Origin of the sequence: Citrobacter sp. Ce006 (assembly GCF_030336535.1) — a bacterium.
In the GTDB taxonomy this organism is placed as follows: domain Bacteria; phylum Pseudomonadota; class Gammaproteobacteria; order Enterobacterales; family Enterobacteriaceae; genus Citrobacter; species Citrobacter europaeus.
Genome location: NZ_JAOWDO010000058.1, coordinates 1 through 115,343 on the forward strand (window position 1 = coordinate 1; position 115,343 = coordinate 115,343).

Below are 115,343 nucleotides of genomic sequence, written 5' to 3' on the forward strand. Positions count from 1 at the left end.
ACCGTCAGGCTCCAGCTTCCATTTGCAGCGGTTGTCGCCGTGTATTGTTTACCGTTCAGCGTCACTGTGATCAGAGTGCCTTCCGCCAGGTTGGCGCTGGTACCGCTCACGCTCAGATCCTGGCCTTTCTCCACCGCATTCAGCACGTTATCGCCGCTGAGGGTGTCGAAGCCAACTGACGGCAGCCCGGTATCAACGGTTACATTGTGCGTACCGCTGCCGGTATTGCCCGCCGCGTCGGTCACTGACGCAGTGACGGTCACGCTGCCATCGCTGAGGCCGGCAATCACGCTCGCCGGAACGCCCACGCTCCAGTTGCCCGCCGCGTCCAGCACGGTGGTGTAAGTCTGGCCGCCAATGGTGACGGTGACTTTATCCCCCGCTGCCGCGCCGGTGGCGGAGCCGCTGATAATCTGTGCCTGATTGTGTTCAGCCACGTTAATGACGTCATCGCCCGCGATGGTGTTGATCGTCACCGCAGGCACGGTCACGTCCACCGTCAGGTTGTGGTCAACCGACGCCGGGTTCCCCGCCTTGTCACTGACGCTCGCGGTGACGGTCACGCTGCCGTCGGTTAATCCCGCCAGGTCCGCCGCCGGAACGTTCAGCGTCCAGTTGCCGTTAGCGCCTACGGTGGTGGTGTAGTTTTTACCGTTCAGGCTCACGGTCACCGTCTGGCCCGCCTCGGCGGTACTGGTGCCGGAGATGGCGAGGTCTGACTGCGCTTCCGTGGCGTTCAGGATATCGTCAGCCGCAAGGGTACTGATGGTCACGGACGGTGCGGTCGCATCCACGCTGTACTCGCGGCCCGCAGACGCGCTGTTGCCGTTGACGTTGGTCACGCTCACCTGCACGCTGGCATCGCCGTCTTTTATGCCCGCCAGGTCAGCCGATGGCACGGTCGCCGTCCATTTTCCATCTGCATCCACGGTCGCGGTGTAGCTCTTACCGCCGAAGGTGATGTTGACGGTCTGGTTCTCTTCGACGTTGGAGGTGGTACCCGAAAGCACCAGATCCGCGCCCTTCTCGACAGCGTTAATCACATCGTCAGTCGCGATAGCATCAATGCTGATGGCCACGGTCGCCAGATCCACCGTCACGTTGTGGTCGATAGAGACCGGGTTACCGGCGCTGCTCTGGCCTTCAACGGTCACAGTGATAGTTCCCGCAGCTAAGGCACTCACGTCCGCTGACGGGATCGCCGCGCTCCAGGTGCCATCCGCCAGCACGGTTGCCGGGTAGGTTTTGCCGTTGACGGTCACGGTCAGCACTGTACCTGTGCTCAGGCCATTGCTGGAGCCGGTGATAATCAGATTCTGCGCATGCTCAATGCTGTTGATTACGTCATCGCCTGCTACCATGTCAACGCGCAGCCCTGGCAGGTTCGCGTCGATGGTGATATCGCGCTCCCCGGTACTGCTGTTGCCAATGCCGTTGGTTACGCTGGCGGTTACAGTCAGTTCACCGTTACCCAGCGCCGTCAATACGGATTCCGGGACGTTAACAGACCAGCTCAGATCGCTCTCTACCACCGTGGTATAGGTGTTGCCGCCAATCGTTACGGTCACAGTGTTGCCCGCTTCGGCATTCACCACTTTACCGCTGATGGTCTGGCCGTTCGCCAGCTCGGCGGCGTTGATCACATCGTCGCCTGCAATGGTGTTGATGGTCACGCCAGGCAATACAGACTCCACATTCACTGTGTGTGACGTGCTGGTGCTGTTGCCCACGCTATCCGTTGCCGACGCGGTGACGGTGTACAAGGCTTCACCCAGCGCTCCCACCTGGTCCGCCGGAACGGTGGTAGTCCACTGTCCGTTGATATCGACGGTGGCGCTGTAGGCTTTACCGTTGAGCATCACGGTAACGACGGTACCAACCGCCAGACCGGATGCCGTGCCCGAAAGGGTCAGTTCCTGCGTTTTTTCGGTACTGTTGATGACGTCGTCACCAGAAATTACGTCGATGGTCAGCACCGGCGCGGTCAGATTCACTTCCACGTCGTGTGTGGTGCTGTTGCTGTTACCGGCTTTATCGGTCAGCGCCGCTCTGATGGTGTAATCTCCGGCAGTCAACGCATTGACGTCTGCCGCAGGCACCCCCACACTCCAGTTGCCTGAAGCATCCAGGGTCGCGGTGTAATTTTTGTTGTTGATGGTGACAGTCACTACATCACCCGCTGCCGCGCCGGTCACAGAACCGGTGACAATCAGCGCCTGCGCATGTTCAGCGCTGTTGATAACGTCATCGTCAGAAACGGTATTGATGGTCAGTTTCGGCACCGTGGTATCGACCAGCACGTCGCGATCCGCCGAGGCCGGGTTGCCCGCTTTATCGGACACCGCTGCGGTGATGGTATAGTCGCCGTCAACAATCGAGCCGAGATCCGCAGAAGGTACGGTCACGCTCCAGCTACCGTTGGCCTGTACGGTGGCGGTGTAATTCTGGCCGTTCAGGGTCACGGTCACGGTCTGTCCGGCTTCGGCATTAGTCACGCCGTTAACAACCAAATCGACCTGTGCTTCTGCCGCATTGATGATGTTGTTATCGCTCACAATCTCGATAGACACCGTCGGCGCGGTCGCATCCACACTGTACTCACGACCGGCGGAAGCATTGTTGCCGTTCACGTTGGTCACGCTAACGTGTACGCTGGCATCACCGTCTTTCAGGCTGCCCAAATCTGCCGTCGGCACGGTTGCCGTCCAGTTACCACTGGCATCTACACTTGCAGTATAAGATTTGCCGCCAAAGGTGATATAGACGGTCTGGTTCTCTTCCACATTGGTCGTTGAGCCAGACAGCACCAGGTCCGTCCCTTTTTCCACTGCGTTAATCACGTCGTCCGTGGCAATGGCATCAATGCTGATGGCGACTGTAGCCAGATCGACCGTGACGTTGTGAGTAATGGATACAGGGTTACCCGCCGCGCTTTCGCCTTTAACGGTGACCGACACGGTACCCGCCGCCAGTGCGCTAACGTCTGCCGCCGGGATGGCTGCACTCCAGGTGCCGTCTGCCAACACCGTGGCGGAGTAGGTTTTGCCGTTCACGGTTACCATCAGCGCGGAGCCTGCTGCAAGGCCCTCACTGGAGCCGGTGACGATCAGGTTCTGCGCGTGTTCGATGCTGTTGATCACATCGTCGCCCGCCACGGTATCAACGCGCAGGCCAGGCAGATTGGCATCAATGGTGATGTCGCGCTCGCCAGAGCCGCTATTGCCGTGGCCGTTAGTCACGCTTGCTGACACAGTCAGTAAGCCGTTACCGATAGCGGTTAAGACGTTCGCTGGAACATTTACCGACCAGCTCAGGTCATCCTGAACCTTCGCCGTGTACGTATTACCACCAATATTAATCGTGACAACATCACCACTCGCCGCGCCGCTGACTTTACCACTCAGAGTCTGCCCCGTGGCTACTTCTGCCGCGTTGATCACGTCGTCGGTAGCGATAGCGTTGATGGTTACCACTGGGATCGCGCTGTCCACCAGTACGCCATGGCTGGTACTGGCGCTGTTACCTGCGGTATCGGTCACGCTGGCCGTGACGCTGTAGTTCGCTTCGCCCAATGCGGAAACATTTGCCGCCGGAACGGTCACGCTCCAGTTGCCGCTGGCGTCAGTGGTGGCGGTGTAGTTAATGCCGTTCAGGGTCACCGTGATAGTGGTGCCGTCCGGCTGGTTGCTGGTTCCGGAGAGCTGAAGATCCTGGCCCTTCTCGGTCGCGTTGATCACGTCATCGCCCGCCAGGGTATTAATGGTAATCACCGGTGCCGTCAGGGAGACGTCAACGTCATGCGTTGCTGTGGTGCTGTTGCCCGCCTTGTCGGTGAGGGTTGCGGAGATCGTGTGGTCACCGTTCACCAGCGCGCCAACGTCAGAGGCTGGTACGCCAATGCTCCAGTTACCTGAACCACCGAGCATTGCAGTGTAATCTTTGCCGTTCAGGGTTACGGTGATGACGTCACCCGCCTGCGCGCCGCTCACGTTGCCGGAAACGATCAGCGCCTGGCCGTGCTCGGCGACATTAATGATGTCGTCGCCTGCCACGATGTTAAAGCTGATCTGCGGCACGGTGGTGTCGACCAGCACGGATGCGCCCGCGCTCGCCGGGTTGCCCGCTTTATCCGACACCGTCGCCGTTACCGCCGCATTGCCGTCGGCGATACCTGTCATGTCGGCTGCCGGAACGTTCAGCGTCCAGATACCGTTCGCCTGAACCTGCGCGGTGTACTGGTTGCCATTGAAGGTTACAGTGACCGTCTGACCGACTTCGGCGCTTGAGGTACCGCTCAGGGTCAGATCCTGCGCCGCTTCAACCGCATTCAGCATATTGTCGCTGCTGATGGTGTTGATGGTGACCGTCGGCGCGGTGGTATCGACGCTATATTCCTGCGCGGAAGAGGCCGAATTGCCGTTCACGTTGGTCACGCTGACCTGCACGCTGGCGTCGCCATCTTTCAGGCCGTTCAGGTCTGCCGCTGGAACCGTGTAGGACCAGTCGCCGCTGGCATCGACCGTGGTGGTATAGGTTTTACCGCCAAAGGTGACGGTGACGGTCTGCCCTGCCTCAACGTTGCTTGAGGTGCCGCTCAACACCAGGTCCTGGCCTTTTTCCGCCGCGTTCAGCACGTTGTCAGCGGTCACGCTGTTGATGCTGATTGCCACCGCAGAGAGATCCACATCCACGACGGTGCCGATGTTCACCGGGTTGCCGGAGGTATCCTGCGCACTGGCGCTGATGGTGAGCGAACCGTCCGCCCACTGGGAGACGTCCGCCGCCGGAACCGACGCCTGCCAGGTGCCATCTGCCAGAACCGTTGCAGCGTAGTCTTTACCATTGATGGTCACGGTAACGGTGCTGCCCGCCGCAAGGTCGGTGCTGGTGCCTGACACAATCAGATTCTGCGCGTGTTCAATCACGTTGATCACGTCGTCACCGGCGACGGTATCAATACGCAGACCCGGCAGTTGGGCGTCAATGGTGAAGTCCAGGGAAGAAGAACCGGTATTGCCGTGTGCGTTGGTTACGCTTGCCGATACGGTCAGTTCGCCGTTGCCGAGCGCGCTTAACTGGCTCTCGGTTAACGGCAGGCTCCAGGTGAGATCGCCCTGCACGGTAACGGTGTACGTCTGGCCGCCGAGGATAATCGTAACGGTATCGCCCGCCGCCGCGTTGCTCACCTTACCAGTCAGGGTTTGCCCTGCCGTAACTTCCGAGGCGTTAACAATGTTATCGCCCGCGAGGGTGTTGATGGTCACTACCGGCAGCGAGCTATCCACCAGCACGTTGTGGGTGGTCGAGGCACTGTTGCCAACGCTGTCGGTGACGCTGGCAGTCACGGTGTAGTTCGCTTCGCCAAGCGCGCTTACCGCAGACGCAGGTACGCTAACGCTCCAGTTACCGCTGGCATCGGTGGTGGCGGTGTAGTTGATGCCGTTCAGGGTCACCGTGATAGTGGTGCCATCAGGCTGATTACTGGTGCCAGAGAGCAGCAGATCTTCGCCTTTCTCAGTGGCATTGATCACATCATCCGCCGCCAGGGTATTGATGCCGATTTGCGGCGTCACGGTGTTAACGACAACGTCCAGCGAATTGCTGCCAGTATTGCCGGATTGGTCCGTTACGGAGACATCAATCGTCAGGGTACCGTCGGCCAGCCCCTGAACAACAGACGCTGGCAGACCGAGACTCCAGTTGCCCACCGCGTCTACCACAGTGGTGTAGTCGACGTTATTGATGGTGATGGTGACCAAATCACCCGCTGCTGCGCCGGTGACGGAGCCGCTGAGGATCTGCGCCTGAGAATGGGCGATTTGGTTAACGGTATTGGTATCGGTGACAAAATCGTTGATCGTCACCTGCGGCACGGTGGCATCCACCAGCCCCACGCGATCGGCGCTACTGCTGTTGCCCGCCACATCGCTCACAGTAGCCGTGACCGTCACCGTACCATCTACCAGCGCGCCTACGTCGGCGGCCGGTACATTGAGGGTCCAGGTTCCGTCCGTCTGGACGGTGGTCTGGTAAGATTTACCGTTCAGCGTCACGGTAACAGTCTGTCCCGCCTGGGCATTACTGGTGCCGCTGACCGCCAGATCCTGCTGCGCTTCCGCCGCATTGATGATGTTATCGGACGTCAGGTTGTCCAGCGTGATAGTCGGTGGCAACGTATCCACGGTGACGACGCGCGAGGCTTCTGCGCTATTGCCGTTCACATTGGTGACACTGACGCTCACCTGCGCACGTCCGTCGATCAGGGTTTCCATTGCGCTCGCCGGAACGGTCAGGCTCCAGGAACCATCCTGCTGCACCTGCGCAGTAAAGGTCTGGTCGGCAAATTTAACCACCACGGTCTGACCGGCTTCCACACCCTGCGTCTGACCTGACAGCGTCACCTCAGCCCCTTTTTCGGCCGCGTTCAGCATGTCATCGCTGCTAATGATATCAATGGTGACCGCTACGGCGTTCAGATCCAGTTCGATGGGGTGCTCAGCAGAAACGGTATTGCCCCACGCGTCCTGCGCGCTAACGTTGACCGTAATATCTCCTGCCGTCCATGCCTGAAGATCGGACGCAGGAACACCAATTTGCCAGTTACCGCTGGCGCTCACCACGGCAGCGTAGTCAACGTTGTTGATGGTAACGGTAATCTGCGTGCCTGCAGCCAGATGGGTACTGGAGCCGGTGACGGTCAGATCCTGCTGCTGTTCGATGGCGTTGATCACGTCATCGCCAGAAATCGTGTTCACGCGCAGGCCAGGCAGCTCAGCGTTGACGTTGATATCACGTTCGCCGCTGCCGGTGTTGCCGTGCGCATTGGTGACCGAAGCGCTGAAGGTCAAATCGCCGTCGCCAAATGCCTTGAGATCCGCTGACGGGATAGTCACGCTCCAGGTCAGATCGCTCCCCACCGTGGAGGTATAGCTCTTGCCGCCAACGGAGATAGAAACGGTATCGCCCGCCGCCGCGCCAGTGACGCGCCCACTCAGGGTTTGGTCCACAGCCACTTCGGCGTTGTTGACCAGGTTGTCGCCCGCAAAGGTATTGATAATCACCTGCGGCAGCACCGTATCGACCAGCAGGTTAGCGTCTGCAGAACCGCTATTACCCACGCTGTCCGTGCCGCTCACGCTGACGGTGTAGAGGGTATTTGCCAGATTCAGAACGTCGGAAACCGGCACCTGGACACTCCAGATGCCGTTTTCAACGGTGGCCTGATAGTTGACGTTGTTCAGTGTAACGGTGATGGCGCTGCCGTTCGGCAGATTGCTGGTACCGCTCAGACTCAGCGGCTGCATAGCCTCCTGAGCATTAAGAACATTGTCCTGGCTGATGGCGTCAATCGTGAATTCTGGCGGATTGCCGCTCAGCGTCACGCCGTGCGTCGCGCTGCCGGTATTGCCCGCGGCATCGGTAACGGAGACAGAAATGCTGTGGTCGCCCTCACCCAGCGCGCCGATGACGGAGGCAGGGACGCCAACGCTCCAACTGCCGTCGGCCTGTACGACACCGGTAAAGGTCTGGCCGCCCAGGGTAACCGTGACCACGTCGCCCGCTGCCGCGCCGCTCGCCTTGCCGGAGATAATTTGCGCCTGGCTCTGCTCGCTGGTATTGAGAACATCGTCGCCCGCTACGGTATCGATCGTAACTACGGGTGCGGAGGTATCAACGGTGAAATTGGCGGTGGTTGAAGAGCCGTTACCCGCCTTGTCGCTGACGTTCACGGTCAACGAATGGTTGCCGTCAGCCAGCTCTTGTACTTCACTGGCAGGAAGCGTAACGGACCAGGTGCCGTCGCTGCCTACCGTTGCTGTGTGGTTTTTGCCGTTCAGCGTCACGGTTAAAATCTGGCCCGCTTCCGCGTTCGTTTTACCGGTAAGGGTCAGGGTCTGGTTGTGCTCTGCGGCATTGACGATGTTGTCCTGGGAAATCGCATCGACCGATAATGTCGGCGGCACGGTATCCACGCCAATCGTCTGACTACCGCTTACGGTATTACCCGCTGCATCTTTGCCGCTGACGTTGACCGTCCAGGTTCCATCACCCAGCGCCTGTGCGTCTGCTGCGGGCACCTTCACGCTCCATGCGCCGTTTTCGCCCACTTCTGCGGTATAGGTTTTACCGTTTAACGTGACGGTGAGCGCCGTCCCCTGCGCGAGATTTTTGCTCGCACCGGAGAGGGTAAAGCCTGCGGACTGCTCACTGGCGTTAATCATGTTATCGCCTGCGGTGGTGGCGAGCGTAACGGCCGCGTCAGCCGTTGAGACAGTCACGGTAATGCTGCCTGCAGTCGTGGTTTTACTGCCGTCGATCTGCACCACGGACCAGGTGTGTTCTCCGTCCGTCTGCGTCGGAAGCTTTACCGTCCAGGTCCCGTCTGTACCGACCATGGCGCTGGCAATGGTGCTGCCGCTGCTATCTTTGATCTGAATGGTCGCACCAGGTTGCCCGGTACCGCTGAAGGTTGGGGTGTTATCATCCGTGACCTCTTTTGCACTCAGCACACCCTGCTTGTCACCCGCTTTGTCCGTTACCAAAAAGGTCGGCGTTGCGCTCTCAACTTCTTTGGTGTTATCAATGACTTTGGTTTTGCCATCACCACCATGTGCCAGCAATGCGCCAATCGCGCCGCCGCCTAATGCCGCGCCTGCAATCCAGCCCCAAGGCGCATCGCTCAGGGCACTGCCTTGCTCGAGAAAAGGTTCGATACTGGATATGGTTGTCGCATGAGAAGTCAGTTCAGTAGTCGCAAGCCCAGACGCTTCTCCGGTCTCAGCAAACGATATATGGGTAAGTTGATCCTCATTGTTGAAGACCAACTCTGAATGGTTTTTACCTTCAGGATCTTCCATGAAATAATTGTTGCAGCGGATCACGCTGCCATCTTTCATGTAAAGCAAGAGATCCTTACCCTGTCGCACGTAGCGTGCCACATCCTGTGCAGAACCATGGACTTCGATAACGCTGGGTGCAGAGACAGAAACAGAGAGGTTCCCTTCACCTGTCAGAACTGTTTTTTCAGCCGTCTTTCGGATAATGACATCAACAATTTTTACTGAACTCATATTTTTTCTCCTTACAGGTGCCCCCATCTTTCACAGATTGCCAACATTCAGATGTAGCAATCTCTGGGAAAGACTCCCATTGTCTTCAGTTTTTTTTCAGCAATTTTTGCAGCGTTTTCTTTTCGTTACTAACTTAGATCAGGTAATTTCGCCGCAGCATTTTTTTCAACACCTATAGCAGGCAATAAATTATCCAGGGCAGTGGCATAATTAATTGCGGCACTCCAGCTATCATATTCAGCCATTATTTTTGATAGCGTTGCTTGCCAGACGTCTTGTTCAACGCTTAGTAAGTCATTAATACTTCTTTTGCTAAGGGTATATTCATTTTTATAAACCTCGCGAGCACGCAGAGCGCTCTGCAATTGTATATTCCCGGCATTCATTCTACCGTGTGCTCCAGACCAGTCCGCCATAGCAACTGACGCTTTTTGTAGTACATCAAATCGAGCCTGATCGACTTGCGACATCGCCATTGTTCTTGCGCCTTCAGCCTGGTGAACTCGCGCTGAAACCGAACCGCCCTGGTAAATAGGGGCATCAATATTTAACTGAATCTGATCGTCCCAATAGCTTCGGTTATCCGATTCATAACGCGTACGTCCACCTTTAAGGCTTAGAGTCGGCCAGTGCTGTGATTTTGCTTTTTCAACGGCATACTGAGCAGACGTTTCCATTGTCCTTGCGGCGAGCACAGATGGAATTAATGAATAATCAATATTATCAAGAGAATCCTCTCGAACGACTAATGCCTCAGGCACGGGTTGCAACTGCTCTGCATCAATACCGCTTAAAACAGCCAGTCTTGCCCGCGCGCTACTCAGCGCTGCATTGTATTGTTCAAACGTTGCCTGCATTCCCGCGACACGCGCTTGCGTCTGAAGCTCATCAGACGTAGAACTCAAACCAGCCTCTGCGCGCAATCGCGCCATATGCTGAACATTTTTAAGCGCAGTAATATTTTCTTTCGCTGCTTGTGTCAGTTCGGTATAGCGTCTGACCTCAACGTAGCTGAGAGCCGTTTTCTCAGCGACACCAGTCAATGTAGCCATAAGCTGGTACCGGTAACTATCTCGTTGTGCTTCAGACTGACTGATCGCGCTATTCGTTTTGCCAAAATCATAGACAAGCTGCGTCAGACTTAGCCCCCATGCTGCTGAGTTTTTTAGTGAGCCGCTTGAGTCTGTCGTCTGGCTATGCCCTGTATTGCCATTAAGTGATATTTGCGGCATCCAACCACTGCGTGCTTCGTCTATTTGCGCCTGGCCGATTCCCATTTGCGCGGCCTGCTGACTTATTGATGGGTCACGGTCAAAAGCAAAAAGAATACTTTCCTTCAGTGTCACAGACGCAACTCGGGCTGTGTTCGGTGTACCGTTATAGGCTTTCGCAGTACCACATACGATCATACCTGCAAATAAAAAATAAAATATTGTGTGCCTTAGGGGTACAAAAATCCGCACATGAGCCTCCATATTAATAGGGTAGATTCTCCTCCAGGATTCGTTTTTTAACCATTTGTCAAATAAGGAATAAATTTCCTTTCTCAACAATGAGCTCATTTATCAAGAAATGGTGAAATAGGATTTTCCCTAGTGAATATTATTAATTGACTTGGAGCATAACAAATACTGTACACCCTAACCATACCCACAATGTTAATGTGATGTTAATAGAATAAAGAATATTGCGGGATCTTTATAAAAGTCTGAAAGGTTGTTTTTTATACAAACATGAAAACTCTTTGTTATAAATAGGATTATTACCTCCCAGTAAATGAACATTTTTGCGTTAATTTCACAGCGTACTTAACACAAAGATTTTCAAACAAATGTCAATTTGTACCAAGACTATAGAATTTATTGACAAATATTTTTTGAATGGTCTTTTACTCAGGAGAGAAAAATAGTTGTAGATTTGATTGATACACATGGGCCACTATCGCTGAAGTGAAGGAAAATTGTGGGCTTTGGATTGAAAATAACAGGTGTGCTGGATGCTGCTGCTCGGGCTGCGAATGCAAATATTATTCAGCAACGGACTTGCTAATGACTATCAATAATCTGTGGAAAATTTAGTAATAAAAGAATATTTCAGTAAATATAATGAGGTTGACGCAATATAATTCTGATTATTGAGTCTTCTTTGTGAGGTGAGTCGCCACGGATAATCCAGGTACTACTGAGAAGTTGATAATATATCTATGTGCAGGAGTTAAAGAAAAGCTATTAGATTACCTCGCTTTTGCGGTGCGAAACGCCTGCCTGGCAACAAGTATGTCACTAGCCCTCCTTTGGACGCCCCATCCAGAGATGGAAACGTCCGTTAGCGTTTGATTCGATAGTCAGCTCACACTAGCTCTTTGAGCTGCTCCTGCATATAGGTTGAAAAATACTCTGGATTCTTGATAAGGATGCGGTTACCGGAGGCGACTTTTTCTGCCCATCCGGCCACTTTTTTCGTGAACTCGGGATTCCATCCCTCCTGCTCACCTCGTGCCATTACAGCTTCCGGACTCGCTGGCACACCTAAGTCATGCAAATACTTTAAGATTCCCTTAGCGGTACTTTCGTCCATTGAATGGGGTACTGACGCCGAAGTGTTCATACCACCAATAAAATCCAATGCTTTCTCAATTGCTGTTGGCATGCTCTTATCCTTAAAATTAACCACGTGAGAGACACATTTATACTATGTACCCAACTTCGTCGGGATATCAAAGAGAACATCGCCTTTATTTGATTTACCCCGCAGCTAAACGCTTGCGGTGGCTGTTTTCTGCACGATTAATTCGCGATTCCGGCCAAAACCAGCCCGGTTGCCACCGCATTACGCGGCCCTTCGCTACCACGGATGTTGCCCTGTCCGGCGACAACGCCGTAGTGCGCCAGCGCATCGGTGATCATCTGCGGGATTTCGAAATCCAGCGAGGAGCCGCCCACCAGCACTACAAAAGCAATATCGCGAATGGAGCCACTGGGTGAAACCTGAAGCAATGCGCGCAGGCAGTTGGTCACAAAAACCTTCTCTTTGGCCTGTCGGCGCACCAGACGAATTTTTTCCAGCGAGGTGAGGTTATCTACCGGGATCAGCTCCCCCTCTTTCAGATACACCACTTTGGCGAAGACTGTCGGGCTGAGCGGTTCGCGGAAAAACTCTACCGCGCCGTTCTCATGGCGAATACTGAACAGGCTTTCCACTTTTGCCAGCGGGTATTTTTTAATCTCCTCCGCCAGAAACGCATCGTTTAGGCCCAGCTCAGTTTGAATTAACAGGCTAACCATATTTCCTGCACCGGCCAGATGCACCGCTCTCACTACACCGTCGCTATTGATAATGGCGGCATCGGTAGATCCTGCGCCTAAATCGAGGATCGCCAGCGGTGCGGCGCATCCGGGCGTTGTTAGCGCCCCCGCTACGGCCATGTTGGCCTCCACGCCGCCAACTTCAACCGGCGTGTTTAACCGGGCGCTCAGCTCACTGGCGATGGCCTGCATCTGTAAGCGATCGGATTTCACCATTGCCGCAATGCCCACGGCGTTCTCCATTGAACACTCTCCAGCGATGCCACCCTGCACCTTGCGCGGAATAAACGTATCGACCGCCAATAGATCCTGAATATGCACCGTGTTCATGTCATGACCGGTCAGTGAGGCCATCACCTTACGCACCCGCTCCAGCATGCCGCCTGCGTGCGTGCCTGCTTCACCACGAATATCGCACACGGGCGCACAGGCGCTTATCGCCTGCATAATGGCCTGCGCGCCTTGCGCTACGTCGGCTTCGCCGCCACGCTTTTCACCACGGATAAAGATCTTGCCCGCCGGGATCACCCTTGATCGCACATCACCCTGCGGGGTTTTCAGCACCACGGCGGAACGGTTGCCGATTAGCGCTCTGGCGATGGGGACGATAGTTTGCGTTTCCTCGGGCGTCAGGGCAAAGAAGGTCGCGATGCCGTAAGGATTCGACAATACCCGCACCACCTGCCCGGCGGCCGCCACTTCCACCGCCGCCAGCACCCCTTCCGGCACCTTCTCAAGTAAGGTGACTTCATCAACCACCGGCATTGGCCGACGCAGGCGATTGTTCACCAGCACGCCATCATCCTTTTTCAGGATCGCCGCCACCACGTTGATGCCGCGATCCAGCGCCGCATTGATAAGCCAGACCGCCTCGAGAAAATCCATTTCCTCGCCTACCAGCGGGATCCAGCCCTCGGCAAACCGATCCTCGCTTAACGCCGCCAGCTTCTCCACGGCGATAGTGGTCCCCATTCCCACGCCAACGCCGCCGGGCGTTTGCGGGTTATGGCCAATCATTGTCGATTCAGTAATGATGGTTTCAGTGATGGTTTCCATCGCCACATCGCCAATCACCGGCGCGGCCTCGTTGATGCAGATTTTCGCCACATCCTGAAGCGACCACGGGGTGCTATTCAGAGCCTGCTGCAGAGAAGCCACCACCCCGGCAATATTGTCCCGCGTGCCTTTCATACCGGTAGTGGCAACAATCCCGCTGGCGATAAAATGCCCATGCTGTGCCAACGCCACTTCGGTGGTGGCGTTGCCGATATCGATCCCTGCAATTAACGGCATGTTGCCCCCGTCACTGGCTACCTTTACGCAGCTTGTTTCTCTGCTGATATATCTCTGCCGACTCGCGGACAAACCCGGCGTTCACCGTAGCGTGCCAGGTATGCTCCAGTTCATCGGCAATAGCCTGCAGCTCAGCGAACGAAGAACGAAACGGACGTAGCGCGTTGTAGATCTCCAGAATGCGGGCATCCGGGATCGCAATCAGCTCTGCCGCGCGACGGAAATTGCGCGCCACGGCATGACGCTGCATCTGTTCGGCAATCTGCGCCTGGTACTCCAGCGTTTGCTGAGAAATCCGCACATCCTGCGGTCCTACGCGGCCCGCCAGCACATTCTCAAGGGTAATGTCGGTTAGCGGCTTACCGCCAGGAGTCTGGATTTTCTCCGGGCAGCGGGTCGCTAATGGGTAATCCTGCGCGGTCATGATGTTGTCGTTCATGGTCATTCCCTTACCAGTGCAATATGCAGCGTGACGGGCGCAGCATCCTGCACCACGTGTTTGGTTTCTTTGATATGAAACAGCGCGGCCTTGGCCATAAATTTGGGCCGCACCATCTGGTCATTGACCACCGGCACCGGCGAAGGCGACTCTTTACGCGCATAGCGCGCGGCGTTTTTACCAATCTGGCGATAGGTTTCCAGCGTCAGCAGCGGAGCCTGAGAGAACAGCTCGAGGTTGCTCAGCGGCAGCAGATCGCGCTGATGAATCACCGTGGTTCCTTTCGACTGGATACCAATCCCGATGCCTGAACCGCTGAGATTTGCCGCATCCCATGCCATAAAAGAAACATCCGAGGTGCGCAGCACTCTCACCACTCGCGCATGCAGTCCCTCTTCTTCAATTCCGGCAACCAGCTCTTTCAAAATCGCGTTGTGCGGCATATCAATCAGGGTTTTATGCTGATACTTATCAAAGGCCGGGCCGACGCCAATCACCACCTCATCCACGCGTTCGTCCGCTTTAGCCGCCTCGCCTTCGCTCACCTGCAAGGTGAAAACCGGCTTACGTTCAGTTGTGTATTCCACTGTGTTCCGCCTTATTCGATCGAGCCGGGCTGAACCACGCCCGCAATATTTTTAATTTCCGCCCAGCGTTCGGCACTGATGCGATAGCCGGTACCAGGTCCCTGATAATCGTTAATGTCATTGACGGCGCTGACGACATCGAACTGGCGATCCAAAATCGCCGACGTTTGCAGATAATCCCCGGTGACGCGCTGCCTCAGCATGTTGAGGATATTGCTGGCGATATCTTCGAAGCCGCTGCAACTCAACGCGCTGACAATATCCAGCCCGGTGATATTGCGCTTCATCATCTCTTCCACGGCCGCCAGATCCTCCACCACATTGCGCGCGGGCATATCTTTGCTGCCGTGAGCATAAGTGGCGGCCTCCACTTCCTCATCGCTAATCAGCGGCAGGCCCAGTTCGCGGAACACCGCCTGAATGGCGCGTGCGGCCTTATTGCGAATGGCGATGGTTTCTTCTTCAGTCACCGGACGCAGACCGCCGTCAACCATCAGATCGCGTTGCAGAATGTTGTAATCATCGAAATCTTCAGCGTCGAAGTTCGACCCGGCAAACATGTTGTCGTAGTTGGGTACCGCGCTGTAACCGGAGAAAATAAAGTCGGTGCCCGGCAGCATCTGCATCAAGGTGCGGGCAGTTCGGCGAATATCGGAGTGGGAAAAGGTCTGATCATTGGCGGAGGCCACTTCAAGGTCGAGCATTGAGGCAATCAGGTTTTCCGCCAGCACCGCGCGGATCCCCGACGGCACAGCGCCGGTCATGCCGATACAGCTGACCGCGCCGTTTTGCAGCCCCTGTACGCCCGCGCCTTTGGTGATAAAAATGCAGCGCGACTCCAGATAAAGCATCGATTTACTTTCGGAGTAGCCCATCAGCGCTTCCGAGCCGGTGCCGGAGGTGTAGCGCATCTTCAGGCCACGCGACGCATAAGCCGAGGCGAGAAACGCTTTGGACCACGGCGTGTCATCGCCATCGGTAAACACCGATTCTGTGCCATAGACCGACACCGTTTCGGCGTAGCTGGTTAGCCCGCGCATTCCCAGCTCAAGCTCAGTGGCCTCTTCAACAGAACATTGCGTCAGCACACCGGGGCGACCACACTGGGAACCCACCAGCAGCGCCAGGGCGTTAAACGGCGCGTAGCGGGCGATCCCGACCGTCGTTTCCTGCTCGGAAAAGCCACGGATCCCCGCTTCAGCCGCGTCGGCGGCAATCTGTACCGGGTTATCTTTCAGGTTGGTCACGTGGCACTGATTAGAGGGCGTTCGTCTGGCGCGCATTTTTTGCAGCGCCATCATCATCTCCACCACGTTCATTTGCGCCATTACCTCCACCGCTTTCGCTGGGGTGATAGCAGTGGTAATGGCAATTATCTCTTCCCGGCTGACGTGGATATCCACCAGCATTCTGGCGATCTCCAGCGCGTCGAGCTGCATGGCGCGCTCGACCTCGGCCACGTTAATGGCGTAGTCGGCAATGAAACGGTCAATCATGTCGAACTCGGCGCGACTTTTGCCGTCCAGCTCAACAATACGACCCTTTTCCACCTTCACCGACGAAGCCGGATCGTAGGGGCTTTCCATGGCGATCAGCCCCTCTTCAGGCCATTCGCCAATCAGGCCATCCTGATTTACAGGGCGCTTCGCAAGCACTTCGAATCGTTTTGATCTTCTCATAGTTTATGGACTCAAAAGATAAAAAATAGGGACGCCGGGCCGCATTGCCGGGGACACAACACCCGGCATTCGCCTTTCATCAGCAATGGCCGAACTCTAAATGAGCAGGACAATAAAAAAATAAAATTAATTTCGTTCCAATTTGGCACCGAATAAAAACGCATCGTTTCATATTGAAACGCAGCTCAGGAATATCCGCCGTGAATTGTGACGAGGTTAAATGATCATTATCAATAAACGTAAAAATGGGAAGATGAATTTAAATTTCCTGAAATGCATGCCCTATTGACTTAATAACGTGCGGCGAGAAAATAAGGTAAAGTCAATGATAAAAATAGCTGTCGCGCGATATTTTTCGTGACCTCAGCCCTACAATATTTTCAGGAGAGACTGTGAATAAAAGCCAACAAATCGCCACCATTACGCTGGCGGCTGCAAAGAAAATGGCGCAGGCCGTCGAGGCTAAAGCGTTTGATATCAACGTTCCGGTGGTCTTTTCTGTGGTGGATCGCGGCGGAAACACGCTGCTGATGCACCGTATGGACGACGCGTTTGTCACCAGTTGTGATATCTCTCTTAATAAAGCATATACCGCCTGCTGCCTGCGCCAGGGCACCCATGAAATTACTGATGCAGTACAACCTGGCGCTTCGCTATATGGTTTGCAGCTTACCAACCAACAGCGCATCGTTATTTTCGGTGGCGGTTTACCCGTCATGTTAAATGGGGAATTAATTGGAGCCATTGGCGTTAGCGGCGGCACCGTCGAACAAGACAGATTATTAGCAGAAACCGCGCTAAGTTGTTTCTCTGAATTATAATTCAAATCTAAGAAGGTATATTATGAGCTATCGTATGTTTGATTACCTGGTGCCAAATGTGAACTTCTTTGGCCCCAATGCTATTTCCGTTGTTGGCGAACGCTGCAAACTGTTAGGCGGTAAAAAAGCGCTACTGGTTACTGATAAAGGTCTGCGGGCTATTAAAGACGGTGCAGTAGATAAAACCCTCGCCCATCTGCGTGAGGCCGGTATTGACGTGGTGGTTTTTGACGGCGTTGAACCGAATCCCAAAGACACCAACGTGCGTGACGGTCTGGACGTCTTTCGCAAAGAGCATTGCGATATCATCGTTACCGTCGGCGGCGGTAGTCCACATGACTGCGGTAAAGGCATCGGTATCGCGGCGACCCACGAAGGCGATCTCTATAGCTATGCCGGGATTGAAACTCTGACCAATCCACTGCCGCCGATCGTCGCGGTGAATACCACTGCCGGTACCGCCAGCGAGGTCACCCGCCACTGTGTGCTGACCAATACCAAAACCAAAGTGAAGTTTGTGATTGTCAGCTGGCGCAACCTGCCGTCGGTCTCCATTAACGATCCGCTGCTGATGCTCGGCAAACCCGCCCCGCTGACCGCAGCGACCGGGATGGACGCCCTGACCCACGCCGTGGAAGCCTATATTTCCAAAGATGCCAACCCGGTTACCGACGCCGCCGCTATCCAGGCTATTCGTCTCATCGCGCGTAACTTGCGCCAGGCCGTAGCACTGGGCAGCAACCTGAAAGCACGCGAAAACATGGCCTACGCCTCTTTGTTGGCCGGCATGGCCTTTAACAACGCCAACCTTGGCTACGTTCACGCGATGGCGCATCAGCTTGGCGGTCTGTACGACATGCCGCACGGCGTGGCGAATGCCGTACTGCTGCCGCACGTGGCGCGCTATAACCTGATCGCTAACCCGGAAAAATTTGCCGATATCGCAGAATTTATGGGCGAAAACACTGACGGCCTTTCCACCATGGATGCCGCCGAACTGGCCATTCACGCCATTGCCCGTCTCTCCGCCGACATCGGTATCCCGCAGCATCTGCGCGACCTGGGCGTCAAAGAAGCCGATTTCCCGTACATGGCGGAAATGGCGCTGAAAGACGGCAACGCCTTCTCTAACCCGCGCAAAGGGAACGAGAAAGAAATCGCCGAGATCTTCCGTCAGGCATTCTGATAACCCAGGGGGCGCAATGTCACTTTCATCACCGGGCGTACATCTGTTTTATCACTCACGCTGGCAGGAGTCTCGCGTGCTTGATGAGCTGTGCTGGGGACTGGAAGAGCAAGGCGTCCCTTGCCGGACAATCTGTTGCGACGAACATGACTGCGCACTGACGCTCAGCAAACTGGCGGCCAAAAGTTCGACGCTACGCGTGGGTCTTGGGCTCAACGCCAGCGGCGATATTGCCTTAACCCATGCTCAGTTGCCCGAAGATCGGGCACTGGTCCGTGGGCATACTCACGCCGGGGCTGCCCAGCTCCGCACGCTCGGTGCCAATGCCGGTCAACTGGTTAAAGTTCTTCCCTTCAGCGAGTTAAAATAAATGTACCGCATCTATACCCGAACCGGCGATAAAGGCACGACCGCGCTATTTGGCGGCAGTCGTATCGACAAAGACGACATCCGCGTTGAGGCCTATGGCACGGTGGATGAACTGATTTCCCAGCTAGGCGTCTGCTATGCCAGCACGCACCAGGCCGAACTACGCCAGGAGCTGCACGCCATGCAGAAGATGCTGTTTGTACTGGGTGCGGAACTCGCCAGCGATGAGAAAGGACTGACTCGCTTAAAACAGCGTATTGGCGAAGAGGATGTTCAGGCGCTGGAGCAGCTAATTGACCGTAATATGGCGCAAAGCGGCCCGCTCAAAGAGTTTGTTATTCCGGGGAAAAATCTCGCATCGGCACAGCTACACGTTGCGCGAACCCTGACGCGTCGGCTGGAGCGGGTCCTCATCGCGATGAGCAGAACGCTGACGTTACGCGATGAACCCAGGCGTTATATCAACCGACTGTCGGATGCGCTGTTCTCGATGGCGAGAATTGAAGAAACTACTCCAGATGTTTGCGCTTAAACTGGCTGGCATCAATGTCGTATTGCTTCATCTTGCGCCACAGGGTGGTGCGACCAATGTTCAGCAGCTGCGACATCTCCTGCACGCGCCCACTGGTGACGCGAGCGGCATGGATAATCGCCTCTTTTTCGATAGCGGTAAACGTCAGGCTGGCAGGCAGCAGTGAAGACGCCGTCTCCAGACCCGGACGTTCGGCAAACAGATAATCCGGTAGATTGCTCAGCCGAATATGGCCGTTATCACTGCTGATGGCGATGTTTTCGATAATACTGTTCAATTCAAAGTCATTGCCCGGCCAGGAATAGGCCACCAGCTGTGCCAGCGCGTCGTCGTCGATCTTCAGACTGGATGAAAAGCGTTTTTTCAGGCTGTTCAGCCGCGTATAAATCAGCGAGGGAATACTGTTACGCCGCGCCCGCAGCGGTGGGATCACTATCTCAAAAGAGTGCAGCGCATAATACAGCTGGCGGCTAAAGCGGTTCTGCTCCACCAGATTGGCGAGATCAACCGTGGTGGTGGCGATCACTTTGACATCCACCGGGATCAGCCGGCGGGCATCCAGGCGGGTGAGTACCCCCTGCTTAATCACCTGTAACAACGCGGATTGCAGCTCCGGCGCCAGATATTCAATTTTTTCCAGAAACAGCGTGCCGCCGTTCGCCAGTTCAAGACGGCTCAGCCGACCGTTTTCATCATCGGTGGGCGCGCTGCCCATAAAATCCTGCCCCAGCACGCTGTTGGCATACAACTGACAGTTCACGGCAATATATGGTCCGCTGGCACGCTCGCTTTCGTTGTGAATAGCCTGACTCAGCAGCTCTTTACCAACACCCTCTTCTCCACACAGCAGGATCGGGAAACTTCCTCTCGCCGCCTGGCGCCCAAAATGGATCAAGCGGCGGGTTTCAGGATCGTCTGTCGACATCTGCTCAAAGGTATGGCTCACCTTGCCGAGCTGGCTGGTCATCAACTGGCGCATTTGCTCCACCGGATGCAGCAGCAGGATAAAGCTGTTGCCCTGCTCCTCAACAATCGGTTTCAGGGTAATGACGGCATCAACAAATTGATGCTGGCTTTCAAAAGTGACTTCAACGTGGTTCAGACCGCGGGCATGTTTGATCGCCCGGCGCAGCAGCATGGGTAGATTGAGCAGGTCGTGAATGTTTTTCCCCTGACTGGCCTGCGCGTCAAGATGCAAAAGCAGCGCCGCGCGCGCATTGAGGAACTGCAAAACGCCCTGTTCGTTCCAGGCCATTACGCCATCATCCATGCTCTCCAGCAGGCCGTACATCTGGTTCAAATGTCGATTAGATTCAGCCAGCAGGCTGTCGGTCAGCAAAGAGTTACCGACTTCTCTGGCAATCGCCAGCGTCAGGGATAAATCAGAAACGCACTCATGTTCCACCAGACAGCACAGCGAGATGGAGCCGAACAGTCGACCATGGTTATCGAAGACCGGCGTCGAGCAGAACGACCAGGGATGCAGCGCCTGTTTAAAGTGCTGATCGCCAGAAGTTTTTGTCGGCTGCCCCGGCATCGTCGCCAGAGAAAGCGCACAGCTGCCAATAATGCTTTCGGCACAGTAACTGCCGTCGCGAAACCCAAGCTCCGCCAGCTGTTCAACCGTCTGCGGATCGCCGCAACGGCTGAGAATACAGGCTGACTCATCCAGAATCAGCAGCGCGCACGGACGGCCATCCATAAACTCCCAGGCATCTTCCAGCGCGGCCTGGGCAATCGTCAGCAGCGCCGTCTTGCGACGACAAATCGACTCAAAGGTCAGCCCTTGCGCCTGATGCGGCGCCTGCCAGGTTTCCCGCTGCATAAACTTGCTGCAACGATGCCATGACTGGGCAATGACCGAAGAGACTTCCTTCCCGATGCTATGCGTGTGCGCCGTCATATCCCTTTCCGCTGTTTAACCATAGACAACCCCTCCGGCAGAGACTGTCAGAGGGGGAGAAGATGCCGGATAAAAACCTACCGACGACTGATTAACGCGCCAGCCACTGCTGTCCCAGCAGGTCTGCCGTCAAAATAGCGGCATGTACGCTTTCAGGCGTTACCGGGAACGGCATATTGTGGATGGTTTCACCTTCTGCACAGGTCGCTTTTGCTACGGCCATGATCTTGCCGTCAACGTCTTCTTTCACGCCCATTTCCGCTAACGTTACCGGCAGGCCTACTTTCTGACAGAAATTCAGCACGGTTTCGATCTCTTCCATCGGGCTGTTTTGCAACACCAGTTGCGCCAGCGTACCAAAGGCGACTTTTTCACCGTGGTACAAATGGTGGCACTCTTCCAGAATCGTAAAGCCGTTGTGGATCGCATGCGCCCCTGCCAGACCGCTGCTTTCAAAGCCGATGCCGCTGAGGTAAGTGTTAGCTTCGACAATACGCTCCAGCGCATCGGTCACCACGCCAGCCTGCGCGGCAAAGCGTGCCTTCTCGCCTTCCGCCAGCAGGGTATCATAGCACAGGCGCGCCAGGCTCAGCGCCGCCACGGTGGACTGTCCGCCCGCCATGCTGGTCGCTCTGGCGTCATAACAGGCTTTCGCTTCAAACCAGGTCGAGAGCGCATCGCCCATCCCGGCCACCAGCAGACGTACCGGCGCTTTAGCAATGATTGCGGTATCCATCACCACCATATCCGGGTTTTTCGGGTAGATCAGATACTCTTCAAACTCACCGGCTTCGGTATAGATTACGGACAGCGCACTGGTTGGCGCATCGGTAGACGCGATAGTCGGGATCACCACCACCGGCAGCTTCTGGTAGTAGCCAATCGCTTTGGCGGTATCCAGCGTTTTCCCGCCGCCAATCCCAACCACACCGCGGCAACCGTGCTGTTTCAAAATGGCAATCAGACGATTAATTTCAGCATGGCTGCATTCGCCGTTGAAGCGTTCCGCGTGGCAGCTAATGTCGTGGTTGTGCAGGCCGTTGAGTACTTTCTCTCCCGCCAGCTTCATCACGAAGTCATCCGCGATCACGAAAAAGCTGTCCGCCAGATTTTTAGCGTATTGACCAAACAAGGTGGAAGCGTCAGGACCCTGGAGATATTTGGCTGGAGATTGAATAACTTTTAGCATTCCTTTCATCCTCAAATAAGTACATGTTTTTACATGGTGAGCCCTGGCGTTAACCTGTTTGGCCTGATGCTGATGGCGAAAACGGGAGGTACCGGAGCGATGCAATAACTGTATGGCGAGGCGTGCACAAAAAGATCTTTCGTCTTTTTGTTCTGATATGAAACAGATAAAAACGGAGTACGTTTCATATTGGAACGCTTATCCATAAAAAATATAAGGTTTGCGATCCTGATCCGTTCATTTACCGCCAAATATCCAGCACACATGAATCTCACTTTCTCTTTTACCCACTCGCTTGTCTTAAAATCCGCACAAAAAGGCTGACGGTGCCGGATAACCAGCGCCGTTCGCCGGTGAAAAAAGTCGAGCGAGCTCGCATTGTGATCGTTCCTTGCTTTTTTCAGTTTCATTTCGGAACAAAAAACAACAATCACGTTCCGTAATGAAACTCATTTTAAGGTTGTTTTTTTCCGCGCTGACTTCGCCAGAATCTCTTCATCGCCTCCGCACCATGACCTAAGCATTCGGGGGTTTGTCTTTCACTCAACCTCGAGGAGCCGTTATGTCTCAATTCTTTTTTAATCAACGCCCCCATCTCGTGAGCGATGTCATCGACGGTACGATTATCGCCAGCCCGTGGAATAACCTGGCGCGTCTGGAAAGCGATCCGGCCATTCGTATCGTAGTCCGTCGTGATCTCGATAAAAATAACGTGTCGGTCATTTCCGGCGGCGGTTCGGGACACGAACCCGCGCACGTTGGATTTATCGGTAAAGGCATGCTAACCGCTGCGGTCTGCGGCGACGTTTTCGCCTCCCCGAGCGTGGATGCGGTACTGACCGCCATTCAGGCGGTAACCGGTGAAGCGGGCTGTTTGTTGATCGTGAAAAATTACACCGGTGACCGTCTTAATTTCGGTCTCGCCGCCGAGAAAGCGCGTCGCCTTGGCTATAACGTTGAAATGCTGATTGTTGGCGACGACATCTCTCTGCCGGATAACAAACACCCACGCGGCATTGCGGGAACCATCCTGGTGCATAAAATCGCGGGTTACTTTGCCGAACGCGGCTACAACCTCGCCACCGTTCTGCGTGAAGCGCAGTACGCAGCCCACAACACCTTCAGCCTGGGCGTTGCGCTTTCCAGTTGTCATCTGCCGCAAGAAACCGACGCGACCCCGCGTCATCATCCGGGTCACGCGGAGCTAGGGATGGGCATTCACGGCGAGCCAGGTGCTTCGGTTATCGACACTCAGAACAGTGCGCAGGTGGTGAACCTGATGGTGGATAAACTGCTGGCCGCCCTGCCTGAAACCGGCCGTCTGGCGGTGATGATTAACAATCTTGGCGGTGTTTCTGTTGCCGAAATGGCCATCATTACCCGCGAGCTGGCCAGCAGCCCGCTGCACTCGCGTATCGACTGGCTGATTGGCCCGGCCTCGCTGGTCACCGCGCTGGATATGAAAGGCTTTTCTCTCACGGCCATCGTGCTGGAAGAGAGCATCGAAAAAGCGCTCCTCACCGAAGTGGAAACCAGCAACTGGCCGACGCCGGTCCCACCGCGTGAAATCAGTTGTGTTCCGTCATCTCAGCGTAGCGCACGCGTGGAATTCCATCCCTCGGCAAACGCCCTGGTGGCCGGGATTGTGGAACTTGTCACCGCAACCCTTTCCGATCTGGAGTCCCATCTTAATGCGCTGGATGCCAAAGTCGGCGATGGCGATACCGGTTCAACCTTCGCCGCTGGCGCACGCGAAATTGCCAGCCTGCTGCATCGCCAGCAGTTGCCGCTGGATAACCTTGCTACGCTGTTCGCGTTGATTGGCGAACGCCTGACCGTGGTGATGGGCGGTTCCAGCGGTGTGCTGATGTCGATCTTCTTTACCTCAGCCGGACAAAAACTGGAACAGGGAGCAAATATTGTCGAAGCATTAAATACGGGCCTGGCGCAGATGAAGTTCTACGGCGGCGCAGACGAAGGCGATCGCACCATGATTGACGCGCTGCAACCGGCCCTGACTTCACTGCTCGCGCAGCCGCAAAATTTGCAGGCCGCATTCGACGCCGCGCAAGCGGGAGCCGAACGAACCTGTTTGTCGAGTAAAGCCAATGCCGGTCGCGCATCGTATCTGAGCAGCGAAAGTCTGCTCGGCAATATGGACCCCGGCGCACACGCCGTCGCAATGGTGTTTAAAGCGCTGGCGGAGAGTGAATTGGGTTAAATCATAAATGCCTGATGCGCTTCGCGCATCAGGCAGAACGTTAACGATAAACGCGGAGGCCACCCTCGACGCCACGGCTAAACAGTACCTGCCAAAGCTCGATATCTCGGGCGCGGAAAGCCCCGGCGCAGGCGCATAAATAGTAATTAAACATTCTTCTGAAGGTGGCGGAATAACGTGACGACAGCTCCGGCCAGGCCTGATTAAAGCGCTCGTGCCAGGCCATCAGCGTTTTATCGTAATCGCTGCCAAAGTTATGCCAGTCCTCCATCACAAACCGTGATTCGCTGGCCTCGGCAATATGGGAAATCGACGGTAAGCAACCGTTCGGGAAAATGTATTTGTTGATCCATGGATCGACGCTCATCCCTTTTTTATTGCTACCGATGGTATGCAGCAGGAAGAGCCCGTCCGGTTTTAAACAACGGTCGGCGATGCTGAAATAGGTATCGTAGTTTTTCGGCCCGACGTGTTCAAACATCCCCACGGAGACAATGCGATCGTAGTGTTTATCAAGGTCGCGATAATCCTGCAGCAGAATGTTAACGTCCAGACCTTCACAGCGCTGCTGCGCCATTTTCTGCTGCTCTTTGGAAATGGTAACACCTTCTACCACCGCGCCATAATGACGTGCCGCATACTCCGCCAGCCCGCCCCAGCCACAACCGATATCGAGTAAACGCATACCCGGTTTAAGCTGCAGCTTCTCGCAGATCATTTTTAATTTGGCATTTTGCGCATCTTCTAATGTGGTCGCATCTTTCCAGTAACCACAGGAATATTGCATATGCGGATCAAGCATCAGCGCAAAGAGATCGTTACCAATATCATAATGTTCTTTGCCGACTATCCATGCCCGGCTCCGCGACTGCAAATTAAACAGGCGCGCGCTGGCAATGCGTAAAATATCTTTCAGATTTCCCGGCATCTGCTGGTCGAGTTTTGCTTTGAGGATTTTGCAGAACAGAATATCGAGCCGCTCACAGTCCCACCAGCCTTCCATATAGCTTTCACCAAGTCCTAATGAGCCTTGTTGCAATACCCGTTTAAAGAAACCGGTGTGATGAAGTTGAATGTCCCACGCTCGCGAGCCATTAATTCTGATATCCGCTTGCGAAAGCAGCTCTTTTCCCATTCGGGTCCAGTTATCATTTATTTCATTGACGATCACAGCATCTGAACAAAGCGAATTCATGGTATTTACCAAAAGTGGGCTAAAAATTCTTACACAAGATTATTATGGAAAAAAGGGTGTATGTATTATGATCTGCGGACAAGATCTATCGAGTAGCAGACACATCATCGGGATCATTGACGATTCATTTATGGAAACTCTCGCGCAAAAGCAGTGGAACTTCTACCCGGATAACTCCATGACGGAACTGCCGCAGGACGTGTACTTTCGCTCTTATGTCCTGGAAGCTAACCATCATGTTCCACAGCATTCACACTCTTTTATACAGTTTCATTTCGCCCGTAAAGGCAGTATGCGTATTGATGTTGCCGGCAAGTGCTGGATAATTCCGGCACATTATGGCATCTGGATCCCGAATAATACGGAGCATACGGTTTGGGCACTGGATGATGTGTATTTAGAAAATCTGGATATTAATCCGGGCTTTCTTGAAGAGAGCATTAATGAATGTAAAGTGGTGGCAATCAGTGATTTCGCCAGAGAGTTTATTCATTACGCCACGAATTCAATTTCAGGCCATTATGATAGCCAGTCAAAAGAGGGCAAGCTGGTCAGCGTCCTGGTCGACATTATTCTGCAGCTCCCGGAAGTCGCTTTTGTATTACCCTGGCCGCAGGATAGCGAATTAAACAAAGTTTGCCGAACCATACAAGAATCTCCCGCACTGGAGCATTCGGTTGAATACTGGTCGCAGCATCTGGGTATGTCTGCCCGTACCTTTTCACGCCATTTCAAAAAAGAAACCGGATTGCCTTTCAGCGTCTGGAAGCAAAAAATGCGTATTCTGGAATCCGTATTAATGCTGAAGAAAAATAAAAGCGTAACCGCCGTGGCGCTCGACGTGGGGTATTCAAGCACCGCGGCATTTAGCTACGCATTCCGCCAGGCGTTTGGCGTTCCGCCGTCTAATTACTGATTAACGGCGCTGATGCCAGTAAGCCGCTGCGCGAACCCGTTGCTGATCGAACGCCTCGGTTTCAAAGCGAGCACTCAGGTTTTTGACCACCTTCCCTTCGCCAGTGATCCAGATGTAATAATCGTCTGCTGGCACGCTTAGCCGCGATAAGTGTTCATTCACCGCCTGCTCGTCATGACCGATAAACCACTGAATAGTAAACCCGTCGAGGTGGGCAAAATAGTCCTGGTATGCTGCATCTTGCACGCTGACCAGCGCCGTGACGTGCGGACGTACCGCTAAACGACTGAGCGACTCCAGGCGTCGGCGCAGCGCGGGCATTCCCGATTCATCACACACATAAACCTGATACGCATAATCCTCTGGCACCACCAAAGAACCGCGCGGTCCGCCAATTGTCAGCTTGTCCCCCTCACGGGCATTCATCGCCCACGTACTTGCCACACCACCGTCATGGATATAAAAATCCAGCGCCAGCTCATGGCGCGCTTCGTCATACAACGGCGTGTAATCACGGGATAACGGACGTACGCCATCAGCCCAGACAATGCCTTCATCGGTGACGACAGGCGGCACAAAATGGCTGCCCGGTTCAGGGAAAAAGACCTTGGTATGGTCGTCAAACCCGTGTGAGCTAAAACCGTCCAGAGCGTCCCCGCCCAGTACAATGCGCTGAAAGCCCGCGCTAATACGTTCTACGCGCAGGACGGTAAGTTCCCGAAAGCGCAGTTCATTACGAACGCGCTGGGGGTAGCGTGAGGTGTTTTTTGTCATTTTTTTCGCCTTGTGAAGATAATACGATATATCTAAATACATTTTTAAATGATAATGATTGCTAATCAAGAGAATTGCAAGCACTTTTTTGATATAGTCACCGTCAGAATAGACTGACAGCACCAACCAATAAAAACTGTTAATAATCATCATATTAAACAAAATATAATTTGTAGACTTGCAAGATGACAATTTTTAGATATAAATTAGATATATCTAAACAACATCAGGAGACGATGATGCAAAACCATCATGAAGGTTGCTGCAAACATACTGAGCACCAACACGAAGGCTGCTGCAAGGGTGAAGGACATCACCACGAAGGCCGCCACAACGAGCACCATGCAGGTTGCTGCAAAGGTGAAGAACATCGCCATGAAGGCTGTAACAAAGAACATCACCACGAACAGGGTTGTGGGCACCGTCGCGGGGGCGGTGGTCGTCGCCAACGCTTCTTCGGTCACGGAGAATTACGCCTGGTCATTCTGGATATCCTGACCCGCGACGCCAGCCACGGCTATGAGCTGATTAAAGCAATTGAAACCCTGACTCAGGGTAACTATACCCCGAGCCCGGGCGTTATCTATCCGACGCTGGATTTCTTGCAGGATCAGGCACTGATCACCATCAGCGACGAGGAAGGTGGGCGTAAACAGATTGCGATCACGACTCAGGGCCAGCAATGGCTGGATGAAAACCGTGAGCATCTGGAACATATCCACGAACGTATTAAAGCCCGCTGCGTGGGTTTTGAATTACGCAAGAATCCGCAGATGAAACGCGCGCTGGAAAACTTCAAAGCCGTGCTGGACCTACGGGTTAATCATGGTGATACCAGCGATGCGCAGATCAAAAAAATCATCGGTATTATCGATCGCGCTGCGCTGGATATTACTCAGCTGGATTAATTTACACTGCAGGCGGGACCCGTTTGCCCGCCGTTCCGCCTGTAGGGTTTATATTAATGTAGCACCGTGACAGCATCTTCCAGTCGACCAGCGCGATGCTTCACCATCGCAGAAATCTGGGCGCTCTCTTCAACCAGTTCGGCGTTTTTCTGCGTAATATTGCTCAGTTCATTCACTGCCCGAGTCAGGCTGGAAAGGCCATCTGACTGCTCCAGCGTTGAGTGGCTGATTTGGGCGATCAGCTGAGTGACGTTTTGCACCTGCGCCACAATATCGTCCATCGTGCGCCCTGCAGCGTGAACCTGATCGGAGCCGGACTGCACTTTATCGGCGCTGGCATCAATCAGCTTGCGGATATCATTGGCCGCACTGGCGCTGCGACTGGCAAGATGACGCACTTCTCCCGCCACCACGGCGAACCCTTTCCCTTGCTCACCTGCCCGTGCAGCTTCAACGGCGGCGTTCAAAGCCAGAATGTTGGTCTGGAAAGCAATATCGTTAATCAGCGTCGTAATGGTGCCGATCCTCTGGGTGCTGTTGGCGATATCGTCCATGGTTTTGATGACGGTATCCATCGCCTCGCCGCCGTGCGTTGCCGCGCTGCTGGCGGCGATGGAGAGTTTATCGGCTGCGGCGGCGGTCTCAGAGTTTTGTTTTACCGATGCCGCCATCTGATTCATGGTGGTCACCGTTTCCTGCACATTCTCTACGGTCTGCTGCGTATGCTTGTTTAAATCATCACTGCCTTTCGCCAGCGTTTCACTGTCGCTGCGTACACAACTCACCTGGCTGGAGACATCATGGATGAGCCAACGGCACATTAGCCCCAGTTGCCCGACCGCTCGCAGCATCAGGCCCAGCTCATCACTGCGGTTAAGATGCGACACGCTGTTCCGCTCACCGGTCGCCACTTTAAGCGCCTGACGGGCGACATTCTCAATAGGACGCACAATCTGCCATTCGAAAATAGCCGTTCCTAAAAGCATCACCAACACGCTCGTCAGCAGTAACGGCCATTCGGCGCCCATTTGCTGCAATGCGGCCGCCAGTAAAATAAACATAAACGCCATTACGCTGCGCACTCGCCAGCGAATCGGCAGCGCCGGGAATTTACCCAACCAGCCTTTGCGTACCACCAGGCCTTTATGAATTCGTCGATTGCAACGCCCTTCATTCAGCGCTTTATATAAAGGCTCTACCGCCGCAATCTCCTCGTCAGTTGCCCGGGTACGGATCGACATATACCCGGTTACACGCCCTTCCCGCACCATCGGCACCGCATTGGCCCTTACCCAGTAGTGATCGCCATTCTTACGCCGGTTTTTCACAATCCCGCTCCATGGCTCACCCTGCTTCAGGGTGTACCACATATCCGCAAACGCCGCTTTTGGCATGTCCGGATGACGAACCAGGTTGTGCGGTTTTTCGAGCAATTCATTTAGTTGATAGCCACTGACCTGGACAAAGGTATCGTTCGCATGGGTGATATAGCTTTGTAAATCGGTAGTCGACATGAGGGTGATATCATCATCCAGCGGTGTATTTTGCTGACTAACGTAGGGATGAGAAGACATGATTGCGTCCTGTGCAGGTTATCTGGTTGTTAACTCTTTCGGCTTATGTTATTTCGGCGATAATTTTTTTATCTTTAGTTGTTAAATTTGATTTAGATCGCAATTTGCGATTAAACCTCAAAATTTGTACGCATTCTAATCCATTGATTTAAAATACTTTCAATCAGAAACTATTCAATTTCACTTCTACCAATGCACCGTCACAGGGCGAATATTGCTCATTTTTAGCGCAGAAAAGGGGTTTTCCGATCTGTTTTCTCAGTCTGAACATGGGCAAAATGCCAGCAAATGTTAAGCGCTGGCATTAAATGTTGCGCAAATAAGATGTTTCCTGGTGTTTATCCCGATTTTTGCTAAGCGCGCCGGAATGGCGCAATCCCTGCAATACTTAAATCAGTATCATGTGATACGCCAGCTCCGGGAGCATATTTTGAACAGGTTACCTTCCAGCGCATCGGCCCTGGCCTGCAGCGCACACGCACTGAATCTCATCGAAAAGCGCACGCTTGATCATGAGGAAATGAAATCATTAAACCGAGAGGTGATTGAATACTTCAAGGAGCATGTCAATCCGGGGTTCTTAGAGTATCGAAAATCTGTAACAGCAGGCGGGGATTACGGAGCCGTAGAGTGGCAAGCGGGAAGCCTGAATACGCTTGTCGACACCCAGGGGCAGGAGTTCGTCGATTGCCTGGGTGGTTTTGGAATTTTCAACGTGGGGCACCGTAATCCAGTCGTGGTTTCCGCCGTACAGAATCAACTCGCGAAACAACCTCTGCATAGCCAGGAGCTACTCGACCCTCTGCGGGCCATGCTGGCAAAAACCCTCGCCGCACTGGCCCCAGGTAAGCTGAAATACAGTTTTTTCTGTAACAGCGGGACCGAGTCGGTTGAAGCCGCTCTGAAGCTGGCGAAAGCGTATCAATCACCGCGCGGTAAATTTACGTTTATTGCCACCAGCGGCGCATTCCACGGTAAATCGCTGGGCGCGCTGTCCGCCACGGCTAAATCCACCTTCCGCAAACCCTTTATGCCGCTGCTGCCGGGTTTCCGCCATGTACCGTTTGGCGATATTAACGCGATGCGCACCGTGCTCAGCGAGTGTAAAAAAACCGGTGACGACGTCGCTGCCGTGATCCTCGAACCGATCCAGGGTGAAGGGGGCGTGATCCTGCCGCCGCAAGGGTATTTAACCGCCGTTCGTAAACTTTGCGATGAGTTTGGCGCGCTAATGATCCTTGACGAAGTGCAGACCGGCATGGGTCGTACTGGCAAAATGTTCGCCTGCGAACACGAAAACGTGCAGCCCGACATTATGTGCCTGGCTAAAGCGCTGGGCGGCGGCGTGATGCCCATTGGCGCAACCATTGCCACCGAAGAGGTATTCTCCGTCCTGTTCGACAATCCTTTCCTGCATACCACCACGTTTGGCGGCAACCCGCTTGCTTGCGCGGCTGCGCTGGCCACCATTAACGTCCTGCTGGAGCAAAATTTACCGGCTCAGGCGGAGCAGAAAGGCGATATGTTGCTGGATGGTTTCCGCCAGCTTGCGCGGGAATACCCGGACCTGGTACATGATGTACGCGGTAAGGGCATGCTGATGGCGATTGAGTTTGTTGATAATGAAATCGGCTACAACTTTGCCAGTGAGATGTTCCGCCAGCGGGTGCTGGTAGCCGGCACGCTGAACAATGCAAAGACGATCCGTATCGAACCGCCGTTGACGTTAACGATCGAGCAATGCGATCTGGTATTGCGAGCAACGCGCAAAGCCCTGGCAGCATTACGGGTGAGCGTGGAGCAGGTGTAACAACCTTACCCGGCCTATAAAAGATACCCTTTTGTAGGCCGGATAAGGCGTAGCCGCCATCCGGCAATTAGCCTAACTCAAACAATCCGCACACCCACAGGCATCACCCGTTCTGGCGTTAACAGCACGCTTTCGCTGCCATCATCCGTCTCAGCGCACAGCAGCATACACTCAGATGTTTCACCGCGCATTTTGGCCTTTTGCAGGTTACACAGCACCACTACCGTTTTCCCCATTAGCTCCTCTTCGCTGTAATAAGGAACCAGGCTGGTCACGGTTTGCAGCGTACGCTCTCCAACATCTACCTGTACGATATACAGCTTATCGGCATTGTCATGGCGCTTTACCTGTGCGATTTTTCCAACACGTATTTCCATTCGGGCAAAATCAGCAAATGCGACGATATCCATTGTTTTCTCCTCTGGTAAAATTTTACTAAATACTAGCAAAATATTTTCCAGGCATTGTTCTCAAAAGCGGGAAAATGACGTACTCATCACACTCTGAAAGCCCGGTTTTACCCCGAGCATGTCAATTAAACATGCTTTTTTTACTGAAAACAGATGAATAGATAAGCACTTCATTTATAATGCGCAGGTAACTCAGGGAAAAGGCAAACATGGCAACACTTAAAGACATCGCAATCGAAGCTGGCGTGTCCCTGGCGACAGTGTCCCGGGTTTTAAACGATGACCCCACGCTGAATGTAAAAGAAGAGACTAAGCATCGCATTCTGGAGATCGCGGAAAAGCTGGAGTACAAAACCAGCAGCGCCCGTAAGAACCAGACCAATGCGCTCGGTCCCCAGCATATTCTGGCGCTCTACAGCTATCAGCAGGATTTGGAAATCAACGATCCTTACTACCTCGCGATCCGCCATGGGATTGAAACCCAGTGTGAGAAACTCGGGATCGAACTGACCAACTGCTATGAGCACAGTGGACTGCCGGAGAGCAAACACATTACCGGCATTCTTATTGTCGGCAAGCCTTCTCCCGCTCTGCGCGAGGCGGCAACAGCGCTTACCGACAACATCTGCTTTATCGATTTCCATGAACCCGGCAGCGAATATGACGCCGTCGATATCGATCTGGCCCGCATCAGCAAAGAGAGCATCGACTTTTTCATTGCCCAGGGCGTCACCCGCATTGGCTTCATCGGTGGTGAAGACCAGCCGGGCAAGGCCGATATCCGCGAAGCCGCGTTTGTCGAATACGGTCGTCTGCAGCAGGTCGTTTCTGAACAGGACATCTATCGCGGCGGTTTCTCCAGTTCATCAGGCTATGAACTGGCTAAAGAAATGCTGGCAAAACCCGACTATCCCAGCGCCCTGTTTGTGGCTTCAGATTCGATTGCTATTGGCGTTCTGCGCGCCATCCACGAGCGTGGTCTGAACATTCCACAGGATATTTCGCTGATAAGCGTTAATGATATTCCAACGGCGCGTTTCACCTTTCCTCCGCTTTCCACCGTTCGCATTCATTCTGAAATGATGGGCAGTCAGGGCGTCAACCTGCTGTTCGAGAAAGCCCGCGACGGGCGTGCGCTTCCCCTGCTGGTTTTTGTTCCCAGCAAGCTGAAACTGCGCGGCACCACCCGCTAAAATCCCCCGTTAACCCGCCCGGTTTCTTCTGATGCCGGGCGCGCATTGTCATGCATTCTTTTCTGCGTCCGAATTATTTTCGTGATCCAGTTAAAGTAAATCACTTCATCCGCTATATTTTAGTAAAACTTTTACTAAAATCACCATCAATTACACTTACTCACCATTACAATGAATGGTTCCGATTTTTCTCCACCGGGAGGCCTTATGAATCGCTGGGAAAACATTCAGCTCACCCACGAAAATCGACTGGCGCCACGCGCATATTTTTTCTCTTATGACTCCGTTGCGCAGGCTCGCTCGTTTGCCCGCGAAACCAGCAGCCTCTTTCAGCTGTTAAGCGGTCAGTGGAATTTTCAGTTCTTTGAGCATCCGCTACAGGTGCCGGAAGCCTTTACGTCGCAGTTTATGAACGACTGGGGCAGCATCACCGTCCCAGGCATGTGGCAGATGGAAGGACACGGTAAGCTGCAGTATACCGACGAAGGTTTTCCTTTCCCGATTGACGTCCCCTACGTTCCGACCAATAACCCCACCGGAGCCTACCAGCGCATTTTCTCCCTCAGCGAAGGCTGGCAGGGCAAACAGACGCTGATAAAGTTTGATGGCGTAGAAACCTACTTCGAAGTTTACGTGAATGGTCAGTACGTTGGCTTCAGCAAAGGCAGCCGCCTGACGGCCGAATTTGATATCAGCGCAATGGTGCGCACCGGTGACAACCTGCTGTGCGTTCGCGTAATGCAATGGGCTGATTCCACCTACGTTGAAGACCAGGACATGTGGTGGTCGGCGGGAATTTTCCGCGACGTCTATCTGGTAGGCAAACAGGCGACCCATATTCAGGATTTTACCGTTCGCACCGAGTTCGATGATGACTATCGCGACGCCACCCTCTCTTGCGACATTGCGCTGGAAAACCTGGCCGCCACGCCGGCGATAGCGTCGCTCGAATACACCTTGTTTGACGCTGAGCAGGCGCTGCATAGCGGCGTGATTAATACCCTGAAGGTGGATAAACAAACGCAGACCGCGTTTAATTTCAAGGTCAGCGCGCCGCAGCAGTGGTCGGCGGAATCGCCGTATCTCTACCATCTGGTGATGACGCTGAAAGATGCCAGCGGCAACATCCTTGAAGTCGTGCCACAGCGCGTCGGATTCCGCGATATTAAAGTTCGCGACGGTCTGTTTTACATCAATAATCGCTACGTGATGCTGCATGGCGTTAACCGCCACGATAACGATCATCTTAAGGGCCGCGCGGTCGGTATGGATCGCGTTGAAAAAGATCTGCTGTTAATGAAGCAGCACAATATCAACTCCGTACGCACCGCCCATTACCCGAACGATCCGCGCTTCTATGAATTGTGCGATATCTACGGTCTGTTCGTGATGGCCGAAACCGACGTTGAATCTCACGGCTTCGCTAATATCGGCGATATCAGCCGGATAACCGACGATCCGCTATGGGAAAATGTCTACGTTGAGCGCATCGTGCGCCACGTCCATGCGCAGAAAAACCACCCGTCGATCGTCATCTGGTCACTCGGCAACGAATCCGGATACGGCTGTAACATCCGCGCCATGTATCACGCTGCAAAAGCGCTGGATGACACGCGTTTGATCCATTACGAAGAAGATCGTGACGCCGAAGTGGTGGATATCATCTCCACCATGTACACCCGCGTGCCGCTGATGAATGAGTTTGGTGAATATCCGCATCCTAAGCCACGCATCATCTGCGAGTATGCGCACGCCATGGGTAACGGTCCCGGCGGGCTAACAGAATATCAGAACGTCTTCTATCAGCATGATTGCATTCAGGGGCACTATGTCTGGGAGTGGTGCGATCACGGGATTCAGGCCAAAGATGACGACGGCAACGTCTGGTACAACTATGGCGGCGACTACGGCGACTATCCGAACAACTACAACTTCTGCCTTGATGGCCTGATTTATTCCGATCAAACCCCAGGACCAGGACTGCAAGAGTACAAGCAGGTAATTGCGCCAGTGAAAGTACGCGCACAGGATCTGGCTCGCGGCGAACTGCGGGTAGAAAACAAACTGTGGTTCACCACGCTTGACGACTACACCTTGCATATTGAGGTTCGCGCCGAAGGAGATACGCTCTCTGTTCAGCAGATAAAACTACGTGACGTTCCTCCCAACAGCGATGCGCTCCTGCAATGCGCACTGCCGGAGCTGGATGCGCGCGAAGCGTTCCTTAACGTCAGTGTGACGAAAGATTCCCGCACGCTATACAGCGAAGCCGGGCATCACATCGCGACGTATCAGTTTCCACTGAAAGCCAGAACGGCGGCTACCGTACCGTTTAGTCTGCAAAATTCCACCCCTCTGACGCTGGAAGACAGCCGCCAGAGCTGCACCGTTCGCGGTTATAACTTCCATCTGACCTTCTCAAAGCTGACCGGTAAGCCGATCGCCTGGAACGTCAATGGCGAAGAGCTGATTACCCGCGAGCCGAAGATTAATTTCTTCAAACCGACCATTGATAACCACAAGCAAGAGTTCGAAGGCCTCTGGCAGCCGAATCATTTACAGATTATGCAGGAGCATCTGCGCGAGTTTACCCTTGAGCAAACCGATGATGCGCTGCTGATAACCAGCCAGACCATTATCGCCCCGCCGGTATTCGATTTCGGTATGCGCTGCACCTATCGCTGGCGCATTGCCGCGGACGGTCAGTTGAACGTAGAGCTTTCCGGCCAGCCTTACGGAGAGTACCGGGACATCATTCCGTGCATCGGCTTCACGATGGGCATCAACGGTGATTTGGGCCAGGTGGCATATTACGGACGTGGTCCCGGTGAAAACTATGCCGATAGCCAGCAGGCCAACATCATCGACATCTGGCGCAGCAGCGTGGATGAGATGTTCGAAAATTATCCGTTCCCGCAAAACAACGGCAATCGTCAGGACGTGCGCTGGGCAACGCTAACCAACCGCCACGGCAACGGTCTTCTGGTGGTTGGGCAGCGCCCTGTCAACCTGAGCGCCTGGCGCTATACGCCAGAAAATATCTTCGCCGCACAGCACTGCAACGCGCTACAGCGTAGCGATGACATCACCCTGAATCTGGACCACCAGTTGTTGGGACTAGGTTCCAATTCGTGGGGAAGTGAGGTGCTCGATTCCTGGCGCGTCTGGTTTACATCATTCAGCTACGGCTTCACGTTGTTGCCGTTTTCCGGCAGCGAGTCTGGCGCTCAAACCACCGCCAACCGCGCCTTTGGCACCGGATTCTTTTCCACGAATTTGCACAGCGAGAATACAAAATGAGGATCATCGACAACTTAGAGCAGTTCCAGCAACGCTATGCTTCGGGTCGGAAATGGCAACGCTGCGTCGAGGCTATTGAAAATATTGACAATATTCAGCCAGGCGTCGCCCACTCGATCGGTGATTCCCTGAGCTACCGCGTGGAAACAGACTCCGCGACCGATGCGCTGTTTACCGGCCACCGTCGTTATTTTGAGATCCATTACTATCTGCAAGGACAGCAAAAAATAGAGTATGCCGCCAAAGAGGATCTCCAGGTGGTTGAATACTATCGCGATGAAACCGATCGCGAATATCTGAAAGGTTGTGGAAAAACCGTAGAAGTGCACGAAGGACAAATGGTTATTTGTGACAACCATGAGGCCTATCGTTTTATTTGTAATAACGCAGTGAAAAAAGTCGTACTCAAAGTCACCATCGAAGATGGTTATTTTCATAATAAATAAAAACACAGGCGGCGCCGACGTTGCGCCGCCAGTACCCTATAATAATCAGGAATCGGAGATGTGCTATGTCTGATACCAAACGTAATACCATCGGCAAGTTCGGCTTACTTTCACTCACTTTTGCCGCGGTTTATAGTTTTAATAACGTAATCAATAATAATATTGAGCTTGGTCTGGCATCCGCACCGATGTTTTTCCTCGCGACGATTTTCTACTTTATTCCATTCTGTTTAATCATCGCCGAATTTGTTTCGCTGAATAAAAACTCCGAAGCCGGTGTCTACGCATGGGTAAAAAGTTCGCTGGGCGGACGTTGGGCATTTATTACCGCCTACACCTACTGGTTCGTTAACCTGTTCTTTTTTACCTCGCTTTTGCCCCGCGTTATCGCCTACGCCTCATATGCTTTTTTAGGCTACGAATACATTCTGACGCCGTTCGCGACTACCGTGTTAAGTATGGTGCTGTTTGCCTTCTCCACCTGGGTTTCGACCAACGGCGCAAAAATGTTAGGACCAATTACCTCAGTCACCTCCACGTTGATGCTGCTGCTGACGCTATCCTATATCTTACTGGCGGGTACTGCACTGGTTGGCGGCGTACAGCCTGCTGACCCTATCACCGTAGACGCAATGATCCCGAATTTTAACTGGGCCTTCCTGGGTATCACCACCTGGATCTTTATGGCGGCAGGCGGCGCAGAGTCGGTGGCGGTGTACGTCAACGACGTCAAGGGTGGTTCCAAATCATTCGTGAAGGTCATTATCATTGCCGGGATTTTTATCGGCGTGCTCTATTCCATCTCCTCGGTGCTGATCAACGTCTTTGTCAGCAGCAAAGAGCTGAAGTTTACCGGTGGTTCGGTGCAGGTATTCCACGGCCTGGCGGCATATTTCGGCCTGCCGGAACTGGTCGTGAACCGCTTTGTCGGCCTGGTCTCCTTTACCGCGATGTTCGGCTCTCTGCTGATGTGGACCGCCACGCCGGTGAAGATCTTCTTCTCTGAAATTCCGGCGGGTATTTTCGGTAAAAAAACCGTCGAACTGAATGAAAATGGCGTTCCGGCCCGCGCAGCGTGGATCCAGTTCCTGATCGTTATCCCGCTGATGATTATCCCAACCCTCGGCTCCAATACCGTGCAGGATTTAATGAACACCATCATCAACATGACCGCCGCCGCATCGATGCTGCCGCCGCTGTTTATTATGCTGGCTTACCTGAATCTGCGCGCAAAACTGGATCACTTACCGCGTGACTTCCGTATGGGTTCACAAAAAACCGGCATTATTGTGGTCTCGATGCTGATTGTTCTTTTCACCATCGGATTTATCGCCTCTACCTTCCCGACCGGCGGTAACATCATAACCATTATTTTCTATAACGTTGGTGGAATTGTTATTTTCCTCGGCTTCGCCTGGTGGAAATACAGTAAATACATCAAAGGGCTGACTAAAGAAGAAAAAGCTATTGAGGCGGCCCCTGCTTCAGATATCAATTAATGACTAAAACAGAATAACAATAAACAATATTCGCCAAGGCTATAACCAAAATAATTCGAGTAGCATGAAGGCGGCAAGTGAGTGAATTCCCAGGAGCATAGATAACTATGTGACTGGGGTGAACGAACGTAGCTAACGCACATGCAGCTTGAAGTATGACGGGTATATAACAATAAAAATTATCTTTTATTTGGCTTAGGATCGAAGCATGAAAAACATTAGCCTCTGTTGCAGGGCAATTCTTGCCCTGCCCTTTTTCTGCGTCTCCTCTCTGGGTGCAGAAGAAGTTCGCCCTGCAGAACACGACGACACGAAAACGCCCGAAATATCTTCCCCGTCATTTCGTTTTTATGGCGAATTGGGCATGGGTGGATATATGGATTTAGAAGGAAAAGACAAACATAAATACAGCGATGGTACCTATATAGAAGGTGGCCTGGAGATAAAACACGGCTCGTGGTTTGGTCTGATCTACGGCGAGGGCTGGACCGTACAAGCGGACCATCAGGGCAATGCCTGGGTTCCTGACCATAGCTGGGGCGGATTCGAGGGCGGGATCAACCGCTTTTACGGTGGTTACCGCACCGATGATGGCACGGAGCTGATGCTCAGCCTGCGCCAGGACTCTTCGCTGGATGACCTGCAATGGTGGGGGGATTTCACTCCAGACCTGGGCTACGTCATTCCTAATACCCGCGACATCATGACCGCCATTAAGGTGCAAAACCTGACCGGTCCTTTGCGCTATAGCGTGACCGCGACGCCCGCCGGACACCACGACGAGAGCAAAGCCTGGCTGCACTTTGGTAAATACGATCGCTACGACGATAAATATACCTATCCGGCCATGATGAACGGCTACATCCAGTACGATCTGATCGAAGGCGTAACCTGGATGAACGGCCTGGAGATAACGGATGGTACCGGACAGTTGTTCCTGACAGGTATCCTCTCGCCCAACTTCGCCGCCCGCGCCTGGCACCACACGGGCCGCGCCGACGGGCTGGATGTGCCCGGCACCGAGACCGGCTATATGGTCAGCGCGATGTATGAAGCACTAAAAGGCGTTTACCTCTCCACCGCTTATAGTTACGCCAAACACCGACCGGATAGCTATGAGGACGAAACCACTTCCTTTATGCAGTTCGGTATCTGGTATGAATACGGCGGCGGGCGTTTCGCTACCGCCTTCGACAGCCGGTTCTATAATGCAGAATGCATCTGGCGACCCGAGCGACCAAATCTTCCTGATGCAATATTTCTATTGGTAACAAGGACCGGAACACCATGAACATGAAACCTCTTCTTACGCCGCTGGCCTGCATCCTGCTGATGAACGTCTCCGCGCATGCCGCCAGTGCTGACGACTTTAAAAACATCATTAATCGCACCGGTGCGCCGGGCTACATGCATGACTACGATCACGACGACCACCAGCGCTTTAATCCCTTTTTCGATCTTGGCGCCTGGCACGGTCATTTGCTGCCGGACGGTCCCGCCACGATGGGCGGCTTTCCGGGCGTGGCATTGCTGACCGAAGAATACATCAATTTTATGGCCAATAATTTTGACCGTCTGACGGTGTACCAGCACGGTAAAAAGGTCGATTTCGCACTTGAGGCCTACAGCATTCCGGGCGCGCTGGTGCAAAAGCTGTCATCTAAGCATGTGCAAATAGAGATGACGCTGCGTTTTGCCAGTCCCCGCACCTCGCTGCTGGAAACCAAAATCACCAGCGACACGCCGCTGGATCTGGTGTGGGACGGCGAGCTGCTATCGAAGCTGGAAGCCAAAGAGGGAAAAGCGCTGTCAGATAAAACCATTGATGGCGAATTCCCTGGCTATCAGCGCAAAATCACCGCCACACACGATGGCCTGAAAGTCACCTTCGGCAAAGTGCGCTCAACCTGGGATCTGCTCACCTCCGGTGAGTCGGAGTATCAGGTGCATAAATCTGTCGCCATGAAAACGACGGTTAACGGTCATCGCTTCATGGGGAAGGCCCATATCAAAGGTTCAACCACTTTCTACACCACCTATTCTCATCTGCTTACCGCCGAGGATGTGGCGAAAGAGCAGCCGCAGATCCGCGATATTCTGGCGCGCCCGGCCTGGTATCTTGCGGCATCGCAAAAGTGCTGGGCAGATTATCTGCAAAAAGGCTTAACCAACCCGGATGCCACAACGGAACAAACCCGGGTCGCGGTTAAAGCTATTGAAACGCTGAACGGCAACTGGCGCTCGCCAGGCGGGGCGGTAAAACACAATACCGTGACGCCTTCGGTCACCGGCCGCTGGTTCTCCGGCAACCAAACCTGGCCGTGGGACACCTGGAAACAGGCCTTCGCCATGGCGCACTTTAACCCGGATATCGCCAAAGAGAACATTCGCGCCGTCTTTTCATGGCAGGTTAAACCTGGCGATCCGGTTCGTGCGCAGGATGCCGGATTCCTTCCCGACCTGATTGCCTGGAATCTCAGCCCGGAACGCGGCGGCGACGGCGGTAACTGGAACGAGCGCAACACCAAACCCAGCCTGGCGGCCTGGTCGGTGATGGAGGTTTACAACGTCACCAAAGACAAGGCCTGGCTCGAAGAGATGTATCCAAAGCTGGTGGCGTATCACGACTGGTGGCTGCGTAACCGCGATCACAACGGCAACGGCGTGCCGGAATACGGCGCTACGCGCGATAAAGCCCACAATACCGACAGCGGTGAAATGCTGTTTACGGTGAAAAAAGGCGACAAGGAAGAAACCCTCTTTGGACTGAACAACTACGCCGCCGTGATCGATAAAGGCCAGTATGACAGCCTGGAGATCCCGGCACAGGTTGCCGCCTCGTGGGAGTCCGGTCGTGATGATGCGGCAGTATTCGGTTTTATCGATAAAGATCAACTGGATAAATACGTCGCGAGCGGTGGAAAACGCAGCGACTGGGTGGTGAAATTTGCCGAAAACCGCAGTAAAGACGGTAAGTTGCTGGGTTACTCGCTAATGCAGGAGTCGGTGGATCAGGCCAGCTACATGTACAGCGACAACCATTATCTGGCACAGATGGCGACCCTGCTCGGTAAACACCAGGAGGCGCAGCGCTACCGCCAGTTGGCGCAAAATCTCGCGGATTACATCAATACCTGTATGTTCGACCCTGACACCCAATTCTTCTATGACGTCAGGATCGAAGATACCCCGCTGGCAAACGGCTGTGCGGGTAAACCGATCGTCGAACGCGGCAAAGGGCCGGAAGGTTGGTCGCCGCTGTTTAACGGTGCGGCGACGCAGACCCATGCGGACGCGGTAATTAAGGTGATGCTCGACCCCAAAGAGTTCAACACCTTTGTCCCGCTTGGCACGGCGGCGTTGACCAACCCGGCTTTCGGCGCGGATATATACTGGCGCGGGCGCGTCTGGGTGGATCAGTTCTGGTTCGGGCTAAAAGGGATGGAGCGTTACGGCTATCGCGATGAAGCGTTAAAACTGGCGGATACCTTCTTCAGCCACGCCAAAGGCCTGACCGCAGACGGTCCGATTCAGGAAAACTATAACCCATTGACCGGCGCCCAACAGGGCGCACCGAACTTCTCCTGGAGCGCGGCGCATCTCTATATGCTGTATAACGATTTTCTTAAAAAACAGTAATCGGTAGCATTTGGCCGGATGACGTTTCGCTCATCCGGCCCACAAAGACACATTTTCACCGGCCGGGTTAGGTGCTTGCACCGACATTCGGCAAATTCATTCTCTGCTCCCACTCCTTTTTTGAATCCCATCACAATCACGGCATTCCCCTTTTCCCTTTTACGCGGTGACGGCTAAATTATTAACTCATCCGACCACATAACAATAATTTTACATACTGGACACCTTTATGAGCTATCCGTCGCTGTTCGCCCCGCTCGATTTAGGCTTCACCACGCTTAAAAACCGCGTGCTGATGGGTTCAATGCATACCGGGCTGGAGGAGTATCCCGACGGTGCCCAACGGCTGGCCGCGTTCTACGCCGAACGCGCCCGTCACGGTGTGGCTCTGATTGTGAGCGGAGGTATTGCGCCTGCGCTTTCCGGCGTAGGGATGGAAGGTGGCGCGATGCTCAACGACACCAGCCAGCTTGCACACCATCGTGTCATTACCGACGCCGTGCATGATGAAGGCGGCAAAATCGCCCTGCAAATTCTGCATACCGGGCGTTACAGCTACCAGCCGCATCTGGTGGCGCCTTCTGCCATTCAGGCGCCAATCAACCGCTTTACGCCGCATGAACTGACGCACGATGAAGTGCTGCAGTTGATTGAAGATTTTGCCCACTGCGCACAGCTGGCACGGGAAGCGGGCTACGATGGCGTAGAAGTGATGGGTTCGGAAGGGTATCTCATCAACGAATTCCTGACTCTGCGTACCAACCAGCGCGATGACCAATGGGGCGGTGAGTATGCCAACCGCATGCGTTTAGCCGTTGAGGTGGTGCGAGCGGTACGCCAGCGTGCCGGGAATGACTTTATTATTATCTTCCGCCTGTCGATGCTCGATCTGGTGGAAAACGGTGGAACCTTCGACGAAACCGTCCAGTTGGCGCAGGCTATAGAAGCCGCCGGGGCCACCATTATTAACACCGGTATTGGCTGGCATGAGGCGCGTATTCCCACTATCGCTACCCCGGTACCGCGCGGCGCGTTTAGTTGGGTGACGCGTAAGCTGAAAGGGCATGTGACGATCCCACTGGTCACCACCAACCGCATTAACGATCCCCAGGTCGCCGATGACATTCTGGCCCGTGGCGACGCCGATATGGTGTCGATGGCCCGTCCGTTCCTCGCCGATGCCGAACTGCTGTCAAAAGCGCAGACCGGACGAGCAGATGAGATCAACACCTGTATCGGCTGTAACCAGGCCTGTCTCGATCAGATCTTCGTCGGCAAAGTCACCTCTTGTCTGGTGAATCCGCGAGCCTGCCATGAAACCAAAATGCCGATCGTTGCGGCAACTGTGCAGAAAAATCTGGCGGTTGTCGGCGCAGGCCCTGCCGGCCTCGCCTTCGCTATTAATGCTGCCGCACGCGGACATCACGTCACGCTGTTTGACGCGCATGGCGAGATTGGCGGGCAGTTTAATATCGCCAAACAGATCCCCGGCAAAGAAGAATTCTATGAAACCCTGCGCTACTACCGCCGGATGATCGACGTGACTGGCGTGACGCTAAAGCTGAATCACTTTGTCAGCGCACGCGATCTGCACACCTTCGACGAAGTGATCCTTGCCAGCGGGATCGAGCCGCGCATACCGCCGATCGAGGGGATCGAACATCCTAAAGTGCTGAGCTATCTCGACGTCCTGCGCGATAAAACGCCAGTGGGCAAACGCGTGGCAATCGTTGGCTGCGGCGGGATCGGTTTCGATACTGCCATGTATCTGAGCCAGCCCGGCGATCCCACCAGCCAGAACATTGCGGAGTTCTGCGTGGAGTGGGGGATCGACACCAGCCTGCAACAGCCTGGCGGTTTACGCCCGGAAGGTCCGCACTTATCCCGCAGCCCGCGCCAGATAGTGATGCTGCAGCGCAAAGCCAGCAAACCGGGACAAGGTTTAGGTAAAACGACGGGGTGGATCCATCGCACCACCCTGCTCTCACGCGGCGTAAAAATGATCCCGGCAGTCAGTTATCAGAAGATTGATGATGATGGGTTACACGTCGTGCTGAACGGTGAACCGGTGATCTTTAACGTGGATAACGTGGTGATTTGCGCCGGACAAGAGCCGCGCCGTGAGCTGGTCGATCCGCTCCATGCGGCAGGTAAAACGGTGCATCTGATCGGCGGCTGCGATGTGGCGATGGAACTGGATGCCCGACGTGCTATTGCGCAAGGCACCCGACTGGCGCTGGAAATTTAACAGGATGTAATTCGTAGGCCGGATAAGGCGTTAGCCGCCATCCGGCATCCCTGTTAGCGACGACGACCGGTTTTAACCGCCTTCAGCACCACGAATTTATTATTGGTGGCAATGGTTACGCAGTTGCCGAAAATCTTCTTCAGCTTGTGGAAGTAGTCGAGGTGACGGTTAGCCACAATGTACAGCTCACCGTTGATTTTCAGGCAGCGGCGGGCGTGGTGGAACATCTCCCAGGCAATGTTATCCGTCAGCGCGTGCTTTTGATGGAACGGAGGGTTGCACAGCACGGCGTTAAAGCGGAACGGTTCGACGCCAGACAGCGCGTTGTTGATCATAAACTCGCAGCGATCCAGCGCTTCAGGCATGTTACTTTCCACGTTCAAACGGCTTGAAGCCACCGCCATCGGCGATTCATCAACAAATACCACGCTGGCTTCCGGGTTCTTCGCCAGCAGCGTCATACCGATAACGCCATTACCGCAGCCGAGATCCACAATCTCCCCCTCGAGGTTTTCCGGCAGATGCTCGATAAAAAAGCGCGCGCCGATATCCAGCCCGGTACGGGAGAAGACGTTAGCGTGGTTATGGATAGTCCAGTCGGTACCTTCCAGCTTCCAGCTCAGCGTTTGCGAGGCTGCGGCCAGCTCAGGTTTGCTGAACGTACAGTTGATTAGACGCGCTTTTTTCCACGCCAGCGTCGTGGTGGTTGGACCCAGCACTTTTTCAAACAGTTCCAGCGTCGAGGTATGCACATCACGCGCTTTTGCCCCAGCGATGATGCGCGTTTGCGGCGTTACCACTTCGCGCAGCGCGCGCAGCTGCTGCTCCAGCAGCGCCATGGTTTTTGGCAGCTTTATCAGCACCACGCCCGGCGCCTGCGGATACTCCGCGGTGCTGTCGAGGAATTTGACGCTCGACTCGGCGATATCGTTGTGGCGCAGGTTCTCGCGTGTGGCAAGCTCGCTGAGATAGGAGTCGCCAATGCTGTACGGCGTATGTTCCGCCAGCGCACAGCCCAGCGCGCCGAAGGTATCATTCAGGATCAGCACCGGGCCGCTAATCTCGGTATCGTCCAGCTGTTGCAGCAGATATTCATCCGCCGCTTCCCACGCCAGCAGCGGGTTAACGTCGTCCGTTTCCGGGAAACGTTTAAGTGTCAGTGAACGGAAACCGTTGTCTGTGTGGCTCATCGGCCCTCCTGAATGGTAAAATTTCGGCGTATCCCTGAAAAGGGTGCGTGAGTATACAACATTTTGAATACACAAAATCATTCAAGTTGCATCAAGGCGGCAAGTGAGTGAATCCCCGGGAGCGTACATTTAGTACGTGACTGGGGTGCGCGAACGCAGCCAACACAGAGGCAGCTTGAAGGATGAAGTGGATGGGACATGAATGAACCAACTAACTTACCTCCAGGGCTATCCGGAACATTTGCTTTCTCAGGTGAGAACGCTGATAGCTGAACAGCGCCTGGGCGCAGTGCTGGAAAAACGCTATCCGGGCACCCACGATTTCGCCACCGACAAAGCGCTCTGGCAATATACGCAGGATCTGAAAAATCAGTTTCTGCGCAATGCCCCGCCGCTGAATAAAGTCATGTATGACAGCAAGATCCACGTTCTGAAGAATGCGCTGGGACTGCACACTGCCGTTTCTCGCGTGCAGGGCGGCAAACTCAAAGCTAAAGCGGAGATCCGCGTCGCCACCGTCTTTCGCAATGCCCCGGAACCCTTTTTGCGTATGATCGTCGTTCATGAACTGGCGCATCTGAAAGAAAAAGAGCACGACAAAGCGTTTTACCAGCTGTGCTGTCATATGGAACCTCAGTACCATCAACTGGAGTTCGATACCCGCCTGTGGTTAACGCAACAATCGTTAAAGCAAACTGCGTAGTCGCGCACTGGCTTTGTCTTCAGGGCATGCTAAATTGACGAAAGAATCCCTTTTCGCAGCCTGAAGGCCTTTATGATACGTTTTGCAGTAATTGGCACAAACTGGATCACTCGCCAGTTTGTCGATGCCGCCCATGAAACCGGCAAATATAAGTTAACCGCAGTTTATTCCCGTAGCCTTGAGCAGGCGCAGACCTTCGCCAACGATTACCCCGTCGAACATCTGTTTACTTCGCTGGAAGCGATGGCGCAAAGCGAGGCAATCGACGCTGTCTACATCGCCAGCCCAAACTCCCTGCACTTCCCGCAGACCGAGCTGTTTTTGCGGCATAAAAAGCATGTTATTTGCGAAAAGCCGCTGGCCTCAAACCTGGCGCAAGCCGAAGCCGCTATCGCCTGCTCGCGCGAAAATCAGGTTGTACTATTTGAAGCGTTTAAGACCGCCAGCCTACCTAACTTCCTGCTGTTGCAGCAATCGCTCCCCAAAGTTGGAAGAATCAGGAAAGCGTTTATCAATTACTGCCAGTACTCCTCGCGTTACCAGCGCTATCTGGACGGTGAAAATCCGAACACGTTTAATCCGGCATTCTCCAACGGCTCGATTATGGATATCGGTTTTTACTGCCTGGCCTCGGCGGTTGCGCTGTGGGGCGAGCCGCAGAGCGTTCAGGCCAGCGCCAGCCTGCTGGAAAGCGGCGTGGACGCTCACGGCGTGGTGGTGCTGAATTACGGTGATTTCAGCGTTACGCTCCAGCACTCAAAAGTAAGCGACTCGGTATTAGCCAGTGAAATTCAGGGCGAGTCGGGATCGTTGGTCATCGAGCATATCTCCGAGTGTCAGAAAGTGTGTTTCGTTCCTCGCGGGGGGAAAACGCAGGATCTGACGACGCCTCAACACATCAATACTATGCTGTATGAGGCAGAGGCTTTTGCTCATTTGGTTGAATCCGGCGAAGTGGATCACCCGGCACTGACCGTCAGTCGTATCACCGCCAAACTGCAAACGGAGATTCGCCGCCAGACCGGCGTGATTTTTCCGGCAGACGAAGCGGTAGCATCGCTGACTGCGTAAAGGTGTGTAAAACGAATGTTGCAGGCCATTGACTGAATGCATGGCCTGTAATATTTTGTAACCCGCAAAGGGGAGTAACTTCGTTGTCGGTTGATCGTCATTACGATGTGTGAAAAACCACATCCGGTCGCCGGGCGATAACAAAGGAATACGCCATCGTATTCCTTTGTTGTTGTAAGTGAGACCTTGCCGAATGGCAAGGTCTATGCATAAAAAGCAGCGGCTAATGCCATTCGGCGTTGGCCGTTTTTTTTATGCATGGGGAAATACAATGAATACTGTCGGCACACCGTTATTATGGGGTGGCTTCGCTGTCGTGGTGGTTATTATGCTGGCCATCGACCTGCTGTTACAGGGTCGTCGTGGCGCGCATACGATGTCGATGAAGCAGGCTGCGGCCTGGTCAATCGTCTGGGTAACGCTGTCGTTACTGTTTAACGCCGCCTTCTGGTGGTACCTGGCCCAAACCCAGGGCCGCGCCGTTGCCGACCCGCAGGCGCTGGCGTTCCTTACCGGCTATTTGATCGAAAAATCGCTGGCGGTAGATAACGTCTTTGTCTGGTTAATGCTGTTCAGCTACTTCTCCGTACCGCCTGCGTTGCAGCGTCGGGTGCTGGTGTATGGCGTGTTGGGCGCGATTGTTCTGCGTACGATCATGATCTTCGCCGGCAGTTGGCTTATCACCCAGTTTGAGTGGTTGTTGTACGTGTTCGGCGCATTCCTGTTGTTTACCGGCGTGAAGATGGCGCTGGCGAAAGAAGATGCCTCCGGTATTGGCGACAGACCGTTAGTACGCTGGCTGCGCGGCCATTTACGCATGACCGATACCATCGAAGATGAAAAATTCTTTGTGCGTAAAAACGGCCTGCTGTTTGTCACGCCGCTGATGCTGGTGTTGATTCTGGTTGAACTGAGCGACGTTATTTTTGCCGTCGACAGTATCCCGGCTATCTTTGCCGTCACCACCGACCCGTTCATCGTGTTGACCTCGAACCTGTTTGCTATTTTGGGTCTGCGCGCGATGTACTTCCTGCTGGCAGGCGTGGCGGAGCGTTTCTCCATGTTGAAGTACGGTTTGTCGGTCATTCTGGTGTTTATCGGTATTAAGATGCTGATCGTCGATTTCTACCATATCCCGATCGCTATCTCGTTAGGCGTGGTATTTGGCATTCTGTTTGTGACGCTGATTGTGAACGCGTGGGTCAACCACCAGCACGATAAAAAGCAGCAAATTCAGTAAGTTTCATCTGCTAGCTGAAAAGCCCGACAGCACACTGCGTGCGTCGGGCTTTTTGTTTATCATGTCAAAATAATGTTAATCAAAAGTTATAAAATATGATCTCAACGCGGAATCCAGGATATTTATCTTCCCGACCCCCGTTCTTTCCTTATACTCAGCCATGCAAACATTTGCCCCCCTGAAAGATGCGTCAACAGAACGCACAAAGGTAAGGCAACAACACAATCAAAGGATGACTACATGACTACGCAACGTTCATCGGGGCTATTCTCGCGTTTGGCGCAAGGGAGCCTGGTTAAACAAATTCTGATCGGTTTGGTACTGGGAATTTTACTGGCACTGGTGTCAAAACCAGCGGCAGAAGCCGTTGGTCTGCTGGGTACGCTGTTCGTCGGCGCATTAAAAGCTGTCGCGCCAATTCTGGTTTTGATGCTGGTGATGGCTTCTATCGCCAACCACCAGCACGGGCAAAAAACCAATATCCGCCCAATCCTGTTCCTCTATCTGCTCGGAACATTTTCCGCAGCGTTAGCAGCCGTTGTCTTCAGTTTCGCCTTCCCATCCACACTGCATCTTTCCAGCAGCGCCGGTGATATTGTGCCGCCGTCTGGTATCGTCGAAGTGATGCGCAGCCTGCTGATGAGCATGGTTTCTAACCCAATTGATGCCCTGCTTAACGCCAACTATATCGGTATTCTGGTATGGGCCGTCGGTTTGGGCTTTGCGCTGCGCCACGGCAATGAAACGACCAAAAACCTGGTTAATGATATGTCCAACGCCGTCACCTTTATGGTAAGGCTGGTGATTCGTTTCGCGCCGATCGGGATCTTCGGTCTGGTCTCTTCTACGCTGGCAACCACCGGTTTTGCCACGCTTTGGGGCTACGCTCAACTGCTGGCCGTGCTGGTAGGTTGTATGCTGCTGGTAGCGTTGGTAATCAACCCGCTGCTGGTATTCTGGAAAATTCGCCGTAACCCGTATCCGCTGGTGCTGGCTTGTCTGCGCGAAAGCGGCGTGTACGCTTTCTTTACCCGCAGTTCCGCGGCAAATATTCCGGTGAATATGGCGCTGTGTGAGAAGCTGAATCTGGATCGTGATACCTATTCGGTCTCTATCCCGTTGGGCGCCACCATCAATATGGCAGGCGCGGCGATCACCATTACCGTGCTGACGCTGGCGGCGGTGAATACGCTGGGTATTCCGGTCGATTTACCGACGGCGCTGTTACTGAGCGTGGTGGCTTCGCTGTGCGCCTGTGGCGCATCGGGCGTGGCGGGGGGTTCTCTGCTGCTGATCCCACTGGCGTGTAATATGTTCGGTATCCCGAACGACATCGCCATGCAGGTTGTTGCCGTTGGCTTTATCATCGGCGTATTGCAGGATTCCTGTGAAACGGCGCTGAACTCTTCGACAGACGTCCTGTTTACCGCTGCGGCCTGCCAGGCTGAAGACGAGCGTCTGGCAAATAACGCCCTGCGCGGCTAATCTCCGCTCCCCTCCGTCATCGGGCGGAGGGGTTCTCTTCTTGTACGCTTTTTTCTATTTTGAATGGATCAATGCCGCGTTTTTGCATCCGCCGGAAGCGAATAATGTTCAGGCCGTTCATCACCAGAAAGCTACCTTCGATCATCGTCCCGCCAATCGACCCTAACCAAAAATTATGGATAACCCAGCAGGCGGTTGCGCACCACATTACGCAGCGCACGGTTAACCCCTGGCAGCGAAACAGCGCCCAGGTGCTGGCCAGCGTGCCGATTATCGGCAACAGTTCCATCGCATGCTGTAATTTCGCCAGCCCGAGAACCAGGGTGAGGATAATAAAAACGGTCATTACCCACAGTTTGCGGGTATGCATCGAGACGAGTGTGCGGATGGTGTTAAGCTCGGCACTCATTCCTGCAGGCCAGGCGCCCATCAGGAAAAAATGCACGCCAATGGTGGCGCTATAGACGGCGAGTTGCAGCCGGAACCGGCGCTCATCGCGATTGAAAAAGGTGGTAATGCCGATCAGAAAGGCGATGACACCTACGCCCTGGGCCAGCCAATACGCGGTCATGCAAGCAACCCCAATTCTATCTCGTAGGCCGGATAAGGCGAGTTCGCCACCATCCGGCAACGGTTTGTGCCTGATGGCGCTGCGCTTATCAGGCCTACGTCTTTACAATTAAAGTGTTACGCCGCTTTTAAATATCGCTAACTCTCTAAAATCATTCCGCTCGTTGCAGGTTTGCTTGCCGTTGGCGAACTCAACGATCGTATCGACAAACTCGTTCAGCAACTGAGGCATCGCTTTGCCGTGGATCAGCTGTCCGGCGTCAAAATCGATCCAGTGCTTTTTCTTCGCTGCCAGTTCGCTGTTGGTGGCAATTTTCACCGTCGGCACAAAACCGCCGTACGGCGTACCGCGACCGGTACTGAACAGCACCATATGACATCCCGCGCCCGCGAGGGCACTGGTCGCGACAGCATCGTTGCCCGGCGCGCTCAGCAGGTTCAGGCCGTGCGTCTTCAGGCGTTCGCCATAGCGCAGTACGTCCACCACCTGGCTGGAGCCCGCTTTTTGCGTGCAGCCCAGAGATTTGTCTTCCAGCGTGGTGATACCGCCCGCTTTGTTGCCCGGGGATGGATTCTCGTAAATCGGTTGGTCGTGAGCAATAAAGTACTGCTTAAAGTCATTGACCATGGTAACCAGCTTGCCAAACGTTTCTTCGTCACGGCAGTGGTCCATCAGCAACTGCTCGGCGCCGAACATTTCCGGCACTTCGGTCAGCACGGTGGTACCGCCGTTGGCAATCACGTAGTCGGAAAAACGGCCCAGCATCGGGTTGGCGGTAATACCGGACAGGCCGTCAGAGCCGCCGCATTCCAGACCAAACTTCAGCTCGCCCAGTTTACCTGGCTCACGCTTGTCGTTACGCATCACGTTGTACAACTGATGAAGATGTTCAATCCCCGCTTCCACTTCGTCTTCCTGATGTTGGCAGACCATGAAGTGAACGCGCTCAGGATCGTACCCACCTAAGGTTTCACGGAAGGCATCAACCTGGTTGTTTTCACAACCAAGGCCCACCACCAGCACCGCACCCGCATTCGGATGACGCACCATGTTTTGCAGCATGGTGCGGGTGTTAATGTGGTCGTCGCCCAGTTGCGAACAGCCGTAGGTGTGACTGAAAAGATGTACGCCATCGATACCTTCGGCGTCGTTGGTCTCTTTCAGAAAACGGTTCTGCATCTGACGCGCCATGGCGTTGACGCAGCCTACCGTCGGTAGGATCCACAGTTCGTTACGTACCCCGACATCACCGTTCGCGCGGCGATAAATCTGTACATCGCGATCCGCCGGTTGGGCAACTTCCGCCTGAAAATCAGGGTGGTAGCTATACGTGTCCAGGTCGCTCAGATTCGTGCGCGTGTTGTGGGCATGAATATGCTCACCCGCCGCAACGTCCACCAGCGTATGGCCAATTGGCAAACCGTATTTAATGACGTTTTCGCCTTTTGCAATATCGCGCAAAGCGAATTTATGGCCACGAGAGACCGCCTGACGCAGGGTTACCGCCTGCCCATCAACGGTGACTTCGGTTCCTTCAGCCAAATCAGCGAGCGCTACCACGACGTTATCCAGCGCATGGATCTTGATGTATTGCATATCAATCCCGGACCTTAGAGCCTATTTCAGTAGGCGTATATTGTCGCAGCCCGTTTGGACACGGACAGCGCGCAAAAACCGGAGCGTACACGCAGTACGTGAGGATTTTGAGCACTGCCCAGGTTCAAACTGGCAAGTAAAATAGCCTAATGGATAGGCTCTTAGTTCAGTTCAATGGCGAAGTAATCACGCGCATTGTTAAAGCAAATATTTCTGACCATTTTGCCCAGCAACTGGATATCTGCCGGTGCTTCACCTGCAGCAACCCAACGGCCAATCATCTGGCACAGGATACGACGGAAGTATTCATGGCGCGTGTATGACAGGAAGCTACGGCTGTCGGTCAGCATGCCGACAAAACGGCTCAGCAGGCCAAGCTGGGCCAGTTGCGTCATCTGACGTTCCATCCCATCTTTCTGATCGTTGAACCACCAGCCGGAACCGAACTGCATTTTGCCCGGCATACCTTCGCCCTGGAAGTTGCCGATCATGGTGCCCAGCACTTCGTTATCGCGCGGGTTCAGGCAGTACAGAATGGTTTTCGGCAGCAGGTTCTGTTCGTTCTGCTTGCTCAGCAGTTTGGACAGCTCTTCGGCCATCGGACGGTCGTTGATGGAGTCAAAGCCAACATCCGCGCCCAGCAGTTTGAACTGACGCAGGTTGTTATTACGCAGCGCGCCGATGTGGTACTGCTGTACCCATTCGCGACGCGCGTATTCTGCGCCGAGGAACACCAGTACGGCAGTTTTAAACTGGGCAACTTCATGCTCGCTCAGGGTTTCACCCGCCAGGCGGCGCGCCAGAATACTATCCAGTTCAGATTCGTTAGATTCAGCAAACAGCACCACGTCCAGCGCGTGGTCAGAGACTTTACAGCCGTGAGCCGCGAAGTGATCCAGACGTTTGGTCAGCGCGGTCTGCAGGTCTGCGAAGCGACGAATGTCGGTGTCGGACACTTCGCCCAGCTTCGCCATATAGTCATTAAAGGTTGCCAGTTCGATGTTGAAAGCTTTATCCGGACGCCAGCTCGGCAGCACTTTCACATCAAAGCTTCCGTCTTTAGCAACGGCCGCGTGATGCTCCAGAGAGTCGATCGGATCATCGGTGGTACCAACCATTTTCACGTTCATCTGCTGCATGATGCCGCGCGCGGAGAATTTATCCTGCGCCAGCAGTTCGTTGCATTGGTTCCAGATTTCGTCGGCAGTCGCAGGAGACAGCAGCTTACCTGTAATACCAAACGGACGACGTAGTTCGAGGTGAGTCCAGTGGTACAGCGGGTTACCGATGGTGTGCGGTACGGTCGCGGCCCAGGCGTCAAACTTCTCACGATCGGACGCATCGCCGGTACACAGGCGCTCAGCGACGCCATTGGTGCGCATCGCACGCCACTTATAGTGGTCGCCCTTCAGCCAGATGTCATACAGGTTATTAAAACGGTAGTTTTCAGCGATTTGTTGCGGTGGTAAATGGCAGTGGTAATCGAAGATCGGCTGGTCTTTGGCGTAATCATGATACAGACGGCGGGCAAATTCGGTGTCCAGCAGGAAATCTTCAGTCATAAACGGGGTCATTATCGTCTTCCTCTCAGCGAGTGCGTCAGATTGCTTATGTTTTGATGTTGACAAAGTTATCACACCAATTTCCATACACTGAAGATATTTTCGTGAGTTAGATCAACAAATGGTGACAAAAAAATTACTCTCAAAGAGGTAAATTACGCGTCAAGCCGCGCCAGTACTGGCTTTGCTGAATCGAAATAATGACCACACGAAGATTCACACTTTTGTGATGGCACTCACCTTTTAAAGCTGTATGACAAGTTATCTTTTGGCCGTCGCGATACATAAGCCGACGGAATGCAAATTACCGATGTATCACCATCGGATTGACCGGTACGGAAACCGAATTAGCACAATTATTGACATGGCAAAGTTCGGGGAGTGCCGGCTTTTTTTTCGGTTACCCCCTCGTAAAAGAACATCCTCCTCCCTGAACTGGAAGATGACCGCTCGTTCGCGGAAATAACAAAACGATGAGGTTTTACATGCGTAAAATTAAAGGGTTACGTTGGTACATGATCGCACTGGTGACGCTTGGCACCGTGCTGGGTTACCTGACACGTAACACTGTGGCGGCAGCTGCGCCAACTCTGATGGAAGAGTTACACATCTCCACTCAACAGTATTCCTATATCATCGCAGCGTATTCTGCTGCTTACACCGTAATGCAACCCGTTGCCGGCTATGTGCTCGATGTGCTCGGCACTAAAATTGGTTACGCGATGTTCGCCGTTCTGTGGGCCGTCTTCTGCGGCGCGACCGCATTGGCTGGCAGCTGGGGTGGACTGGCGCTGGCGCGTGGCGCGGTAGGTGCCGCTGAAGCCGCGATGATCCCCGCAGGTCTGAAAGCCAGCTCCGAATGGTTCCCGGCTAAAGAGCGTTCAATTGCCGTAGGTTACTTTAACGTGGGTTCTTCTATCGGCGCGATGATTGCTCCGCCGCTGGTCGTCTGGGCTATCGTCATGCACAGCTGGCAGATGGCATTCATTATTTCCGGTGCGCTGAGCTTCATTTGGGCGATGTCCTGGCTGGTGTTCTACAAACACCCACGCGACCAGAAAAAACTGTCTGATGAAGAACGTGATTACATTCTGAATGGTCAGGAATCACAGCATAAAAACAGTACCGCGAAGAAAATGTCCCTCGGTCAGATCCTGCGTAACCGTCAGTTCTGGGGTATCGCGCTGCCGCGTTTCCTGGCAGAGCCGGCCTGGGGTACTTTCAACGCCTGGATCCCGCTGTTCATGTTTAAAGTCTACGGCTTTAACCTGAAAGAAATTGCGATGTTTGCCTGGATGCCAATGCTGTTTGCTGACCTGGGTTGTATCGTAGGGGGTTATTTACCGCCGCTGTTCCAGCGCTGGTTCGGGGTTAACCTGATCGTTTCGCGTAAAATGGTCGTCACCATGGGCGCATTGCTGATGATTGGCCCAGGGATGATCGGCCTGTTCACCAGTCCGTACATTGCTATCGCCCTGCTGTGCGTCGGCGGCTTTGCTCACCAGGCGCTGTCTGGTGCCCTGATTACGCTCTCTTCTGACGTATTTGGTCGTAATGAAGTGGCAACCGCAAACGGTCTGACCGGTATGTCCGCCTGGCTTGCAAGTACGCTGTTTGCACTGGTCGTTGGCGCGCTGGCTGACACCATCGGCTTTAGCCCGCTGTTCGCCGTACTGGCGGTATTCGACCTACTCGGCGCGTTAGTCATCTGGACGGTATTGCAGAACAAATCGGCCAGCGAGGTAGATTCGGGTTCACAAACCGGCGATCCCGCGACGCAAAATTAACCCGATGTTATTCATCAAGGGTATATAATGTGAAGCCGCCAGTTATCTGGCGGCTTTTTTGTCGCCGCGAGTGGAGCCGTATTCGCAAAAGTGGTATAACAAATATAGTCTGCCGTATCATGCCTGGAGCGCATATGGAAATCACCGAACCACGACGTTTGTACCAACAACTTGCCGCTGATCTGAAAGAACGCATTGAGCAGGGCGTCTACCTGGTGGGTGATAAACTCCCCGCCGAGCGCTTTATCGCCGATGAAAAAAATGTCAGCCGCACCGTGGTTCGTGAAGCGATCATCATGCTCGAGGTTGAGGGCTACGTTGAAGTGCGTAAAGGATCGGGGATCCACGTCATTTCGAACCAACCTAAACATTATGTCGCGCCAGATGAAAATCTGGAGTTCGCCAGCTACGGTCCTTTTGAGCTGCTCCAGGCTCGCCAGTTGATTGAGAGCAACATTGCCGAGTTTGCCGCCACTCAGGTGACCAAACAGGACATCATGAAGCTGATGGAAATTCAGGAGAAGTCGCGTAACGAAAAAAGCTTTCGTGACTCCGAGTGGGATCTCCAGTTCCATGTGCAGGTCGCGCTGGCAACGCAGAACTCCGCTCTGGCCGCGATTGTTGAAAAAATGTGGACTCAACGTATTCACAACCCCTACTGGAAGAAACTACACGACCACATCGACCTGCGTACGGTAGATAACTGGTGTGACGACCATGACCAGATCCTGCGGGCGCTGATTCGCAAAGATCCCCATGCCGCCAAACTGGCAATGTGGCAGCACCTTGAGAACACCAAACAGATGCTGTTTAACGAAACCAGCGATGATTTTGAGTTCAATGCTGACCGTTATCTTTTTACTGAAAATCCCGTTGTTCATCTCGATACGGCGGCTAACGGCGCAAAATAAACAATCTAAGCGATGCAGGCGCGACAAAGCGCCTGTTTCTGACGCTTGGTAAGCGTTAGGTATAAAGTGTCAGCCTGTGTAAATCCTCTCGCCTCCCTCCATTGCGATAAGCAAAATCACAGTTCAACAACCGTAATTTCTATAACGGACAACGTTGACCTTTGTTACAATTAGTTGTTATTTGAATTTTTGTGTTTGAGAGCTTGCTTACTTCACAACTTTACAGGGAATAGTTCAGGCCGTGAATTTGTGTCAGACCGCGATCCATGTAAAAAACACCAATTAAATTGCGGCGTTACAAACTCCAGAAAACCGGCATGACGACAACCGATTCTCCAGGAATATTGAATGGAACTACTGACTCAATTACTGAATGCTTTATGGGCTCAGGATTTTGAAACGCTGGCCAATCCTTCCATGATTGGCATGCTCTATTTCGTACTATTTACCATTTTGTTTCTGGAAAACGGACTGCTGCCAGCAGCCTTTTTACCTGGCGACAGTCTTCTGGTACTGGTCGGCGTACTTATCGCCAAAGGCGCGATGGGTTTCCCGCAAACAGTACTGCTGCTTACCACCGCAGCCAGCCTCGGTTGCTGGCTCAGCTATATCCAGGGGCGATGGCTGGGAAATACCCGCACCGTACAAAACTGGCTGTCCCATCTGCCAGCGCATTATCATCAGCGTGCGCATCATCTGTTCCATAAGCATGGCTTGTCTGCGCTGCTGGTCGGTCGCTTTATCGCGTTTGTCAGAACACTACTGCCGACCATCGCAGGATTGTCCGGCCTGAACAATGCGCGCTTTCAGTTCTTTAACTGGATGAGCGGACTGCTTTGGGTTCTGATTCTCACAACGCTTGGCTATCTGCTGGGCAAAACGCCAGTGTTTCTCAAATATGAAGATCAGCTGATGTCTTGCCTGATGCTGCTTCCCGTGGTGTTACTGGTGTTTGGTCTGGCAGGTTCACTGGTTGTGCTTTGGAAAAAGAAATACGGGAACCGAGGGTAAATTATGCTGAAATCACGCATAACGCTCCGACGACTTGCCTGGACCACTACCTTTATGCTTTTTATTGGCGCGCTGCTCCTGACCTGGTCGGTCATCCGCCAGCAGGAGTCAACGCTTGCCATTCGTGCAGTAAATCAGGGAGCCACCATGCCTGATGGCTTCTCTATCTGGCATCACCTGGACGCCAACGGTATTCGCTTTAAAAGCATTACTCCGCAAAATGACGCGCTGCTAATCACCTTTGATTCCAGCGCGCAGAGCGCAGCCGCAAAGGTCGTGCTGGACCGAACGTTACCGCATGGTTTCGTTATTGCCCAGCAGGATGATGATAATCAGGCGGTACAGTGGTTATCCCGCTTACGTGATACCCCGCATCGTTTTGGTTAATCTCCAGGATTCTGAATTAGATCACTCACTTTGGTGATTTCATCATTTAACGCCTATGATTAATAAACTGGGTTTATGACTCAACGCTTTATTACTCTGGAGCATCGGCCTTAGCCACCAGGTCGAATCACAATGGAAGGTTCAAGAATGAAATACCGCATCGCTTTAGCAATTAGTCTTTTCGCTCTCAGTGCCGGCAGTTACGCCTCCACCCTCTGTCAGGAAAAAGAACAGGATATTCAGCGGGAGATTAGCTATGCCGAAAAGCACAACAATCAAAACCGCATCAATGGCCTGAACAAAGCACTCAGCGAAGTTAGGGCTAACTGTACTGACAGCAAACTGCGCGCCGACCATCAGAAAAAAATTGCTGAGCAGAAAGACGAGATAGCCGAGCGTCAACGTGATTTGGCCGAGGCGAAGCAAAAAGGCGATGCGGATAAGATAGCAAAGCGCGAGCACAAGCTTGCTGAAGCTCAGAAAGAGCTGAAAGAACTCGAGACCCGCGATTACTAAGTACGGTAACTAGCCACTCAACTGGAGAAAACTATGTCGAAAGATAATGCTACGGAAAACCTGCGCGCTGAGCTGAAATCTCTTGCGGATACGCTTGAAGAAGTACTTAGCTCCTCTGGCGATAAGTCGAAGGAAGAGATGAGTAAAATTCGCAGCAAAGCCGAACACGCTTTGCGCGAGAGCCGCCATCGCCTGAGCGAAACCAGCGATGTGATTGCCAAACAGACCCGTGAGGCAGCGGCTAAAGCCGATAACTACGTGCGCGAAAACCCATGGACAGGCGTCGGCATTGGCGCTGCAGTCGGTGTGGTGCTTGGTGTACTGCTGTCGCGCCGTTAACAATGGCAGATTCTCAACACGCACAAGGTCCAGGCAAAGGCGTACTGGGTATTGGACAGCGGATCCTGACGATTCTCGTTGAGATCGTAGAGACGCGGCTGCGGCTGGCCGTCGTTGAGCTGGAAGAGGAAAAATCCAATCTCATCCAGATCCTGCTGATGCTTGGGCTTACCATGCTGTTTGCGGCGTTTGGACTGATGAGCCTGATGGTGCTTATCATCTGGGCTATAGATCCACAATATCGTCTGAACGCCATGATTGCCACCACCGTTGTGCTGTTGCTTTTAGCGCTTATCGGCGGGCTATGGACGCTGCGTAAGGCACGTAAAACAACGCTGCTGCGCCATACGCGCAATGAGCTCGCTAACGACAGGCGTGCCCTGGAGGATGATGCATAATGAGCAGTAAAGTCGAACGTCAACAACGTAAGGCGCAACTGCTTGGACAGATCCAGCAGCAACGGCTGGATCTGTCTGCCACTCGCCGCGACTGGCTGGAAGCCACCGAAGTTTACGATCGTGGCTGGAAAACGCTGTTGAACCTGCGTGGCTGGGTGTTAGTCGGGAGCAGCATTATGGCGGTTCGCACCATTCGTAACCCAAATCTGCTGGTACGCTGGGCCAAACGCGGTTTTAGCGTCTGGAGCATCTGGCGTCTGGTTAAATCCACCATCAGACAGCAGCAGCTGCGTGGCTAAAACCCCTCTTTCCCCCTAACCTCAAAATTTTTGAAAAATATTGACAGTTTTCCTTGCTAACAATTGTCACTAAGCACGTTTATGATTCTCTCCATCGACAGCAACGACGCGCTCTGAAGCGCCGATGCACAAAAAAACACAATAAGCCGCCTGAGTGGTTTCCTGGAGAGTATGATGAAGAAATTAGAAGATGTTGGTGTACTGGTAGCGCGCATTCTGATGCCAATCCTGTTTATTTCCGCAGGTTGGGGAAAAATCACCGGATATGCGGGTACCCAACAGTACATGGAAGCCATGGGCGTACCAGGATTTATGCTACCGCTGGTGATTCTGCTTGAGTTTGGCGGCGGTCTGGCAATTCTGTTCGGTTTCCTGACCCGTACGACCGCACTGTTCACCGCAGGCTTCACGCTGCTGACGGCGTTCCTCTTCCACAGCAACTTTGCGGAAGGTGTGAACTCTCTGATGTTCATGAAAAACCTGACTATCGCAGGCGGTTTCCTGCTGCTGGCTATCACCGGTCCGGGCGCCTTCAGCATCGACCGTGTACTGAATAAAAAGTGGTAAGCAAACTATACTGAACACATCAAAAAGCGAGGAGATATCTCCTCGCTTTTGCTATCTGAGGAGGCGAAAATCATGGGACAACTGATTGACGGCGTCTGGCATGACACCTGGTACGATACCAAATCAACCGGGGGAAAATTTCAACGTTCTGCATCGGCTTTCCGTAACTGGCTCACCGCGGATGGCGCGCCTGGCCCAACCGGTGAGGCTGGCTTTGCTGCCGAAAAAGATCGCTATCATCTGTACGTTTCGCTGGCCTGTCCGTGGGCGCATCGCACGCTGATTTTGCGAAAACTTAAAGGGCTGGAACCGTTCATTTCCGTTTCCGTAGTACATCCGTTGATGCTGGAAAACGGCTGGACCTTTGACGATAACTTCCCGGCGGCAACCGGTGATACCCTGTATCAGCACGACTTTCTTTATCAGCTCTATTTACACGCCGATCCTCACTACAGCGGACGGGTGACCGTTCCGGTGCTGTGGGATAAAAAGAACCACACCATTGTCAGCAATGAATCTGCAGAAATCATCCGCATGTTTAATACTGCGTTTGATGCGCTGGGCGCGAAAGCCGGGGATTACTATCCACCAGCCTTGCAAAGCAAAATCGATGAGCTGAACGGCTGGATTTATGACAACGTCAATAACGGCGTGTATAAAGCCGGATTTGCCACCAGTCAGGAAGCCTACGACGACGCAGTGGAAAAAGTCTTCCAATCGCTGGCGAGACTGGAACAAATCCTTGGACAACATCGCTACCTGACCGGCAACCAGTTAACCGAGGCCGATATTCGCCTGTGGACCACGCTGGTGCGTTTTGATCCCGTGTATGTAACCCACTTCAAATGCGACAAACACCGGATTAGCGACTATCTGAACCTTTACGGTTTCCTGCGCGATATCTACCAGATGCCAGGTATTGCGGAAACCGTCAATTTCGATCACATCCGCAATCACTACTTCCGTAGCCACAAAACCATTAACCCGACTGGTATTATTTCTGTTGGGCCGTGGCAGGATCTAAGCGAACCTCATGGGCGTGACGAGCGTTTCGCATGATTTACACTGGCCCTCATCTGGGGGCCAAATAATTAATACCACAAATATTTACCATCATTTCATTCACGGCTATTCTTAATTTGATTGCTTTAAAAACAAGTAATTGAATGCAGAACGAGGCAAAAATGGATTGGTATTTAAACGTATTAAAGAACTACTTTGGTTTTGGTGGCCGCGCGCGTCGTAAAGAATACTGGATGTTTGTGTTGGTCAACATCATATTCACGTTCGTGCTGGGTATTCTGGACAGAATGCTTGGCTGGGAGCGCGCCGGGGGAGAAGGTATATTAACGACGATTTATGGGGTTCTGGTATTTATCCCCTGGTGGGCAGTGCAGTTCCGGCGTTTGCATGACACCGATCGTTCAGCCTGGTGGCTGCTGGTGCTGCTGATCCCGATCGTAGGCTGGTTGGTGATCATCATTTTCAACTGTCAAAACGGGACTCAGGGGAGTAACCGCTTTGGGCCCGATCCCAAACAGTTATCCTGACGTAGCATATGTAGATGCCTGATGGTGCTACGCTTATCAGGCCTACAACATACTCCGTCTTCCAGGCCGGATAAGGTGCTTAGCACCACATCCGGCGTAACAGTCCAGCTATTTACCTGCAAACAGCTTGGGGATTTCTCGCAGACACCAGGATTTCGCCTCGCCCATGCTGTCCCGACGCCAGGCCATAATAATATCAATTTCGCTTGTCGATTCCGGGCTAACTACCCGCAGCCGACCAGCCGCAATATCCTCTTCCACCAGCGGGTACGGCATCGTCGCCACGCCAAGACCGGCCAACAGCGCCTGGCGTTTATCTTCTATCGTACTCACCGTAAGACGCGGCTGTTTATCCAGCAGTTGGACGGTCAGCACCGGACGTTCACGGGCGGTATCCGCCACCGCGATCCCGCGGTATTTCACGCGGGTGACTTCCGATAACGGTTCCGGCTCCTGATGGATGGGATGCTCCGGGGCCGCTACATAGACGTTCATCAGCGAGTACAGCTTACGCGAGTTGATTTCTGAGGATGAGCGGAAATGCATATCCGGCGCAATCACGATATCCGCCCGCCCCTGCTCCAGACGCTCCCACGCCCCGGCCAGAACTTCGGTAATAACGGAAAGCTGGGTATTGGCCTTCCCGGCAAGCCTGTCAATCAACGGGAAAAATGCCGCCGTCGGCACCAGCGCTTCGGTGACGATGGTCAGATGCGTTTCCCAACCGCGAGCCAATGCTTCGGCATCGGTGGTCAGTTTATCCGCAGCTTCCAGCAGTACACGCCCACGCTCCAGCAGCATACGCCCGACGTTGGTGAATTTTGTGCGATGACCTGAACGGTCAAACAGCACCACGTCCAGCTCCTCCTCCAGCTTCTGCATGGTATAGCTGAGCGCAGAAGGAACACGCCCCAGTTCGTCCGCCGCTGCGGCAAAGCTGCCGCGTCGGTCTATTGCGTCCATGACGCGTAACGCTTCAAGCGTTAAAGCCCTTTCTTTGGCCATCTCGTTCTCATTCAGGAAATTTGAACATACCGGGCAGAATATCTGGCTAACAATGCAGCGTCTAGCCATTTAACATAAAAGGAAGTAAAGAGAGGTCAAGAACTATGATTACTACCCGTACAGCCAAACAATGCGGGCAAGCAGACTACGGCTGGCTGCAGGCCCGTTATACCTTCTCCTTTGGACACTATTTTGATCCTAAACTGCTGGGTTATGCCTCGCTGCGTGTTCTGAACCAGGAAGTTCTGGCACCGGGGGCCTCTTTCCAGCCACGGACCTATCCGAAGGTGGATATCGTCAATCTGATCCTCGAAGGGGAAGCGGAGTACCGCGACAGCGAAGGCAACCATATTCAGGCCAAAGCGGGAGAAGTTTTACTGCTCGCGACACAGCCAGGAATCAGCTACAGCGAACACAATATCAGCAAAGATAAACCATTAACCAGAATGCAGCTCTGGCTGGACGCCTGTCCGCAGCGCGAAAACGCCTGCGTACAGAAAGCCACGTTGAGCGCCGGTAAGCATCAGCTGTTGGCCTCGCCAGACGGTGAGCAAGGCAGCCTGCATCTGCGCCAACAGGTTTGGGTGCACCACGTTGAACTGCAACAGGGTGAATCGCTGAGTTTTCAGTTACATGGGCCGCGAGCTTACTTACAGTCGATTCACGGCAGATTCCATGCGGTAACATCTGGCGCCGAAAAAGAAGCGCTCACCTGCGGCGATGGCGCATTTATTCGTGACGAAACTAACATAACGTTAGTCGCTGATACCCCGCTGCGCGCTTTGCTGATAGATTTGCCCGTATAGTCAGGGAAAACAACGGAGTACGACTATTGAGCAAGAAATCATCAAAAAAACGCCAGCCGCAGACTGAGCCTAAAAAGCAGGAAACGGTTACCTTCGGTTATGAAGAAATGCTGACGGAGCTGGAAGCGATTGTGGCCGATGCCGAGCTACGGCTGGAAGACGAAGAAGCCGCCTGAAAAGGCGGCTCAGGCTGATGCCGGGTAGCGGCTGCGCCTTACCCGGCCTACAGATTAATGCGCTTTACTGGCCATGATCTCAATGATCTGCTTGTCGGTTTCCTGCATAGAACGACACGCCAGCGCGCACAGGTTACTGATAGATTGCTCCACGTTATGCGCCACAATCCCTTCATTGCCGGTTACAGCGGTATCATCCAGCGCCATCAGCACCGCTTTCCACGCCGCAGATGCACTGGTTGAGACTTTCATCGCACAGCTGTTCGAAGCGCCATCACAAATCATCCCGCTTACGTCGCCAATCATGCTGCTGATCGCCATCGCGATAGTGTTGTAGCGACCATCAACGATCCATGCCATCCCCGCCGCGGCGCCCATCGCCGCCGTGGTTGCCGCACACAGTGCAGACAAACGCGGGAGCTGATGATGGATGTAGATAGCACTCAGGTGAGACAACATCAGCGCACGCGCCAGTTTCTCTTCATCCGCGCCAAAGTGCTCGGCCACCACCATGACCGGAACGGTGGCGGTAATCCCCTGATTACCGGAGCCGGAGTTGCTCATGGCCGGCAGCGTTGCCCCGCCCATTCGCGCATCCGATGCCGCGCTGGTACGGATCAGAATAGAGGTGGAGAGATCGTTAGCCAGCAGGCCACGCGCACATTGCTTCTCAAGCGTGGTTCCGATGTGCAAGCCCCAGTTACCGCGCAGCCCTTCCTGAGACAGTGCACCGTTCAGTTTTGCCGCATCGAGAATGAAGCGGATTGACTCAAACGGTACCGCGTTCACGAACGCCAGAATCTCTTCCAACGACGTGTGAGACAGTACCGCCAGCGGTGACTCCTGCTCCTCTTCCTCAGCGTTCTGTTCTGTGGTGAACACCACGCCTTTATTGGTCTCGATGCGCACAATGTTGGTATGACCGCCCACAATCGTTACGCACGCCCATCCTTCAGCGCCGTAAACCTTCGCGCGGGAAAAGAGGATGTCCTCGCAAGGCTCCTGCAGCATCACAGCAACCTTCCCTGCGGTCAGCATCGCTTTCGCATCGGCGATCGCTTGTGGCGACGCGTCTTTCAGTACCTCTAAACCGGCGTGGGCATTTCCACCCAGCGCACCCAGCGCTGCCGCGACAGGCAACCCGACCATTCCGGTACCCGGCACGGTAACGCCCATGCCGTTTTTCATCAGGTTCGGTGAGACCCACGCATCAATGCGTTCAACCGCGCCGCCCAGCTCAGCGGCTGCGACCGCTGCCGCCAGAGCCAGAGAGATAGGTTCCGTACAACCCAGCGCAGGCTTAACTTCTTCCTGCACCGCGCGGATAAAACTATCCCATAATGGATTCAATGTAGTCTCAAACATAACAACAACCTTTGCTCAGATATCTCAGGAAAATGCCAGGAACGGAGAAATGCACAGCAGCAGGCCCGTGATAATAATCAGATACAGGGAAGCGCCTTTGTATTTGTGCAGTGCAGGAACTTTGTAGACCAGCCAGGCCGGGATCAGACAACCCACCATGCCGAAAATAGGGCTACAAATAGAGGTGAAGCTCAGTACCGGCGCATTGAGCACAATTGCGCTCCACGCCAACAGGATGGCGAAAACCATAATGCCGCGCTGAACCAGGGTCTCATTGATTTTCTCTGCTGGCATGTAGCGGCGCAGCACGTTCATCACGATCCCTTGAGTCGCTTCACGGAAACCTAAGTAGACGCCGAAGAAAGCGGTCATAACGGCGAAAATGTTCAGAATAACGCTGACGATTTTCACCCAGCCAGCACCCGCACCGTTGATAAACTGCGCAGCAATCGCCAGAGCTGAAATGTTCTGCTCGTAGGCTTTAACCGCTTCGTCATGGCCCATCGCCAGCGTGAAGGAAACGGCGTAGAAAAAGACGGTAACAAACAGGATACCGAACGCAATGTTCATAGCACGCAGGGCTTTATGGCGCGCCACTTCAATGGATTTATTGCGAGAACGGTATGAGATAACCATCGGGCTTAAGGTCTGAATAAACAGAATCGAGGTCAGCGTGAACGGCAGCGTGATGATCGCGTTTTTGATCAGTAACGCCATCGGCGGCAGTGAACCTGCGTTATGCAAATGCCACATCCCCACCATTGATACGCCAAGCGCAGCAACCACCAGTAGCTTGGTCAGTACCATGCCGGTGGAGATTTTAAACAGCATTTGTTCACCGCGTGACGAGAGGGCAACCAGGATGCAAATCAGCACCAGGCCATAAAACGGGCTGTCGGACAGCAAACCTTCAGTCACACCAAACGTGTGCAGATAAGAGGCGCTGTCATTGGTAATGGCGGTGGAATAAACAAACATCCAGATAACCAGCATCACAAAATACAACGCACCTAACAGGATGCCCCAGTTCTTACCCAGATAGCCGCTGATTACGCTCGGATAGTCTTTACACTCTGGGGACTCAGCCAGTGTATTAATAAACAGCCGCTGGAACAGATACATGGCTGGGTAGCCGATGATAGAGGAGAGCAAGAACACCCACAGCCCCATCAGCCCTACCTGGACAGGAAGAAAAACAATCCCCGCGCCAATTGCCATACCGATACTCATAATGACCCAGCCGGTGTCCGTGCTGTCGAATTTAATGGCTTCGCGCCATTCACTTTCGGTCATTCCCGCCCGGCGAGCCGGAGCAGACGCGTCGAGTATTACGCTGTTATTTGTTGTTGTTTCCATAATTTCCCGCTCAATGTGTAGGTAGAGGTTTTTATATTTTTTCGTACTGCCTCAATGCGATACGCAGTACTAAGGTGCAGGCGAGCTATTGGAGTAATGAGGAAATCATACGCGCAGGGTCAGAGAAAAACTTCACAAACAAACCCCTGTAATTTCTAAAAGTTAAGAAATATTTTCTCTTTTAAACTCACATAAAGAATTTAATTTCTAATTTTGAAGCCGATCACAACAAAAAAGGTGCACTAAAGTGCACCTTTTTATTCTGCTATGTTGATTAATTCATTCATGGCCGGATGGCGGCGCTTGCGCCTTATCCGGCCTACAAACGCGCGCAAACCGTAGGCCTGAAAGCTGGGCGCCATCAGGCCCGGCTTTTAACCTCAGGTACAAACCACTTTAATCGCCAGGCCACCGCGCGACGTTTCACGGTATTTGTCGTTCATATCTTTGCCTGTTTCATACATGGTCTCGATCACCTTATCGAGCGACACGCGTGGCTCTGACGTCCGACGTAGCGCCATGCGTGCGGCGTTGACGGCTTTTACCGCGTTGATCGCATTACGCTCAATGCACGGTATTTGCACCTGTCCGGCTACCGGGTCGCAGGTCAGCCCCAGGTTATGCTCCATGGCGATTTCAGCCGCAATACAAACCTGTGACGGGCTACCGCCAAGCAACTCGGTCAGCCCGGCTGCCGCCATTGAACAGGCCACGCCAATCTCACCCTGACAGCCCACCTCAGCACCAGAAATAGAGGCGTTCATCTTATACAGCGCGCCTATCGCCCCCGCGGCCAGCAAATAACGAGCAATGGAGTTCGCATTCACCGGACGACGGAACTTGTCGTAATAGGCCAGGACAGCAGGGATAATCCCACATGCGCCGTTGGTCGGTGCCGTGACAACCCGGCAACCGGCGGCGTTTTCTTCGCTCACGGCCAGCGCGAACATGTTGATCCAGTCAATCACGTTCATCGGGTCGCTGGACAGATTATCACTGGAAACCAGCAACCGACGTAATGCCACGGCGCGACGCGGAACGTTAAGCGGGCCCGGCAGGACGCCTTCGGTGTTCATACCGCGCTCGATCCCGGCGTGCATGACGTCCCAGATGGCGGCAAAGCCAGCATCGATTTCTTCTTTGCTGCGCATCGCCAGTTCGTTTTGCATCATCAAGCCGGAAACAGACAGCCCGTTGCGCTCACACAGTTTCAGCAATTCGCTGGCGGAATGAAAATTGTAGGGCACGTGTGCTTCAACATCATGCGCCTGACCAAATTGCTCCTCTTCAACGATAAAACCACCGCCGACGGAGTAATAGGTTTTACTTAGCAGCGTCTCGGTGCCGTTCCACGCGGTAATACGCATGCCATTTTCATGGCGCGGCAGCGTTTCGCTATGAAAGAGAATATTTTTATCTGGAGTGAAATCGACAACATGCGTGCCCTCTGCAACCGGTAAACGTCCGGTACGGGCCACTTCCTGAATAAAGCCAGCGATTGAATCTATATTAACGTTTTGCGGACTGTTTCCGGCCAGTCCCATTATGATGGCGACATCTGTCGCATGACCTTTTCCGGTCAGGGAGAGCGATCCATAAAGATCGACCACAATATGCGTGGTTTTGGGAAGTTCTCCGCTGCTGACCAACAGATCGATAAAGCTTTTACCTGCGTTCATTGGCCCCACGGTATGGGAGCTGGAAGGTCCAATGCCAATCTTAAAAATATCGAATGCGCTAATCATATCCACACCCTCGGATTGCCGTTCAGTGAAGACCAGGTTTCACACTCATTAAGGATCGGGGCGATCCTGCGATCGCCCCGCAAGGGATTACAGCGTGTCGCCACGTACGGCGATGGCTTCAATCTCGAGCTTCACATCCTTGGGTAAGCGGGCGACCTGTACGCAGCTGCGCGTAGGGTAAATTGCCTTATGCTCATCAAAGAACTGCTGGTACACCTGGTTAATGGTGGCGAAATCGTTCAGGTCGGATACGAAAACGGTCGTCTTCACGATATCGCTCACTTTCAAACCTGCGGACTCGACGATCGCTTTCACGTTTTCCAGGCTTTGACGCGCCTGATCGGCCACGTTTTCTGCCACTTCACCGGTCTGTGGACATACCGGGATTTGACCTGACGTCAACACCATACTGCCCAGATCCACACCCTGTACGTAAGGCCCGATGGCCCCTGGCGCACATTCGGTTGCAATAACTTTTCTCATAGTCCCTCCGGCGTCAGAGCGCCTGGGTGAAAGTACGTGAAATAACATCCTGCTGCTGTTCGCGGGTCAGCGCGTTGAAGCGCACCGCATAGCCAGACACGCGGATCGTCAGGTTCGGATAGTTTTCCGGGTGCTCAATGGCATCCATCAACATTTCACGGTTCATAACGTTAACGTTCAGATGCTGCCCACCTTCCACATGCGCTTCATGGTGGAAGTAACCGTCCAGCAGACCGACCAGGTTGGTTTTACGCACCCCATCCTCTTTGCCCAGTGCAGCCGGCACAATGGAGAAGGTGTATGAGATACCGTCTTTGGCATAGGTAAACGGCAGTTTGGCGACCGACGTTAACGACGCCACCGCACCTTTACGATCGCGGCCGTGCATCGGGTTAGCCCCTGGCGCAAACGGCGTACCAGCGCGACGTCCGTCCGGCGTGTTACCGGTTTTCTGTCCGTACACCACGTTGGAGGTGATGGTCAGAATAGACTGCGTTGGCACCGCGTTACGGTAGGTTGGCAACACCTTAATTTTCTTCATAAAGCGTTCGACCAGGTCGCAGGCAATACTGTCTACGCGCTCGTCGTTGTTGCCGTATTGCGGATAGTCGCCTTCGATTTCGAAATCAACGGCCAGACCATTTTCATCGCGAATCGGTTTCACGCGAGCATATTTGATAGCCGACAGAGAATCCGCCGCCACGGACAGACCAGCCATACCGCAGGCCATCGTGCGATAGACATCACGATCGTGCAGCGCCATCAGCGAAGCTTCGTAGCTGTACTTGTCGTGCATGTAGTGGATGATGTTCAGCGCGCTGATGTACTGCACGGCCAGCCAGTCCATAAAGTGGTCCAGGCTCTCCATCACCGTGTCGTAGTCCAGCACGTCATCCATCAGCGGCGCCGTTTTCGGGCCGACCTGGATTTTCAGTTTCTCATCCACGCCGCCGTTGATTGCGTACAGCAACGTTTTGGCGAGGTTTGCACGCGCACCGAAGAACTGCATTTGTTTGCCGATAACCATCGGGCTGACGCAGCAGGCAATGGCATAGTCATCGCTGTCAAAGTCGGCGCGCATCAAATCGTCGTTCTCATACTGCAAAGATGAAGTGATGATAGACACCTGGGCGGCGTACTTTTTGAAGGCAATCGGTAGCTGCTCAGACCACAGTACAGTCAGGTTCGGCTCAGGCGCCGGGCCCATGGTGTGCAGCGTATGCAGGTAACGGAACGAGTTTTTCGTCACCAGCGTGCGGCCATCCAGCCCCATGCCGCCGATAACTTCGGTCGCCCAGATAGGGTCGCCTGAGAACAACGTGTCGAATTCCGGCGTACGCAGGAAGCGCACCATACGGATCTTCATAATGAAGTGGTCGATCAGCTCCTGCGCCTGCTGCTCGTTTAAGATACCCGCTTTGAAATCGCGCTCAATGTAGATGTCGAGGAACGATGCGGTACGGCCCAGCGACATAGCGCCGCCGTTCTGCGATTTCACCGCAGCCAGGTAAGCAAAGTACACCCACTGCACCGCTTCCTGCGCATTACGCGCCGGACGGGAGATATCGCAGCCGTATTTCGCCGCCATTTCCTGCATTTGCAGCAGAGCACGGCGGTGCTCAGACAGTTCTTCGCGCAGACGAATCGTGGCTTCAAGATTCTGGCCCCACTCCAGGTTAGACTGGAGATCGGCAAACTGCAGTTCACGCTCGCGCACCAGGTAGCGGATACCGTACAGCGCGACGCGGCGATAATCACCGATGATACGACCACGACCGTAACCATCCGGCAGGCCGGTCAGCACGCCGGATTTACGGCAGCGCAGCATATCCGGAGAGTAGGCGTCGAATACGCCCTGGTTATGGGTTTTACGCAGTTCAGTAAACTGGTATTCAAAATCAGCATCCATCTCACGACCATAAGCATCAAAAGAGCTTTTGATCATGTTGATGCCGCCAAACGGATGCAGAGCACGCTTGAGCGGCTTATCCGTTTGCAAACCGACGATTTTTTCCAGTTCTTGTTCAATATAACCCGCATCATGAGCGGTTATCGTGGTGGCAATATTGGTATCGAAATCAACCGGCGCGTGCGTCGAGTTTTCAATACGGATGCCCGCCATGACTTTTTCCCACAACGCAGTGGTCGCAGGCGTAGCTTCGGCGAGGAAAGATTCATCCCCTTCATAAGGCGTATAGTTGTGCTGAATAAAATCACGGACATTAATTTCTTCTTTCCAGTCCGTACCTTTAAAGCCATTCCAGGCTTCGGCATACAGCATATCGCTGGTATCGATATTTACCTTCATGAAAAATAATCTCTCTGCTGAAAATTAATTATGCAAATTCTACTGGTGTATTAATTTTGCCTAACGCAATGGCATCACGCGCAATCATTTTCTCTTCATTTGTGGGAATTACCGCACAAATAACACGAGCATCTTTATTAGAGATAATTCTTTCGCCATGGGAATTTGGCAGGCTATTCATCTCGCTATCGATATTCACACCTAAAACGGCGAGGTGTTCAATAACCAGACGACGAATTAATACCGAGTTCTCACCTATTCCACCGGTGAAAATAATCCCATCAAGACGATGCAGTGATGCGGCATGTCCAGCGATATGACGTGCAATACGATGCACAAACGTTTTAATCGCCAACTGCGCACGCTCATGTCCCTCGTGCCAGGCTTTTTCTAACGTACGTAAGTCAGAGGACAAACCGGAAATACCCAGTAAACCGGACTCTTTATTCACTACACGTTCAAGGTCGCTCAGCGTCTGGTTGGTTTCGCTGGCAATCCACGCCATCGCGCCGAAATCGACGTCGCCGCTGCGTGTGCCCATCATCAGCCCTTCCAGCGGCGTCATGCCCATTGAGGTATCAACGCTCTGTCCGTTACGTACCGCACAGATTGACGCGCCGTTCCCCAGGTGCGCCACAACCAGACCTGAGTCATCATGTTGCAGCTCGAGAAGCTCATGCGCTCGCTGAGAAACATAGCGGTGCGACGTGCCGTGGAAACCGTAACGACGAACGCCCAACTCCTCAAAATATTTCCACGGTAAACCGTACAGATAGGCCTCAGGAGCCATCGTCTGGTGGAAGCTGGTATCAAATACCGCGACCTGCTGCACGCCTGGGAAAAGGTGCTGAGCGGACTCGATCCCACTGAGGTTCGCATAATTATGTAACGGCGCTAAAGGCGATACCCGGCGAATATTGTCGATAACTTCCTCAGTAATAATTGCTGATTCGGTAAAGATATTTCCGCCGTGGGCAATGCGGTGGCCAATTAAGGCCACGCTGTCCATTAAATTACGTTTCTCCAGTTCAACGGCAATTGCTTTTAATGCGTCTTCGTAGCTGTGGTGAGCCAGCTTAGCTGGCTCTCCTCCATTAATTGCTATGAACGCATTTTCAGAGTTAATACCGTCTGCAATTCCCGCCATTAAAACGTCACAGTTTGCTGCATCCAGCACTGAGAATTTAATGGAGGATGAACCACAGTTAATAACCAGTACTACCGGAAACTCATTCATTTCACTACTCCGCTCATCCTGAGCTTAAGGATTAAAACAGTTTGTAGACGATGTTCAGGATGGTCAGCAGACCAATCGCGGTAACAAACACGTTATCCAGACGGCCACGGTATTTCGCCAGTGATGGCGCTTTACGGATGGCGTACATCGGCAGCAGGCAGAGCAGAGAGGCAATAATCGGCGCGCCCATTGCTTCAATCAGGTCCAGGATGTTCGGGTTGGCGTAAGCCACAACCCAGGTGGAACCCATGATGAAGATCATGCTGATGGTATTAAGTTTGCCGGCAGAAACTTTTGTTTTATCGCCTTTGTAACCAAACTTCAGCACCAGACCGTTCAGTCCTTCCAGCGTGCCCAGATAGTGGCCGAAGAAAGATTTGAAGATAGCAACCAGTGCGATGATTGAAGCACCGTATTCCAGAACGGTCGCGAAGGTGGACTTCGTACCGGACAGTGAAGCGAAGTGGTTCGCCAGGTAAGAAAGTACCGGAATGTTTTGCGCTTTCGCATCCGCCATGTTTGCCGGAGACAGCGTGAACAGGCAGCTAAAGGCGAAGAACATAACCACGGCAACCATCAACATACTGGCGCGGGAGATGATTTTGGAACATTTCTGCTCGGTGAACTCGCGACCAAAATCTTTCTCATACTCTTCGCGTTTAGACACCACGAAGGAAGAAACGATAGGTGAGAAGTTGAAAGAGAACACCATGATGGAAATACCCAGCCACACGGTAACCAGGATGCCGTCATGGCCAGTCAGTGCGATATTGCTGAGATCAACCTGATCGATAACCGCAGAGTTCCAGTAAGGGATCAGAGACAGAGAAATAAGCACCAGGCTGGCAATAAACGGCCATACCAGGAAGCTCATCACTTTAACCATCAGATCTTTACCGAACCAGATGACGAATGCCATCAACAGCAGCAGGAACAGTGCCACGAAGCCACGGTTTAACGCGGGCATCTGCAACTGGTTTTCCCAGAAGGTCATAAAGGTGTTGGTAATGGTGACGCCATAAATCCACAGCAGCGGACAAATCGCAAAGAAGTAGAGGAACGTGATAACCACGCCGCCCGTTTTACCAAAGTGCTCTTCAACCGTTTCTGTGATGTTACCGGAAGGATTAGAACCGGAAAGACACAGGCGTGCCAGCGCACGGTGGCAATAGAAGGCAATGGGGTATGCCAGCACCAGCATGATCAGAATGGGGATCAGTCCGCCAAAACCTGCGCGGATAGGGAAGAACAGCACCCCTGCGCCGATGGCTGTACCAAATAAACCCAGTGTCCAGGTGGTGTCCGATTTGCGCCAGGACGACTGTTTTGTCTGGCTGGATACAATGCTATCAGTAGTACTCATATCCTATCCTCAACGAAGTATATTAAGCGTCAACTAAACCAGTAATTTGAGATACACGAGAAAGGTCGATATTACCGCCAGAAATAATGCTGACTGTTTTTCTGTTCTGGATATAGCTATCTAATTTCCCGCTTAATAATGCTGCGCATGCCAGCGCGCCGGCACCTTCAGTCACAACTTTATTTCGCTGAATTAATGCCACCATGCTGTTGCGAATTTCATCTTCGCTGACCAGGACAATGTCATCCACCAACTCACGAACAATTTCATACGTTAAAGTACCCGGGCGGGAAACGTCACAACCATCCGCCAGGGTGCCGGTCGTTCGGTGCGTGGTTATTTCTCCAGCGTGGAAAGAAGCCGCCATGCCGTGAACGTTTTCAGACTGCACGCCAATAATTTTAATGGTCGGGTTAATAGACTTAATTGCCACCGCAATACCAGCAATCAGTCCGCCACCGCCAATTGGCACAATCACGTTATCGACATCGTACAGATCTTCCAGAATTTCCAGACCAATAGTCCCCTGACCTGCAATGACTTTCGGGTCATCATATGGCGGAATAAAGATACGGCCTTCCGTTTCCACAATCTCGCTAACCTTAGCGATGGTGTCGTTGAAGTTGTCGCCATGCAGCACAACTTCTGCGGAATAATCACAGGTTGCAGCAACTTTAGACTTCGGCGCGCCTTTCGGCATCACCACTTTGCCGTCGATTCCGAGCATAGCGCAGGAGAGAGAAACGCCTTGCGCATGGTTACCTGCAGAGCAAGCCACCACACCCTTACATCTTTCAGCTTCGGTTAATGAACTGAGCTTGTTAAACGCGCCACGGATTTTAAATGAACCGGTACGCTGCATGTTTTCAAACTTGAGGAAAATTTCCCCTTTGCAACGTTCACTAAAATAGTTAGAGCGAGGCATTCCCGTTTTATAAATTTTCCCCGCCAGTCTTTTTTTCGCTTCGAGGATATCTTCAATTGCAACTGGGAGATCGTATGTAATGTGCATTAGAACCTCTTACTAGGGTATTAAAGTAAATAGATAGCCGTGACCATTGTCAGATATAGACAGATGGCGTTGATTTCGTGTTAAAACAAATTCAATCTTTAATCAATTTCAATTAATTGCCTTCGTCTCCGACAATTATATGATGAATATTCTTTGGCTAATTCCACCAAAATAGATGCTGCTTTTTTAATTCGATAATTTTTCGACCATACGGCGGCATAACGCGCGACGGGTAAGGTTTCTTCTACCGGGATAGTAATAAACTGGTTTGAGCCAAACGGTGTGGTCATATCGCAGGGAATTACTGTTAAGAAATCAGCACTGAGAACAAGATTATAAATCGTAACGACGGAGTCTGTATTAACGATGTTTTCACTGCTGATGCCATTATTCTGTAACGTGGTAAGAAGTTCGCTGTAGTAACCCATATTCGTTTGTGGCAACACCCACTGTTCGTTTTTCAACGCGCTCAGCGAGGTGATGCCGGTGCATGTTCGGGACTTGCTGGCGACCAGGATAAAGTCTGACTCAAAGAGCGGCTCAACGTGCAGATCGTGCAGTTTCATCTCATCACTCAGCGTACCGATAGCGAAGTCCAGACGTCCGTCACGAATCGCCGGTAAGAAGGAGGAGAGCTGAGCTTCATACATAGAAACCTGCGCTTTCGGAAACACTTCTTTGAATTTTTTAATCATGCCGGACATGATGGTGAAGGCAATCAGTGAAGGAAAGCCAAACGACACATCAACGACCGCGTTGCTCGTCATGCTGTTCATCTCATCAACCATGTTTTTCATTTCACGGGTAATAGATTCAGACCATGAGAGCATCACCTGACCTGCCTGAGTTAATGTCACACCAGTATTTTTACGTACAACTAACTCAATACCGAAATAAGCTTCTACATCATTAATGATTTTGCTGACAGCCGGTTGAGTTAAACCTAATTCTTTTGCAGCTGAGCCGATAGAACCACTTCTAATGACTTCCTGAAAGACCACTAAGTGCTGTGTTTTAGGGAGTGTAATAGTATTCATATCGACCTACGCTAATTACTTTGTTGACGGCAGGAAGTGTACCAAATTAAGCGAACAAGGATATGTGCTACCACTCACAAATCCCCTTGACTTACATTTTGTAAGACTATTATGAAAATTGAAATCACTTAATAATCATATAGATATGAAATATTGATCTCACTTTATCCTGACTTTAATCAAAAAAAGATGGGGGGATAACGATTTTTTATGGCTATAACGACATCATTTTCCCTGCTATTTCTTAAATCCATGAAAGGCTATATTTCAATCAATTACAGAGTAATTATCAGGCAAAACGGTGCTTAAATTTAATAAGCAATTTATCAAAAATAATTTGATTTTATTGTTTATAGTGATTAAATAACGTTATGCATCACGTTTTTCGACCTTATTTGTTTGTAAAGAAACATTACATTTATCAATATTTAAAACAATGAAAACAAACCATCACCATACGTAACATTATTATAACACTTGTTTTGCGCACTTTGTCAGCAACTAATTTTGTGATAGCGATCGATTGCGCGTGATTATTCTCGGAAAAAACGTATCGCATAGCGTTTTGTGTTGCCCATCACAAAACAAGAAATATCCCGAGAGACATTTCCTCTTATAAAAGAAGCCAGCAACATAAATAAGAACTAAATAAAGATTAGATGAATGGAAAATAAAACGCCAGATTCGGGGTAAACCAATCGCAATACTATCAGGAAAATATTTGCCGGATGGCGGTGTAAACACCTTATCCGGCCTACCAAACCAGTTCCACCCATCCCAGTAGGCCTGATAAGCGTAGCGCCATCAAGCATGACAACCAGCTCATACAGCAAAAACCCCGCCGAAGCGGGGTTTTATAAAGAGTGAAGCTGACCGATAAGCCGCGTTCTTTTGAGCATAGCGTCGTGGACAGTCATTCATCCAGCCTGCCCAGAAAGCAAAAACCCCGCCGAAGCGGGGTCTTATAAAGAGTGAAGCGGATCGATAAGCCGCGTTCTTTTGAGCATAGCGTCGTGGACAGTCATTCATCCAACCTGCCCAGAAAGCAAAAACCCCGCCGAAGCGGGGTTTTATAAAGAGTGAAGCTGACCGATAAGCCGGGTTCTGTCGTGGACAGTCATTCATCTAGGCCAGCAATCGCTCACTGGCTCAAGCAGCCTACCCGGGTTCAGTACGGGCCGTACCTTGTGAACCCCTATTTGGCCTTGCTCCGGGTGGAGTTTACCGTGCCACGGACTGTTACCAGCCGCGCGGTGCGCTCTTACCGCACCCTTTCACCCTTACCTGATCCCACTTACGTGGGCCATCGGCGGTTTGCTCTCTGTTGCACTGGTCGTGGGTTTCCCCCCCAGGCGTTACCTGGCACCCTGCCCTATGGAGCCCGGACTTTCCTCCCCTCCGCCCGTCTCCCCCGAAGAGGACGACGACGAAGCGGCGACTGTCTGGTCAGCTTCGGCGCGCAGTATAGAGGGTTTGCGGAGCAATGTCACCCCGCACTGCGTATTCCTATCGCCAACGTGGCGGCGATGTTTCTTGAAGCGCGATAAATATTATCAAATGCCCCACGGAAGGCCTCTTCCAGCGTGCCGATGCTGGTCAATACGCTAAACACCGCATCGATACCATATTGATGCACCACCTCTACATCGCGCGTCAGGCTGCCGCCAATACCAATGACTGGCTTGTGGTACTTCTTCGCGACGTTCGCCACACCCACCGGTACTTTGCCGTGAATGCTCTGGCTGTCGATCCGCCCTTCGCCGGTCACCACCAGCGTACAGTCGTGAATATGCTCTTCCAGATTGAGCGCCTGGGTCACAATCTCGATACCGCTGCGCAGCTCCGCGCCTAAAAAAGCCATTAACGCTGCGCCCATTCCGCCAGCAGCACCGGAGCCGGGCACGTCTTTCACATCAACTCGCAGAGACTTTTTAATAATGTCAGCATAGTGAGACAGATTACGGTCCAGTTCGAGAATGCGTTCTTCCGTCGCCCCTTTCTGCGGTCCAAAAATGCGCGAAGCGCCAGAATCGCCAATGAGTGGATTAGTCACATCGCAGGCCACGCGAATGGAACAGGTTTTTAAGCGCGGATCCAGACCCGAGATATCGATAGTATTCAGACTCATCAGGCTTCCGCCACCGTAGCCAATCTCTGTCCCGTTGGCATCGCAAAGTTTCGCCCCCAGCGCCTGCACCATACCCGCGCCACCGTCGTTAGTCGCACTGCCGCCAATGCCTATAATGATGCTCTGCGCACCGCTATCCAACGCCTGCAAAATCAACTCCCCGGTGCCACGCGACGTAGTGACTAAAGGGTTGCGCTTTTCAGGAGGAACCAACGCCAGACCACTGGCTGCCGCCATTTCGATAAACGCGGTTTTACCGTCCCCGGACATGCCCCAGCAGGCATTCACTTTTTCGCCCAGCGGCCCCGTCACCCATGCTGAATGTTCACTCCCTTGCGTCGCGGCAATCATGGCTTCGACCGTTCCTTCACCGCCATCGGCAACCGGAACAGAAACATATTGCGCATCGGGGAAAATTTCCCGAAATCCTTTTTCTATCGCCTGAGCTACCTCGGTGGCAGAAAGGCTTTCTTTATAAGAGTCTGGGGCAATTACGATTTTCATAGTTATGTAGCCTGACTGTGCCGCGCAAGGCAAGAAATACAGGGCGCGCATCCGCGCCCTTCTTGTTAGCGAGTGACTTCCACTTTCGCCAGTTTTTCGTAGTAGCATGCGAGCGCGCTGTGATCGGCTGTCCCCAATCCATCTGCGCGGAGCGCCTGCATCATCTCCATAACTGCAGCAGTCAGCGGCAACTGGGCGCCAACGCCATGAGAGGTATCCAGCGCATTCGCCAGATCTTTGATATGCAGGTCAATACGGAAGCCTGGTTTAAAGTTGCGGTCCATCACCATCGGTGCTTTCGCGTCGAGCACGGTGCTTCCCGCCAGCCCGCCACGGATCGCCTGATACACCAGATCCGGGTTCACACCCGCTTTAGTCGCCAACGTCAGCGCTTCAGACATCGCGGCAATGTTCAGCGCCACAATGACCTGATTCGCCAGCTTGGTGACGTTACCCGCGCCAATTTCACCGGTATGCACCACGGAGCCTGCCATCGCTTTCAGCAGATCGTAGTACTTGTCGAAGATCGCTTTGTCACCGCCAACCATCACCGACAACGTGCCGTCAATCGCTTTTGGCTCGCCGCCGCTGACCGGCGCATCCAGCATATCCACGCCTTTTGCTTTCAGCGCATCGCTAATTTCACGGCTGGCTAACGGCGCGATGGAGCTCATGTCGATAAGCACTGTGCCCGGCTTCGCCCCTTCAATAATGCCGCCTTCACCCAGCGCCACTTCTTTCACATGCGGAGAGTTCGGCAGCATGGTGATGATCACGTCGCACTGCTCGGCAATTTCTTTCGCCGTGGCGGCAGTTTCAGCGCCTGCGGCAATCACTTGTGCAATGGATTCCGGGTTACGGTCAGCAACCACCAGCGAGTAACCTGCCTTGAGGAGGTTTTTACTCATTGGTTTACCCATGATACCGAGGCCAATAAAACCAACTTTCATTGTCATGTCTTTATCTCTCTCTACTGTCGATGGTGGTTATTTCTTAAAAGAATCAGCCAGTTTCTGCGTGGCTGAACGGAACACGCCAAGGTCACTACCAACGGCAACAAACGTCGCGCCCCACTCCAGATAACGACGTGCATCCGCCTCTACCGGGGCCAGAATGCCGCTTGGTTTGCCATGTGCTTTCGCGCGGGCAAAAATGTGCTGGATAGCTTTCTGCACATCAGGATGTGACGCATTGCCAAGGTGGCCTAGCGCCGCAGCCAGATCGCTTGGGCCGACGAAGACACCGTCGACGCCTTCTGTCGCCGCGATTGCGTCAACGTTATCAACGCCCTGCTGACTTTCGATCTGCACGATGATCGTGATGTTCTTATTCGATTGCGCAAAGTAGTCCGGTACGGTGCCAAACATATTGGCGCGATGGGATACGGACACGCCGCGAATACCTTCCGGCGGATAGCGGGTCGATGCCACGGCGTTTACCGCCTCTTCTTCCGTCTCAACGAACGGGATCAGGAAGTTGTAAAACCCGATATCCAGCAGGCGCTTGATGATTACCGGCTCGTTGGTCGGTACGCGCACTACCGGTGCGCTGGCGCTGCCTTTCAGCGCCATCAATTGCGGGATAAACGTCGAGATATCGTTCGGCGCGTGTTCGCCGTCCAGCACCAGCCAGTCAAACCCCGCCAGGCCTAAAACTTCAGTGCTGATTGGGCTGGCTAATGCAGACCAGCAGCCAATCTGAATCTGTTGCGCCGCGAGGGCCGCTTTAAACTTATTCGGGAAAATCGTGTTATTCATCGCCTATACCTTTGTTTATTTCTGCAATTCCATACGTTTAATGTCACCGACAATAAACAGGTAGCAAACCATTGCCATCAGCGCCGAACACCCTACAAACATCAGCGCAGCATTAAATGAGTGCAGCTCGCTCACCAGATACCCAATCACCAGCGGAGTGACGATGGAAGCCACGTTACCAAATACGTTAAATACCCCACCGCACAGACCGACAATCTCTTTCGGCGCGGTATCGGAAATCACCGGCCATCCCAGCGCCCCGAAGCCTTTGCCGAAGAACGCCAGCGCCATCAGTGCGACCACCAGGGTGGTGTTATCGGTGTAGTTACACAGAATAATGGTCGACGCGAGCAGCATGCCGAGCACAATCGGCAGCTTACGCGCCAGTGTGATACTGAAGCCACGTTTAATCAGATAATCAGAGAACACGCCGCCGAGCACACCACCGGCGAATCCGCACAGCGCCGGAATCGAAGCTACCAGGCCAACTTTGAGGATCGACATGCCTTTTTCCTGTACCAGGTAAATCGGGAACCAGGTGAGGAAAAACCAGGTAATTGTGTTGATAAAATACTGGCCGAAGAACACGCCAAGCATCATACGGTTAGTGAGCAACTGCTTGATATAATGCAGTTTAGGACCACCTGACTTCACATCGCACGGCTTTTTGTGGTCCATATCCACGACCGCGCCGTTTTCCGAGATAAACTTCAGTTCTTCTTGCGACATACGCGGATGATCGGTTGGGTTATGAATAAACTTTACCCACAGCCCGGTGAGCACAAAACCAATCACGCCCATTACGGTAAACACGTGCTCCCAGCCCCAGGCGAAGGTCAGCCAGCCGAGCAGCGGAGAAAACAGCGCCAGGGAAAAATACTGCGCGGAATTAAAAATTGCGGATGCCGTACCGCGCTCTTTCGTCGGGAACCAGGCCGCCACGATACGAGCATTCGCCGGAAAGGACGGCGCTTCCGAGAAGCCCAGCATAAAGCGCATGATGAACATTGAAATACCCGCCCAGGCCAGCGGGAACATGTCCACAAAGCCTTGCAGGAAGGTGAACAGTGACCAGAAGAACAGACTGTATGTGTAGACTTTCTTCGAGCCGAATTTATCCAACAGCCAGCCACCGGGGATTTGCATCAACAGGTAAGCCCAGCCGAAGGCGGAGAAAATGTAACCCATAGAGATGGCGCTGAGCTGCAACTCTTTCGCTACTTCCGTGCCGGCAATAGATAGCGTCGCACGGTCCGCATAGTTAACGGCGGTAACGATAAATATTATCAGCAATATTAAATAACGGGTGTGCGTACCTTTCTTTTTCTCGACAACTGTATCCAGAATCATTCTAATTACCTCGGGTACATTAAATTTTTATTATTATTGAGTAGATATTCCTGGTGATAAATTACTGATAATTAGAACGCATAATAATTTATCAGACGCTATAAAACCGTGATTCAGTATAATCAGCAGCGTAACGTTAATCATTGTGCAAGCGCTCATTTATAACGCGTTATTAAATTAATGTTTTGGGCATATGCCCACACGCATGGGCGCTAATGCACACATTTACGTATTGCTGCCCCTGGTAGCCCGGCCTTGCTGAGTTTAAGTGATCATCGTCACATTCTTGGCATTAAACTCCTGACATTCTTATTTCACGATATCGAATCTTTATTACTTACAATTAGATTCAAAATATAAATATTCACACTATTATCACCACCTTGTTGGAGAATACTGGACAATGGCCGACATCGAAATCAGACAAGAATCGCCAACGGCGTTTTATATTAAAGTTCACGAAACAGATAATGTGGCGATAATTGTCAATGACAATGGTCTGAAAGCCGGGACGCGTTTTCCGGACGGACTGGAACTCATTGAACATATTCCCCAGGGCCATAAAGTGGCGCTACTGGATATTCCTGTTCACGGCGAAATTGTGCGTTATGGCGAAGTGATAGGCTATGCCGTTCGCGATATCCCACGCGGCAGCTGGATTGATGAATCAATGGTTGAACTGCCCAAAGCTCCACCGCTGGAGACGCTGCCGCTGGCAACCAAAGTGCCAGAGCCGCTGCCGCCTCTGGAGGGCTATACCTTCGAAGGTTACCGCAATGCTGACGGTAGCGTCGGCACCAAGAATCTGCTCGGCATCTCGACCAGTGTGCACTGCGTGGCGGGTGTGGTGGATTATGTGGTGAAAATCATTGAGCGCGATCTGTTGCCCAAATACCCGAACGTTGATGGCGTGGTGGGGCTCAATCACTTGTACGGCTGCGGCGTGGCGATCAATGCCCCAGCCGCCATTGTGCCGATTCGCACCATTCACAATATTGCGCTTAACCCGAATTTTGGCGGTGAAGTGATGGTCATCGGCCTCGGTTGTGAAAAACTACAGCCAGAGCGCCTGCTCGAAGGTACGCACGATGTGAAAAGTATTCCGGTCGACAGCGCCAGCGTCGTCAGCCTGCAGGATGAAAAGCACATTGGCTTTCAATCGATGGTTGCCGATATTTTGCAGGTGGCCGAACGCCATCTGGCAAAACTCAATCAGCGACAGCGTGAAACCTGCCCGGCATCAGAACTGGTGGTCGGCATGCAGTGCGGCGGCAGCGATGCATTTTCTGGCGTGACGGCCAACCCGGCGGTGGGTTATGCCTCCGACCTGTTAGTACGCTGCGGCGCGACTGTGATGTTCTCTGAAGTTACCGAAGTGCGCGATGCCATCCACCTTCTGACCCCAAGGGCGATTAACGAAGAAGTAGGTAAACGCCTGCTCGAAGAGATGGCCTGGTACGATAACTACCTGGATATGGGCAAAACGGATCGCAGCGCCAACCCTTCTCCGGGCAATAAGAAAGGCGGTCTGGCAAATGTGGTGGAAAAAGCGCTGGGCTCTATTGCCAAGTCCGGCAAGAGCGCCATTGTCGAAGTATTGTCGCCGGGTCAGCGTCCAACCAAACGTGGTCTGATTTACGCCGCAACCCCCGCCAGTGATTTTGTTTGCGGTACGCAGCAGGTCGCTTCCGGAATCACCGTACAGGTGTTCACCACCGGTCGCGGTACGCCGTACGGCCTGATGGCCGTGCCGGTGATAAAAATGGCGACGCGTACTGAGCTGGCCAACCGTTGGTTTGACCTGATGGACATCAACGCAGGCACCATCGCCACCGGAGAAGAAACCATTGAAGACGTGGGTCTGAAACTGTTCGAGTTTATTCTCGACGTCGCCAGCGGACGTAAGAAAACCTTCTCAGATCAGTGGGGGCTGCACAACCAACTGGCGGTGTTTAACCCAGCGCCAGTGACCTGATTGTCCGCAATATTTTCTTCAAGGGCATGTCTTCTGACATGCCTTTTTTTTCGCTATAACTTTCGCAACCCTCCCTTTTCTTTCGAAACTTTCATTTATCAGATCAAAATCACAAAAAAACATTACGAAACCCTATACTTTATTTCGAAGAAAGAAATCGAAAGACTTCGGAGGAAGTATGTTTATCATCTCAAGCAAAATGATGCTGAAGAAGGCGCAGCAAGAAGGCTATGCCGTACCGGCTTTTAACATCCACAACCTGGAGACCCTACAGGTTGTCGTGGAAACAGCAGCCGAACTACGCTCTCCGTTGATCGTCGCCGGCACACCAGGCACTTTTAGTTATGCCGGGGTCGGTAACATCGTTGCTATCGCCAGTGAACTGGCAAGAAGCTGGAACCATCCTCTCGCCATCCATCTCGATCACCACGAAAGTGCCACCGATATTAAAGCGAAAGTCGCTACAGGTATTCGCTCTGTCATGATCGATGGTTCACATCTGCCGTTTGCCGACAACATTGAATTAGTTAAGCACGTAACTGACTACTGCCACCGCTATGACGTAAGCGTTGAAGCTGAGCTGGGACGACTGGGTGGACAAGAAGATGACCTGATCGTGGACGGAAAAGATGCGCTTTATACCCACCCAGAACAGGCTCGGGAGTTTGTGGAAAAAACCGGTATCGACTCACTGGCTGTCGCGATCGGCACAGCCCATGGTTTGTATAGTGCTGAACCTAAACTTGATTTTGAACGACTAGCAGAAATTCGTCAGCGCGTTGATATTCCACTTGTTTTACATGGCGCATCCGGCCTGCCAACACATGATATTAAGTGCGCTATCTCTTTAGGGGTCTGCAAAGTGAACGTCGCGACCGAACTCAAAATCGCCTTTTCTGGCGCACTCAAAACTTATCTGAGTACACATACCAATGCAAATGACCCACGGCATTACATGATGCCAGCAAAAGCCGCCATGAAAGAGGTGGTGCGTAAAGTCATTGCCGATTGCGGCTGTGAAGGAAAATTGTAACCTATTGATTTATTTGATTTGTACGGATTCTGACAAAGGTCTGTTTTAAAGCTGGATCACGAAAGTCGCTTTTACCCTTTGCCTTCAATCCAAAAATATTATGAAGATAAACAAAAGATATCGGAGATAGAAGTGAAAGAAATAATCTCTCGTCATAAAGCAGGTGAGCATTTAGGTATTTGTTCGGTTTGTTCAGCACATCCGCTGGTCATTGAATCCGCATTACGTTTTGATCTCGACACGGATAGTAAAGTTCTGATCGAAGCGACGTCTAATCAGGTTAATCAGTTTGGTGGTTATACCGGAATGAAACCCGCCGATTTCCGTGATTTTGTCTATGGCATCGCACAAGAGATTGGTTTCCCTCGTGAAAGACTGATCCTGGGTGGCGATCACCTCGGTCCTAACTGCTGGCAAAATGAACCTGCGGCGGAAGCGATGGAGAAATCCGTAGCCTTAATTAAAGCCTACGTTGCCGCAGGGTTCAGCAAAATCCACCTCGATGCTTCAATGTCCTGTGCTGACGATCCCACGCCGCTGGATCCGATGGTTGTTGCTCAGCGAGCTGCCGTACTTTGCCAGGCCGCAGAAGCTACGGCAACCGAAGAACAGAAACACCAACTGACTTATGTGATTGGTACTGAGGTTCCTGTTCCCGGTGGCGAAGCCAGTACCATTGGCACTGTTCATGTCACACGCGAAGAAGATGCCGCCCGTACACTGGAAACCCATCAAATTGCCTTTAGAGCATTAGGACTTGAAGAAGCGCTAACTCGCGTGATCGCTATTGTTGTCCAACCCGGCGTCGAATTCGATCACACTCAGATCATTCATTATCAGCCACAGGCTGCAGAAGCGCTTTCAGCCTGGATTAAAGAAACTCCAATGGTTTATGAAGCGCATTCTACAGATTATCAAACCCGCCAGGCATACCGCGCCCTGGTACGCGATCACTATGCAATTTTAAAAGTGGGTCCAGCGCTGACCTTCGCGCTGCGTGAAGCCATTTTTGCGCTAGCGCAAATGGAAAATGAACTGGTTTCTCCAGAGCAGCGGAGCCGGGTTATGGAAGTAATTGACGAAGTTATGCTGAATGAACCGGACTACTGGAAAAAATACTATCGTCCAACCTGGAGCCAGGCGATGGTCGATATTCACTTCAGCCTCTCCGACCGTATTCGTTACTACTGGCCGCATCCTCGCATTCGTCAAAGTGTAGAGAAATTAATCACCAACCTTAATGACGTTGCTTTACCACTGGGACTCATTAGCCAGTTTATGCCCGTGCAATTTGAACGCCTGACTGAAGGGACGTTAACCGCCACACCACATAATCTGATTATCGACAAAATCCAGGACGTTCTGCGCGCCTATCGCTTTGGTTGCGCACCAGCAAGTGCCTGAAATCTGGAGAATATATGAGCCAACTTTTTGTTCGAACAGGTATTGATTTTAGCTCGTGTCAGCATGCGCTGACACATATTGGAGAGGAGATGCTGGCCAAAGGGGTCGTGTATGAAAGCTATCCGCAGGCCCTGATTGAGCGTGAAGCAACTTTTCCAACCGGAATAGCGCTGGAACGTCATGCCGTCGCGATTCCGCATTGTGAAGCTATTCATGCGAAATCGCCTGCAATCTATCTGATTCGCCCGGATACACCGGTCAACTTTCAACAAGCGGATGATGACGAAGAGATAGCCGTCTCTTTAATTATTGCCCTGATTGTTGAGAACCCAACGGCGCAACTGAAGCTCCTGCGTCGTCTGTTTAGTGAGCTACAAAACCCGAACACCATTGAAGCATTGTTGAATGCGCCCGATGCAGAACTGGCAATGCTGTTTCGGGAAAAAATCCTTGAGACTGAGCCCTGCGCACAGGCTTGAAAAGATACTGATAATAAAAGGAATACCCTATGAAACGTAAAGTAATTGTGGCTTGTGGCGGTGCTGTAGCAACTTCAACAATGGCAGCTGAAGAAATTAAAGAACTCTGTGAAGCCAACAATATCCAACTCGACCTGGTTCAGTGCCGGGTAACAGAAATCGAAACCTATATGGATGGCGCGGATCTTATTTGTACCACAGCCCGCGTTGACCGTACGTTTGGCGATATCCCGGTCGTTCACGGCATGCCTTTTGTCTCAGGCGTGGGTATCGAAGCGTTGCAGCAAAAAATACTGACTATCCTCGTGGGGTAACGCCATGTTTAGCGAAATAATGCGTTATATCCTCGACTTAGGTCCAACGGTTATGCTGCCGTTAGTGATCATCATCTTCTCAAAATTATTGGGAATGAAGCTCGGGGATTGTTTTAAATCCGGCCTGCATATTGGTATTGGCTTTGTCGGGATCGGCCTGGTCATTGGCCTGATGCTTGACTCTATCGGCCCTGCCGCAAAAGCGATGGCGGAACAGTTTCAAATCAACCTGCATGTCATTGATGTCGGCTGGCCGGGTTCATCACCAATGACCTGGGCTTCACAAATTGCATTAATTGCAATTCCTGTCGCTATTGGGGTCAATATCCTGATGCTGGTTACCCGCATGACTCGCGTAGTAAACGTCGATATCTGGAATATCTGGCATATGACGTTTACCGGTGCCATGTTGCATCTGGCGACCGGTTCATACTGGCTGGGTATTCTCGGCGTGGTAGTTCATGCAGCCTTCGTCTACAAACTAGGCGACTGGTTTGCCAAAGACACGCGTGACTTTTTTGGTCTGGAAGGCATTGCCATTCCTCACGGTTCCTCGGCGTACCTGGGCCCTATAGCAGTCCTGGTAGATACGATCATTGAAAAAATCCCGGGACTGAACCGCATTCATTTTAGTGCAGATGATGTACAAAAACGTTTTGGCCCCTTCGGTGAACCTGTAACCGTTGGCTTTGTGATGGGATTAGTTATCGGCATGCTAGCTGGGTATGACGTTAAAGCTGTGCTGCAACTGGCGGTGAAAACGGCTGCCGTTATGTTGCTCATGCCGCGTGTCATTAAACCGATTATGGATGGCCTAACTCCTATCGCTAAACATGCCCGTAAACGCCTGCAGGCAAAATTTGGCGGACAGGAGTTCCTAATCGGTCTGGACCCTGCGCTACTGCTCGGCCATACGTCGGTGGTTTCCGCCAGCCTGATCTTTATTCCGCTGACTATTCTGATTGCCGTCCTGGTACCAGGTAATCAGGTACTGCCATTCGGCGATCTCGCGACCATTGGTTTCTTTGTTGCCATGGCGGTAGCCGTTCATCAGGGGAACTTGTTCCGTACGCTGATCTCCGGCGTCATCATCATGGGTATCACTCTATGGATAGCCACGCAAACTATTGGTCTACATACCCAGCTTGCCGCCAATGCAGGCGCACTGAAAGCAGGTGGTATGGTTGCATCGATGGATCAGGGAGGTTCCCCAATCACCTGGCTGCTGATTCAACTCTTCACCTGGCAGAACGTAGTGGGCTTCATCATTATCGCTGCGATTTACCTGTTGGGTGTACTACTGACATGGCGTCGGGCACGTAATTTTGTGGCGGCTGAAAAAGCAGCAGCCATAACGGAAAGCCAGACCGCATCTTAATTTCTGGGGAGCATTTGCTCCCCTTCACATTTATGGAGACATTTATGAAATCAGTGGTGATTCACGCTGAGGGCGACGTACGCGTTGAAGAACGTCCCATTCCGCAGCTACAGGCTGATGACGATGTACTGGTCAAGGTGGTTAGTTCAGGGCTTTGTGGCTCGGATATTCCCCGTATATTTAATCATGGCGCTCACTATTATCCGATAACGCTGGGGCATGAGTTCAGCGGCTATGTTGAGTCCTACGGTGCAGCAGTTACCGACTTACAACCCGGCGATGCTGTTGCCTGCGTTCCATTACTCCCCTGCTTCCACTGCCCTCAGTGCGAGCGAGGATTCTTCTCATTATGTAAGCAATATCAGTTTGTCGGCTCGCGCAGCGAAGGTGGAAACGCAGAATATGTGGTCGTAAAACGCGCCAACCTGTTCCGATTACCTTCAGAAATGCCGATTGATGATGGCGCATTCATTGAGCCCATTACCGTTGGCCTGCATGCTTTTCATCTCGCTCAGGGGTGTGAAGGCAAAAACGTGATCATCGTTGGAGCAGGTACCATCGGTTTACTGGCAATGCAATGTGCTCGCGAACTCGGCGCAAAAAGTATCACGGCGATTGATATCAACCCACAAAAGCTGGCGTTAGCAAAAGAACTGGGGGCAACCTATGTGTTTAACAGTAGGGAGATGAGTGCGACTGAGATCCACGCTGGTCTGGAGAACATTCAATTTGATCAACTCGTCCTGGAGACTGCAGGAACCCCGCAAACTGTGACTCTGTCGATCGAAATTGCCGGACCTCGTGCTCAACTGGCGTTAGTCGGTACGTTGCATCACGATCTGGCGTTGGCTTCAGGTATTTTTGGGCAAATATTGCGTAAAGAATTAACCATTCTTGGCAGTTGGATGAATTATTCCAGCCCGTGGCCTGGAGAAGAGTGGGAAACCGCGGCCCGTTTACTCACGGAAAAGCGCTTGCAGCTTGAACCGTTAATTGCCCACAGCGGTGATACCGAGAGCTTTGCCAGCGCGGTCAAATCACTTAATGGCGCGCCGATGCAGGGGAAAATTCTACTTAAACTCTCCTGACCTCACGAGCCAGCAACCTGCGCTGGCTCACATTTACTTTCGAAATTTAGCGTTCACCTTTCGCAATCCTTCGATTAAACTAGTGACAGTCAAATTATCAGGCAAATCAATATGAACTCATTTGAGAGAAGGAATAAAATTGTCGACCTGATTAATACGCAAGGTAGCGTACTGGTAATGGACCTTTCGAATACCTTTGGTATTTCTGAAGTAACCATTCGCGCCGACCTGCGGTTATTAGAAGAGAAGGGTCTGGTCACCCGTTTTCATGGCGGTGCGGCAAAACCTGGAAGCCATCTGGCTGAAGGTGACAATCAGGAAGTATTATTAGAAGATCGGTATCAGCTTGCCAGCGATCCTAAAAAGCGGATCGCTCAGGCTGCTACAGCAATGGTCGAGGAAGGAATGACCGTGATTCTGGATAGCGGAAGCACGACCCTACTGATCGCCGAGGCGCTAAACCGAAAAAGTAACATCACCGTTATTACCAATAGCCTGCCCGCTGCGTTTACATTATCGGAAAACAAAGACATTACGCTGGTCGTCTGCGGAGGCACGGTGCGCCACAAAACTCATTCAATGCATGGCACTATCGCTGAACGTTCCCTGCAAGGAATAAGCGCTGACCTGATGTTCGTGGGCGCTGACGGGATTGATGCCACTAATGGTATTACGACATTCAACGAAGGTTATTCGATTAGTAGCGTGATGGCTGCTGCTGCACATAAGGTCATTGCCGTACTGGATGCGACAAAATTTAACCGACGTGGCTTTAATCAGGTACTTCCAATGGAGAAGATTAACTGCGTAATAACCGACGACAGCATCAGCAAACAAGATAAATCTGCGCTGGTTAAGACAGGCGTCGAACTGCTGGTCGTTTAAACAACCCGCCACATCCCCCCTTTTGTCGCGCCAACGCGTTGCAGTTTGCCTTTTAGCTGCAACGCTTTCAAATAGCGCTCTACGGTTCGGGCTGAGATTTCACACTCATCAGCGATACTTTTGGCGGATCTGCCCGGCTGATGCGACAAGATTTGTAGAATGCGTTTTTCTATATCCAGTAAATCAGCCGACATTTCTTCCGACATTTCTTCCGACATTTCTTCCGACATTTCTTCCGACAGAGTTGATGATTTTCCCAATCCCTCTTGCAAAGCAGAGATGATATTTTCCAGGATAAACTCTATAAATGGCGTGCAGCTACTTTGTCGATCGCACTGCCCTAATACCTGGTAATAGCGGTCCTGTTGGTAGTGGATCAGTGTCTCTACCGGTAACCACGCCAATTCTGATCGCCACTCACGGAGGATTAATGTCTGCCACAGACGTCCCATCCGTCCATTGCCGTCAGAAAAAGGATGAATAAATTCAAACTCATAATGGAAAACAGCACCAGCAATCAGTGGGTGGAGTTCTGTCGTTTTTAACCAGCCCAGTAGATCATTCATCAAACGTAAAACTTGTGAGGCCGGAGGAGCCATATGAATAAGCTGTTTTTCCCTGTAAACACAAACATTTCCGGCACGTAGCTGGCCTGGATTATCGACCAGACCGAGCATAAGGACCCGATGTGCCTGTAAAAGATCGGATAATTTTCCACTTTTCCATTCCGACATCTTTTCATAGGCCAGAATCGCATTTCTCACTTCCTGTATGTCTTTAGCAGGCGCCAGAATACGTTTTCCTTCCATCAGCGCGGTGACTTGTTCCGTCGTCAACGAATTATGCTCAATCGCTAAAGAGGCCTGAATCGTGCGAATACGATTCTCTTTACGCAAAAGAGGAGATGCCCTACCAGCCATCGCTGCCCAATGCCCCATCAATTCACCAATTTCAATGACTTGATTGAGGATCAATGGAGTGACGACGAAAGGTGGTTGGTAGGTGCTCACTCTTACTCCCCCTGCTGTTCCAGCGCGTGCTTGTACAATGCATTCTTCTTCACGCCATGGATTTCAGCAGCCAGCGCGGCGGCCTTTTTAAGCGGCAGTTCTGCCTGCAATAAGGCCAATGTACGGAGCGCATCGGCAGGAAGGTCGTCTTCTTGCGCTTTATGCCCTTCGACGATCAGCACCATTTCGCCTTTACGACGGTTTTCATCTTCCTTGACCCACGCCAGCAGTTCGCCAACCGGTGCGCCGTGAATAGTTTCCCAGGTTTTGGTCAACTCACGCGCCAACACCACGTAGCGGGATTCGCCCCAGACGGCAACCATGTCCTCCAGACTATCCAGCAAACGGTGGGTAGATTCATAAAAAATAAGCGTACGTGGTTCAGCCTCAATGGCTTTCATCGCATCACGACGCCCTTTCGATTTGGCAGGCAGAAAACCTTCATAGCAAAAGCGGTCTGAAGGCAGACCAGCAGCGCTCAGGGCAGCAATCGCCGCGCAAGGGCCTGGTAGAGGAACAACGCGGATCCCCGCTTCGCGACAGGTGCGCACCAGATGGTAGCCGGGATCGTTAATCAGCGGCGTTCCGGCATCGGAAACCAGCGCAATGTTTTGCCCTTCTTTGAGCTTTGCCACCAGCGTTTCGGCCTTTTGCTGCTCGTTGTGGTCATGCAGGGCGAACAATCGCGCGTTAATCGCGAAGTGTTGTAACAATAGTCCTGTATGACGAGTATCTTCAGCGGCAATCAAATCAACGGCTTGTAAAACTTCGAGCGCTCGTTGGGTAATATCAGCCAAATTTCCTATAGGAGTAGGTACAATAAAGAGTTGGCCTTGAGAATTATCCGCCGATTCGTGTTGTTTCATTGTGTCGTCCGTATTGCCGATTTAATATTGAGCATTGAGTAAAAAAATATCACTGGATACAGTATGGTACCCTCAACATTTTCTCGTTTGAAAGCCGCACGCGCGCTGCCAGTCATTCTGGCAGCACTGATTTTCGCAGGTTGTGGCACCCAGGCGCCAGACCAGAGTGCAGCCCATATGCAGGGCACTGCGCAGGCTGATTCCGGCTTTTATCTGCAACAAATGCAGCAAAGCTCAGATGATAGCAAGACCAACTGGCAATTACTCGCCATTCGTGCACTGCTGAAAGAAGGCAAGAGCCAGCAGGCCATCGAGCTGTTCAACCAGCTACCGCAGAAACTAAGCGATACCCAGCGTCGTGAGCAGTCACTGCTGGCCGTCGAGATTAAGCTTGCGCAGAAAGATGTCGCTGGCGCACAGGCTCTGCTGGACAAACTCACCCCTGCCGATTTCGATCAAAACCAGCAGGCACGGTACTGGCAGGCGCAAATCGACGTCAACCAGGGTCGCCCGTCGTTGACACTACTGCGCGCCCTGATCGCCCAGGAGCCGTTGCTGGCCGCAAATGCTAAGCAGAAAAACATGGACGCCACCTGGCAGGCGCTGTCATCCATGACCCAGGAGCAAGCGCAGGCGCTGGTCATCAATGCGGATGAAAACGTGCTGCAAGGCTGGCTGGATCTCCAGCGCGTCTGGTTCGATAACCGTAACGATCCGGACATGATGAAAGCCAGCATTGCTGACTGGCAAAAACGTTATCCACAGAACCCGGGGGCAAAACTGTTGCCAACGCAGTTGGTTAACGTGCAGAGCTTTAAGCCCGCCTCCACCAGCAAAATTGCGCTGCTGCTGCCGCTGAACGGTCAGGCCGCTGTATTTGGCCGTACTATCCAGCAAGGCTTTGAAGCTGCGAAAAACATGGGCACTCAACCCGTAGCAGCCCCAGCTGTTGCCGCGCCAGCTGCAGATACAGCAGCCATGGCGACCACGGAACAGCCGCAAACGACTGACGGTGTTGCCAGCCCTTCTCAGGCGTCAGTAAGCGATCTAACCAACGAGACGTCAGCGCAACCAGAAGCTGCAGCCCCGCAGCCAACCGCGCCTGCACAGCCAACGACCGCCAGCGCGCCGGCGAATCCGTCCGCTGAGCTGAAAATCTACGACACCTCATCACAGCCGCTGAATCAGATCCTGGCTCAGGTTCAGCAGGATGGCGCCAGCATCGTGGTTGGCCCGCTGTTGAAGAATAATGTTGAAGAGCTGATGAAAAGCAACACGCCATTAAACGTCCTGGCGCTTAATCAGCCGGAGGCGGTGAAAAATCTGCCGAACGTCTGCTACTTCGCCCTGTCGCCAGAAGATGAAGCGCGCGACGCCGCGCGTCACATCCGCGATCAAGGAAAACAGACGCCGCTGCTTTTGACCCCGCGGAGTGCGTTAGGCGATCGCGTTGCCAACGCCTTTGCGCAGGAGTGGCAAAAGCTGGGTGGCGGCGTAGTGCTGCAGCAGAAGTTCGGCTCCACTGCTGAGCTGAAAATGGGCGTCAACGGCGGCTCGGGGATTTCCCTGACGGGCAGCCCGGTGGCCTCCTCTGTACCCACGCAGCCTGGCGTAACCATTGGCGGTCTGACGATACCGGCAGCGCCAACCGATGCGCAAATCACCGGCGGTGGTCGTGTTGATGCCGTGTATATTCTGGCGACGCCGGAAGAAATTGCATTTATTAAGCCGATGATCGCTATGCGCAACGGCAGCCAGAGCGGTGCCACGTTGTACGCCAGCTCCCGCAGCGCGCAGGGAACTGCCGGCCCGGATTTCCGTCTGGAGATGGAAGGCTTGCAGTACAGCGAAATTCCGATGCTGGCAGGCGCTAATGCGCCTCTTATGCAGCAGGCGCTTGGCGCGGTGCGTAACGACTACTCGCTGGCGCGTATGTACGCCATGGGCGTCGATGCCTGGTCGCTTGCCAACCACTTCTCGCAAATGCGTCAGGTGCAGGGTTTCGAAATTAACGGCAACACCGGGGCCTTAACCGCAACGCAGGATTGTGTGATTAACAGGAAGTTATCATGGCTCAAATACCAGCAAGGACAAGTCGTCCCCGCCAGTTAACGAGTAAACAGACCGGTGACGCGTGGGAATCCACCGCGCGTGACTGGCTGCAGAGCAAAGGACTGCATTTTATCGCCGCCAACGTGCGTGAACGTGGCGGCGAAATTGACCTGATAATGCGTGAAGGCAACACCACCGTATTTGTTGAGGTTCGCTACCGACGCTCAACCTTGTTTGGCGGTGCGGCGGCGAGTGTGACCCGGAGCAAACAACACAAATTATTACAGACCGCCCGCTTGTGGCTTGCGCGCCACAATGGGAGTTTTGATACTGTGGATTGCCGGTTCGATGTGTTAGCCTTCACCGGAAATGATGTTGAGTGGTTTAAGGACGCGTTCAACGACCGCTCATAGTTGAAGATTCAGAGCCTGGTTCTTAAGGATTAGCGTGTTAGATAGAATTAAAGTCTGCTTTACAGAAAGCATTCAAACTCAGATAGCTGCGGCTGAAGCTCTTCCGGATGCGATCTCCCGTGCAGCCATGACGCTGGTTCAGTCCCTGCTCAATGGCAACAAAATTCTCTGTTGTGGTAATGGGACGTCCGCTGCCAATGCACAGCATTTTGCTGCCAGTATGATCAATCGTTTTGAAACAGAACGGCCAAGTTTACCTGCGATTGCACTAAACACTGATAATGTGGTCTTAACTGCGATTGCCAACGATCGCCTGCACGACGAAGTTTATGCAAAACAAGTCCGTGCGCTGGGACATGCAGGTGATGTTCTGCTGGCAATCTCTACGCGTGGTAATAGCCGCGATATCGTAAAAGCCGTTGAAGCCGCCGTAACACGCGACATGACAATCGTCGCGCTGACCGGGTATGACGGAGGGGAGCTGGCCGGATTACTGGGGCCGCAGGATGTTGAAATCCGTATTCCCTCACACCACAGTGCCCGCGTTCAGGAAATGCACATGCTGACGGTCAACTGCCTTTGCGATCTCATCGATAACACGCTTTTCCCTCACCAGGATGATTAAGGAGTACACATGAAGGCATTTTCGCCGCTTGCTGTGATTATCGCTGCACTGCTGCTGCAAGGCTGTGTCGCTGCTGCCGTTGTCGGAACTGCTGCTGTCGGCACCAAAGCCGCGACGGATCCCCGCAGCGTCGGCACCCAGGTAGATGATGGAACCCTGGAATTACGCGTCAATACGGCGTTGTCGAAAGATGCCCAAATCAAGAAGGAAACGCGAATCAACGTGAGCGCGTATCAGGGTAAAGTGCTGCTGGTTGGTCAGTCGCCGAATAGCGAACTGTCTGCGCGGGCAAAACAGATTGCGATGGGCGTAGAAGGTACGACTGAGGTCTTTAATGAGATCCGTCAGGGCCAGCCAATTGGCCTGGGCGATGCGTCCAACGATACCTGGATCACCACCAAAGTACGTTCCCAGTTGCTGACCAGCGATCAGGTGAAATCCTCTAATGTGAAAGTCACCACCGAAAACGGGGAAGTGTTCCTGTTGGGTCTGGTAACTGAGCGTGAAGCGAAGGCGGCGGCGGACATCGCCAGCCGGGTAAGCGGCGTGAAACGCGTCACTACGGCCTTTACGTTTATTAAGTAATACAGATGCCGGATAGCGACGCATGGGCGTCTTATCCGGCCTACAGGCATAATCGTTTGTAGGTCAGATAAACACCAGCGCCATCCGGCATTTTATTTGGCCCTTTCGCGTAGCTCGGAAGAGGTCAGGATCGAAACCCCTTCATGCCCAGGTGCCAGTGCCTCCGCCAGCATTGCCCGCGCAACATCGCGCGCTTCAATCGACTTCCAGTTACCCGGCAGCAGCCTGAACAACGGCGCTAAAAACATCTCATTCGTCCGCTGTTTGTCCCTATCCCCCAGTAGCATTGAAGGTCGGACAATCGTCAGCCGTGGCCAATTCTGCGCGATCAGCGCCTGCTCCATTTCACCTTTCACCCGGTTATAGAAAAACGGTGAATTCGCATTGGCGCCCATTGAACTCACCACCAGCATATGCTGGGCGCCTAACCGGCGTCCCGTCAGGGCCGTATCCACCACCAGCGTATAGTCAGCATGGATAAACGCCTCTTTGCTGCCCGCTTCACGTCGGGTGGTCCCCAGGCAACAAAAGACAATATCGACCGGTTCGGTAACCTGCGCCAGAGCATCGGTTAGCTGCGGATCATGAGGGTTATAGATGCCAACCGTATCAGCCAGCGGTCGACGCGTTGGTGCCGTAATGGCATTGACCCGGGGTTCATTGAGCAGCATACGCAGCAAATTTCCGCCTACCAGCCCCGTTGCGCCCGTTATTAACACCTGACTCATCCTCGCTCCTTTACAGATTTGTCCGTCTTGCGCTCTCAGCCTCAGCGACCAGACTTAATAGTTCGTGAGGTAATTATCCATCAACATGGAAATTCTGCCTCATCCGCATGCCATTCAACGGAGGAAACATGAGCAAGAAAATTGCCGTTTTAATCACTGATGAGTTTGAAGATTCAGAATTTACATCGCCAGCTGCAGAATTTCGTCAGGCCGGGCATGAAGTCATCACCATTGAAAAACAGGCGGGCAAAACGGTGAAGGGGAAAAAAGGAGAGGCCAGCGTAACCATCGACAAAGCGATCGAAGATGTACGCCCTTCTGATTTTGACGCCCTGCTGTTGCCTGGCGGTCACTCACCGGATTACCTGCGCGGTGACGAGCGTTTCGTGACCTTTACCCGGGATTTTGTTAACAGCGGCAAACCGGTGTTTGCTATCTGCCACGGTCCACAGCTGCTTATCAGCGCGGATGTCATTCGCGGACGTAAGCTTACCGCTGTGAAGCCTATCATCATCGATGTGAAAAACGCCGGCGCCGAATTTTACGATCAGGAAATGGTGAATGATAACGATCAGTTGGTAACCAGCCGTACCCCAGACGATCCCCCGGCGTTTAACCGTGAGGCATTACGTATTCTCGGCGCGTGAGTCACGTAGCCAGAGCATCTTTTTACCGAAGCCCAGCGTGTTGTCCGTGAATTTGACTTCATCCAGTCGAATCTCCCACACGGGCGCAGGCAGCATTCTGGCGACGGGGAAACGGCGGTTGTAGGCCTTACGCGCAACTTCGCTCTCCTGCCCTTCAAGACGCCGGATTTCCCCTTTGAACTGTACGCCACGAATCAGGGCGACCGTTTTGGGCTGACCATTTACCGTGCCGGCAATCGGTGCTCGGGGTCCGGACATCTGCGCATGGCGCGTTTTCTCTTCAGTCAGCACATAGAACACCATCTTCTGCGCATCAAACAGGTAAAACGCATTGGCGCACCATAATTCACCTTCATGATGTACGCACCAGGTCACGACGTGCTGCTTTGCCAGCCAGCGGGTCACCGCAGTCAGTGTTTCCATTTCTGTTCTCTTTTATACTGTAGGCCTGAAAATTATCACGTCGATGGTGACAATGACACCCTGGTATCTGTACCTGATCCGTACCGCGGACAACGCCTTATACACCGGAATAACCACCGATGTGCAACGCCGCTATAAGCAGCATCAAAGTGGGAAAGGCGCGAAGGCGCTACGCGGAAAGGGGGAACTCACGTTGGCATTTGCGGCGCAGGTTGGCGACCGTTCGCTGGCCCTGCGCATAGAGTATCGCGTCAAACAGCTCACCAAGCGGCAGAAAGAGCGCCTTGTCGAAAGCGAAGGGCTTGAGGCGCTACTGAGCAGCCTGCAAACCCCGGAGCTTAAAAACGATTGAAGTGGTCGTGGTATTCCACAAGGCCCGTCACGCCTTCCAGCGCATCGTCCGCCAGGCGATGAACCTGGAACGCGCTTTCGGTGCCCGGCCAGCGGCAGCGCAGGTCATGATGTGCTGCCAGCTCAAAGCCAAAGCGGCTGTACAGTGCTGGATCCCCCAGTGTGACCACCGCGGCGTAGCCAAACTCGTTCAGTGAATCGAGTCCTTCATAGACCAGCTGACGCGCCAGCCCCTGCCCCCGGTAGTTTTCATCCACCGCGAGCGGCGCCATGCCGACCCATTGCAGATCTTCGCCCTGAACATCGACAGGACTAAACGCGACGTAACCCACTACCTGACCTTCGTCATCAGTCGCAACCAGACCCAGCGTTAAGAAGCCATCTTCACGCAGGTCGTGCACTAATTTCGCTTCCGCATCGCTCTCAAATGAACGGCGCAGCAGCGCATCAATACCAGGGGCATCAATGGGAATTTCAACTCGAATCAGCATGGCTCACCTACCGAAGTCTGTTTGGTTTCTGGCGGCGTTTTCATCCCCGCCTCAACAAAATCCGCCAACTGCATCAGCATGACGCGCAACGCTTTAGGCATCTGATCCAGTTCGATGGCGTCCATCAGATTTTTTACATACAGCCCTAATTCTGTATCACCTTCAATCACCAGGCGACGCTGGAAGAAAAGCGTATCCGGATCCTGCTTGCGCGCCGCGATCATCAGCAGATCGCTGGCATCGGCGCTAAAACTTACATCCGCATCTGCATTCTGGCTGACAATAAGTTTATCGTTCTCAACAGAGGTATACCATTTGAGGCCAATGTCACGCACATGAATGCTCAGCCAGCGGCCGTCGAGAAACTCCAGCTCCCCATCGGCCAGCGCCTGACTAAACTGCCAGCTCAGGACCTGTTCCAGAACCTGGCGCTTTAGCGCAAAGGGCGTCAGTTTAACCGGTACACTCATCAGAGAAGGACCAAAATGTACTAAGCGTGAACGCAGTTTATCCAACACGAGCTTTACTCCCTGTTTCAATAGTCCTGCTATTTTGCCATATCAAATAAACGACATAGCGGCATAAATCAACAATTCGCTACGAAATTGTTACCTCTTTATTGGTGTCACCAATACGACTTTAACTGCCTCAAATCAAAAATTGTCTCAGCAAGGTTAACTAAAATCCCTCTTCGTTAACATTTCTGCGCCCTTCACGGCGCAACGTTCAGGATAAATTATGGAGCTGCTCTGCCCTGCCGGAAACCTCCCGGCGCTTAAGGCGGCCATCGAGAACGGCGCTGATGCTGTCTACATCGGGCTGAAAGATGATACCAACGCCCGTCATTTCGCCGGCCTTAATTTTACCGAGAAAAAATTGCAGGAAGCGGTGAGTTTTGTTCATCAGCACCGCCGTAAGCTGCACATCGCGATTAACACCTTTGCGCATCCGGATGGTTACGCGCGCTGGCAACGTGCCGTGGATATGGCGGCGCAACTGGGTGCAGATGCGCTAATCCTCGCCGACCTCGCCATGCTTGAGTATGCCGCAGAGCGCTACCCGCATATTGAGCGCCATGTCTCTGTTCAGGCATCTGCAACCAATGAAGAGGCGATTAATTTCTATCATCGCAACTTTGACGTCGCCCGCGTGGTGTTGCCGCGCGTGCTGTCTATTCATCAGGTGAAGCAGCTCGCTCGCGTCACGCCAGTTCCCCTGGAAGTGTTCGCCTTTGGCAGCCTGTGCATTATGGCGGAAGGCCGTTGCTATCTTTCGTCCTATCTGACGGGCGAGTCGCCTAACACGGTTGGCGCCTGTTCTCCAGCCCGTTTTGTACGCTGGCAGCAGACCCAGCAAGGGCTGGAATCCCGCCTTAATGAAGTGCTGATCGACCGCTATCAGGATGGAGAAAACGCGGGTTATCCCACGCTGTGTAAAGGCCGTTATCTGGTTGACGGCGAGCGCTATCATGCGCTGGAAGAACCCACCAGCCTGAATACGCTGGAGCTGCTGCCGGAGCTGCTGGCGGCCAATATTGCCTCGGTAAAAATCGAGGGACGCCAGCGTAGCCCGGCCTATGTTAGCCAGGTGGCGAAAGTGTGGCGTCAGGCGATCGACCGCTGTATGGCCGACCCGCAAAACTACGCCCCACAGGCCGCGTGGATGGAAACGCTCGGTTCAATGTCCGAAGGCACGCAGACCACGCTTGGCGCGTATCACCGTAAATGGCAGTGAGAGAAGCAATGAAATATTCCTTAGGACCGGTGCTGTGGTACTGGCCAAAAGAAACGCTGGAAGATTTTTATCAGCAGGCCGCCGTAAGCCAGGCCGACGTTATCTATCTTGGCGAAGCGGTATGCAGTAAACGCCGCGCCACCAAAGTGGGCGACTGGCTGGATATGGCGAAATCATTGGCCGGTAGCGGCAAGCAGGTGGTGCTTTCGACCCTCGCGCTGGTGCAGGCATCGTCGGAGCTGGGCGAACTCAAACGCTATGTTGAAAACGGCGATTTTCTGGTGGAAGCCAGCGATCTTGGCGTGGTAAACATGTGCGCCGAGCGTAAGCTGCCGTTTGTCGCCGGACATGCGCTCAACTGCTACAACGCGGTAACCCTGCGTTTGCTGCTCAAACAAGGTATGGTGCGCTGGTGTATGCCGGTAGAACTGTCCCGCGACTGGCTGGTAAATCTGCTCGACCAGTGTGATGAGCTGGGTATTCGCAATCAGTTTGAAGTAGAGGTGCTGAGCTACGGGCATCTGCCGCTGGCGTACTCTGCACGCTGCTTTACCGCACGCTCTGAGGACCGTCCGAAGGACGAGTGTGAAACCTGCTGCATCAAGTACCCGAACGGGCGCGATGTACTGTCGCAGGAGAATCAGCAGGTCTTTGTCCTCAACGGGATCCAGACCATGAGCGGCTATGTTTACAACCTTGGCAACGAGCTGACGTCGATGCAGGGGCTGGTTGATATTGTGCGCCTGTCCCCTTCAGGAACCGAAACTTTCGCCATGCTCGATGCCTTCCGCGCCAATGAAAATGGTACGGCCCCATTACCGCTTGCCGCCCACAGTGACTGCAACGGCTACTGGAAACGACTGGCAGGGCTGGAGTTACTAACTTAAATTCAACAAGTTGCTGATAATTTAATCGTGCCGGATATTTAACATCTCAATATTTGGCACTATTTTAGTAAGCGTTATAAATACTTTTCTGCATATTATTTTAATTAATTAGGTCCTCTATTAATAACATTCTGACATTATTTTTTATTAGCCATCACCACGTAAATACATTCTAATAAAACATATAGCCCCCCACAGCCATCCACTCAACAAATACAACCGAAGCTGTGCACTGCCTTTATTGCGAGAAAAAACAATATATAACAACAACATAAGACATCCAATTAACACAAAAGAAATGAAATGTACAACCATTATTTTGACAATCGATATTAAGTTTAAATACGTTTATAAATATTACCATGCAAATAAAATCACCCAGCTTGAGATGTAATCTTAAACTTAAATTAGATTATTTAAGATTCTCGAACAGGAATGGAAAAGAATATTTAAATGGAAATACATATAATATTCAATCCTGGATGTATTTAATTCGTAGTCAGGAAATATCTATGAACAAGAAGTTAATTGCGACCGTATTTGCTACCTCTTTGAGTCTTTTTGGAATGACCTCTGCGCAAGCAGAAGAAACAGCGACAGATGTCACTGCACCGGGTGGTACTGTACATTTTGTTGGGCAGGTAGTGAATGCGGGCTGCTCTGTAGCCTCTGATTCTCTCGATTTTACCGTTTACCTTGACCAGGTTCGCGCAACGCATTTAGCCACAGCAGGCACCGCTGCCGGTCAGCCAAAAAGCTTTGAAATTCACCTGGTAGATTGCGACGCCAGCATTGTTAAAACTGCGGCAGTCACCTTCACCGGCCAGACTGACGCTGATGTACCGGCTGCACTGGCGAATACCGCAGGCGCAGGCGCGGCTAAACACGTTGCACTGCAACTGTACGGACCGGACAGCAAAGCAGTTGATATGGGCGTAAAATCAAGCTCTATCGCCGTACTGGATGGTGAAAACACCATTCCGATGAGCGTTGACTACATTGCCACCGACGCCGCAGGCGAAGCGGGTAGCGTAGAAGCCACCGCAACATTCCACATGAACTACGCGTAATGTAGTTCAGCCTTTGCCGCTTTGCGCAATGATGGCGCAGAGTGGCACTGACTCTCCCCATGGACCGAAGCATTTTCTGTTATAGCGCCCCCGGATTTATTTAATCCATTAGCTTATACAGGCTTCGCGTCCATTTATATTGCACTTCTGAATGTTATTTTTGATATAAAGGAATATGTCATGGTTACCTCATTTGCTAATAGAAAGCAGACCGTTAAAATAGGTTTAGTCCACATGACCGTGGGCGCGTTATCAATAATTTCTTTTGCCGCCAGCGCCGGGGGCGTTTCACTTGGCGCAACGCGCATTGTCTACCCCTTGACTGCGCAACAGGTTTCACTGCCCGTCAGAAACTCTGATAGCCAAAATACGTTTTTAATTAAATCATGGGTGTCCAATCCGGATGACACTAAATCTGATGAATTTGTCGTAACGCCACCGCTTTTTTCCATTTCGGCAAAACATGAAAATATCGTACGTATCATGTATATCGGTAAACCACTACCGACCGATCGCGAAACAGTATTCTATTTTAACAGTAAAGCCATACCACCGGTTGCCAAAGAGAAGATTAAGCAAAATACCTTACAGATTGCCACTCAGAGCACAATCAAACTATTTATGCGCCCGGAAAATTTAGCCAGCGCGTCGGTAGATGCCCCGCGCACTCTGCGTTGTAGTATTGCAGGCGGAAAGGCCAGCATGAACAACCCTTCCCCCTATTACGTTACGCTGGTTAATTTCCGTATCGGCGAAAACAAAATCAAAAATACGATGTTGGCGCCGATGTCCACCAGCAGCGTCGACTTTTCCGGCAAGGGTGGCAGCATAAAATTTCAGACGGTAAATGATTTTGGCGCACTGACGCCAGAACAAACATGCAACAGTTAAAAATAATATAACTATTTATAATGATGTGGCTGATATAAATGCAAACAAACTTTTATATTAATAAATTTAAAATCGCACCTCTGACAACAGCACTCATCGCTGTCTTCACGTCATTCTGTACGGGGGCAGAGAATTATTTCAACCCGGCATTTTTTTCAGACGATCCGGACGCAGTAGCCGATCTCTCGCGTTTTACAAACAACGGCGCGCAAACGCCTGGTACCTATCGGGTAGATATCTATCTTAATGAAACGTTCACCGGCACCCGCGACGTCGAGTTTAGAGAATCCAGAGATCCACAAAACCATCAGCTGCAGCCTTGTCTGTCGGTCGACTACTTGCAAAAAATTGGCATTAATAATAAATCACCCGGGTTTGCGTCGATAAAAGATGAGTCGTGCGTTGACCTCAGTATCGCTATCCCCGATGCCGCAAGCGAATTTGAGTTTGAAAAACTCCGCCTCAATCTTTCTATTCCGCAAATTGCACTGAGTAATAATGCCAGAGGATACATCCCGACGGAGCAATGGGACGAAGGGATTAACGCCCTGCTGGTCAACTACAATTTTTCAGGCTCAAACAGTCGCGACGGCAGCGGAGAAAGCAGCGGCGCCAACAGTAACTATTTTCTGGCGCTAAACAGCGGGGCCAACATTGGCCCGTGGCGCTTACGCGATAACTCAACGTGGAGTAAATCGACCACCAGCAGCAAGTGGCAACATATTAATACCTATCTTCAACGCACCGTGATTCCCTTAAAAAGCGAACTCACTATTGGGGATGGTTACACCTCATCAGAGCTCTTCGACAGTCTGAACTTTCGTGGTGCACAACTCTCTTCCGATGAGAATATGTTACCCGACAGCCTAAAAGGCTTTGCGCCAACAATACGCGGGATCGCGCAAAGTAACGCCCAGGTTACCGTCAGGCAAAATAATTACATTATTTATCAAACTTACGTCGCGCCAGGGGCTTTTGAAATTACCGATCTCTACCCTACTTCATCGGGCGGTGATTTGGTCGTAGAAGTGAAAGAATCGGATGGCAGAATATCCAGCTACAGCGTACCGTATTCAGCGGTGCCGCTTTTACAGCGCGAAGGCAGGATCAAATATTCGGCGATTGTCGGACGCTCAAGAACAAACAGTTCGCAACAGGAAGAAACGGATTTCGGCCAGTTCTCTCTCAGTTGGGGATTGCCGCACGGTTGGACGTTATACGGCGGCGGTCAGCTGTCCTCCACTTACACCGCGTCGGCACTGGGTTTCGGCGTCAATATGGGCGATTTTGGCGCCGTCTCGCTGGATCTGACGCATGCGCAAAGCGAACTGGCTGATAACAGTCGCCATACCGGGCAATCGCTGCGTTTTCTCTACGCAAAATCACTCAACAACATCGGCACTAACTTCCAGCTGTTAGGCTATCGCTACTCCACTTCTGGGTTTTATACCTTTAGCGATACCACCTATAAAAAGATGGATGGATACACATCCGACCCTGATGACGAAGATGACGATCAGCCTGTATGGGTAAATTACTATAACCTCTATTATTCAAAGCGAGGAAAGGTACAGGTTAATATTTCTCAGCAGCTAAACGGCTATGGCTCCCTTTATTTGTCCGGTAGCAAACAGAGCTACTGGCATACCGATGAAACCAACTCATTATTCCAGATTGGCTACAATACCCAATGGAATAATATGAACATCGGCCTGAGTTATAATTATACCCAATCGCCAGGCCAGCCAAATGCCGATCAAATTGTTGCGCTGAATATTTCCCTGCCGCTTGGCTGGTGGTTGAGCCCCGGCGGCGTTTCACCAACCCAGCGCACGAACTCCATGTTCGCCACACTTAGCACCAGTACCGATAAAGACGGACATACCACGCAAAACGCGGGGGTCAGTGGGTCGCTGCTTGAGGCCAACAACCTGAACTATAACCTGCAGCAAGGGTATGGCAACCAGGGAACCGGCGCCAGTGGAATGGCCAGCCTGGATTACAAAGGCGCGTATGGCGACGTTAACGTGGGATATAACTATAGCGACAACGGAAACTACCAACAGGTTAACTATGGGCTTTCAGGGGGCATTGTGGCGCATGCCGCAGGCATTACGCTCAGCCAGCCGTTGGGCAACACCAATATTCTGGTCGCTATTCCGGGCGCAGAAAATGTTCCGGTAGAAAACAACGAGGGCATAAAAACCGACTGGCGCGGCTATACGGTTATTCCGTATGCCAACGTCTATCGTCAGAACCGAATCGCCCTGGATATTAACGCTCTTGGCGATGATATGGATATCGATGATGCCGTCGTACAGGTTATTCCAACCCATGGCGCCTTAGTCAGAGCTGATTTTAAAGCGCGGATCGGACATCGGGTCTTGGTCACGCTGAAATACCACAATAAACCCGTTCCATTTGGCGCGACCGTGACCCACGACGACACTGAAAGCAGCAGTATCGTTGGCGATGACGGCGTCGTGTATCTTGCCGGGCTGCCGCCGCAAGGGGAGTTAAATGTGCAATGGGGAACCGGCGGCGATGCCCGGTGCCATGCAACCTATGCACTTGATGCTAACGCTATTCGCCCCGTTAATAAAATTACCGCTCGGTGTATATAATGAAAAAATATCCTCTTCATCTCTTTCTAAAAATAACCGCAACGTTGTTATTTCTCGGCACCATCTCCGAATGCTACGCCGCATATCCAAATAATGCCTGCGGCCCGGCAAACGGTAGTACGACAACAAGTTACGTCTTTAATGTCAATTCAACCATCACCAATCCAGAGGACAACAGAGCGGGTGCCTTGCCACCTGTCACTGAATCCAGCAGCGGTCAATTCTCACTATATTGCCAATGTGATCCAACGCTGTATCCCAATGGGGTAGTCACGCATCAATGGACAACCAGCCCGTTGGACATCTATACCACAGCAAATGGATTAACTTTTTACAATATCAATGAATACATTGCGGCCGCGATAGAGATAAAAGATGAAGGTAATGGTACTTACTACCCTGTTCCATGGAACAACCATTATATTCCCAAAGATGACGGGACATATCCCTGTAACACAGCAGGCGATGAATATCATACCGGGAACCATGTCCGGGTAACGTTTTATATGAAGCGCTCCTTTGTCGGCCAGGTCAATATACCCTCAACCATTATGGCCCAGCTCTGGTATACCGTGACGGATACCTTTATTCCCGGTGAGGCAACAGCAAGCCTGTCAATAAATGGTACGGTGACCGTACCCGAAAGCTGCGAAATTAATGCCGGACAGATGCTTACCGTCGAGTTGGGTCAAACGTGGGCCGGTAGCTTTAAAACGCCGGGACAAAAGCCCAAGGGTTATACACCGAAAACCCTTTCCATCCCGGTGCAGTGTAATGATATGGCCTCAACGGCGAATCTGGAATGGCGTATGGTCGCCACCCCTTCGGCAGAATACCCGGATGCCATCCAGTCCAGTAACAGCGGGATAGCCGTGGTTGTGGCGGATATGCAGGGAACCACAATCCCACCGGAAACCGGCAAGATCCTGCTGACGCTGAATGATACCTACGCGACGACCATTAACGTGCAGGCCTGGCCGGTGAAAACCATTGAGGGCACCCCTGAAGCGGGCAGCTATAACGCGGTGGCCACCATGCGTATTGATTTTCAGTAACCCGCTACGGATAAGCAGAAATGAAAAAATGGATGATCTTTCTGGTCGCCGGTTTGGCCAGTACCGCGCAGGCGGAAAACGAAGTGCCAAACTTAACGTTTAACGGCTCGATTATTGCCGAAGGCTGCGATGTAGCGGTAGCCAGCGAAAATCAGACGGTACATATCGGCGACTTCTCAGTTGCCGTATTTTCCGGTACAGGCAGCGTAAGTTCAGCGAAGAATTTTGAGATTAATCTGGAAAACTGCGTTGGTAAAGGCAGTATTACTTTTTCAGGTGAGTCCAATACGGATAACGGCGCGCTCCTCGCACTCACCAACGCAACTGGTGAAGGCGACACGGCTTCAGGTGTGGCAATTGAAATATTGGATTTAAATTCAGGTGCACCGCAACCCCTGCCTCTTGGGCAAGCCAGCAGTTTATATACATTGAAGTCCGGTGATAACACTCTCCGCTACCAGTTGCGCTATAAGGCCACTCAGAATGTGGTAACGCCGGGTAGTGCCAATGCGGTGATGTATTTCGATATGCTCTATCAGTGAGGCAGAGGAATGACAAAATATCTTTTTATCCTGTTTTCTGCTTTATCGCTGGGCCACATTTCAATTGCTTTCGCCGACGATCACAGCGGAACCATCAATATCACGGGTTCGATTAACGCTCATACCTGTGAAGTCGCTGCCGCATCAAAAGATTTTACCGTTGCCCTTGGGCAGTTTCATCCGCAAGATTTTCTTCAGACGGGTGCCGTAACCTCCATGCAGGCATTTATCATCACCCTGGAAAAATGTGCATATGAAGTCACGACGGCGACGGTCACATTCAATGGTGAATCCGACACTGACCGTCCGGAGCTGCTAAAAGTGGATGCTTCAGCCGAAAGCGCTACCGGGCTTGCTGTGGCAATTTTAGACAGCAACAGAGCGATTATCCCATTAAAAACCGAGAGCCCCGCTTATACGTTAAGTTCTAATTCGGTACAAATCTTTGACCTGCAATTTTATGCCCAGTATATCTCCACCCGCACGATTGTAACGCCGGGCGATGCCGGTGCCACCGCCACCTTCCAGCTGCACTATGAATAATTATTACGCCGTTATTGCTTTGCTACTGTTCGGGAGTAGCTGCAGTGGCCATGCTGGCGTCGTTGCTGGTGGCACACGGTTTATTTTTGATGCCGATGCTGGCAGTCTGTCCATCACCTTAAAAAATACCGACAGCGCAACCTGGCTGGTCAAAAGCAGCATTAATAACACGCTACAATGGCCCGGGGCCGAACCGATCCACGGGATGACGCCTTTTACTGTAACGCCGCCCCTTTTTGCGCTTGCGGGAGAAAAAGAAAATAAAATTCGGATAGTTAAAACCGCAGAGGATTTACCCGTCGACCGTGAAAGCCTGTATGAATTGCTGATCACCGCCATTCCTTCTGGAAAAATGGAAAAGAACTCGGTACAGGTCGCCCTGCGCTCACGTTATAAACTCATTTATCGTCCTCCTGGGCTATCTGGGATCCCAGAGCAAGCATACCAGCAGATTCACTGGCAGTGGCGACAGGACGGGTCGTTGGAGATCGGCAATCCGACCCCTTATTATGTGACGCTGACATCGGTGCGAGTGAATGGGAATATTGAAGAGAATGCCGGGGTTGTCGCCCCATTTAGTCAGCGTTCTGTTTCCTGGTGCCAAAATACAACCCTATGCAAAGTACAGTGGCGTACGCTGGATGATGTGGGTAAAGAACTCACCGCAATGAATATCACATTGACGCAAGCGCCATGATTAATCCCCAATGATAAACATCTCACTTTGTTAACAACATTCGCTAATCTTTAATGCAGTATTAAATGATTAACCGGTAACAAAGTGAGCCGTTATGACTGACAAAACTATTCCGTTCTCGGTGCTGGATCTGGCGCCGATCCCTGAAGGATCTTCTGCAAAAGAGGCCTTCACGCACTCGCTTGATCTCGCTCAACTGGCCGAAAAACGCGGTTACCACCGTTATTGGCTGGCAGAGCATCACAACATGACCGGCATCGCCAGCGCCGCTACCTCAGTGCTGATTGGCTATCTGGCTGCTAATACCACCACGCTGCATCTCGGTTCTGGCGGCGTGATGCTGCCCAACCATTCGCCGCTGGTGATCGCCGAGCAGTTTGGCACCCTGAGCACACTGTATCCGGGACGCATCGATCTCGGGCTTGGCCGTGCGCCAGGGAGCGATCAGCCGACGATGCGCGCACTGCGCCGCCATATGAGTGGTGATATTGATAACTTCCCACGCGACGTAGCTGAACTGGTGGACTGGTTCGACGCCCGCGATCCGAATCCCCATGTACGCCCGGTGCCTGGCTACGGGGAGCAGATCCCGGTCTGGTTATTAGGTTCCAGCCTGTACAGCGCACAGCTGGCGGCTCAGTTGGGTTTGCCGTTTGCCTTCGCCTCGCACTTTGCTCCGGATATGCTGCACCAGGCACTGCATCTGTATCGCAGCCAATTCAAACCCTCAGCGCGGCTGGCAAAGCCGTATGCGATGGTGTGCATCAACATCATAGCCGCCGACAGCAATCGCGACGCCGAGTTTCTTTTCACCTCCATGCAGCAGGCGTTTGTGAAACTGCGTCGTGGCGAAACCGGCCAGCTACCGCCGCCGGTAGAGAATATGCATCAGCTGTGGTCCGCTTCTGAGCAGTACGGCGTACAACAGGCGCTGAGTATGTCGCTGGTTGGTGATAAGGCAAAAGTGCGGCATGGTCTCGAGGCGATTTTGCGTGAAACCCAGGCTGATGAGATTATGGTTAACGGCCAGATTTTTGATCATCAGGCACGTCTACATTCGTTTGATTTGGCGATGGATGTGAAGCAGGAATTGTTGGGGTAGTTCTATTTGTGCCGGATGGCGGCTGCGCGTTATCCGGCCTACTCAATCTCTGTAGGCCCGGTAAGCATAGCGCCACCGGGCAATTGTTCTACTGGTACACCGGCAGCAGGTTAACGCTCGACAGAATATGGATAACCGCGTTACCGATACCGAACACCAGGATCAGCGCAATCATCGGCTTGCCGCCCCAGACGCGGAATTTCGGGCTACCGAAACGCTCGCGTGATTTACGTGCCAGCAGCGCCGGAACAATAGCGGCCCAGATGGTTGCCGCGAGTCCTGCATAGCCAATGGCGTACAGGAAACCGTTCGGCCACAGCAGGCCACCGATAATTGGCGGAACAAACGTCAGCAATGCCGTTTTAAAACGTCCCATTGCCGAGTCATCAAAGCCAAACAGATCCGCCAGATAGTCAAACAGACCGAGCGTAACGCCGAGGAATGAACTCGCCACCGCAAAGTTGGAGAACACCACCAGCAGCAGATCCAGACTGCGGCTGTTTAGTACGCCGCTCAGCGCCTGGACCAGCACATCAATGTTACCGCCTTGCTGTGCAATACCAATAAATTCCGGACGCGGAATATTACCCATCGTCCCCAGCAACCATACGGTATACAGCACCAGCGCCAGCAGCGTGCCGTACACCAGACACTTAACGATGGTCTTCGGATCTTTGCCGTAGTACTTCATCAGGCTCGGGACATTGCCGTGATAGCCAAATGAGGCCAGACAGAACGGCAGCGTCATCAGCAGGTACGGCGTATACGAAGCGTTGCTCTGCGCCACATTAAACAATGTTGCTGGCTGTACGTGCCCCAGCAGACTGCCGAAGGTCAGGAAAAAGGTAATCACCTTCGCGCCCAGCACAATTGCCGTCATGCGGCTAACCGCTTTGGTACTTAACCACACCACAAACGCCACCAGCAGCGCGAAGCCAAGACCTGCCGCACGCGCCGGAACGTTCAACGACAGCTCCGAGAAGGTGTGGTGCAGAATCGATCCGCTCGCCGAGATATACGCGTAGGTCAGGATATAGAGAACGAAGGCGATCGAGATGCCGTTCACAACGTTCCAGCCTTTGCCCAGCAGATCTTTCGTGATGGTATCGAAGCTCGAACCAATGCGGTAATTGAGGTTAGCTTCGAGGATCATCAGCCCGGAGTGCAGCATGCAGAACCAGGTGAAGATCAGTGCCGCCATTGACCAGAAGAACCACGCCCCGGACATGACCACAGGCAGAGAAAACATCCCCGCGCCAATAATGGTGCCGCCGATGATCACCACGCCGCCGAGCAGCGAAGGTGACGTTTGGGTGGTGGTTAGTGTTGCCATTTAGCCATCTCTCCAGTGTATTTCCCCGTCATACTTCAAGCTGTAGATGCGTTGGCTGCACTCCGCCATCCCAGTCACTTACTTAAGTAAGCTCCCGGAATGTCCTCGTTTGCCGCCTTCCTACAACTCGAATTATTTAGGGTAACAATTAGCTAATACAGTTTAATGTGCTGCACTGTACCAGTACACGAGTACAAATGAAATAAAAAAAGCCCCAATCATTTCGATCGGGGCTGTATATATTACTTTACGCTGTTAAACCGTGAGGTTTATGCGTCACCGCCGAAACGACGACGACCAGCAGAGTCATCACGACGCGGAGCAGAAGAATCGTCACGACGCGGGCCACGGTTGCCTTCACGACGTTCGCCGCTGAAACGACGACCATCGCCACGACCGCCTTCACGACGTTCGCCGCTAAAGTTACGACCTTCACCGCGACCGCCTTCACGACGCTCACCGCTGAAACGGCCACCGCCACGACGCTCGCCACCGGTGTGCGGAACTGCATCGCCAACCAGCTGCATGTTCATCGGCTTGTTCAGGATGCGAGTACGGGTAAAGTGCTGCAGCACGTCGCCCGGCATACCTTTCGGCAGTTCGATGGTGGAGTGGGAAGCAAACAGCTTGATGTTACCGATGTAACGGCTGCTGATATCGCCTTCGTTAGCAATCGCACCAACGATATGACGAACTTCAACACCGTCATCACGACCCACTTCAATGCGGTACAGCTGCATATCGCCAACGTCACGACGTTCACGACGCGGACGGTCTTCACCACCACGGTCATTACGGTCACGCGGGCCACGATCGTTGCGGTCACGCGGGCCACGGTCATCACGGTCGCGGAATTCGCGTTTCGGACGCATCGGCGCATCTGGCGGCAGGATCAGCGGACGTTCGCCCTGAGCCATCTTCAGCAGTGCTGCTGCCAGGGTTTCGATATCCAGCTCTTCTTCCGGCTGCATTTTCGCCAGCAGAGCACGGTACTGATCCAGATCGCTGCTTTCCAACTGCTGCTGTACTTTAGCAGCGAATTTTTCCAGACGGCGTTTGCCCAGCAGGTCTGCGTTCGGCAGTTCTACTTCCGGAATAGTCAGCTTCATGGTGCGTTCGATGTTACGCAGCAGACGACGCTCGCGGTTCTCAACGAACAGCAGCGCACGACCCGCACGACCCGCACGACCGGTACGGCCGATACGGTGAACGTAAGACTCGGAATCCATCGGGATGTCGTAGTTAACAACCAGGCTGATACGCTCAACGTCCAGGCCACGGGCCGCAACGTCGGTTGCAATCAGAATATCCAGACGGCCATCTTTCAGACGCTCCAGAGTCTGCTCACGCAGAGACTGGTTCATGTCGCCGTTCAGTGCAGCGCTGCTATAACCGCTACGCTCCAGCGCTTCTGCCACTTCCAGGGTCGCATTTTTGGTACGAACGAAGATAATCGCCGCATCAAAATCTTCTGCTTCCAGGAAACGCACCAGCGCTTCATTTTTACGCATGCCCCATACAGTCCAGTAGCTCTGGCTGATGTCAGGACGGGTAGTAACGCTGGACTGGATGCGTACTTCCTGCGGCTCTTTCATAAAGCGGCGGGTAATACGACGAATCGCTTCCGGCATAGTCGCGGAGAACAGAGCGGTCTGATGACCTTCCGGGATCTGCGCCATGATGGTTTCAACGTCTTCGATGAAGCCCATACGCAGCATTTCGTCAGCTTCGTCCAGCACCAGACCGCTCAGTTTGGAGAGGTCCAGAGTACCGCGCTTCAGGTGATCCAGCAGACGACCCGGCGTACCGACGACGATCTGTGGCCCCTGACGCAGGGCACGTAATTGCACGTCATAACGCTGGCCGCCGTACAGGGCAACCACGTTCACGCCGCGCATGTGTTTAGAGAAATCCGTCATGGCTTCTGCAACCTGAACCGCCAGTTCGCGGGTCGGTGCCAGCACCAGAATCTGAGGTGCCTTCAGCTCAGGATCAAGATTGTTGAGCAGCGGTAAAGAGAACGCTGCAGTTTTGCCGCTACCCGTCTGGGCCATACCCAGAACATCGCGGCCGCCCAGCAGATGCGGAATGCACTCTGCCTGGATTGGAGATGGTTTTTCGTAACCCAGATCGTTAAGGGCTTCAAGGATAGGAGCCTTCAGGCCCAGATCTGCAAAAGTGGTTTCGAATTCAGCCATGTAGTACGTGTGCCTCAAAATTAATGGCGGCCAGTCTACATAACTCATCATGAAATTGATCTGCAATTTTCATTGAAAAGTGTGAACCGGCTCAAAGTAGGTGTATTAACGAACAACAACGCCCTCACCCGTGAAGGTGATGGCAATCAAAAAAGATTACGGGCTGATGTGTACGTCAGCTATTGCTGGTCCGATTCTGCCAGGTCATCTTGGTCCTGGCCCAGGAGCGATAATTCCAACAATGCGTATCGGTGCTCAACAAAGTTATGAACGTTGTTAGCCACCGCCAGTTTGAACAATGCCGTAGCGTTGTCCAAATCCCCCAGACTTAGGTAGTACTTACCTAAATAGAAGTTGGTTTCACTGAGATGCTCAGCGAGCGAGGTGTTATCCGTTGCGTCCGCCTTCAGGCGTTCCATCAGCGTTGCTTCGCTAATGTTGCCCAGGTAGAACTCGACAATGTTCCATCCCCATTGCTCTTTATCCGATTTCTCAAAGCGTTGCTTCAACGCTTCTTTAGCCTGCTTCTCATCGAGCTTCTGCTCGGCAAGATAAAGCCACAGACTACGGAAAGGATCATTGGGATCGTCTTGATAAAACGCTAGCAGATCATCTTGCGCTAACTTGTCGCGACCGCCGTAATACAATGCGATACCGCGATTTAAGTGCGCGTAGTTGTAAGTTGGATCAAGCTCAAGTACAGAATCAAACGCTTCATAGGCAGCATCAAAATTGCCTGCCTGCGTTAAATATATACCTAAGTAATTGAATACTTCAGGCATATCTGGTCGGATTGCCAGCGCTTGTGAAAAATCATTTCGCGCCAGTGCCCTCAGACCGAGACTATCATACAACACTCCGCGCTCATATAAAAGCTGTGCGCGTTCATCATCGGTTAAAGCCCGACTGGCAAGAATTTGTTCCATACGTGCCAGAATCACTTCCTGCTGCAAAGTCGGTTGCAATGGTACTGCGAGGACTTCACTCTTACGCCAGGCGGAATTACTGCATCCAGCCAGCGTGAGTGCTGTCGCAACGAAACACCAGCGCAAAAAAGGCTTCATTTCCCACTCCCGAAGACAACGATTGAATGAACGTCCAGGTTCCCCGGTTGCTAACAAGGCATCCTGCCGGGTTAAAAGCCCTCCGCTTTCACGGAGGGCAATGGCAACCTTACTCGCCCTGGCTTGCCGGAGCTTCCGGTTCGCCTGCAGGCTGAGACTGCTCAGTTGCTTCTTTAATGCTCAGACGTACACGGCCCTGGCGATCAACTTCCAGAACTTTGACCGGTACTTCCTGACCCATCTGCAGGTAATCAGTCACTTTCTCTACGCGCTTGTCAGCGATCTGAGAGATGTGTACCAGACCTTCTTTACCGCCACCGATGGCAACGAATGCGCCAAAGTCAACGATACGGGTCACTTTACCATTGTAGATACGGCCTACTTCGATCTCTGCGGTGATTTCTTCGATACGACGGATAGCATATTTCGCTTTCTCGCCGTCGGTCGCAGCAATCTTCACAGTACCATCATCTTCGATTTCAATGGTGGTGCCGGTTTCTTCGGTCAGAGCACGGATAACAGAACCGCCTTTACCGATAACGTCTTTGATCTTGTCTGGGCTGATCTTGATAGTGTGGATACGCGGAGCGAACTGAGAAATGTCGCCACGCGGTGCGTTGATCGCTTGTTCCATCACACCCAGGATGTGCAGACGCGCACCTTTAGCCTGGTTCAGAGCAACCTGCATGATCTCTTTGGTGATACCTTCAATTTTGATATCCATCTGCAGTGCAGAGATACCGTCGCGGGAACCCGCCACTTTGAAGTCCATATCGCCCAGGTGGTCTTCGTCGCCCAGGATGTCAGACAGAACAACAAAGTTGTCGCCTTCTTTCACCAGACCCATCGCGATGCCCGCAACGGCGGCTTTGATCGGCACGCCTGCGTCCATCAGCGCCAGGGAAGCGCCACACACGGAAGCCATAGAAGAAGAACCGTTAGATTCGGTGATTTCAGAAACCACACGCACGGTGTACGGGAATTTATCCAGTTCCGGCATTACTGCCAGTACGCCACGCTTCGCCAGACGACCGTGACCGATCTCACGACGCTTCGGAGAACCGACCATACCGGTTTCGCCTACGCAGTACGGAGGGAAGTTGTAGTGGAACAGGAAGTTGTCAGTACGCTCGCCCATCAGTTCGTCGAGGTTCTGTGCATCACGCGTGGTGCCCAGGGTCGCAGTAACCAGCGCCTGAGTTTCGCCACGGGTGAACAGTGCGGAACCGTGGGTACGCGGCAGAACGCCAGTACGCACGTCCAGGCCACGGATCATGTCTTTTTCACGGCCATCGATGCGCGGCTCGCCTGCCAGTACGCGGCTACGAACAACATTTTTCTCGATAGCGTGCAGGATTTCACCCAGTTCGTTAGCGTCCAGGGTTTCGTCTTCAGCCACCAGAGTCGCGATGGTTTCAGATTTGATCACGTCAACCTGAGCATAACGCTCTTGTTTGTCGGTGATACGGTAAGCATCGCTCAGGCGAGCTTCTGCCAGTGCGGCAACGCGAGCATTCAGCGCTTCGTTGACGGC

General features: G+C 52.7%; 97 protein-coding genes, 1 other RNA gene and 1 pseudogene (1 of these 99 running past the window's edge). 56 read left to right on the forward strand and 43 right to left on the reverse strand.

Annotated features, from left to right (window positions below; all coding sequences use genetic code 11):
• The 7 genes from OGV94_RS05040 to OGV94_RS05070 all read right to left on the reverse strand — a co-directional run.
• On the reverse strand, positions 1–9,071 hold a 9,071-nt coding region (locus tag OGV94_RS05040), incomplete at its 3' end, for an Ig-like domain-containing protein (RefSeq protein ID WP_286522760.1).
• Positions 9,072–9,199: 128 nt separating this feature from the next.
• Positions 9,200–10,480: a TolC family outer membrane protein gene (locus tag OGV94_RS05045; protein ID WP_051642772.1), complete on the reverse strand. Its 1,281-nt coding sequence runs from the start codon at positions 10,478–10,480 to the stop codon at positions 9,200–9,202.
• A 940-nt stretch (positions 10,481–11,420) separates the two neighbouring features.
• Positions 11,421–11,744, reverse strand: coding sequence for a DUF1889 family protein (locus OGV94_RS05050; RefSeq protein WP_071524484.1), 324 nt, complete (start codon positions 11,742–11,744; stop codon positions 11,421–11,423).
• 113 nt (positions 11,745–11,857) lie between these two features.
• Positions 11,858–13,669: a diol dehydratase reactivase subunit alpha gene (locus OGV94_RS05055; RefSeq protein ID WP_047408499.1), complete on the reverse strand. Its 1,812-nt coding sequence runs from the start codon at positions 13,667–13,669 to the stop codon at positions 11,858–11,860.
• Between the two features lie 10 nt (positions 13,670–13,679).
• The gene (locus OGV94_RS05060; protein ID WP_043017710.1) at positions 13,680–14,108 is read right to left on the reverse strand and encodes a diol dehydratase small subunit; all 429 of its coding nucleotides are present in this window, start codon (positions 14,106–14,108) and stop codon (positions 13,680–13,682) included.
• A gap of 2 nt (positions 14,109–14,110) precedes the next feature.
• Positions 14,111–14,695: a propanediol/glycerol family dehydratase medium subunit gene (locus OGV94_RS05065; RefSeq protein WP_043017711.1), complete on the reverse strand. Its 585-nt coding sequence runs from the start codon at positions 14,693–14,695 to the stop codon at positions 14,111–14,113.
• Between the two features lie 11 nt (positions 14,696–14,706).
• A complete protein-coding gene (locus tag OGV94_RS05070) occupies positions 14,707–16,374 on the reverse strand; it encodes a propanediol/glycerol family dehydratase large subunit (RefSeq protein WP_043017712.1) in 1,668 nt (555 codons plus the stop codon).
• 392 nt (positions 16,375–16,766) lie between these two features.
• Between OGV94_RS05070 and OGV94_RS05075 the strand changes: the two genes are divergently transcribed.
• Genes OGV94_RS05075 through OGV94_RS05090 form a run of 4 tightly spaced genes read left to right on the forward strand, consistent with a single transcriptional unit; the run spans position 16,767 to position 19,282 of the window.
• Positions 16,767–17,195 (forward strand): GlcG/HbpS family heme-binding protein, encoded by a 429-nt coding sequence (locus OGV94_RS05075; protein ID WP_075145607.1) that lies wholly within the window; start codon positions 16,767–16,769, stop codon positions 17,193–17,195.
• Positions 17,196–17,217: 22 nt separating this feature from the next.
• Positions 17,218–18,381 (forward strand): 1,3-propanediol dehydrogenase, encoded by a 1,164-nt coding sequence (dhaT, locus tag OGV94_RS05080; protein WP_043017714.1) that lies wholly within the window; start codon positions 17,218–17,220, stop codon positions 18,379–18,381.
• A gap of 16 nt (positions 18,382–18,397) precedes the next feature.
• A complete protein-coding gene (locus tag OGV94_RS05085) occupies positions 18,398–18,751 on the forward strand; it encodes a glycerol dehydratase reactivase beta/small subunit family protein (RefSeq protein WP_286522768.1) in 354 nt (117 codons plus the stop codon).
• Complete coding sequence (locus OGV94_RS05090; protein WP_100193652.1) at positions 18,752–19,282, forward strand: cob(I)yrinic acid a,c-diamide adenosyltransferase; 531 nt, start codon at positions 18,752–18,754, stop codon at positions 19,280–19,282.
• On the opposite strand, the gene dhaR is transcribed toward OGV94_RS05090, so the two are convergent.
• Both dhaR and OGV94_RS05100 read right to left on the reverse strand, forming a co-directional pair.
• A complete protein-coding gene (gene dhaR / locus OGV94_RS05095; protein WP_043017717.1) occupies positions 19,260–21,185 on the reverse strand; it encodes a dihydroxyacetone kinase operon transcriptional regulator DhaR in 1,926 nt (641 codons plus the stop codon). The two genes, OGV94_RS05090 and dhaR, sit on opposite strands and share 23 nt — an antisense overlap.
• 91 nt (positions 21,186–21,276) lie before the next feature.
• Positions 21,277–22,374 carry a glycerol dehydrogenase gene (locus OGV94_RS05100; RefSeq protein ID WP_080626071.1) on the reverse strand — a complete coding sequence of 366 codons (1,098 nt, stop codon included), beginning with the start codon at positions 22,372–22,374 and terminating at the stop codon, positions 21,277–21,279.
• Positions 22,375–22,936: 562 nt separating this feature from the next.
• On the opposite strand from OGV94_RS05100, the gene OGV94_RS05105 reads away from it, so the two are divergent.
• The gene (locus OGV94_RS05105; protein WP_286522770.1) at positions 22,937–24,595 is read left to right on the forward strand and encodes a glycerone kinase; all 1,659 of its coding nucleotides are present in this window, start codon (positions 22,937–22,939) and stop codon (positions 24,593–24,595) included.
• Positions 24,596–24,635: 40 nt separating this feature from the next.
• On the opposite strand, the gene cfa is transcribed toward OGV94_RS05105, so the two are convergent.
• Positions 24,636–25,790: a cyclopropane fatty acyl phospholipid synthase gene (cfa, locus tag OGV94_RS05110; protein WP_286522772.1), complete on the reverse strand. Its 1,155-nt coding sequence runs from the start codon at positions 25,788–25,790 to the stop codon at positions 24,636–24,638.
• 67 nt (positions 25,791–25,857) lie between these two features.
• Between cfa and OGV94_RS05115 the strand changes: the two genes are divergently transcribed.
• Positions 25,858–26,706 (forward strand): helix-turn-helix domain-containing protein, encoded by an 849-nt coding sequence (locus tag OGV94_RS05115; protein WP_353622567.1) that lies wholly within the window; start codon positions 25,858–25,860, stop codon positions 26,704–26,706.
• On the opposite strand, the gene OGV94_RS05120 is transcribed toward OGV94_RS05115, so the two are convergent.
• On the reverse strand, positions 26,707–27,480 hold the full coding sequence (locus OGV94_RS05120) for a siderophore-interacting protein (protein WP_043017721.1): 774 nt from the start codon (positions 27,478–27,480) through the stop codon (positions 26,707–26,709).
• Between the two features lie 236 nt (positions 27,481–27,716).
• Here OGV94_RS05120 and OGV94_RS05125 point away from each other — a divergent pair, with 236 nt between their 5' ends.
• On the forward strand, positions 27,717–28,388 hold the full coding sequence (locus OGV94_RS05125; protein ID WP_167373421.1) for a PadR family transcriptional regulator: 672 nt from the start codon (positions 27,717–27,719) through the stop codon (positions 28,386–28,388).
• A gap of 53 nt (positions 28,389–28,441) precedes the next feature.
• Here OGV94_RS05125 and OGV94_RS05130 read toward each other — a convergent pair whose 3' ends face one another.
• Positions 28,442–29,962 (reverse strand): methyl-accepting chemotaxis protein, encoded by a 1,521-nt coding sequence (locus OGV94_RS05130; protein ID WP_075145602.1) that lies wholly within the window; start codon positions 29,960–29,962, stop codon positions 28,442–28,444.
• Positions 29,963–30,392: 430 nt separating this feature from the next.
• Between OGV94_RS05130 and ygjG the strand changes: the two genes are divergently transcribed.
• Positions 30,393–31,772, forward strand: a complete 1,380-nt coding sequence (gene ygjG / locus OGV94_RS05135) for a putrescine aminotransferase (RefSeq protein ID WP_167373420.1) — start codon at positions 30,393–30,395, stop codon at positions 31,770–31,772.
• A gap of 77 nt (positions 31,773–31,849) precedes the next feature.
• Here ygjG and OGV94_RS05140 read toward each other — a convergent pair whose 3' ends face one another.
• The gene (locus tag OGV94_RS05140; protein WP_043017725.1) at positions 31,850–32,182 is read right to left on the reverse strand and encodes a tRNA-binding protein; all 333 of its coding nucleotides are present in this window, start codon (positions 32,180–32,182) and stop codon (positions 31,850–31,852) included.
• Between the two features lie 209 nt (positions 32,183–32,391).
• On the opposite strand from OGV94_RS05140, the gene ebgR reads away from it, so the two are divergent.
• The 7 genes and pseudogenes from ebgR to OGV94_RS05175 all read left to right on the forward strand — a co-directional run bounded on the left by ebgR (position 32,392) and on the right by OGV94_RS05175 (position 44,507).
• Complete coding sequence (gene ebgR, locus OGV94_RS05145) at positions 32,392–33,375, forward strand: transcriptional regulator EbgR (protein WP_043017726.1); 984 nt, start codon at positions 32,392–32,394, stop codon at positions 33,373–33,375.
• Between the two features lie 207 nt (positions 33,376–33,582).
• On the forward strand, positions 33,583–36,675 hold the full coding sequence (gene ebgA / locus OGV94_RS05150) for a beta-galactosidase subunit alpha (protein ID WP_043017727.1): 3,093 nt from the start codon (positions 33,583–33,585) through the stop codon (positions 36,673–36,675).
• Positions 36,672–37,121, forward strand: a complete 450-nt coding sequence (locus OGV94_RS05155) for a beta-galactosidase subunit beta (protein WP_003828536.1) — start codon at positions 36,672–36,674, stop codon at positions 37,119–37,121. Before ebgA ends, OGV94_RS05155 begins: the two co-directional genes overlap by 4 nt.
• A gap of 65 nt (positions 37,122–37,186) precedes the next feature.
• Positions 37,187–38,620 carry an amino acid permease gene (locus tag OGV94_RS05160; RefSeq protein WP_043017728.1) on the forward strand — a complete coding sequence of 478 codons (1,434 nt, stop codon included), beginning with the start codon at positions 37,187–37,189 and terminating at the stop codon, positions 38,618–38,620.
• 208 nt (positions 38,621–38,828) lie between these two features.
• Positions 38,829–39,891: pseudogene (gene ygjJ / locus OGV94_RS05165) on the forward strand (protein YgjJ).
• Between the two features lie 16 nt (positions 39,892–39,907).
• A complete protein-coding gene (gene ygjK / locus OGV94_RS05170; protein WP_286522777.1) occupies positions 39,908–42,259 on the forward strand; it encodes an alpha-glucosidase in 2,352 nt (783 codons plus the stop codon).
• 229 nt (positions 42,260–42,488) lie between these two features.
• Positions 42,489–44,507 carry an oxidoreductase gene (locus tag OGV94_RS05175; protein ID WP_286522780.1) on the forward strand — a complete coding sequence of 673 codons (2,019 nt, stop codon included), beginning with the start codon at positions 42,489–42,491 and terminating at the stop codon, positions 44,505–44,507.
• 53 nt (positions 44,508–44,560) lie between these two features.
• Here the strand turns inward: OGV94_RS05175 and rlmG are convergent, their stop codons facing one another.
• A complete protein-coding gene (rlmG, locus tag OGV94_RS05180; protein WP_043017732.1) occupies positions 44,561–45,697 on the reverse strand; it encodes a 23S rRNA (guanine(1835)-N(2))-methyltransferase RlmG in 1,137 nt (378 codons plus the stop codon).
• Positions 45,698–45,899: 202 nt separating this feature from the next.
• Between rlmG and OGV94_RS05185 the strand changes: the two genes are divergently transcribed.
• The 4 genes from OGV94_RS05185 to sstT all read left to right on the forward strand — a co-directional run bounded on the left by OGV94_RS05185 (position 45,900) and on the right by sstT (position 50,196).
• Positions 45,900–46,400, forward strand: coding sequence for a M48 metallopeptidase family protein (locus OGV94_RS05185; RefSeq protein WP_016154609.1), 501 nt, complete (start codon positions 45,900–45,902; stop codon positions 46,398–46,400).
• Positions 46,401–46,472: 72 nt separating this feature from the next.
• Entirely contained in the window at positions 46,473–47,471 is a 999-nt protein-coding gene (locus OGV94_RS05190; protein WP_043017733.1) for a Gfo/Idh/MocA family protein, read from the forward strand.
• A gap of 271 nt (positions 47,472–47,742) precedes the next feature.
• The gene (locus tag OGV94_RS05195; protein WP_043018010.1) at positions 47,743–48,711 is read left to right on the forward strand and encodes a TerC family protein; all 969 of its coding nucleotides are present in this window, start codon (positions 47,743–47,745) and stop codon (positions 48,709–48,711) included.
• A 240-nt stretch (positions 48,712–48,951) separates the two neighbouring features.
• Positions 48,952–50,196, forward strand: a complete 1,245-nt coding sequence (sstT, locus tag OGV94_RS05200; RefSeq protein ID WP_043017734.1) for a serine/threonine transporter SstT — start codon at positions 48,952–48,954, stop codon at positions 50,194–50,196.
• A gap of 16 nt (positions 50,197–50,212) precedes the next feature.
• Here the strand turns inward: sstT and OGV94_RS05205 are convergent, their stop codons facing one another.
• From OGV94_RS05205 to uxaC, 3 genes are all read right to left on the reverse strand, one after another.
• Positions 50,213–50,767, reverse strand: a complete 555-nt coding sequence (locus tag OGV94_RS05205; RefSeq protein ID WP_043017735.1) for a YgjV family protein — start codon at positions 50,765–50,767, stop codon at positions 50,213–50,215.
• Positions 50,768–50,875: 108 nt separating this feature from the next.
• On the reverse strand, positions 50,876–52,363 hold the full coding sequence (locus tag OGV94_RS05210; RefSeq protein WP_286522782.1) for a UxaA family hydrolase: 1,488 nt from the start codon (positions 52,361–52,363) through the stop codon (positions 50,876–50,878).
• A 161-nt stretch (positions 52,364–52,524) separates the two neighbouring features.
• Entirely contained in the window at positions 52,525–53,937 is a 1,413-nt protein-coding gene (gene uxaC / locus OGV94_RS05215; protein WP_286522784.1) for a glucuronate isomerase, read from the reverse strand.
• Positions 53,938–54,410: 473 nt separating this feature from the next.
• On the opposite strand from uxaC, the gene OGV94_RS05220 reads away from it, so the two are divergent.
• The 11 genes from OGV94_RS05220 to OGV94_RS05270 all read left to right on the forward strand — a co-directional run bounded on the left by OGV94_RS05220 (position 54,411) and on the right by OGV94_RS05270 (position 61,690).
• Entirely contained in the window at positions 54,411–55,712 is a 1,302-nt protein-coding gene (locus OGV94_RS05220; RefSeq protein ID WP_043017738.1) for an MFS transporter, read from the forward strand.
• Positions 55,713–55,846: 134 nt separating this feature from the next.
• Positions 55,847–56,623, forward strand: coding sequence for a transcriptional regulator ExuR (exuR, locus tag OGV94_RS05225; protein WP_006687952.1), 777 nt, complete (start codon positions 55,847–55,849; stop codon positions 56,621–56,623).
• 348 nt (positions 56,624–56,971) lie between these two features.
• Positions 56,972–57,634, forward strand: coding sequence for a DedA family general envelope maintenance protein YqjA (gene yqjA, locus OGV94_RS05230; RefSeq protein ID WP_003024820.1), 663 nt, complete (start codon positions 56,972–56,974; stop codon positions 57,632–57,634).
• A gap of 18 nt (positions 57,635–57,652) precedes the next feature.
• Positions 57,653–58,021 (forward strand): EnvZ/OmpR regulon moderator MzrA, encoded by a 369-nt coding sequence (gene mzrA, locus OGV94_RS05235; RefSeq protein ID WP_029139667.1) that lies wholly within the window; start codon positions 57,653–57,655, stop codon positions 58,019–58,021.
• 147 nt (positions 58,022–58,168) lie between these two features.
• Positions 58,169–58,537 (forward strand): DUF1090 domain-containing protein, encoded by a 369-nt coding sequence (locus OGV94_RS05240; protein WP_043017740.1) that lies wholly within the window; start codon positions 58,169–58,171, stop codon positions 58,535–58,537.
• 33 nt (positions 58,538–58,570) lie between these two features.
• Complete coding sequence (locus OGV94_RS05245) at positions 58,571–58,876, forward strand: ElaB/YgaM/YqjD family protein (protein WP_003024832.1); 306 nt, start codon at positions 58,571–58,573, stop codon at positions 58,874–58,876.
• A gap of 2 nt (positions 58,877–58,878) precedes the next feature.
• Entirely contained in the window at positions 58,879–59,274 is a 396-nt protein-coding gene (locus tag OGV94_RS05250; protein WP_043017741.1) for a phage holin family protein, read from the forward strand.
• Positions 59,274–59,573 (forward strand): YqjK-like family protein, encoded by a 300-nt coding sequence (locus OGV94_RS05255; protein ID WP_003024845.1) that lies wholly within the window; start codon positions 59,274–59,276, stop codon positions 59,571–59,573. The genes OGV94_RS05250 and OGV94_RS05255 overlap by 1 nt, the downstream gene beginning before the upstream one ends.
• Before the next feature lie 174 nt (positions 59,574–59,747).
• Complete coding sequence (locus tag OGV94_RS05260) at positions 59,748–60,140, forward strand: DoxX family protein (protein ID WP_047408436.1); 393 nt, start codon at positions 59,748–59,750, stop codon at positions 60,138–60,140.
• Between the two features lie 72 nt (positions 60,141–60,212).
• Positions 60,213–61,199: a glutathionyl-hydroquinone reductase YqjG gene (gene yqjG, locus OGV94_RS05265; RefSeq protein WP_043017743.1), complete on the forward strand. Its 987-nt coding sequence runs from the start codon at positions 60,213–60,215 to the stop codon at positions 61,197–61,199.
• 125 nt (positions 61,200–61,324) lie between these two features.
• Positions 61,325–61,690 (forward strand): DUF805 domain-containing protein, encoded by a 366-nt coding sequence (locus OGV94_RS05270; protein WP_043017744.1) that lies wholly within the window; start codon positions 61,325–61,327, stop codon positions 61,688–61,690.
• Between the two features lie 108 nt (positions 61,691–61,798).
• Here OGV94_RS05270 and yhaJ read toward each other — a convergent pair whose 3' ends face one another.
• Positions 61,799–62,695 carry a DNA-binding transcriptional regulator YhaJ gene (gene yhaJ / locus OGV94_RS05275; protein WP_043017745.1) on the reverse strand — a complete coding sequence of 299 codons (897 nt, stop codon included), beginning with the start codon at positions 62,693–62,695 and terminating at the stop codon, positions 61,799–61,801.
• 104 nt (positions 62,696–62,799) lie between these two features.
• Here yhaJ and OGV94_RS05280 point away from each other — a divergent pair, with 104 nt between their 5' ends.
• Positions 62,800–63,501 (forward strand): pirin family protein, encoded by a 702-nt coding sequence (locus OGV94_RS05280; RefSeq protein WP_043017746.1) that lies wholly within the window; start codon positions 62,800–62,802, stop codon positions 63,499–63,501.
• Positions 63,502–63,527: 26 nt separating this feature from the next.
• Positions 63,528–63,677 carry a protein YhaL gene (locus OGV94_RS05285; protein WP_087052412.1) on the forward strand — a complete coding sequence of 50 codons (150 nt, stop codon included), beginning with the start codon at positions 63,528–63,530 and terminating at the stop codon, positions 63,675–63,677.
• Between the two features lie 54 nt (positions 63,678–63,731).
• On the opposite strand, the gene OGV94_RS05290 is transcribed toward OGV94_RS05285, so the two are convergent.
• The 14 genes from OGV94_RS05290 to garP all read right to left on the reverse strand — a co-directional run bounded on the left by OGV94_RS05290 (position 63,732) and on the right by garP (position 81,322).
• Positions 63,732–65,042: an L-cysteine desulfidase family protein gene (locus tag OGV94_RS05290; RefSeq protein WP_047408433.1), complete on the reverse strand. Its 1,311-nt coding sequence runs from the start codon at positions 65,040–65,042 to the stop codon at positions 63,732–63,734.
• Between the two features lie 24 nt (positions 65,043–65,066).
• Entirely contained in the window at positions 65,067–66,398 is a 1,332-nt protein-coding gene (locus OGV94_RS05295; protein ID WP_181634276.1) for an SLC5/6 family protein, read from the reverse strand.
• A gap of 380 nt (positions 66,399–66,778) precedes the next feature.
• On the reverse strand, positions 66,779–68,143 hold the full coding sequence (gene tdcG / locus OGV94_RS05300) for an L-serine ammonia-lyase (protein ID WP_080626060.1): 1,365 nt from the start codon (positions 68,141–68,143) through the stop codon (positions 66,779–66,781).
• 87 nt (positions 68,144–68,230) lie between these two features.
• A complete protein-coding gene (locus OGV94_RS05305) occupies positions 68,231–68,626 on the reverse strand; it encodes an enamine/imine deaminase (protein WP_003828585.1) in 396 nt (131 codons plus the stop codon).
• Positions 68,627–68,639: 13 nt separating this feature from the next.
• Positions 68,640–70,934, reverse strand: a complete 2,295-nt coding sequence (gene pflB, locus OGV94_RS05310; protein WP_043017750.1) for a formate C-acetyltransferase — start codon at positions 70,932–70,934, stop codon at positions 68,640–68,642.
• Between the two features lie 28 nt (positions 70,935–70,962).
• Complete coding sequence (gene tdcD, locus OGV94_RS05315) at positions 70,963–72,171, reverse strand: propionate kinase (protein ID WP_043017751.1); 1,209 nt, start codon at positions 72,169–72,171, stop codon at positions 70,963–70,965.
• Positions 72,172–72,202: 31 nt separating this feature from the next.
• Positions 72,203–73,534 carry a threonine/serine transporter TdcC gene (tdcC, locus tag OGV94_RS05320; RefSeq protein WP_043017752.1) on the reverse strand — a complete coding sequence of 444 codons (1,332 nt, stop codon included), beginning with the start codon at positions 73,532–73,534 and terminating at the stop codon, positions 72,203–72,205.
• Positions 73,535–73,556: 22 nt separating this feature from the next.
• Positions 73,557–74,546, reverse strand: coding sequence for a bifunctional threonine ammonia-lyase/L-serine ammonia-lyase TdcB (gene tdcB, locus OGV94_RS05325; protein WP_003828594.1), 990 nt, complete (start codon positions 74,544–74,546; stop codon positions 73,557–73,559).
• 98 nt (positions 74,547–74,644) lie between these two features.
• Positions 74,645–75,583, reverse strand: a complete 939-nt coding sequence (tdcA, locus tag OGV94_RS05330) for a transcriptional regulator TdcA (RefSeq protein ID WP_047408417.1) — start codon at positions 75,581–75,583, stop codon at positions 74,645–74,647.
• A gap of 1,077 nt (positions 75,584–76,660) precedes the next feature.
• An RNA gene (gene rnpB, locus OGV94_RS05335) (RNase P RNA component class A) lies at positions 76,661–77,037 on the reverse strand.
• Positions 77,038–77,069: 32 nt separating this feature from the next.
• Positions 77,070–78,215, reverse strand: a complete 1,146-nt coding sequence (garK, locus tag OGV94_RS05340) for a glycerate 2-kinase (RefSeq protein WP_043018011.1) — start codon at positions 78,213–78,215, stop codon at positions 77,070–77,072.
• A 65-nt stretch (positions 78,216–78,280) separates the two neighbouring features.
• A complete protein-coding gene (gene garR, locus OGV94_RS05345; RefSeq protein WP_043017754.1) occupies positions 78,281–79,171 on the reverse strand; it encodes a 2-hydroxy-3-oxopropionate reductase in 891 nt (296 codons plus the stop codon).
• 30 nt (positions 79,172–79,201) lie between these two features.
• Complete coding sequence (gene garL / locus OGV94_RS05350) at positions 79,202–79,972, reverse strand: 2-dehydro-3-deoxyglucarate aldolase (RefSeq protein WP_005131731.1); 771 nt, start codon at positions 79,970–79,972, stop codon at positions 79,202–79,204.
• A 15-nt stretch (positions 79,973–79,987) separates the two neighbouring features.
• The gene (gene garP / locus OGV94_RS05355) at positions 79,988–81,322 is read right to left on the reverse strand and encodes a galactarate/glucarate/glycerate transporter GarP (protein ID WP_286522787.1); all 1,335 of its coding nucleotides are present in this window, start codon (positions 81,320–81,322) and stop codon (positions 79,988–79,990) included.
• Positions 81,323–81,725: 403 nt separating this feature from the next.
• Here garP and garD point away from each other — a divergent pair, with 403 nt between their 5' ends.
• From garD to OGV94_RS05395, 8 genes are all read left to right on the forward strand, one after another.
• Positions 81,726–83,297 (forward strand): galactarate dehydratase, encoded by a 1,572-nt coding sequence (gene garD / locus OGV94_RS05360; RefSeq protein ID WP_080626055.1) that lies wholly within the window; start codon positions 81,726–81,728, stop codon positions 83,295–83,297.
• Positions 83,298–83,475: 178 nt separating this feature from the next.
• Positions 83,476–84,330, forward strand: a complete 855-nt coding sequence (locus tag OGV94_RS05365) for a tagatose bisphosphate family class II aldolase (protein ID WP_087051138.1) — start codon at positions 83,476–83,478, stop codon at positions 84,328–84,330.
• Positions 84,331–84,462: 132 nt separating this feature from the next.
• On the forward strand, positions 84,463–85,734 hold the full coding sequence (gatZ, locus tag OGV94_RS05370) for a tagatose-bisphosphate aldolase subunit GatZ (protein WP_087051137.1): 1,272 nt from the start codon (positions 84,463–84,465) through the stop codon (positions 85,732–85,734).
• A gap of 14 nt (positions 85,735–85,748) precedes the next feature.
• Positions 85,749–86,213, forward strand: coding sequence for a PTS galactitol transporter subunit IIA (gene gatA / locus OGV94_RS05375; RefSeq protein WP_087051136.1), 465 nt, complete (start codon positions 85,749–85,751; stop codon positions 86,211–86,213).
• A gap of 29 nt (positions 86,214–86,242) precedes the next feature.
• Positions 86,243–86,527: a PTS galactitol transporter subunit IIB gene (gatB, locus tag OGV94_RS05380; protein ID WP_003828616.1), complete on the forward strand. Its 285-nt coding sequence runs from the start codon at positions 86,243–86,245 to the stop codon at positions 86,525–86,527.
• A gap of 4 nt (positions 86,528–86,531) precedes the next feature.
• Positions 86,532–87,905 (forward strand): galactitol-specific PTS transporter subunit IIC, encoded by a 1,374-nt coding sequence (locus tag OGV94_RS05385; RefSeq protein WP_003828618.1) that lies wholly within the window; start codon positions 86,532–86,534, stop codon positions 87,903–87,905.
• Positions 87,906–87,949: 44 nt separating this feature from the next.
• The gene (gene gatD / locus OGV94_RS05390; protein WP_087051135.1) at positions 87,950–88,993 is read left to right on the forward strand and encodes a galactitol-1-phosphate 5-dehydrogenase; all 1,044 of its coding nucleotides are present in this window, start codon (positions 87,950–87,952) and stop codon (positions 88,991–88,993) included.
• Between the two features lie 111 nt (positions 88,994–89,104).
• Positions 89,105–89,878 carry a DeoR/GlpR family DNA-binding transcription regulator gene (locus OGV94_RS05395; protein ID WP_044714502.1) on the forward strand — a complete coding sequence of 258 codons (774 nt, stop codon included), beginning with the start codon at positions 89,105–89,107 and terminating at the stop codon, positions 89,876–89,878.
• Here the strand turns inward: OGV94_RS05395 and OGV94_RS05400 are convergent.
• On the reverse strand, positions 89,875–90,888 hold the full coding sequence (locus OGV94_RS05400) for a Fic family protein (RefSeq protein ID WP_286522789.1): 1,014 nt from the start codon (positions 90,886–90,888) through the stop codon (positions 89,875–89,877). The genes OGV94_RS05395 and OGV94_RS05400 overlap by 4 nt on opposite strands.
• Positions 90,889–90,890: 2 nt before the next feature.
• Positions 90,891–91,754, reverse strand: coding sequence for a 16S rRNA (cytidine(1402)-2'-O)-methyltransferase (gene rsmI, locus OGV94_RS05405; protein WP_003024942.1), 864 nt, complete (start codon positions 91,752–91,754; stop codon positions 90,891–90,893).
• Positions 91,755–91,817: 63 nt separating this feature from the next.
• Between rsmI and OGV94_RS05410 the strand changes: the two genes are divergently transcribed.
• The 4 genes from OGV94_RS05410 to dolP are packed head-to-tail and all read left to right on the forward strand — an operon-like array spanning position 91,818 to position 95,429.
• Positions 91,818–93,866: a penicillin-binding protein activator gene (locus OGV94_RS05410; protein WP_286522792.1), complete on the forward strand. Its 2,049-nt coding sequence runs from the start codon at positions 91,818–91,820 to the stop codon at positions 93,864–93,866.
• On the forward strand, positions 93,824–94,219 hold the full coding sequence (locus OGV94_RS05415; RefSeq protein ID WP_220771780.1) for a YraN family protein: 396 nt from the start codon (positions 93,824–93,826) through the stop codon (positions 94,217–94,219). Before OGV94_RS05410 ends, OGV94_RS05415 begins: the two co-directional genes overlap by 43 nt.
• A gap of 34 nt (positions 94,220–94,253) precedes the next feature.
• Positions 94,254–94,844 (forward strand): DnaA initiator-associating protein DiaA, encoded by a 591-nt coding sequence (gene diaA, locus OGV94_RS05420; protein ID WP_003024948.1) that lies wholly within the window; start codon positions 94,254–94,256, stop codon positions 94,842–94,844.
• A gap of 9 nt (positions 94,845–94,853) precedes the next feature.
• Positions 94,854–95,429 carry a division/outer membrane stress-associated lipid-binding lipoprotein gene (gene dolP, locus OGV94_RS05425; protein WP_043017769.1) on the forward strand — a complete coding sequence of 192 codons (576 nt, stop codon included), beginning with the start codon at positions 94,854–94,856 and terminating at the stop codon, positions 95,427–95,429.
• 92 nt (positions 95,430–95,521) lie between these two features.
• Here dolP and OGV94_RS05430 read toward each other — a convergent pair whose 3' ends face one another.
• Complete coding sequence (locus OGV94_RS05430) at positions 95,522–96,157, reverse strand: NAD(P)H-binding protein (protein WP_043017770.1); 636 nt, start codon at positions 96,155–96,157, stop codon at positions 95,522–95,524.
• Positions 96,158–96,285: 128 nt separating this feature from the next.
• Between OGV94_RS05430 and OGV94_RS05435 the strand changes: the two genes are divergently transcribed.
• On the forward strand, positions 96,286–96,804 hold the full coding sequence (locus OGV94_RS05435; protein ID WP_286522795.1) for a type 1 glutamine amidotransferase domain-containing protein: 519 nt from the start codon (positions 96,286–96,288) through the stop codon (positions 96,802–96,804).
• Here OGV94_RS05435 and OGV94_RS05440 read toward each other — a convergent pair.
• The gene (locus OGV94_RS05440) at positions 96,784–97,227 is read right to left on the reverse strand and encodes a YhbP family protein (RefSeq protein ID WP_047408370.1); all 444 of its coding nucleotides are present in this window, start codon (positions 97,225–97,227) and stop codon (positions 96,784–96,786) included. The two genes, OGV94_RS05435 and OGV94_RS05440, sit on opposite strands and share 21 nt — an antisense overlap.
• A 52-nt stretch (positions 97,228–97,279) precedes the next feature.
• Between OGV94_RS05440 and OGV94_RS05445 the strand changes: the two genes are divergently transcribed.
• Positions 97,280–97,579: a GIY-YIG nuclease family protein gene (locus OGV94_RS05445; RefSeq protein ID WP_286522797.1), complete on the forward strand. Its 300-nt coding sequence runs from the start codon at positions 97,280–97,282 to the stop codon at positions 97,577–97,579.
• Here OGV94_RS05445 and OGV94_RS05450 read toward each other — a convergent pair.
• Together OGV94_RS05450 and ubiT are read right to left on the reverse strand one after the other, a co-directional pair.
• Positions 97,566–98,069: a GNAT family N-acetyltransferase gene (locus tag OGV94_RS05450; protein ID WP_003024966.1), complete on the reverse strand. Its 504-nt coding sequence runs from the start codon at positions 98,067–98,069 to the stop codon at positions 97,566–97,568. The two genes, OGV94_RS05445 and OGV94_RS05450, sit on opposite strands and share 14 nt — an antisense overlap.
• Positions 98,063–98,587 (reverse strand): ubiquinone anaerobic biosynthesis accessory factor UbiT, encoded by a 525-nt coding sequence (gene ubiT, locus OGV94_RS05455; RefSeq protein ID WP_043017774.1) that lies wholly within the window; start codon positions 98,585–98,587, stop codon positions 98,063–98,065. The genes OGV94_RS05450 and ubiT overlap by 7 nt, the downstream gene beginning before the upstream one ends.
• Positions 98,588–98,807: 220 nt before the next feature.
• On the opposite strand from ubiT, the gene ubiU reads away from it, so the two are divergent.
• From ubiU to OGV94_RS05505, 10 genes are all read left to right on the forward strand, one after another.
• Positions 98,808–99,803 carry a ubiquinone anaerobic biosynthesis protein UbiU gene (gene ubiU, locus OGV94_RS05460; protein ID WP_016154661.1) on the forward strand — a complete coding sequence of 332 codons (996 nt, stop codon included), beginning with the start codon at positions 98,808–98,810 and terminating at the stop codon, positions 99,801–99,803.
• An 8-nt stretch (positions 99,804–99,811) separates the two neighbouring features.
• Positions 99,812–100,690, forward strand: a complete 879-nt coding sequence (locus OGV94_RS05465; RefSeq protein ID WP_100194891.1) for a U32 family peptidase — start codon at positions 99,812–99,814, stop codon at positions 100,688–100,690.
• Positions 100,691–101,202: 512 nt separating this feature from the next.
• Complete coding sequence (locus OGV94_RS05470; protein WP_043017776.1) at positions 101,203–101,760, forward strand: fimbrial protein; 558 nt, start codon at positions 101,203–101,205, stop codon at positions 101,758–101,760.
• A gap of 180 nt (positions 101,761–101,940) precedes the next feature.
• The gene (locus tag OGV94_RS05475; protein ID WP_080626047.1) at positions 101,941–102,651 is read left to right on the forward strand and encodes a fimbria/pilus periplasmic chaperone; all 711 of its coding nucleotides are present in this window, start codon (positions 101,941–101,943) and stop codon (positions 102,649–102,651) included.
• Between the two features lie 38 nt (positions 102,652–102,689).
• Positions 102,690–105,275 (forward strand): fimbrial biogenesis usher protein, encoded by a 2,586-nt coding sequence (locus OGV94_RS05480; protein ID WP_100193673.1) that lies wholly within the window; start codon positions 102,690–102,692, stop codon positions 105,273–105,275.
• Positions 105,275–106,330, forward strand: coding sequence for a fimbrial protein (locus OGV94_RS05485; protein ID WP_100193674.1), 1,056 nt, complete (start codon positions 105,275–105,277; stop codon positions 106,328–106,330). Before OGV94_RS05480 ends, OGV94_RS05485 begins: the two co-directional genes overlap by 1 nt.
• A 20-nt stretch (positions 106,331–106,350) precedes the next feature.
• Positions 106,351–106,872, forward strand: a complete 522-nt coding sequence (locus OGV94_RS05490; RefSeq protein WP_051642752.1) for a fimbrial protein — start codon at positions 106,351–106,353, stop codon at positions 106,870–106,872.
• Positions 106,873–106,881: 9 nt separating this feature from the next.
• Entirely contained in the window at positions 106,882–107,415 is a 534-nt protein-coding gene (locus OGV94_RS05495; RefSeq protein WP_286522799.1) for a fimbrial protein, read from the forward strand.
• Positions 107,408–108,112 carry a fimbria/pilus periplasmic chaperone gene (locus tag OGV94_RS05500; RefSeq protein ID WP_286522800.1) on the forward strand — a complete coding sequence of 235 codons (705 nt, stop codon included), beginning with the start codon at positions 107,408–107,410 and terminating at the stop codon, positions 108,110–108,112. Before OGV94_RS05495 ends, OGV94_RS05500 begins: the two co-directional genes overlap by 8 nt.
• A gap of 94 nt (positions 108,113–108,206) precedes the next feature.
• Positions 108,207–109,214: a luciferase-like monooxygenase gene (locus OGV94_RS05505; RefSeq protein ID WP_043017781.1), complete on the forward strand. Its 1,008-nt coding sequence runs from the start codon at positions 108,207–108,209 to the stop codon at positions 109,212–109,214.
• 88 nt (positions 109,215–109,302) lie between these two features.
• Here the strand turns inward: OGV94_RS05505 and mtr are convergent, their stop codons facing one another.
• From mtr to pnp, 5 genes are all read right to left on the reverse strand, one after another.
• A complete protein-coding gene (gene mtr / locus OGV94_RS05510) occupies positions 109,303–110,547 on the reverse strand; it encodes a tryptophan permease (protein WP_043017782.1) in 1,245 nt (414 codons plus the stop codon).
• 269 nt (positions 110,548–110,816) lie between these two features.
• Positions 110,817–112,745, reverse strand: coding sequence for a DEAD/DEAH family ATP-dependent RNA helicase (locus tag OGV94_RS05515; RefSeq protein WP_003828643.1), 1,929 nt, complete (start codon positions 112,743–112,745; stop codon positions 110,817–110,819).
• Complete coding sequence (gene yrbN, locus OGV94_RS05520) at positions 112,738–112,818, reverse strand: protein YrbN (protein WP_010723222.1); 81 nt, start codon at positions 112,816–112,818, stop codon at positions 112,738–112,740. Before yrbN ends, OGV94_RS05515 begins: the two co-directional genes overlap by 8 nt.
• 106 nt (positions 112,819–112,924) lie before the next feature.
• Complete coding sequence (gene nlpI, locus OGV94_RS05525; RefSeq protein WP_003024982.1) at positions 112,925–113,809, reverse strand: lipoprotein NlpI; 885 nt, start codon at positions 113,807–113,809, stop codon at positions 112,925–112,927.
• A gap of 109 nt (positions 113,810–113,918) precedes the next feature.
• Positions 113,919–115,343, reverse strand: the 3' portion of a protein-coding gene (gene pnp, locus OGV94_RS05530; protein WP_008785911.1) for a polyribonucleotide nucleotidyltransferase. It continues 708 nt past the right edge of the window; only the last 1,425 of its 2,133 coding nucleotides appear in the window; its start codon lies off the right edge, out of view — the gene reads right to left on this strand; it ends in the stop codon at positions 113,919–113,921.

What these genes read in the sequence shown, in the direction of transcription:
- OGV94_RS05500 (WP_286522800.1), top strand. Translation starts at nt 107,408, where the DNA reads ATGAATAATTATTACGCCGTTATTGCTTTGCTACTGTTCGGGAGTAGC.
- ygjK (WP_286522777.1), top strand. Translation starts at nt 39,908, where the DNA reads ATGAACATGAAACCTCTTCTTACGCCGCTGGCCTGCATCCTGCTGATG.
- garD (WP_080626055.1), top strand. Translation starts at nt 81,726, where the DNA reads ATGGCCGACATCGAAATCAGACAAGAATCGCCAACGGCGTTTTATATT.
- OGV94_RS05430 (WP_043017770.1), bottom strand. Translation starts at nt 96,157, where the DNA reads ATGAGTCAGGTGTTAATAACGGGCGCAACGGGGCTGGTAGGCGGAAAT.
- rlmG (WP_043017732.1), bottom strand. Translation starts at nt 45,697, where the DNA reads ATGAGCCACACAGACAACGGTTTCCGTTCACTGACACTTAAACGTTTC.
- tdcA (WP_047408417.1), bottom strand. Translation starts at nt 75,583, where the DNA reads ATGAATACTATTACACTCCCTAAAACACAGCACTTAGTGGTCTTTCAG.
- OGV94_RS05245 (WP_003024832.1), top strand. Translation starts at nt 58,571, where the DNA reads ATGTCGAAAGATAATGCTACGGAAAACCTGCGCGCTGAGCTGAAATCT.
- garL (WP_005131731.1), bottom strand. Translation starts at nt 79,972, where the DNA reads ATGAATAACACGATTTTCCCGAATAAGTTTAAAGCGGCCCTCGCGGCG.
- OGV94_RS05240 (WP_043017740.1), top strand. Translation starts at nt 58,169, where the DNA reads ATGAAATACCGCATCGCTTTAGCAATTAGTCTTTTCGCTCTCAGTGCC.
- OGV94_RS05465 (WP_100194891.1), top strand. Translation starts at nt 99,812, where the DNA reads ATGAAATATTCCTTAGGACCGGTGCTGTGGTACTGGCCAAAAGAAACG.
- OGV94_RS05195 (WP_043018010.1), top strand. Translation starts at nt 47,743, where the DNA reads ATGAATACTGTCGGCACACCGTTATTATGGGGTGGCTTCGCTGTCGTG.
- OGV94_RS05475 (WP_080626047.1), top strand. Translation starts at nt 101,941, where the DNA reads ATGGTTACCTCATTTGCTAATAGAAAGCAGACCGTTAAAATAGGTTTA.
- gatB (WP_003828616.1), top strand. Translation starts at nt 86,243, where the DNA reads ATGAAACGTAAAGTAATTGTGGCTTGTGGCGGTGCTGTAGCAACTTCA.
- dhaR (WP_043017717.1), bottom strand. Translation starts at nt 21,185, where the DNA reads ATGACGGCGCACACGCATAGCATCGGGAAGGAAGTCTCTTCGGTCATT.
- OGV94_RS05130 (WP_075145602.1), bottom strand. Translation starts at nt 29,962, where the DNA reads ATGTCTTCTCATCCCTACGTTAGTCAGCAAAATACACCGCTGGATGAT.
- OGV94_RS05290 (WP_047408433.1), bottom strand. Translation starts at nt 65,042, where the DNA reads ATGTTTGAGACTACATTGAATCCATTATGGGATAGTTTTATCCGCGCG.
- mtr (WP_043017782.1), bottom strand. Translation starts at nt 110,547, where the DNA reads ATGGCAACACTAACCACCACCCAAACGTCACCTTCGCTGCTCGGCGGC.
- yqjG (WP_043017743.1), top strand. Translation starts at nt 60,213, where the DNA reads ATGGGACAACTGATTGACGGCGTCTGGCATGACACCTGGTACGATACC.
- OGV94_RS05515 (WP_003828643.1), bottom strand. Translation starts at nt 112,745, where the DNA reads ATGGCTGAATTCGAAACCACTTTTGCAGATCTGGGCCTGAAGGCTCCT.
- OGV94_RS05305 (WP_003828585.1), bottom strand. Translation starts at nt 68,626, where the DNA reads ATGAGAAAAGTTATTGCAACCGAATGTGCGCCAGGGGCCATCGGGCCT.
- OGV94_RS05410 (WP_286522792.1), top strand. Translation starts at nt 91,818, where the DNA reads ATGGTACCCTCAACATTTTCTCGTTTGAAAGCCGCACGCGCGCTGCCA.
- OGV94_RS05100 (WP_080626071.1), bottom strand. Translation starts at nt 22,374, where the DNA reads ATGCTAAAAGTTATTCAATCTCCAGCCAAATATCTCCAGGGTCCTGAC.
- OGV94_RS05045 (WP_051642772.1), bottom strand. Translation starts at nt 10,480, where the DNA reads ATGATCGTATGTGGTACTGCGAAAGCCTATAACGGTACACCGAACACA.
- ebgA (WP_043017727.1), top strand. Translation starts at nt 33,583, where the DNA reads ATGAATCGCTGGGAAAACATTCAGCTCACCCACGAAAATCGACTGGCG.
- OGV94_RS05210 (WP_286522782.1), bottom strand. Translation starts at nt 52,363, where the DNA reads ATGCAATACATCAAGATCCATGCGCTGGATAACGTCGTGGTAGCGCTC.
- OGV94_RS05435 (WP_286522795.1), top strand. Translation starts at nt 96,286, where the DNA reads ATGAGCAAGAAAATTGCCGTTTTAATCACTGATGAGTTTGAAGATTCA.
- OGV94_RS05055 (WP_047408499.1), bottom strand. Translation starts at nt 13,669, where the DNA reads ATGCCGTTAATTGCAGGGATCGATATCGGCAACGCCACCACCGAAGTG.
- OGV94_RS05485 (WP_100193674.1), top strand. Translation starts at nt 105,275, where the DNA reads ATGAAAAAATATCCTCTTCATCTCTTTCTAAAAATAACCGCAACGTTG.
- OGV94_RS05505 (WP_043017781.1), top strand. Translation starts at nt 108,207, where the DNA reads ATGACTGACAAAACTATTCCGTTCTCGGTGCTGGATCTGGCGCCGATC.
- OGV94_RS05120 (WP_043017721.1), bottom strand. Translation starts at nt 27,480, where the DNA reads ATGACAAAAAACACCTCACGCTACCCCCAGCGCGTTCGTAATGAACTG.
- garR (WP_043017754.1), bottom strand. Translation starts at nt 79,171, where the DNA reads ATGACAATGAAAGTTGGTTTTATTGGCCTCGGTATCATGGGTAAACCA.
- OGV94_RS05155 (WP_003828536.1), top strand. Translation starts at nt 36,672, where the DNA reads ATGAGGATCATCGACAACTTAGAGCAGTTCCAGCAACGCTATGCTTCG.
- ebgR (WP_043017726.1), top strand. Translation starts at nt 32,392, where the DNA reads ATGGCAACACTTAAAGACATCGCAATCGAAGCTGGCGTGTCCCTGGCG.
- OGV94_RS05190 (WP_043017733.1), top strand. Translation starts at nt 46,473, where the DNA reads ATGATACGTTTTGCAGTAATTGGCACAAACTGGATCACTCGCCAGTTT.
- yrbN (WP_010723222.1), bottom strand. Translation starts at nt 112,818, where the DNA reads ATGAAAATTGCAGATCAATTTCATGATGAGTTATGTAGACTGGCCGCC.
- uxaC (WP_286522784.1), bottom strand. Translation starts at nt 53,937, where the DNA reads ATGACCCCGTTTATGACTGAAGATTTCCTGCTGGACACCGAATTTGCC.
- OGV94_RS05365 (WP_087051138.1), top strand. Translation starts at nt 83,476, where the DNA reads ATGTTTATCATCTCAAGCAAAATGATGCTGAAGAAGGCGCAGCAAGAA.
- tdcG (WP_080626060.1), bottom strand. Translation starts at nt 68,143, where the DNA reads ATGATTAGCGCATTCGATATTTTTAAGATTGGCATTGGACCTTCCAGC.
- nlpI (WP_003024982.1), bottom strand. Translation starts at nt 113,809, where the DNA reads ATGAAGCCTTTTTTGCGCTGGTGTTTCGTTGCGACAGCACTCACGCTG.
- tdcB (WP_003828594.1), bottom strand. Translation starts at nt 74,546, where the DNA reads ATGCACATTACATACGATCTCCCAGTTGCAATTGAAGATATCCTCGAA.
- garK (WP_043018011.1), bottom strand. Translation starts at nt 78,215, where the DNA reads ATGAAAATCGTAATTGCCCCAGACTCTTATAAAGAAAGCCTTTCTGCC.
- OGV94_RS05270 (WP_043017744.1), top strand. Translation starts at nt 61,325, where the DNA reads ATGGATTGGTATTTAAACGTATTAAAGAACTACTTTGGTTTTGGTGGC.
- pflB (WP_043017750.1), bottom strand. Translation starts at nt 70,934, where the DNA reads ATGAAGGTAAATATCGATACCAGCGATATGCTGTATGCCGAAGCCTGG.
- dolP (WP_043017769.1), top strand. Translation starts at nt 94,854, where the DNA reads ATGAAGGCATTTTCGCCGCTTGCTGTGATTATCGCTGCACTGCTGCTG.
- yqjA (WP_003024820.1), top strand. Translation starts at nt 56,972, where the DNA reads ATGGAACTACTGACTCAATTACTGAATGCTTTATGGGCTCAGGATTTT.
- OGV94_RS05385 (WP_003828618.1), top strand. Translation starts at nt 86,532, where the DNA reads ATGTTTAGCGAAATAATGCGTTATATCCTCGACTTAGGTCCAACGGTT.
- OGV94_RS05140 (WP_043017725.1), bottom strand. Translation starts at nt 32,182, where the DNA reads ATGGATATCGTCGCATTTGCTGATTTTGCCCGAATGGAAATACGTGTT.
- ubiU (WP_016154661.1), top strand. Translation starts at nt 98,808, where the DNA reads ATGGAGCTGCTCTGCCCTGCCGGAAACCTCCCGGCGCTTAAGGCGGCC.
- OGV94_RS05440 (WP_047408370.1), bottom strand. Translation starts at nt 97,227, where the DNA reads ATGGAAACACTGACTGCGGTGACCCGCTGGCTGGCAAAGCAGCACGTC.
- OGV94_RS05280 (WP_043017746.1), top strand. Translation starts at nt 62,800, where the DNA reads ATGATTACTACCCGTACAGCCAAACAATGCGGGCAAGCAGACTACGGC.
- cfa (WP_286522772.1), bottom strand. Translation starts at nt 25,790, where the DNA reads ATGAATTCGCTTTGTTCAGATGCTGTGATCGTCAATGAAATAAATGAT.
- OGV94_RS05250 (WP_043017741.1), top strand. Translation starts at nt 58,879, where the DNA reads ATGGCAGATTCTCAACACGCACAAGGTCCAGGCAAAGGCGTACTGGGT.
- tdcC (WP_043017752.1), bottom strand. Translation starts at nt 73,534, where the DNA reads ATGAGTACTACTGATAGCATTGTATCCAGCCAGACAAAACAGTCGTCC.
- OGV94_RS05470 (WP_043017776.1), top strand. Translation starts at nt 101,203, where the DNA reads ATGAACAAGAAGTTAATTGCGACCGTATTTGCTACCTCTTTGAGTCTT.
- OGV94_RS05125 (WP_167373421.1), top strand. Translation starts at nt 27,717, where the DNA reads ATGATGCAAAACCATCATGAAGGTTGCTGCAAACATACTGAGCACCAA.
- OGV94_RS05090 (WP_100193652.1), top strand. Translation starts at nt 18,752, where the DNA reads ATGTACCGCATCTATACCCGAACCGGCGATAAAGGCACGACCGCGCTA.
- OGV94_RS05105 (WP_286522770.1), top strand. Translation starts at nt 22,937, where the DNA reads ATGTCTCAATTCTTTTTTAATCAACGCCCCCATCTCGTGAGCGATGTC.
- dhaT (WP_043017714.1), top strand. Translation starts at nt 17,218, where the DNA reads ATGAGCTATCGTATGTTTGATTACCTGGTGCCAAATGTGAACTTCTTT.
- OGV94_RS05205 (WP_043017735.1), bottom strand. Translation starts at nt 50,767, where the DNA reads ATGACCGCGTATTGGCTGGCCCAGGGCGTAGGTGTCATCGCCTTTCTG.
- OGV94_RS05495 (WP_286522799.1), top strand. Translation starts at nt 106,882, where the DNA reads ATGACAAAATATCTTTTTATCCTGTTTTCTGCTTTATCGCTGGGCCAC.
- gatD (WP_087051135.1), top strand. Translation starts at nt 87,950, where the DNA reads ATGAAATCAGTGGTGATTCACGCTGAGGGCGACGTACGCGTTGAAGAA.
- OGV94_RS05185 (WP_016154609.1), top strand. Translation starts at nt 45,900, where the DNA reads ATGAACCAACTAACTTACCTCCAGGGCTATCCGGAACATTTGCTTTCT.
- OGV94_RS05060 (WP_043017710.1), bottom strand. Translation starts at nt 14,108, where the DNA reads ATGAACGACAACATCATGACCGCGCAGGATTACCCATTAGCGACCCGC.
- OGV94_RS05450 (WP_003024966.1), bottom strand. Translation starts at nt 98,069, where the DNA reads ATGCTGATTCGAGTTGAAATTCCCATTGATGCCCCTGGTATTGATGCG.
- OGV94_RS05115 (WP_353622567.1), top strand. Translation starts at nt 25,858, where the DNA reads ATGATCTGCGGACAAGATCTATCGAGTAGCAGACACATCATCGGGATC.
- rsmI (WP_003024942.1), bottom strand. Translation starts at nt 91,754, where the DNA reads ATGAAACAACACGAATCGGCGGATAATTCTCAAGGCCAACTCTTTATT.
- OGV94_RS05295 (WP_181634276.1), bottom strand. Translation starts at nt 66,398, where the DNA reads ATGGAAACAACAACAAATAACAGCGTAATACTCGACGCGTCTGCTCCG.
- tdcD (WP_043017751.1), bottom strand. Translation starts at nt 72,171, where the DNA reads ATGAATGAGTTTCCGGTAGTACTGGTTATTAACTGTGGTTCATCCTCC.
- sstT (WP_043017734.1), top strand. Translation starts at nt 48,952, where the DNA reads ATGACTACGCAACGTTCATCGGGGCTATTCTCGCGTTTGGCGCAAGGG.
- OGV94_RS05070 (WP_043017712.1), bottom strand. Translation starts at nt 16,374, where the DNA reads ATGAGAAGATCAAAACGATTCGAAGTGCTTGCGAAGCGCCCTGTAAAT.
- garP (WP_286522787.1), bottom strand. Translation starts at nt 81,322, where the DNA reads ATGATTCTGGATACAGTTGTCGAGAAAAAGAAAGGTACGCACACCCGT.
- OGV94_RS05255 (WP_003024845.1), top strand. Translation starts at nt 59,274, where the DNA reads ATGAGCAGTAAAGTCGAACGTCAACAACGTAAGGCGCAACTGCTTGGA.
- yhaJ (WP_043017745.1), bottom strand. Translation starts at nt 62,695, where the DNA reads ATGGCCAAAGAAAGGGCTTTAACGCTTGAAGCGTTACGCGTCATGGAC.
- OGV94_RS05490 (WP_051642752.1), top strand. Translation starts at nt 106,351, where the DNA reads ATGAAAAAATGGATGATCTTTCTGGTCGCCGGTTTGGCCAGTACCGCG.
- OGV94_RS05480 (WP_100193673.1), top strand. Translation starts at nt 102,690, where the DNA reads ATGCAAACAAACTTTTATATTAATAAATTTAAAATCGCACCTCTGACA.
- OGV94_RS05395 (WP_044714502.1), top strand. Translation starts at nt 89,105, where the DNA reads ATGAACTCATTTGAGAGAAGGAATAAAATTGTCGACCTGATTAATACG.
- exuR (WP_006687952.1), top strand. Translation starts at nt 55,847, where the DNA reads ATGGAAATCACCGAACCACGACGTTTGTACCAACAACTTGCCGCTGAT.
- OGV94_RS05160 (WP_043017728.1), top strand. Translation starts at nt 37,187, where the DNA reads ATGTCTGATACCAAACGTAATACCATCGGCAAGTTCGGCTTACTTTCA.
- gatA (WP_087051136.1), top strand. Translation starts at nt 85,749, where the DNA reads ATGAGCCAACTTTTTGTTCGAACAGGTATTGATTTTAGCTCGTGTCAG.
- OGV94_RS05415 (WP_220771780.1), top strand. Translation starts at nt 93,824, where the DNA reads ATGGCTCAAATACCAGCAAGGACAAGTCGTCCCCGCCAGTTAACGAGT.
- OGV94_RS05445 (WP_286522797.1), top strand. Translation starts at nt 97,280, where the DNA reads ATGACACCCTGGTATCTGTACCTGATCCGTACCGCGGACAACGCCTTA.
- OGV94_RS05260 (WP_047408436.1), top strand. Translation starts at nt 59,748, where the DNA reads ATGAAGAAATTAGAAGATGTTGGTGTACTGGTAGCGCGCATTCTGATG.
- OGV94_RS05085 (WP_286522768.1), top strand. Translation starts at nt 18,398, where the DNA reads ATGTCACTTTCATCACCGGGCGTACATCTGTTTTATCACTCACGCTGG.
- OGV94_RS05175 (WP_286522780.1), top strand. Translation starts at nt 42,489, where the DNA reads ATGAGCTATCCGTCGCTGTTCGCCCCGCTCGATTTAGGCTTCACCACG.
- OGV94_RS05220 (WP_043017738.1), top strand. Translation starts at nt 54,411, where the DNA reads ATGCGTAAAATTAAAGGGTTACGTTGGTACATGATCGCACTGGTGACG.